The organism is Microbacterium sp. LMI1-1-1.1, assembly GCF_040815675.1.
Taxonomy (GTDB): domain Bacteria; phylum Actinomycetota; class Actinomycetes; order Actinomycetales; family Microbacteriaceae; genus Microbacterium.
In genome coordinates this window covers 617,462-731,983 of the sequence record NZ_JBFPNN010000007.1, presented here as the reverse complement: position 1 = coordinate 731,983, position 114,522 = coordinate 617,462, and the positions used below count along the sequence as shown (strand labels likewise).

At 71.9% G+C, this 114,522-nt stretch carries 103 protein-coding genes and 1 tRNA gene (2 of these 104 only partly in view); 31 read left to right on the top strand and 73 right to left on the bottom strand.

Annotated features, from left to right (window positions below; genetic code table 11):
• Positions 1-1,611: the 5' portion of a heavy metal translocating P-type ATPase gene (locus tag MRBLMI1_RS09255; protein ID WP_367730404.1), read on the bottom strand. The gene continues 819 nt to the left of window position 1, outside the view; only the first 1,611 of its 2,430 coding nucleotides appear in the window; its start codon is at positions 1,609-1,611; the stop codon falls past the left edge of the window.
• A 156-nt stretch (positions 1,612-1,767) separates the two neighbouring features.
• Between MRBLMI1_RS09255 and MRBLMI1_RS09250 the strand changes: the two genes are divergently transcribed.
• Positions 1,768-3,129, top strand: a complete 1,362-nt coding sequence (locus MRBLMI1_RS09250; RefSeq protein WP_367730970.1) for an MFS transporter — start codon at positions 1,768-1,770, stop codon at positions 3,127-3,129.
• 148 nt (positions 3,130-3,277) lie between these two features.
• Here the strand turns inward: MRBLMI1_RS09250 and MRBLMI1_RS09245 are convergent, their stop codons facing one another.
• Genes MRBLMI1_RS09245 through MRBLMI1_RS09225 form a run of 5 tightly spaced genes read right to left on the bottom strand, consistent with a single transcriptional unit; the run spans position 3,278 to position 6,529 of the window.
• Positions 3,278-4,222 (bottom strand): bifunctional riboflavin kinase/FAD synthetase, encoded by a 945-nt coding sequence (locus tag MRBLMI1_RS09245; protein WP_367730402.1) that lies wholly within the window; start codon positions 4,220-4,222, stop codon positions 3,278-3,280.
• On the bottom strand, positions 4,219-4,632 hold the full coding sequence (locus MRBLMI1_RS09240) for a hypothetical protein (RefSeq protein ID WP_367730400.1): 414 nt from the start codon (positions 4,630-4,632) through the stop codon (positions 4,219-4,221). Before MRBLMI1_RS09240 ends, MRBLMI1_RS09245 begins: the two co-directional genes overlap by 4 nt.
• Before the next feature lie 39 nt (positions 4,633-4,671).
• Positions 4,672-5,040 carry a hypothetical protein gene (locus MRBLMI1_RS09235; protein WP_367730396.1) on the bottom strand — a complete coding sequence of 123 codons (369 nt, stop codon included), beginning with the start codon at positions 5,038-5,040 and terminating at the stop codon, positions 4,672-4,674.
• The gene (gene truB / locus MRBLMI1_RS09230) at positions 5,037-5,930 is read right to left on the bottom strand and encodes a tRNA pseudouridine(55) synthase TruB (protein WP_367730394.1); all 894 of its coding nucleotides are present in this window, start codon (positions 5,928-5,930) and stop codon (positions 5,037-5,039) included. Before truB ends, MRBLMI1_RS09235 begins: the two co-directional genes overlap by 4 nt.
• The gene (locus MRBLMI1_RS09225) at positions 5,930-6,529 is read right to left on the bottom strand and encodes a uridine kinase (protein WP_367730392.1); all 600 of its coding nucleotides are present in this window, start codon (positions 6,527-6,529) and stop codon (positions 5,930-5,932) included. The genes truB and MRBLMI1_RS09225 overlap by 1 nt, the downstream gene beginning before the upstream one ends.
• A gap of 116 nt (positions 6,530-6,645) precedes the next feature.
• Here MRBLMI1_RS09225 and MRBLMI1_RS09220 point away from each other — a divergent pair, with 116 nt between their 5' ends.
• Positions 6,646-7,524: an A/G-specific adenine glycosylase gene (locus MRBLMI1_RS09220; protein WP_367730390.1), complete on the top strand. Its 879-nt coding sequence runs from the start codon at positions 6,646-6,648 to the stop codon at positions 7,522-7,524.
• A 126-nt stretch (positions 7,525-7,650) separates the two neighbouring features.
• Here the strand turns inward: MRBLMI1_RS09220 and rbfA are convergent, their stop codons facing one another.
• The 5 genes from rbfA to MRBLMI1_RS09195 form a co-directional block, all read right to left on the bottom strand.
• A complete protein-coding gene (gene rbfA, locus MRBLMI1_RS09215) occupies positions 7,651-8,133 on the bottom strand; it encodes a 30S ribosome-binding factor RbfA (protein ID WP_367730387.1) in 483 nt (160 codons plus the stop codon).
• Between the two features lie 72 nt (positions 8,134-8,205).
• Positions 8,206-11,016 (bottom strand): translation initiation factor IF-2, encoded by a 2,811-nt coding sequence (infB, locus tag MRBLMI1_RS09210; protein ID WP_367730385.1) that lies wholly within the window; start codon positions 11,014-11,016, stop codon positions 8,206-8,208.
• A 93-nt stretch (positions 11,017-11,109) separates the two neighbouring features.
• Complete coding sequence (locus MRBLMI1_RS09205) at positions 11,110-11,361, bottom strand: YlxR family protein (protein WP_367730383.1); 252 nt, start codon at positions 11,359-11,361, stop codon at positions 11,110-11,112.
• A 34-nt stretch (positions 11,362-11,395) separates the two neighbouring features.
• Positions 11,396-12,385, bottom strand: a complete 990-nt coding sequence (gene nusA, locus MRBLMI1_RS09200) for a transcription termination factor NusA (RefSeq protein ID WP_367730381.1) — start codon at positions 12,383-12,385, stop codon at positions 11,396-11,398.
• Between the two features lie 164 nt (positions 12,386-12,549).
• Positions 12,550-15,054, bottom strand: coding sequence for a glycogen/starch/alpha-glucan phosphorylase (locus MRBLMI1_RS09195; protein WP_414685841.1), 2,505 nt, complete (start codon positions 15,052-15,054; stop codon positions 12,550-12,552).
• A gap of 278 nt (positions 15,055-15,332) precedes the next feature.
• On the opposite strand from MRBLMI1_RS09195, the gene MRBLMI1_RS09190 reads away from it, so the two are divergent.
• Positions 15,333-16,742, top strand: a complete 1,410-nt coding sequence (locus MRBLMI1_RS09190; protein WP_367730379.1) for a 3' terminal RNA ribose 2'-O-methyltransferase Hen1 — start codon at positions 15,333-15,335, stop codon at positions 16,740-16,742.
• Entirely contained in the window at positions 16,739-19,273 is a 2,535-nt protein-coding gene (locus MRBLMI1_RS09185) for a polynucleotide kinase-phosphatase (RefSeq protein ID WP_367730377.1), read from the top strand. The genes MRBLMI1_RS09190 and MRBLMI1_RS09185 overlap by 4 nt, the downstream gene beginning before the upstream one ends.
• Before the next feature lie 178 nt (positions 19,274-19,451).
• Here the strand turns inward: MRBLMI1_RS09185 and MRBLMI1_RS09180 are convergent, their stop codons facing one another.
• The 4 genes from MRBLMI1_RS09180 to MRBLMI1_RS09165 form a co-directional block, all read right to left on the bottom strand.
• Entirely contained in the window at positions 19,452-20,510 is a 1,059-nt protein-coding gene (locus MRBLMI1_RS09180; protein WP_367730375.1) for an alpha/beta fold hydrolase, read from the bottom strand.
• 138 nt (positions 20,511-20,648) lie between these two features.
• Entirely contained in the window at positions 20,649-21,674 is a 1,026-nt protein-coding gene (locus MRBLMI1_RS09175) for a helix-turn-helix domain-containing protein (protein ID WP_367730373.1), read from the bottom strand.
• Positions 21,675-21,734: 60 nt separating this feature from the next.
• The gene (locus MRBLMI1_RS09170) at positions 21,735-22,697 is read right to left on the bottom strand and encodes an alpha/beta hydrolase fold domain-containing protein (protein WP_367730371.1); all 963 of its coding nucleotides are present in this window, start codon (positions 22,695-22,697) and stop codon (positions 21,735-21,737) included.
• Positions 22,698-22,804: 107 nt separating this feature from the next.
• The gene (locus MRBLMI1_RS09165) at positions 22,805-24,643 is read right to left on the bottom strand and encodes a lipase family protein (protein WP_367730369.1); all 1,839 of its coding nucleotides are present in this window, start codon (positions 24,641-24,643) and stop codon (positions 22,805-22,807) included.
• 101 nt (positions 24,644-24,744) lie between these two features.
• Between MRBLMI1_RS09165 and MRBLMI1_RS09160 the strand changes: the two genes are divergently transcribed.
• On the top strand, positions 24,745-25,554 hold the full coding sequence (locus tag MRBLMI1_RS09160; protein ID WP_367730367.1) for a DUF1206 domain-containing protein: 810 nt from the start codon (positions 24,745-24,747) through the stop codon (positions 25,552-25,554).
• Between the two features lie 12 nt (positions 25,555-25,566).
• Here MRBLMI1_RS09160 and MRBLMI1_RS09155 read toward each other — a convergent pair whose 3' ends face one another.
• Both MRBLMI1_RS09155 and MRBLMI1_RS09150 read right to left on the bottom strand, forming a co-directional pair.
• Entirely contained in the window at positions 25,567-26,388 is an 822-nt protein-coding gene (locus MRBLMI1_RS09155; protein WP_367730365.1) for an aldo/keto reductase, read from the bottom strand.
• Between the two features lie 113 nt (positions 26,389-26,501).
• Positions 26,502-28,298, bottom strand: coding sequence for a proline--tRNA ligase (locus MRBLMI1_RS09150; protein ID WP_367730361.1), 1,797 nt, complete (start codon positions 28,296-28,298; stop codon positions 26,502-26,504).
• A 109-nt stretch (positions 28,299-28,407) separates the two neighbouring features.
• Here MRBLMI1_RS09150 and MRBLMI1_RS09145 point away from each other — a divergent pair, with 109 nt between their 5' ends.
• Positions 28,408-29,208 carry an NADH:ubiquinone oxidoreductase subunit 4 (chain M) gene (locus MRBLMI1_RS09145; RefSeq protein ID WP_367730359.1) on the top strand — a complete coding sequence of 267 codons (801 nt, stop codon included), beginning with the start codon at positions 28,408-28,410 and terminating at the stop codon, positions 29,206-29,208.
• Positions 29,209-29,231: 23 nt separating this feature from the next.
• Positions 29,232-29,867: a pyroglutamyl-peptidase I gene (gene pcp, locus MRBLMI1_RS09140; protein ID WP_367730357.1), complete on the top strand. Its 636-nt coding sequence runs from the start codon at positions 29,232-29,234 to the stop codon at positions 29,865-29,867.
• 131 nt (positions 29,868-29,998) lie between these two features.
• Here the strand turns inward: pcp and MRBLMI1_RS09135 are convergent, their stop codons facing one another.
• Together MRBLMI1_RS09135 and ispG are read right to left on the bottom strand one after the other, a co-directional pair.
• On the bottom strand, positions 29,999-31,177 hold the full coding sequence (locus tag MRBLMI1_RS09135) for a benzoate/H(+) symporter BenE family transporter (protein ID WP_367730355.1): 1,179 nt from the start codon (positions 31,175-31,177) through the stop codon (positions 29,999-30,001).
• Positions 31,178-31,495: 318 nt separating this feature from the next.
• Entirely contained in the window at positions 31,496-32,647 is a 1,152-nt protein-coding gene (gene ispG / locus MRBLMI1_RS09130; protein ID WP_367730353.1) for a flavodoxin-dependent (E)-4-hydroxy-3-methylbut-2-enyl-diphosphate synthase, read from the bottom strand.
• Between the two features lie 206 nt (positions 32,648-32,853).
• On the opposite strand from ispG, the gene MRBLMI1_RS09125 reads away from it, so the two are divergent.
• A complete protein-coding gene (locus MRBLMI1_RS09125) occupies positions 32,854-34,764 on the top strand; it encodes an anthranilate synthase family protein (protein ID WP_367730351.1) in 1,911 nt (636 codons plus the stop codon).
• Between the two features lie 48 nt (positions 34,765-34,812).
• On the opposite strand, the gene MRBLMI1_RS09120 is transcribed toward MRBLMI1_RS09125, so the two are convergent.
• Positions 34,813-36,129, bottom strand: a complete 1,317-nt coding sequence (locus MRBLMI1_RS09120; RefSeq protein WP_367730347.1) for a M50 family metallopeptidase — start codon at positions 36,127-36,129, stop codon at positions 34,813-34,815.
• A gap of 87 nt (positions 36,130-36,216) precedes the next feature.
• On the opposite strand from MRBLMI1_RS09120, the gene MRBLMI1_RS09115 reads away from it, so the two are divergent.
• Positions 36,217-37,875, top strand: a complete 1,659-nt coding sequence (locus MRBLMI1_RS09115; protein WP_367730345.1) for a Mur ligase family protein — start codon at positions 36,217-36,219, stop codon at positions 37,873-37,875.
• A 374-nt stretch (positions 37,876-38,249) separates the two neighbouring features.
• On the opposite strand, the gene dxr is transcribed toward MRBLMI1_RS09115, so the two are convergent.
• Both dxr and MRBLMI1_RS09105 read right to left on the bottom strand, forming a co-directional pair.
• On the bottom strand, positions 38,250-39,332 hold the full coding sequence (dxr, locus tag MRBLMI1_RS09110) for a 1-deoxy-D-xylulose-5-phosphate reductoisomerase (RefSeq protein ID WP_367730343.1): 1,083 nt from the start codon (positions 39,330-39,332) through the stop codon (positions 38,250-38,252).
• A 29-nt stretch (positions 39,333-39,361) separates the two neighbouring features.
• Positions 39,362-40,315 carry an FKBP-type peptidyl-prolyl cis-trans isomerase gene (locus MRBLMI1_RS09105; protein ID WP_367730341.1) on the bottom strand — a complete coding sequence of 318 codons (954 nt, stop codon included), beginning with the start codon at positions 40,313-40,315 and terminating at the stop codon, positions 39,362-39,364.
• 160 nt (positions 40,316-40,475) lie between these two features.
• Between MRBLMI1_RS09105 and MRBLMI1_RS09100 the strand changes: the two genes are divergently transcribed.
• The 4 genes from MRBLMI1_RS09100 (at position 40,476) to dhaM (ending at position 43,605) form a co-directional block, all read left to right on the top strand.
• Positions 40,476-41,177: a lysophospholipid acyltransferase family protein gene (locus MRBLMI1_RS09100; RefSeq protein WP_367730965.1), complete on the top strand. Its 702-nt coding sequence runs from the start codon at positions 40,476-40,478 to the stop codon at positions 41,175-41,177.
• Positions 41,178-41,261: 84 nt separating this feature from the next.
• Positions 41,262-42,257: a dihydroxyacetone kinase subunit DhaK gene (gene dhaK, locus MRBLMI1_RS09095; RefSeq protein WP_367730336.1), complete on the top strand. Its 996-nt coding sequence runs from the start codon at positions 41,262-41,264 to the stop codon at positions 42,255-42,257.
• On the top strand, positions 42,254-42,880 hold the full coding sequence (dhaL, locus tag MRBLMI1_RS09090; RefSeq protein ID WP_367730334.1) for a dihydroxyacetone kinase subunit DhaL: 627 nt from the start codon (positions 42,254-42,256) through the stop codon (positions 42,878-42,880). Before dhaK ends, dhaL begins: the two co-directional genes overlap by 4 nt.
• Complete coding sequence (gene dhaM / locus MRBLMI1_RS09085; protein ID WP_367730332.1) at positions 42,877-43,605, top strand: dihydroxyacetone kinase phosphoryl donor subunit DhaM; 729 nt, start codon at positions 42,877-42,879, stop codon at positions 43,603-43,605. Before dhaL ends, dhaM begins: the two co-directional genes overlap by 4 nt.
• Positions 43,606-43,638: 33 nt before the next feature.
• Here dhaM and MRBLMI1_RS09080 read toward each other — a convergent pair whose 3' ends face one another.
• Complete coding sequence (locus MRBLMI1_RS09080) at positions 43,639-44,604, bottom strand: sugar-binding transcriptional regulator (RefSeq protein ID WP_367730330.1); 966 nt, start codon at positions 44,602-44,604, stop codon at positions 43,639-43,641.
• Positions 44,605-44,715: 111 nt separating this feature from the next.
• Here MRBLMI1_RS09080 and MRBLMI1_RS09075 point away from each other — a divergent pair, with 111 nt between their 5' ends.
• From MRBLMI1_RS09075 to glpK, 3 genes are all read left to right on the top strand, one after another.
• Complete coding sequence (locus tag MRBLMI1_RS09075) at positions 44,716-46,434, top strand: glycerol-3-phosphate dehydrogenase/oxidase (RefSeq protein ID WP_367730328.1); 1,719 nt, start codon at positions 44,716-44,718, stop codon at positions 46,432-46,434.
• A 119-nt stretch (positions 46,435-46,553) separates the two neighbouring features.
• Positions 46,554-47,309, top strand: coding sequence for an MIP/aquaporin family protein (locus tag MRBLMI1_RS09070; RefSeq protein WP_367730326.1), 756 nt, complete (start codon positions 46,554-46,556; stop codon positions 47,307-47,309).
• A gap of 76 nt (positions 47,310-47,385) precedes the next feature.
• Positions 47,386-48,897 carry a glycerol kinase GlpK gene (glpK, locus tag MRBLMI1_RS09065; RefSeq protein WP_367730324.1) on the top strand — a complete coding sequence of 504 codons (1,512 nt, stop codon included), beginning with the start codon at positions 47,386-47,388 and terminating at the stop codon, positions 48,895-48,897.
• Between the two features lie 64 nt (positions 48,898-48,961).
• Here glpK and MRBLMI1_RS09060 read toward each other — a convergent pair whose 3' ends face one another.
• Entirely contained in the window at positions 48,962-49,432 is a 471-nt protein-coding gene (locus MRBLMI1_RS09060; RefSeq protein ID WP_367730317.1) for an OsmC family protein, read from the bottom strand.
• 159 nt (positions 49,433-49,591) lie between these two features.
• Between MRBLMI1_RS09060 and MRBLMI1_RS09055 the strand changes: the two genes are divergently transcribed.
• A complete protein-coding gene (locus tag MRBLMI1_RS09055) occupies positions 49,592-50,575 on the top strand; it encodes an asparaginase (protein WP_367730315.1) in 984 nt (327 codons plus the stop codon).
• 85 nt (positions 50,576-50,660) lie between these two features.
• Here the strand turns inward: MRBLMI1_RS09055 and MRBLMI1_RS09050 are convergent, their stop codons facing one another.
• The 17 genes from MRBLMI1_RS09050 to prmC form a co-directional block, all read right to left on the bottom strand.
• Entirely contained in the window at positions 50,661-52,193 is a 1,533-nt protein-coding gene (locus tag MRBLMI1_RS09050) for an APC family permease (protein ID WP_367730313.1), read from the bottom strand.
• A gap of 135 nt (positions 52,194-52,328) precedes the next feature.
• Positions 52,329-53,102, bottom strand: coding sequence for a PP2C family protein-serine/threonine phosphatase (locus MRBLMI1_RS09045; protein ID WP_367730311.1), 774 nt, complete (start codon positions 53,100-53,102; stop codon positions 52,329-52,331).
• A gap of 127 nt (positions 53,103-53,229) precedes the next feature.
• Entirely contained in the window at positions 53,230-54,210 is a 981-nt protein-coding gene (locus MRBLMI1_RS09040) for an aldo/keto reductase (RefSeq protein WP_367730297.1), read from the bottom strand.
• A 68-nt stretch (positions 54,211-54,278) separates the two neighbouring features.
• Complete coding sequence (locus tag MRBLMI1_RS09035; protein ID WP_367730295.1) at positions 54,279-54,986, bottom strand: DUF3824 domain-containing protein; 708 nt, start codon at positions 54,984-54,986, stop codon at positions 54,279-54,281.
• A gap of 96 nt (positions 54,987-55,082) precedes the next feature.
• Entirely contained in the window at positions 55,083-55,835 is a 753-nt protein-coding gene (locus MRBLMI1_RS09030; protein ID WP_367730293.1) for a YaaA family protein, read from the bottom strand.
• A gap of 74 nt (positions 55,836-55,909) precedes the next feature.
• A complete protein-coding gene (locus MRBLMI1_RS09025) occupies positions 55,910-56,170 on the bottom strand; it encodes a F0F1 ATP synthase subunit epsilon (protein WP_367730291.1) in 261 nt (86 codons plus the stop codon).
• 1 nt (position 56,171) lies between these two features.
• A complete protein-coding gene (gene atpD / locus MRBLMI1_RS09020; RefSeq protein ID WP_367730289.1) occupies positions 56,172-57,620 on the bottom strand; it encodes a F0F1 ATP synthase subunit beta in 1,449 nt (482 codons plus the stop codon).
• Positions 57,621-57,642: 22 nt separating this feature from the next.
• A complete protein-coding gene (locus MRBLMI1_RS09015; RefSeq protein WP_367730287.1) occupies positions 57,643-58,542 on the bottom strand; it encodes a F0F1 ATP synthase subunit gamma in 900 nt (299 codons plus the stop codon).
• Between the two features lie 23 nt (positions 58,543-58,565).
• Entirely contained in the window at positions 58,566-60,197 is a 1,632-nt protein-coding gene (atpA, locus tag MRBLMI1_RS09010; RefSeq protein WP_367730285.1) for a F0F1 ATP synthase subunit alpha, read from the bottom strand.
• A gap of 61 nt (positions 60,198-60,258) precedes the next feature.
• Positions 60,259-61,050, bottom strand: a complete 792-nt coding sequence (locus MRBLMI1_RS09005) for a F0F1 ATP synthase subunit delta (protein ID WP_367730283.1) — start codon at positions 61,048-61,050, stop codon at positions 60,259-60,261.
• Positions 61,050-61,607 (bottom strand): F0F1 ATP synthase subunit B, encoded by a 558-nt coding sequence (locus MRBLMI1_RS09000; protein ID WP_367730281.1) that lies wholly within the window; start codon positions 61,605-61,607, stop codon positions 61,050-61,052. The genes MRBLMI1_RS09005 and MRBLMI1_RS09000 overlap by 1 nt, the downstream gene beginning before the upstream one ends.
• Positions 61,608-61,636: 29 nt before the next feature.
• Positions 61,637-61,876, bottom strand: a complete 240-nt coding sequence (gene atpE / locus MRBLMI1_RS08995; RefSeq protein WP_367730279.1) for a F0F1 ATP synthase subunit C — start codon at positions 61,874-61,876, stop codon at positions 61,637-61,639.
• Positions 61,877-61,919: 43 nt separating this feature from the next.
• Positions 61,920-62,723 carry a F0F1 ATP synthase subunit A gene (gene atpB, locus MRBLMI1_RS08990; RefSeq protein ID WP_367730273.1) on the bottom strand — a complete coding sequence of 268 codons (804 nt, stop codon included), beginning with the start codon at positions 62,721-62,723 and terminating at the stop codon, positions 61,920-61,922.
• Between the two features lie 153 nt (positions 62,724-62,876).
• Positions 62,877-63,338 (bottom strand): hypothetical protein, encoded by a 462-nt coding sequence (locus MRBLMI1_RS08985; protein WP_367730271.1) that lies wholly within the window; start codon positions 63,336-63,338, stop codon positions 62,877-62,879.
• Positions 63,335-64,489: an MraY family glycosyltransferase gene (locus MRBLMI1_RS08980; protein WP_367730265.1), complete on the bottom strand. Its 1,155-nt coding sequence runs from the start codon at positions 64,487-64,489 to the stop codon at positions 63,335-63,337. Before MRBLMI1_RS08980 ends, MRBLMI1_RS08985 begins: the two co-directional genes overlap by 4 nt.
• The gene (locus MRBLMI1_RS08975; RefSeq protein ID WP_367730263.1) at positions 64,486-65,175 is read right to left on the bottom strand and encodes an L-threonylcarbamoyladenylate synthase; all 690 of its coding nucleotides are present in this window, start codon (positions 65,173-65,175) and stop codon (positions 64,486-64,488) included. The genes MRBLMI1_RS08980 and MRBLMI1_RS08975 overlap by 4 nt, the downstream gene beginning before the upstream one ends.
• A 71-nt stretch (positions 65,176-65,246) precedes the next feature.
• The gene (gene prmC / locus MRBLMI1_RS08970) at positions 65,247-66,137 is read right to left on the bottom strand and encodes a peptide chain release factor N(5)-glutamine methyltransferase (protein WP_367730261.1); all 891 of its coding nucleotides are present in this window, start codon (positions 66,135-66,137) and stop codon (positions 65,247-65,249) included.
• 108 nt (positions 66,138-66,245) lie between these two features.
• On the opposite strand from prmC, the gene cysK reads away from it, so the two are divergent.
• Genes cysK through MRBLMI1_RS08955 form a run of 3 tightly spaced genes read left to right on the top strand, consistent with a single transcriptional unit; the run spans position 66,246 to position 69,218 of the window.
• A complete protein-coding gene (gene cysK, locus MRBLMI1_RS08965; RefSeq protein WP_367730259.1) occupies positions 66,246-67,184 on the top strand; it encodes a cysteine synthase A in 939 nt (312 codons plus the stop codon).
• 1 nt (position 67,185) lies between these two features.
• On the top strand, positions 67,186-67,755 hold the full coding sequence (gene epsC / locus MRBLMI1_RS08960) for a serine O-acetyltransferase EpsC (protein WP_367730257.1): 570 nt from the start codon (positions 67,186-67,188) through the stop codon (positions 67,753-67,755).
• Positions 67,756-67,814: 59 nt separating this feature from the next.
• Entirely contained in the window at positions 67,815-69,218 is a 1,404-nt protein-coding gene (locus MRBLMI1_RS08955; protein WP_367730255.1) for an amidase, read from the top strand.
• A gap of 532 nt (positions 69,219-69,750) precedes the next feature.
• Here MRBLMI1_RS08955 and MRBLMI1_RS08950 read toward each other — a convergent pair.
• The 14 genes from MRBLMI1_RS08950 to MRBLMI1_RS08885 all read right to left on the bottom strand — a co-directional run bounded on the left by MRBLMI1_RS08950 (position 69,751) and on the right by MRBLMI1_RS08885 (position 87,691).
• Complete coding sequence (locus tag MRBLMI1_RS08950) at positions 69,751-70,692, bottom strand: endonuclease domain-containing protein (RefSeq protein ID WP_367730253.1); 942 nt, start codon at positions 70,690-70,692, stop codon at positions 69,751-69,753.
• Positions 70,693-71,117: 425 nt separating this feature from the next.
• A complete protein-coding gene (gene prfA, locus MRBLMI1_RS08945) occupies positions 71,118-72,194 on the bottom strand; it encodes a peptide chain release factor 1 (RefSeq protein ID WP_367730932.1) in 1,077 nt (358 codons plus the stop codon).
• 33 nt (positions 72,195-72,227) lie between these two features.
• Positions 72,228-74,414 (bottom strand): transcription termination factor Rho, encoded by a 2,187-nt coding sequence (rho, locus tag MRBLMI1_RS08940; protein ID WP_367730251.1) that lies wholly within the window; start codon positions 74,412-74,414, stop codon positions 72,228-72,230.
• A 154-nt stretch (positions 74,415-74,568) separates the two neighbouring features.
• Positions 74,569-75,501 (bottom strand): homoserine kinase, encoded by a 933-nt coding sequence (gene thrB / locus MRBLMI1_RS08935; protein ID WP_367730249.1) that lies wholly within the window; start codon positions 75,499-75,501, stop codon positions 74,569-74,571.
• Positions 75,498-76,580, bottom strand: a complete 1,083-nt coding sequence (thrC, locus tag MRBLMI1_RS08930) for a threonine synthase (protein WP_367730247.1) — start codon at positions 76,578-76,580, stop codon at positions 75,498-75,500. Before thrC ends, thrB begins: the two co-directional genes overlap by 4 nt.
• Position 76,581: 1 nt before the next feature.
• On the bottom strand, positions 76,582-77,907 hold the full coding sequence (locus MRBLMI1_RS08925) for a homoserine dehydrogenase (protein ID WP_367730245.1): 1,326 nt from the start codon (positions 77,905-77,907) through the stop codon (positions 76,582-76,584).
• A complete protein-coding gene (gene lysA, locus MRBLMI1_RS08920) occupies positions 77,904-79,370 on the bottom strand; it encodes a diaminopimelate decarboxylase (RefSeq protein WP_367730241.1) in 1,467 nt (488 codons plus the stop codon). The genes MRBLMI1_RS08925 and lysA overlap by 4 nt, the downstream gene beginning before the upstream one ends.
• A 147-nt stretch (positions 79,371-79,517) precedes the next feature.
• The gene (locus MRBLMI1_RS08915) at positions 79,518-81,815 is read right to left on the bottom strand and encodes a M60 family metallopeptidase (protein WP_367730239.1); all 2,298 of its coding nucleotides are present in this window, start codon (positions 81,813-81,815) and stop codon (positions 79,518-79,520) included.
• A 189-nt stretch (positions 81,816-82,004) separates the two neighbouring features.
• The gene (locus tag MRBLMI1_RS08910; protein WP_367730237.1) at positions 82,005-82,772 is read right to left on the bottom strand and encodes a DUF2993 domain-containing protein; all 768 of its coding nucleotides are present in this window, start codon (positions 82,770-82,772) and stop codon (positions 82,005-82,007) included.
• 3 nt (positions 82,773-82,775) lie between these two features.
• The gene (argS, locus tag MRBLMI1_RS08905; RefSeq protein ID WP_367730235.1) at positions 82,776-84,440 is read right to left on the bottom strand and encodes an arginine--tRNA ligase; all 1,665 of its coding nucleotides are present in this window, start codon (positions 84,438-84,440) and stop codon (positions 82,776-82,778) included.
• A 241-nt stretch (positions 84,441-84,681) separates the two neighbouring features.
• Positions 84,682-85,482: a transglutaminase-like domain-containing protein gene (locus MRBLMI1_RS08900; protein ID WP_367730233.1), complete on the bottom strand. Its 801-nt coding sequence runs from the start codon at positions 85,480-85,482 to the stop codon at positions 84,682-84,684.
• 69 nt (positions 85,483-85,551) lie between these two features.
• Positions 85,552-86,187: a hypothetical protein gene (locus tag MRBLMI1_RS08895; protein ID WP_367730231.1), complete on the bottom strand. Its 636-nt coding sequence runs from the start codon at positions 86,185-86,187 to the stop codon at positions 85,552-85,554.
• On the bottom strand, positions 86,184-87,395 hold the full coding sequence (locus tag MRBLMI1_RS08890; protein WP_367730229.1) for a serine/threonine-protein kinase: 1,212 nt from the start codon (positions 87,393-87,395) through the stop codon (positions 86,184-86,186). The genes MRBLMI1_RS08895 and MRBLMI1_RS08890 overlap by 4 nt, the downstream gene beginning before the upstream one ends.
• Before the next feature lie 41 nt (positions 87,396-87,436).
• Complete coding sequence (locus tag MRBLMI1_RS08885; protein ID WP_367730227.1) at positions 87,437-87,691, bottom strand: DUF6458 family protein; 255 nt, start codon at positions 87,689-87,691, stop codon at positions 87,437-87,439.
• Positions 87,692-87,865: 174 nt separating this feature from the next.
• On the opposite strand from MRBLMI1_RS08885, the gene MRBLMI1_RS08880 reads away from it, so the two are divergent.
• From MRBLMI1_RS08880 to MRBLMI1_RS08870, 3 genes are all read left to right on the top strand, one after another.
• A complete protein-coding gene (locus MRBLMI1_RS08880; RefSeq protein WP_367730225.1) occupies positions 87,866-88,009 on the top strand; it encodes a hypothetical protein in 144 nt (47 codons plus the stop codon).
• Between the two features lie 169 nt (positions 88,010-88,178).
• A tRNA-Arg gene (locus MRBLMI1_RS08875) sits at positions 88,179-88,254 on the top strand.
• Positions 88,255-88,453: 199 nt separating this feature from the next.
• The gene (locus MRBLMI1_RS08870; protein WP_367730223.1) at positions 88,454-92,788 is read left to right on the top strand and encodes a family 43 glycosylhydrolase; all 4,335 of its coding nucleotides are present in this window, start codon (positions 88,454-88,456) and stop codon (positions 92,786-92,788) included.
• A 213-nt stretch (positions 92,789-93,001) separates the two neighbouring features.
• On the opposite strand, the gene MRBLMI1_RS08865 is transcribed toward MRBLMI1_RS08870, so the two are convergent.
• The 7 genes from MRBLMI1_RS08865 to MRBLMI1_RS08835 form a co-directional block, all read right to left on the bottom strand.
• A complete protein-coding gene (locus tag MRBLMI1_RS08865; protein ID WP_367730221.1) occupies positions 93,002-93,175 on the bottom strand; it encodes a hypothetical protein in 174 nt (57 codons plus the stop codon).
• A 245-nt stretch (positions 93,176-93,420) separates the two neighbouring features.
• Positions 93,421-93,873, bottom strand: coding sequence for a hypothetical protein (locus MRBLMI1_RS08860; protein ID WP_367730219.1), 453 nt, complete (start codon positions 93,871-93,873; stop codon positions 93,421-93,423).
• A 73-nt stretch (positions 93,874-93,946) separates the two neighbouring features.
• Positions 93,947-94,237 (bottom strand): hypothetical protein, encoded by a 291-nt coding sequence (locus tag MRBLMI1_RS08855; RefSeq protein WP_367730217.1) that lies wholly within the window; start codon positions 94,235-94,237, stop codon positions 93,947-93,949.
• 161 nt (positions 94,238-94,398) lie between these two features.
• Positions 94,399-96,939, bottom strand: coding sequence for a bifunctional lysylphosphatidylglycerol flippase/synthetase MprF (locus MRBLMI1_RS08850; RefSeq protein WP_367730215.1), 2,541 nt, complete (start codon positions 96,937-96,939; stop codon positions 94,399-94,401).
• A gap of 182 nt (positions 96,940-97,121) precedes the next feature.
• Positions 97,122-97,448: a hypothetical protein gene (locus MRBLMI1_RS08845; protein WP_367730213.1), complete on the bottom strand. Its 327-nt coding sequence runs from the start codon at positions 97,446-97,448 to the stop codon at positions 97,122-97,124.
• Between the two features lie 163 nt (positions 97,449-97,611).
• The gene (locus MRBLMI1_RS08840; RefSeq protein WP_367730211.1) at positions 97,612-97,749 is read right to left on the bottom strand and encodes a hypothetical protein; all 138 of its coding nucleotides are present in this window, start codon (positions 97,747-97,749) and stop codon (positions 97,612-97,614) included.
• A 38-nt stretch (positions 97,750-97,787) separates the two neighbouring features.
• Entirely contained in the window at positions 97,788-98,342 is a 555-nt protein-coding gene (locus tag MRBLMI1_RS08835) for a MarR family winged helix-turn-helix transcriptional regulator (protein WP_367730206.1), read from the bottom strand.
• A 119-nt stretch (positions 98,343-98,461) separates the two neighbouring features.
• Between MRBLMI1_RS08835 and MRBLMI1_RS08830 the strand changes: the two genes are divergently transcribed.
• The 3 genes from MRBLMI1_RS08830 to MRBLMI1_RS08820 all read left to right on the top strand — a co-directional run bounded on the left by MRBLMI1_RS08830 (position 98,462) and on the right by MRBLMI1_RS08820 (position 99,567).
• Positions 98,462-98,827 (top strand): hypothetical protein, encoded by a 366-nt coding sequence (locus MRBLMI1_RS08830; protein WP_367730136.1) that lies wholly within the window; start codon positions 98,462-98,464, stop codon positions 98,825-98,827.
• Position 98,828: 1 nt separating this feature from the next.
• Positions 98,829-99,170 carry a hypothetical protein gene (locus MRBLMI1_RS08825; RefSeq protein WP_367730134.1) on the top strand — a complete coding sequence of 114 codons (342 nt, stop codon included), beginning with the start codon at positions 98,829-98,831 and terminating at the stop codon, positions 99,168-99,170.
• Positions 99,171-99,405: 235 nt separating this feature from the next.
• Positions 99,406-99,567, top strand: a complete 162-nt coding sequence (locus tag MRBLMI1_RS08820; protein WP_367730132.1) for a hypothetical protein — start codon at positions 99,406-99,408, stop codon at positions 99,565-99,567.
• 9 nt (positions 99,568-99,576) lie between these two features.
• Here MRBLMI1_RS08820 and MRBLMI1_RS08815 read toward each other — a convergent pair whose 3' ends face one another.
• The 5 genes from MRBLMI1_RS08815 to MRBLMI1_RS08795 all read right to left on the bottom strand — a co-directional run bounded on the left by MRBLMI1_RS08815 (position 99,577) and on the right by MRBLMI1_RS08795 (position 104,851).
• The gene (locus MRBLMI1_RS08815; protein WP_367730130.1) at positions 99,577-100,647 is read right to left on the bottom strand and encodes a spore photoproduct lyase family protein; all 1,071 of its coding nucleotides are present in this window, start codon (positions 100,645-100,647) and stop codon (positions 99,577-99,579) included.
• A gap of 9 nt (positions 100,648-100,656) precedes the next feature.
• Positions 100,657-101,481, bottom strand: a complete 825-nt coding sequence (locus MRBLMI1_RS08810) for a DNA-formamidopyrimidine glycosylase family protein (RefSeq protein ID WP_367730064.1) — start codon at positions 101,479-101,481, stop codon at positions 100,657-100,659.
• Between the two features lie 2 nt (positions 101,482-101,483).
• Positions 101,484-102,995 (bottom strand): phytoene desaturase family protein, encoded by a 1,512-nt coding sequence (locus MRBLMI1_RS08805; RefSeq protein WP_367730062.1) that lies wholly within the window; start codon positions 102,993-102,995, stop codon positions 101,484-101,486.
• Entirely contained in the window at positions 102,992-103,495 is a 504-nt protein-coding gene (locus MRBLMI1_RS08800; protein ID WP_367730060.1) for an SRPBCC family protein, read from the bottom strand. Before MRBLMI1_RS08800 ends, MRBLMI1_RS08805 begins: the two co-directional genes overlap by 4 nt.
• A gap of 171 nt (positions 103,496-103,666) precedes the next feature.
• The gene (locus MRBLMI1_RS08795; RefSeq protein ID WP_367730058.1) at positions 103,667-104,851 is read right to left on the bottom strand and encodes a sensor histidine kinase; all 1,185 of its coding nucleotides are present in this window, start codon (positions 104,849-104,851) and stop codon (positions 103,667-103,669) included.
• Positions 104,852-104,959: 108 nt separating this feature from the next.
• On the opposite strand from MRBLMI1_RS08795, the gene MRBLMI1_RS08790 reads away from it, so the two are divergent.
• On the top strand, positions 104,960-105,229 hold the full coding sequence (locus tag MRBLMI1_RS08790) for a hypothetical protein (RefSeq protein ID WP_367730056.1): 270 nt from the start codon (positions 104,960-104,962) through the stop codon (positions 105,227-105,229).
• Between the two features lie 82 nt (positions 105,230-105,311).
• Here the strand turns inward: MRBLMI1_RS08790 and MRBLMI1_RS08785 are convergent, their stop codons facing one another.
• The 4 genes from MRBLMI1_RS08785 to MRBLMI1_RS08770 form a co-directional block, all read right to left on the bottom strand.
• Positions 105,312-106,616 carry a hypothetical protein gene (locus MRBLMI1_RS08785; protein ID WP_367730054.1) on the bottom strand — a complete coding sequence of 435 codons (1,305 nt, stop codon included), beginning with the start codon at positions 106,614-106,616 and terminating at the stop codon, positions 105,312-105,314.
• 183 nt (positions 106,617-106,799) lie between these two features.
• Positions 106,800-107,681, bottom strand: coding sequence for a CPBP family intramembrane glutamic endopeptidase (locus MRBLMI1_RS08780; RefSeq protein WP_367730051.1), 882 nt, complete (start codon positions 107,679-107,681; stop codon positions 106,800-106,802).
• Positions 107,678-108,397: a tRNA (guanosine(46)-N7)-methyltransferase TrmB gene (trmB, locus tag MRBLMI1_RS08775; RefSeq protein WP_367730046.1), complete on the bottom strand. Its 720-nt coding sequence runs from the start codon at positions 108,395-108,397 to the stop codon at positions 107,678-107,680. Before trmB ends, MRBLMI1_RS08780 begins: the two co-directional genes overlap by 4 nt.
• A 95-nt stretch (positions 108,398-108,492) precedes the next feature.
• On the bottom strand, positions 108,493-109,326 hold the full coding sequence (locus MRBLMI1_RS08770) for a DUF3097 domain-containing protein (RefSeq protein ID WP_367730043.1): 834 nt from the start codon (positions 109,324-109,326) through the stop codon (positions 108,493-108,495).
• Positions 109,327-109,477: 151 nt separating this feature from the next.
• Here MRBLMI1_RS08770 and MRBLMI1_RS08765 point away from each other — a divergent pair, with 151 nt between their 5' ends.
• From MRBLMI1_RS08765 to MRBLMI1_RS08750, 4 genes are all read left to right on the top strand, one after another.
• Complete coding sequence (locus MRBLMI1_RS08765) at positions 109,478-111,508, top strand: TPM domain-containing protein (RefSeq protein WP_367730041.1); 2,031 nt, start codon at positions 109,478-109,480, stop codon at positions 111,506-111,508.
• A 92-nt stretch (positions 111,509-111,600) separates the two neighbouring features.
• Positions 111,601-112,353, top strand: coding sequence for a PspA/IM30 family protein (locus MRBLMI1_RS08760; RefSeq protein WP_367729974.1), 753 nt, complete (start codon positions 111,601-111,603; stop codon positions 112,351-112,353).
• Between the two features lie 73 nt (positions 112,354-112,426).
• The gene (locus MRBLMI1_RS08755; protein ID WP_367729972.1) at positions 112,427-113,239 is read left to right on the top strand and encodes an arginase family protein; all 813 of its coding nucleotides are present in this window, start codon (positions 112,427-112,429) and stop codon (positions 113,237-113,239) included.
• On the top strand, positions 113,236-113,691 hold the full coding sequence (locus MRBLMI1_RS08750) for a Fe-S oxidoreductase (RefSeq protein ID WP_367729970.1): 456 nt from the start codon (positions 113,236-113,238) through the stop codon (positions 113,689-113,691). Before MRBLMI1_RS08755 ends, MRBLMI1_RS08750 begins: the two co-directional genes overlap by 4 nt.
• Before the next feature lie 40 nt (positions 113,692-113,731).
• On the opposite strand, the gene MRBLMI1_RS08745 is transcribed toward MRBLMI1_RS08750, so the two are convergent.
• Entirely contained in the window at positions 113,732-114,196 is a 465-nt protein-coding gene (locus MRBLMI1_RS08745; protein ID WP_367729968.1) for an SIP domain-containing protein, read from the bottom strand.
• A 34-nt stretch (positions 114,197-114,230) separates the two neighbouring features.
• Positions 114,231-114,522, bottom strand: the 3' portion of a protein-coding gene (locus MRBLMI1_RS08740) for a tyrosine-protein phosphatase (RefSeq protein ID WP_367729966.1). Its footprint extends 455 nt past the window's final position; only the last 292 of its 747 coding nucleotides appear in the window; its start codon lies beyond the right edge, outside the window; its stop codon occupies positions 114,231-114,233.

The window sequence follows — 114,522 nt, the reverse complement described above, 5'->3', positions numbered from 1 at the left end:
CGCCGCCACGCGGTGCAGGACGGTGGTGGCATCCATCCCCTCGACGGGGACGACGGCGGTGACGCTCATGCGGCCGGAGGTGAGGGTGCCGGTCTTGTCGAGGACGATCGTGTCGATGCGCTCGGCGGACTCCAGCGCCTCGGGCCCGGTGACGAGCACGCCGAGCTGCGCGCCGCGTCCGGTGCCGACGAGGATCGCGATCGGGGTGGCCAGTCCGAGGGCGCAGGGGCAGGCGATGATCAGCACGGCGACGGCCGCGGTGAAGCCGGCGGCGACGGGCTGCCCGGCCAGCAGCCAGGCGCCGAGGGTGAGCACGGCCAGGAGGATGACGATCGGGACGAAGATCGCCGAGACGCGGTCGGCGAGCCGCTGCACACGGCTCTTGCCGAGCTGCGCGTCCTCGACGAGGCGCGCGATGCGGGCGAGACGCGTGTCCTCGCCGACACCCGTCGCGCGGACCACCAGACGGCCGCCGGCGGCGATGGTGCCGCCGGTGACGGTGGACCCGGCCGTCACCTCGACCGGGAGGGACTCCCCCGTCAGCATGCTCTCGTCGACGCTGGCCGCGCCCTCCACGACGACGCCGTCCGTCGCCACGGTCGCCCCCGGGCGTACGACGAACACATCCCCGACCGCGAGCTCGTCGACGTCGATGCGCCGGCCGTCCGCGAGCTCCACGTCGCGCACCCCGAGGTCGAGCAGGGCCCGCAAGGCGGCGCCGGCGGTGCGGGTGGAGCGCTGCTCGATGACGCGGCCGAGCAGAAGGAAGGTCGTCACCGCCGTGGCGACCTCGAAGTAGACGACCGCGGTCGCGTCGTGCACCGGCCCGAAGAGCATGACCTCGTGCTGCAGGCCGATACGGCCGGCCGTGCCGAAGACGAGCGCCCAGACGCTCCAGAGGTACGCGGCGAAGGTGCCGAGGGTGATGAGGGTGTCCATCGTGGCGGCGCCGTGTCGCGCGTTGCGCAGGGTCGCCCGGTGGAAGGGCCAGCCGCCCCACAGCACCACCGGGGTCGCGAGCGCGAGCGACACCCACTGCCACCCGGGGAACTGCCACGGCGGGACCATGCCCAGCAGCACGACCGGCAGCGACAGCGCGGCCGAGACGAGCAGGCGCGTCCGCAGCGTCGTGGCACCGGGCGCGTCAGCGACGTCGTGGACGTGGCCGGCGGCGGCGTCGTGCAAGGCGGGGCCGTCGTGGCCGGCGGGGGCGTCGTGGCCCGCCTGTACGGCGTGGCCGGCGGACGCGGCGTGAGGCGCCCCGGCGGCGTCGGTGTCGACCGCGGGGGCGTCGTGCCCGGCGGCCGCGCCCAAGACGGATGCCACGGACCCCTCGCCCGCACCCGAGCCGCTCCGGGAGGTCGTGGCGACTCCGCGCGTGCGGACGCGCGCGTCGTACCCGGCCGCGCGGACGGCGTCGACGAGCCGCGCCGTGTCGAGGTCGGAGGGGTATCGCACGCGCGCCGTCTCGGTCGCGAGGTTCACGGCCGCGTCGACGCCGTCCACGCGGCGGAGCTTCTTCTCGACTCGGGCGACGCAGCTCGCGCAGGTCATCCCCTCGATGTCGAGCACCGCCTCGGCGGTCCGTGCGGCGTCGGTGTGGTCGCTCATCGCTCCTCCTCCGGTCACGCGTATGGGAACCACGATACCCCCTGGGGGTATTCCGGAGGCGGCGTCGGCCCGCCGCCCGACGGACCCGAGGGCCAGGCTGTCCACCCCCGTCCGCACCCCGCGGACCGCCCGTACAGTGAACGGGTGGCCGAGACGATGACACGCGAGCAGCGCATCGTCCTCGCGGTCGCGGTGCTGGCCTCGTTCGTGTCGTTCCTCGACGGCACGGTCGTGACCGTCGCCCTCCCCGCCATCGCGGAGGATCTCGGCGGCGGCCTGTCGACGCAGCAGTGGGTCGTCGACGCCTACCTCGTGACCCTCGGCGCCTTCATCCTCGTGGCCGGGTCGCTGAGCGACGTCCTCGGCCGCGTGCTCGTGCTGCGCATCGGACTCCTGGGCTTCGCGGCGACGTCGGTCGCGATCGCCGCGGCACCGGGCCCGGAGTTCCTCATCGTGGCGCGGGCCCTGCAGGGCGTGGCCGGGGCCCTGCTGGTCCCGAGCTCGCTCGCGCTCATCACCTCCACGTTCCGCGGCGCGGCGCAGGCGCGGGCGATCGGCATCTGGACCGGGGCCACGACCGTGGCCATGGTCGCGGGTCCGCTCATCGGCGGCGTGTTCGTGGACCTGCTGTCGTGGCGGCTCGTGTTCCTCGTCAACGTCGTCCCGGTCGCCGTCACGATGTGGCTCCTGACCCGTGTGCCCCCGGCCGACCACCGCCGTCCGGACGCGCGCGTGGACGTCCTCGGCGCGGTGCTCTGCGCGGTGGGCCTCGGCGGGATCGTGTTCGCGCTCATCGAGCAGTCCGTGCTGGGCTGGTCGTCCCCCGCCATCTGGATGCCGCTCGCGATCGGCATCCTGTCGTTCACCGGGTTCCTCGTCCGCCAGCACCGTGGACGCGACCCCCTCATGCCGCTGGATCTCTTCCGCGCGCGCAACTTCTGGGCCGGCAATCTCGCCACCGTGTTCGTCTATGCGGCGCTGTCGCTGAACGGGTTCGTCGTCAGCGTGTACCTGCAGCAAGGCGCGGGCCTGTCCGCCACGCTCGCGGGACTCGCCTCGGTGCCGAGCACGCTCCTCATGATCGCGCTGAGCTCGCGGATGGGCGCGCTGGCCGGACGCTTCGGACCGCGCCTGTTCATGACGGTCGGCCCCCTCGTCATGGCGGTCGGCGCGCTGCTGCTGCTGAGCGTGCGCGAGGACTTCGACTACTGGACGCAGGTGCTCCCCGGCGTCGTCGTCTCCGGCCTCGGCCTCACCATGACCGTCTCCCCCCTCACGGCCGCGGTCCTCGGTGCGATCGAGTCCGAACGGTCGGGCATCGCCTCGGCCGTCAACAACGCCGTCTCGCGGGTGGCGGGGCTGCTGGCGATCGCGGCCGTGTCCACCGTGGTGGGCGGCTCCCTCGATCTCGAGGGTTTCCACCGCGCCGCCGTCGTCACCGCCGTGCTCCTCGCGCTGGGCGGGGTCGCCGCCTTCGTCGGCATCCGGAACCGGCGCGAGGAACGCGCCCTGCGCTGAGCCCGCGCCTGCCCCCGGCGCAGCGGACCCGGGATGCCACCGCCCGCACCCGCAACAGGCAACGCACCCGCGACAGGCACATCGCCGCCGAACCGCCCTGCCCCCGACGCACCGCCCGCCCCCGGCGCACCCCCGCCGGCGACGCGGGTCAGCGCAGGACGGCGCGCACCCGGTCGACGTCGAGCGCCATCTGCGTCAGCAGCGCATCGATGCCGTCGAACGCGGTCATCTCCCGCACACGCTCGACGAACCTCACCTCGACGTGGTGCCCGTAGAGGTTCAGCCCCGTCTCGTCCAGCACGAACGCCTCGACCTGCCGGGCGTGCACGTCGTCGAAGGTCGGATTGGTGCCGACGCTGATCGCGGCGGGGTAGCTGATGCGGCGGCCGCCGTCGGCATCCACCAGCCAGCCCGCGTAGACGCCGTCGGCGGGCACGAAGCCCTCCAGCTCGGACGACAGGTTCGCGGTCGGGTAGCCGAGCTCGCGGCCGCGCTTCAGGCCGTGCACGACCTCGCCCCACACCGACGGAGAGCGACCGAGCAGCTTGGTGGCCGTGGCGATGTCGCCGGCGGCGAGGGCCTCGCGGATCCACGTGGACGACACGCGGCGGTCGGCGTGCACGGCGCGGATGTCGTCGACGACGTCGACGCGGAAGCCGTGCGCGGCGCCGAGGCGCTCCAGCAAATCCGGGTCCCCCGCTCCGCCGGCGCCGAAGCGGAAGTCCCGCCCCACCAGCACCGTCCGCGCCCCGAGGGCGTCGACGAGGACCCGGCGGACGAACACCTCGGCCGGCTCGGCCGCGAGGACCTCGTCGAAGGTGAGGAGGAGGGTGGCATCCACGCCCGCCCGCTCGAGGAGGTCGAGCTTCTGGTGCGGGCCGATGACATCGGGGGGACAGCGGTCGGGGCGCAGCACGCTGAGCGGGTTGCGGTCGAACGTGACGGCGACGACGCGCGCGCCGTCGGAGGCGTCCACGCGCGCCCGGTCGATGACGGCGCGGTGGCCGGTGTGCACGCCGTCGAACTTGCCGATGGCCACGACGGACGGGCCGAAGTCCGCGGGCACCTCGGACGGGTCGAGGAAGACGATCATGACGCGAGGTTCCGGTGGCGCACGAGCCACCACAGGCCGAGGAACGGCAGGACCAGCGGGATGAAGACGTAGCCGATGCCGTAGAGCGACCAGACGGTCGGGTGCTGGAACAGCGACGGCAGCACGATGCTGAGCGTGCCGACGACGAGCACGCCCACCAGCTCGAACCCGATCGCGATCCAGGCGACGCGGTACCACCCCGGGCGTCCCGAGAACACCAGCGCGAGGGTGGCCAGGATGTAGACGACCGCGGCCAGCGCCGACAGGCTGTAGGCCAGGGGCGCGTCCGAGAACTCGCGGACGATCTGCACGAACGACCGGCCGGTGGCGGCGAGCGCCATGATCGCGTAGACGACGACGAGGACGCGGCCGATGCCGGTCATCCTGCGGTTTCGGGAGGTGGATGCCATGACCGTACGAGTCTAGTTCGCGACGGCGGCGCGGCGAGGTCAGGCCACCTGCACGGTCCAGATGACGTGCATGCGCCAGACCATGACGGCCACGGCGAGGGCGGCGACGCCCATGATGACGGTGCTCCATCGGCTGCGCTCGAGCAGCGCCCACGCGGCCGCCGCGGGCGGCAGGAGCGCGGCGGAGACGAGGTAGACCCAGAACTCCAGCAGGCTGCCCGTCGGCGGGTTGCCGGCGAGCGGCGCGATGATCGCCGTGACGATCTGCGCCAGCAGCAGCACCTCGATGAGGGCGAGCGAGCCGACGGTGACGTCGCCCGGACGGCGCCCGGCGAGACCCGCGATCATCGCGACGACTCCGGCGAGGGTGGCGATGCCGACCTGGACCAGGGTGAACCACAGGATCATCGGGCGACCTCCTCGGGCATGTTCATGACGCTCTTCAGCTGCGCGCCGCGCCGTTCGACGACGCCGACCAGGCGCCCCTCCGGGTCGATGGCCGCCCCGAGCGGGCCGCGGAGGCGGTCGCCGCCGTCGATGCGCTTGCCGTGGCGGAGGTCACGGGCCTCGTCGGCGCTCACGGGGAGCGGACCGACGACGTCCCCGGCGGCGGTCGCCGGATCCACCAGCGCCTGCTCGGCGATGGCGTCCGCGCTCACCGCGTCCTCGACGGCGAACCCCCCGATGCGCGTCCGGCGCAGCGCCGTGAGGTGCCCGCCGACGCCCAGTCCGGCACCGAGGTCGCGCGCGAGCGCGCGGATGTACGTGCCGCTGGTGCAGTCCACCACGACGTCCAGCGCGATCGTCCCGGGTGAGCGCCGGATCGCGCGGACGTCGAAGCGCGAGACGGTGATGCGCCGCGCGGCGAGCTCGACCTCCTCGCCCGCGCGGGCGAGCTCGTACGCGCGTCTGCCCTGCACCTTGATCGCCGACACGCGGCTCGGCACCTGGTCGATCTCGCCGGTCAGCTGCGCGATGCCGGCCGCGATCGCCTCGTCGGTCACGGCCGCCACCGTGGCGGCATCCGCCCGGTCCGTCTCCGTGCCGTCGGCGTCGTCGCTGTCGGTCGCGACCCCCAGCAGGATGGTCGCCTCGTACGTCTTGTCGGCGCCGACGATGAAGGTGAGCAGGCGCGTGGCCCCCTCCACGCCGAGGACGAGCAGACCCGTCGCCATCGGGTCGAGCGTGCCCGCGTGGCCGATCTTGCGGGTGCCCAGGGCGCGACGGGCCCGCGAGACGACGTCGTGGCTGGTGACGCCCCCGGGCTTGTCGACCAGGAGGATGCCGGGACGGACCATCAGCAGAAGTCCCCGAAGATCTGCACGGGGTGGGCGGCATCCGAGTTCTCCACGATCGCGGAGGCGGCCTGCCGGGGACGCGCCTCGCGGACGTACCGCTGGAAGCCCTCGCGCGCGGCGCGGTTGCTCTCGGCCGCCGGATCGGGGTCGGTGCCGTCGCGCTCGGCCACCCGTGCCGCCGCGACCGCGGGCGCGACCTCGAGCCAGAGGGACCAGTTCCACAGTCCTCGGACGTCGGCCGCGTGCAGGCGCGTCCCGTCGACGACGAGGACCGCGTCCGGGCCGTCGTGCGGTGACTCCTCGCCGTCCTCCGCGACGGTCACGGGGCGGCCGACGGCCTCGCCGGCACGGAAGGGTGCGACGAGGTCGCGGCGGAGCGTGTCGACGCGGGCGCCCTCGGGACCGTCGGACACGGCCGCGGGGGCGCGGAACGCGGTCGTGCCGGACGCGGCGAAAGCGGCGGCGAGTCCGTCGGCGAGCGCGGCCTGTCCCCCGCCGTCGGGACCGTCGACGGCGAGGACGACCCGTCCGGAGCGGTAGTGCTGGCGGGCCTCGTCGCGGAGGCTGCGCGCGAGGGACGAGACGGTGGTCGAGGGCATGGGACAAGCCTACGGTCGCGGCCCGCCGCTCCTCCCCTCTCGAGCGATCGCTCGGACGCCGGACCGCTCGCCGCCGGGAGCGACGCCCCGCCCCGCAGGGCTCGTAGGGTGGAGGGATGCCGCAGATCGCCGCGCCCCTGCTCGCGTGGTACCGCGACAACGCCCGCGACCTCCCCTGGCGCCGCGCCGGGTTCGACGCCTGGGGCACTCTCGTCAGCGAGTTCATGCTGCAGCAGACCCCCGTGGCCCGCGTCATCCCGCACCTCGAGGCGTGGCTGACCCGCTGGCCCACCCCCGCGGACCTCGCCGCGGATCCGCCGGGCGAGGCCGTGACCCAGTGGGCGAACCTCGGCTACCCGCGGCGGGCGCTGTGGCTGCACCGGGCGGCGGTGGAGATCCGCGACCGGCACGCCAACGTCGTCCCCCGCGACGTGGAGTCCCTCCTGGCGCTGACGGGCATCGGCGACTACACCGCCCGGGCCGTGGCCGTGTTCGCCTACGGCGACCGGCATCCGGTGGTCGACACGAACACGCGCCGCGTCCTCGCACGGGTGGTCGACGGCGTTGCTCAGCCGGGCCCTCCGGGCCGGGTGGACCTCGCCGCGATGGAGGCGCAGCTGCCCGCCGACGTCGCCGCGGCCGCCGTCGTCAACGCCGCGGCCATGGAGCTGGGGGCGATCGTCTGCACCGCCCGTTCGCCGAAGTGCGAGGCCTGTCCGCTCGCGGACCTCTGCGCGTGGCGGGCCGCCGGCTACCCCGCTTCCGAGGACCGCCGACGCCGTCAGGCGACGTACGAGGGCAGCGACCGGCAGGCACGCGGCGCGGTGCTGAAGGCGCTTCGGGATGCCGCCCCCTCCCCCGTCGTCCTCGCCGAGGTCCTGCCGTCCTGGCCCGACCCGGTCCAGCGCGACCGCGCGATCGACTCCCTCATCGCGGACGGCCTCGCCGAGGCGTCGGCCGGTCTCCTGCGTCTGCCCGGCCACGCGGCATCCTGATCCCGTCCGCCGCCCGAGAGCCCTCTCCTCGCCGGCCGTCCTGCCCTCACCCCGGCCGCCGTCCTCGCACATGACGAACGGCCGGACGTCCCGTGAGGGGGCGTCCGGCCGTCCGATCGTGCGGGCTCAGGCCCGGTCGTCGTCCTCGTCGAGGTCGTCGTCCTCGTCGAGGTCGTCGTCCTCGTCGTCCTGCTCGCGCGGCTTCACGTACGGGTCGGCGTCGCCGGCGTAGGCCGCGGCGGCCGCGAGGCCGGCGACCGACTCGTCGCGCTCCCGCGCCTCGCGCAGCAGCGCCGAGATGTGGTCGGCGTTCTCGGGGATGCCGTCGAGGATGAACTCCAACGACGGGGTGAGGCGCGTGTTGAGGTGCTTGCCGACCTCGCTGCGCAGCATGCCGGTCGCCGACTTCAGCGCGGCGGCCGTGTCGGCGCGGTGCGCCTCGTCGCCCATGACGGTGTAGAACACCGAGGCGCGCTGGAGGTCACCCGTGACCCGCACGTCGGTGATGGTCACGAATCCGAGCCGCGGGTCGCGCAGCCCCTTCTCGAGCCGCTCGGCCAGCACCACACGGATGCGGTCGGCCACGCGGGCCTGTCGTTCCCCTGCCACGTCCTTCTCCTTCTTCTCTGCGGAAGCCCGAACGGGGGCCGCGTCCGAAGACGCGACCCCCGCTCGATGCGATCAGCTTCGCGGCTTCTCGACCATCTCCGTGGTCTCGATCTCGTCGCCGATCTGGATGTCGTTGTACTTGCCCAGGCCGATACCCGCCTCGAAGTCCGTGCGGACCTCGGTGACGTCGTCCTTGAAGCGGCGCAGCGACTCGATGGCCAGACCGTCGGCCAGCACGACACCGTCGCGGATGACGCGGGCCTTGGCGTTGCGCGTGATCGTTCCCGACCGCACGATGACACCGGCGATGTTGCCGAACTTCGAGGAGCGGAACACCTCGCGGATCTCGGCGACACCCGACTGCACCTCTTCGAACTCCGGCTTGAGCAGGCCCTTGAGCGACTGCTCGACATCGTCGATCGCGTTGTAGATGACCGAGTAGAACCGGACGTCGACACCCTCGCGGGCGGCGCGCTCGCGGGCCTTCGTGTCGGGACGGACGTTGAAGCCGATCACGATCGCGTTGTCGATCGTGGCCAGGTTGATGTCCGACTCGGTGATCGCACCCACACCGCGGTGGATGATGCGCAGCTGGACGCTGTCGTCGACCTCGATCTTGAGCAGCGACTCCTCGAGCGCCTCGACGGCACCCGACACGTCGCCCTTGATGATGAGGTTGAGCGACTCGACCTTGCCCTCTTCGAGAGCGCGGGTGAAGTCCTCGAGCGAGATGCGCTTGCGAGCCTTGGCCAGCTGGGCGTTGCGCTCGGCGGCTTCGCGCTTCTCGGCGATCTGGCGGGCGGTGCGGTCCTCCTCGGTGACGATGAACACGTCACCGGCGCGGGGGACCGAGTTCAGACCCTGCACCTGGACCGGACGCGACGGGTAGGCCTCTTCGACCGCTTCGCCGTTCTCGTCCATCATCGCGCGGACGCGGCCGTAGGCCGTTCCGGCGACGATCGCGTCGCCGACGCGGAGGGTTCCGGACTGGATGAGCACCGTGGCGACCGAACCGCGACCCTTGTCGAGCTTCGCCTCGATCGCGACACCGCGGGCCGCCTTGTTCGGGTTGGCCGTCAGGTCGAGACCGGCGTCGGCGGTGAGCAGGACCGCATCCAGGAGGGCCTGGATGTTGAGGTTCTGTCGGGCCGAGACGTCGACGAACATGACGTCGCCGCCGTACTCCTCGGCGACCAGACCGTACTCCGTGAGCTGCTGGCGCACCTTGGCCGGGTTGGCGTCGGGCTTGTCGACCTTGTTGACCGCGACCACGATCGGCACGTTCGCCGCCTGGGCGTGGTTCAGCGCCTCGACCGTCTGGGGCATGATGCCGTCGTCGGCCGCGACCACGAGGATCGCGATGTCGGTCACCTGCGCACCACGGGCACGCATGGCGGTGAACGCCTCGTGACCCGGGGTGTCGATGAAGGTGATCGCGCGCTCGATGCCCTCGTGCTCGGTCCAGATCTGGTACGCACCGATGTGCTGCGTGATGCCGCCGGCCTCGCCCGCGACCACGTTGGTCTGGCGGATGGCGTCGAGCAGTCGCGTCTTACCGTGGTCGACGTGGCCCATGACGGTGACCACGGGAGGACGGATCTCGAGATCGTCCTCGCTCTCGGCCTCGAGCTCGGCGTCGAGGTCGAGACCGAAGCCCTCGAGGAGCTCCTTGTCCTCGTCCTCGGGCGAGACCATCTGGATCTTGTAGCCGAGCTCCGCGCCGAGCACCTCGAAGGTGGCCTCGTCGAGCGACTCGGTCGCGGTGGCCATCTCACCCAGGTTGAACAGGATGGTCACGAGCGTGCCGGGCTGCACGGTGTAGCCGCGCAGCGCCTCGAGCTTGTCCGCGAAGTCGGCGATGGAGGCGCCGCGGCGCAGACGGATGATCTCGCCGTTGCCCTTCGAGACGTTGACGCCGCCGACGACCGGCGCCGACCGCATCTCGAACTCCTGCCGCTTCGCCCGACGCGACTTGCGCTGCTTGGACTTGCCGCCGCCCTTGCCGAAGGCACCGGCGGTACCACCGCCGGGACCACGGCCACGACCGCCGCCGCCACCGGGACGACCGGCGAAACCGCCGCCCGCCGGGGCGCCGCCACCGGGGCGCTGGAAGCCGCCGCCGGCACCGCCGGGACGACCGGGACCGCCGGGACGCTGCTGGAACGGAGCGCCGGGACGACCGCCGCCGCCGGGACGACCCGCACCGCCGGGGCGCGGGGCTCCGGGACGGGGGGCGCCGGGACGCGGGGCCTGGGGACGCGGGATGTTGCCGGGGGTGGGACGCTGGCCCATGCCCTGCGCCGAGGCGAAGGGGTTGTTGCCCGGACGCGGTCCGGAGGGGCGCTGGCCCATGCCCTGCGCGGACGCGAAGGGGTTGTTGCCCGGGCGCGCGCCACCGGGACGCGGGGGCTGCGGCGTCGCGCCGGCGGGACCGGGCTTGGGCGCCGCCGAACCCGGGTTCGGACCCTTGGGGGCCGGAGCCGAGGGGGTCGACGGGGCGGCCGGAGCCGAGGGCGCGGCCGCGGCCGGAGCGGCGGGCGCGGCCGGAGCCGGGGTCGAGGGGGCGGATGCCGCGGGGGCCGCAGCCGGAGCGGCCGGAGCGGCCGGCTTCGCGGGACCGGGGGTCGGACGGCTGCCCGGGGTCGCCGCGGGGCGCACCGGACCGGGCCGGACGCCGGGGCGCACCGCCGAGGCGGCGGGCTTGGCGTCCGAGGAGCCGGAGCTCTCGGCCGCGAGCGCGGCGCGGAGCTTACGAGCCACGGGGGGCTCGATGGTGGACGAAGGGCTCTTGACGAACTCGCCGAGCTCCTTCAGCTTCGCAAGCGCGACCTTGCTGTCGACGCCGAGCTCGGAAGCGATCTCGTGCACGCGTGGTTTTGCCACAATTCTCCTGTCTGAGGGCCTACCCCGGACAGGGCAGACCGTTAGTTGCGGACGGGTCTCATTTCGAGCCGTTCACTTCGTGTCCATAGCCGTTCAGCCGTTTCGCTGGAGGGTTGATTCGAAGGTCTGCGTGTCAAGCGGGCCTGACACACGCAATGCTCGTACGAAAGCGCGGCGCGCGAGCGCTTTGCTCACGCACGCATCCGTCTCGTGCACCCACGCTCCCCTGCCCGGGAGGATCGCCCGCTCGTCTCTGACGAGGACCGGTCCTTCCGCGACCACTCGCAGCAGCGAGGATCGGGGGGCGCGTGCGCGGCATCCGACGCACGTTCGTACGGGTTCCATCCTACACCTCGCGATCGTGGGGACGATCGGCTCCTCAGTTGTCTTCGAGGATGCTGTCGGGCTGGATGTCGATCTTGGCGCCGGTGAGCTTGGCGGCCAGACGCGCGTTCTGGCCCTCCTTGCCGATGGCGAGCGACAGCTGGTAGTCGGGCACCAGGGCGCGGACCGCCTTCATCGAGGCGTCCAGGACGAACGAGGACGTGACCTTCGCCGGCGACAGGGCGTTGGCGACGAAGCGGGGCAGCTCGGCGTCGTAGTCGATGATGTCGATCTTCTCGCCGGCGAGCTCCTCGGTGACCGCGCGGACGCGTCGTCCGAGCTCGCCGATGCAGGCGCCCTTGGCGTTCACGGTCGGGTCGTTGGCCTTGACGGCGATCTTCGACCGGTGGCCGGCCTCGCGCGCCAGCGAGACGATCTCGACCAGGCCCGCGGCGATCTCGGGGACCTCGAGCGCGAACAGCTTGCGGACCAGGCCCGGGTGCGTGCGCGAGACCGTGATCTGCGGGCCCTTGTTGCCCTTCGCGACGCTCGTCACGTAGACGCGCAGACGGGAGCCGTGCGGGTAGGTCTCGCCGGGCACCTGCTCCTCCGGGGGGAGGATCGCCTCGACCGTGCCGAGGTCCACGTGCACCATGCGCGGGTTCGGGCCCTGCTGCACGACGCCGGCGACGATGTCGCCCTCCTTGCCGCGGAACTCCCCCAGCACCGCGTCGTCCGCGATGTCGCGCAGACGCTGGCTGATGACCTGCTTGGCGGCGAACGCGGCGATACGGCCGAAGTCGTCCGGAGCCTGCTCCTCCTCGCCGATGACGGCGCCCTCGTCATCGGTCACGGGCGTGAAGATGCCCACGTGACCGGTCTTGCGGTCGAGCGACGCGCGTGCGCCGGCGGGGATCTCGCCGCTCGGGGAGATGTGCTTGGCGTAGGCGGTCAGGATCGCCTGCTCGATGATCCGCGCGAGTTCGTCGAAGGGGATCTCCTTCTCGCGTTCGATCGTCTTCAGAAGTGCGAGATCGATGTCCACAAGGCCCTCCGTTATTCAGCTCTCGTCGACGCGACCGGCGCCGACAACCCCCCTACGATACCCGGGATGCCGCGAGCCTGCGACCCGGGACCGCTTCCACGGCCGGAGCGCGCACCGGAGGGACCCGGATGCCACGGCAGCGAGGCCGTGGCATCCGGAACCGCTCACCGGACCGGTGTCGCGTGCCAGATGCGGTCGAGGTAGTCGCGCATCGCACGGTCGGAGGAGAAGTAGCCGCTGCGGGCGACGTTGAGGATGGCCGAGCGCACCCACGCGTCCTGGTCGGCGTACGCCGCGTCGACCCGCTCCTGCGCGTCGAGGTACGAGGCGAAGTCGGCGAGCGCCATGAACCGGTCCTCGTACAGCAGGTTCGACACGAGCGGCTCGAAGACCGTGCGGTCCCCGTCCGAGAACGCGCCGCCGGCGATGAGGTCGATCGCGCTGCGCAGCCGCTCGTCGCGCTGGTAGAAGTCCGCGGGCCGGTAGCCCTCGGTCCACAGGGCCTCGACCTCGGGCTCGCTCATGCCGAAGAGGAAGAAGTTGTCGTCGCCGACGAGCTGGCGGATCTCGACGTTCGCGCCGTCGTCCGTGCCGATCGTGAGCGCGCCGTTGAGGGCGAGCTTCATGTTGCCCGTGCCGGACGCCTCCTTGCCGGCGAGCGAGATCTGCTCGGACAGGTCCGCCGCCGGGATGATGCTCTCGGCGAGGGTGACGTTGTAGTTGGCCGGGTAGAGGACCTTGAGCTTGCCCTGCACGCGCGGGTCGGCGCTGACGACCTCGCCGACCGCGTTGATGAGGTGGATGATGCGCTTGGCCATGCCGTAGCCGGGCGCCGCCTTCGCGCCGAACAGGAACGTGCGCGCCTGCACGGCGTCCACGTCGAGACGGCCCGAGACGATCCCCTCGTAGGTGCTGACGATGTGCAGGACCTTCAGCGTCTGGCGCTTGTACTCGTGCAGACGCTTGATCATGACGTCGAGCATGTGGCTGTCGTCGAGGGCGTCCTCGCCGCGCGCCTCCAGCACCCGGCTGAGGCGGCGCTTGTTCGACAGCTTCACCGCGGCGAACCGCTCGCGGAAGTCGGCGTCGTCGGCGAGCGCCTCGAGGCCCCGCAGGCGCTCGAGGTCGACCGTCCAGCCGGCGCCGAGCGCCTCGGTGATGAGCGAGGACAGGTCCGGGTTCGCCAGGCGGAGGAAGCGGCGGGGCGTGACGCCGTTGGTGACGTTGGTGAACTTGTCCGGCCACATCTCGGCGAAGTCCTTCAGCACGTTGTCGCGCAGCAGCTGCGAGTGCAGCTCCGCGACGCCGTTGACCTTCGACCCCGCGACGGTGGCGAGGTAGGCCATGCGCACCGAGCGGTACGGGTGCTCGCCGATGATCGACATATTGCGGATGAGCATCTCGTCGTCGCCGAACCGCTCCCGCACCTCGAGGAGGAACTCGTCGTTGATGCGGTAGATGATCTCGAGGTGACGGGGCAGCAGGCGCCCGAGCAGGTCGACCGACCAGACCTCGAGGGCCTCCGGCAGCAGGGTGTGGCACGTGTAGGCGAAGCACTTCTGCGTGATGGCCCAGGCGGCATCCCAGTCCATCTTCTTCTCGTCGACGAGCACCCGCATGAGCTCGGGCACGCCGATGACGGGGTGGGTGTCGTTGAGCTGGAAGATGACCCGCTCGGGCAGCCCCTCGAGGTCGAAGTCGTCGGGGAGGACGTTCTCGATGAAGTCGGCGATGGATGCCGCGACGAAGAAGTACTGCTGCTGCAGACGCAGCTCCTTGCCCTGCGGGGTGGAGTCCTCGGGGTAGAGCACCTTCGAGATGTTCTCGGCGAACGTCTGCGCGCGGACCGACTGGACGTAGTCGCCCGAGTTGAAGGTGTGCAGGTCGAAGGCGTTCGTGGCCACCGCGCGCCACAGGCGCAGGGTGTTGACGCGGCCGTTGTGGTAGCCGGGCACCATCATGTTGTACGGCACGGCGAGCACGTTCCACTCGGGCACCCAGCGGGTCCGCTCGACGCCGTCGTCGTCGTACGTCTCGGTGGTCCCGGCGAACGAGATGGTCTGGGCGTGCTCGGGGTGCGGGAAGTCCCACGGCGATCCCATGCGCAGCCACGCGTCCGGCTGCTCGACCTGCTGGCCGTCGGCGAACGCCTGACGGAAGATGCCGTACTCGTAGCGGATGCCGTACCCGATCGTGGGCACGCTCATCGTCGCGAGGGAGTCGATGAAGCACGCGGCCAGGCGCCCGAGGCCGCCGTTGCCGAGGCCCGGCTCGATCTCGACAGCGCGGAGGTCGTCGATGTCGATGCCGCACTGGGCGAGCGCCTCGGTGGCGATGTCGGTGAGACGGGCGGCGAGGAGGTTGTTGTCGAGCTGACGGCCCAGCAGGTACTCCGCCGAGAGGTAGCAGACCGTCTTGGCCTGCAGCTTCTTCTGCTGCGCGCGGTCGTCGAACCAGCGCGCCATCAGGTAGTCGCGGACCGTGCTGGCCAGCGCCAGGTAGCGGTCGTTGACATGGGATGCCGAGAGCGCGACGCCCTGGTCGAAGTTGAGGTTCTGCAGGAACTGCTTGACGAACCCGTCGACGGAGGCGGCGGGGGCGATCACCGGCGAGACGGCCAGCGAGTGCGTCGGACGCGGGGCGGGGGCGGCAGAGGTGTTCTCGGTCACAGCACGACGGTAGTGAGTGCGCGCCGCGACCGCCAACGTCGACGCGGAGTGAAACACGATGTTCACGGCATCGCCCCAGTATCGGTCCCTCGTCCGGCGCCCCCGGGCCGTGCCGGCCCGACGTTCGCGACGCGCTCCTTGGTCGTTGCACGCCGTGACTTGTCGCAGATGTACGCGCCGCGCGGCGGCGCGCGTACATCTGCGGAAAGTCAGCGCCGCAGGGCAGGGCAGGGGTCGCCCTAGGCTGAGCGATTGTGTGACACCGATCGGAGGCACCCGTGCTCGTCACCCTCACCTCGACCGCTCCCGCGGCGTCCCACCTGAGTCACCTGCTGCGCAAGCATCCCGATCGCGCACAGAGCTTCCCCCTCGGCGTCGGGGTGGCGCATGTGTTCTACCCCGAGGTCGGCGACGAGCGCTGCACCGTCGCGATGCTCCTCGAGATCGACCCCATCGACCTCGCGCGCAACAAGAACTTCCGCGGAGGCGCCACCCAGACGCTCAGCCGGTACGTCAACGACCGCCCCTACGTGTCCTCGTCGATGGTCGCGGTCGCACTGGGGCAGGTCTTCCGCACGGCGATGACAGGACGGAGCGACAGCTTCCCCGAGCTGGCGGCGGCGGCGCTCCCCCTCGAGGTCACCGTGGCCGCGGTTCCCGCGCGCGGGCCCGCCACCGACGGACTGGCCACCCGCCTGTTCGGTCCGCTGGGATGGGACGTGACCGAGACGCCGATCCCCCTCGACCCCGCCCACCCCGAATGGGGCGATTCCGTCTACGTCGATCTCGCCCTGCGTGGCACCGTGCGGCTGAGCGACGCGCTCCGGCACCTCTATGTCATGCTCCCGGTGCTCGACGACTCCAAGCACTACTGGGTGTCCGACGACGAGGTCGGCAAGCTGAAGCGGGCCGGCGAGGGGTGGCTGAACGACCACCCCGAGCGCGAGCTCATCACCCGCCGCTACCTCGCCCACCAGAAGTCGATGGTCGACACCGCTCTGGAGTCGATGTCGGAAGCGCTGGAGGACACCCCCGCGAGCGGTCTCGTGGCGGCCGCGGAGAGTGCGCCGAGGGTGCGATCGCTCGCCGCGACCCGCGCCGACGCCGTGCTCGCGGCGCTGCGAGACGTCGGAGCGCGAGCGGTGGGGGACGTCGGCTGCGGTGAAGGCGCTCTGCTGGAACGCCTGGTCGCCGACCCGGCCCTCACGAGGGTCGTGGGTTCCGACGTGTCGGCGCATGCTCTGGAGCGCGCCGCCCGCCGCCTCAAGCTCTCGGAGGCGAGCGACCGCCAGCGCGAGAGGGTGAGCCTGATCCAGTCGTCGGTCACGTACCAGGACGACCGCCTCTCCGGCCTGGATGCCATCGTGCTGATGGAGGTCATCGAGCACGTCGACATCGAACGGCTGCCTGCTCTCGAGGCCTCGGTGTTCGGCGGGGCCTCTCCGGTATCCGTCGTCGTCACCACTCCGAACAGCGAGTACAACCGCTTCTACGACACGCTCCACCCCGGCGCCTTCCGACACGAGGACCACCGTTTCGAGTGGACGCGTGCGGAGTTCCGCGGATGGGCGGAGGGCGTGGCCTCCCGGTACGGCTATGCCGTGGAGTACCGCTCCGTCGGAGACGTCGACGCCTCCGCGGGCTCCCCCACCCAGCTCGCCCTCTTCCGGAAGGTCTCCGACCGATGACGCGCCTCACCCTCCCCGAGCTCTCGCTCGTCGTGCTCGTCGGAGCGTCCGGCTCGGGCAAGTCGACCTTCGCGGCCACCCATTTCGGCCCGTTCGAAACGCTCTCGAGCGACTTCTTCCGCGGTCTGGTCTCCAATGACGAGAACGACCAGTCCGCCACGGCGGCCGCGTTCGAGGCGCTTCACGTCGTGGCCGGGAAACGACTGGATGCCGGACTGCTGACGGTCGTCGATGCGACCAACGTCCAGCCCGAGTCGCGGCGATCCCTCATCAACCTGGCCCGCGAGCACGACGTCCTCCCCGTCGCCGTGGTGCTGGACGTTCCACAGAGCGTCTGCGTGGAACGCAACGCCGCGCGCTCCGACCGCTCGTTCGGGGCGTCGGTCGTCAAGCGTCAGCACGATCAGCTCCGCCGCTCCCTCCGTCACCTGGGCAAGGAGGGATTCCGGCGGGTTCACGTGCTGTCCGGAGTGGACGAGATCGCGACCGCGGAGTTCGTGCGGGAGCCGCTCCTGAACGATCTGCGGAGCGAAAGCGGCCCCTTCGACGCCATCGGCGACGTGCACGGCTGCCGCTCGGAGCTCGAGGCCCTCCTGACGAAGCTCGGGTACGGCCTCGTCCGCGATGAGAGCGGTCGCCCCGTCGACGCGGTCCACCCGGAGGGACGTCGGGCGGTCTTCCTGGGCGACCTCGTCGACCGCGGACCGGACGCCCCCGGGGTGCTGCGGCTGGCGATGGGGATGGTCGCGGGCGGGCACGCCCTGGCCGTTCCGGGCAATCACGAGGCCAAGCTGGTCCGGGCACTCGAGGGCAAGAAGGTGCAGCCGAGCCACGGCCTGGCCGAGACCCTGTCCCAGCTCGCCGGCGAGACCGAGGAGTTCCGCCGGCAGGTGCTCGAGTTCTGCCGCGGGCTCGTGTCGCACCTCGTCCTCGACGGCGGGCGGCTGGTGGTCGCGCACGCCGGACTGATCGAGAAGTACCACGGTCGCGCGTCCGGGCGTGTTCGCGCGTTCGCGCTCTACGGCGACACCACCGGCGAGACCGACGAGTACGGGCTCCCGGTGCGGCTGCCGTGGGCGGAGGACTACCGCGGAAGCGCCACCGTGCTCTACGGTCACGTGCCGACGCTCGAGGCGGAGTGGGTCAACAACACGATGTGCCTGGACACCGGGTGCGTCTTCGGCGGCAAGCTCAGCGCCCTGCGATACCCCGAGCGACAGGTCGTCGACGTGCCGGCCGAGCGCGTCTGGTACGAGCCGGCGGCACCGCTGGACCGGGGCGCGGGCGCGACCGTGCGGCATCCCGGTGTCCTCCGGATCGACGACGTCCTGGGCAAGCAGGTCGTCGAGACGCGGGTGTTCGGGAAGGTCGGCGTCCGCGAGGACAACGCCGCCGGTGCCCTGGAGGTCATGAGCCGCTTCGCGATCGATCCGCGGCGCCTCGTCTACCTGCCGCCGACGATGAGCCCGCCGCACGCGTCCCGACGCGACGGCGTCCTCGAGCACCCGGCGGAGGCGTTCGACGCCTTCCGCAAGGAGGGACTCGACCGCGTGATCTGCGAGGAGAAGCACATGGGCTCCCGCGCCGTCGTCCTTCTCACGCGCGACGCCGAACGCTTCGGCGCGCCGCGGGGGTGGCGAGGGGTCGTGCACACGCGGACAGGCCGCCCCTTCTTCGACGATGCCACGAACGACGCCTTTCTCGCGCGACTCGACCACGCGGTCGAGGAGAGCGGCCTGTGGGCCGAGCTCGACGCGAGCTGGCTCCTGCTGGACGCGGAGCTGCTGCCGTGGTCGCTGAAGGCCGGCCCGCTCATCCGCGACCTGTACGCCAGTGTCGCTGCCGCCGCCACCGCCGCCCTCCCGGCGGCCACCCGCGTTCTGCGCACGGCCGCCGCGCGCGGGGTGGACGTCGCCGCGCTGAGCGATCGCGCCGAACGACGCGCGGCGAACGCCGAAGGCTACCGCGACGCGTATCGGCGGTACACCCAGCCGGCATCGGGGCTCGAGGGGGTGCAGCTCGCTCCCTTCCAACTACTGGCATCGGAGGGGGCGAGTCATCTCGGACGAGACCACGAGTGGCACCTGTCCGTGGCGGATCGACTCGCGGATGCCGACGGCGAGCTGATCCGCCGCACCCGGCACGTCGCGGTCGATCTCTCGTCGGAGGAGTCGGAGGCTGCGGCGACCCGGTGGTGGGAGGAGCTCACCGCCGCGGGCGGCGAGGGCATGGTCGTCAAGCCGACGGCGGGCCTCGTCCGCGGTACCCGAGCGCTGGCTCAGCCGGGCATCAAGGTGCGCGGCGCCGAGTACTTGCGCATCATCTACGGCCCGGACTACCTCGAGCCGGCCCATCTCGAGCGACTCCGCGACCGCGACGTCGGCCACAAGCGCTCGATGGCCCTCCGCGAGTACGCGCTCGGCGTCGAGGCTGTGGAGCGGTTCGTGGCCGAGGAGCCGCTGTGGCGGGTCCATCAGGCCGTGTTCGGCGTCCTCGCGATGGAGTCCGAGCCCGTCGACCCGCGCCTGTAGCCCCGCCGCTGGAACGTCGGCCGAAGCGCTGACTTGCCGCAGATGTACGCCCCGCGCTGCGGCGCGCGTACATCTGCGGCAAGTCAGCGCCCCAGCAGGACCGAACGCACCACGAGGTACCTCCCCGCCGGTGGCGAGCACACGGGGCCGGTGCCCCGGGACCGGCGGGGCGGAGCGCTCAGGTGCGGGGGACGGCCAGAAGGTCGCTCAGATGACGATCGACTTGCGGGATGAAGCCGGCATTGACGGCGAACAGCCCCAGGTGGCCGCTCACGTCGTCGATGACACGGAGCTCACTGCCCGGTACGAGCGCCTGCTCGGCCGCGCAGTCGCGCACGGGGAAGAACATGTCCTCGCTGATCGGCATGACATACGTGGTCGCCGTGATGCGGCCGAGAGCCGCCGCCAGATCTCCGTCCGTGTGCCTCGACACGTCACCGCGCTGCCACTTCCACGCCATCGTGAGCAGGTCGTTCGGGTCCATCGCGGTGAAGTACGGCTCGAGGAAGTCGACCAGGAACGCCTCCTGCGTCGAGAACCCCAGGTCCGACCATCTCTGCTGCTTCCAGAACTCCGTCGAGAAGCCCATGGTGCCCCACAGGTGGGCATGCCGGGTCAGACCGTCGAGGACATCGGTGTTCGAGGCGTACTCGCCGCCGTTCCATCCCGGGTCCGACCAGATCTGCTCGTTCAGCGTCTCGGTGAAGAGGAAGTCGTGAGGAGTGTTCTTCGCGGTGCCGGCGATCGGAGCGGCGCGAAGCACCTTCTTGGGAAAACGCACCGCCCACTCGTATGTCTGCTGGGCCCCCATCGAACCACCCACGACGAGCGCCAGGCGCTCGACGCCGAAGTGTTCGCGCATCAGCCGCTCCTGCGCGACGACGTCGTCGCCGATGCGAACCCGGGGGAAACGGGACATCGAGATGCTCGAGTCCTCGGTGTTGTGCGGAGACGTCGAGAGCCCGTTCCCGATCTGGTTGACGCAGACGATGAAGTAACGCTCCGGGTCGAGCGCGTGCCCCGGACCCACGTACGCGTCGGCCCAGATCTGGTGGGTCCCGGAGTACCAGGTGGGGATGAGGACGACGTTGTCCTTCGCATCGTTCATTCGGCCCCAGGTCCGCACCGCCAACCGGCAGTCGGGCAGGACCCCGCCTTCCTCGAGATCGAGGCGGCCGATCGAGACGAGCACGAAGTCCTCGTGCATCTCGTGCGAGTAGTACGCATTGGCGATCATGATGTCCACTCCTTCGTGTCGGGTACGGCGGAGAGCCGTGACCTCACTGTGCTCGCCGACACCTCGCCCCCGGAACCGACGATCGAGCGTGATCGCCCTGCCAGGGCCCGACGGTTGTCGGGTGCCACCGGCGCTCCCTCAGCGCACCGGGAGGTCCAGGACACGGGACGCCCGCAGCCGCCAGAGCAGGAAGGCGATGCCCAGTCGCGTTCGCCCGAGACCGGTCACCGGGTCGAATCCCAGGACGGCGATCACGGTCTGCAAGCGCGCGGACAGCGTGCTCGGATGGATGCCGAGGACGCGCGCGGCCTCCCGAAGCGAGGTCGTCCGCACCAATGCGTCGAGGGTCTTCTCTCCCCAGGCATGTGCGACGATGCGCGCGACGGCGTCGTGATCGGGGCCGGGTGTGCCGCGTTCGAACTGTTCGGCCAGCACGACGGCGAGGCCCCCGAGATCCTCCGCGCGGACCGGGACCCGCGAGACCCCGTCGTGCAGGCGCACGGCGATCAGAGCGGTTCGCAACGACGACGACAGCTCTGTCACCGCGACCGGGAGGCCGACACCGACGGGCGCGCCGACCGGGTCGGGTACGCCTTCGGCGAGGACCGCGACGTGGACGGGGCCTCCCGCGGTGGTCAGGACGTCCTCGGGGCCCTGCGGATGCCTCTCCCACAAGGCGAACAGCGGCGCGGCGACGACCCGGTAGCAGCCGTCCGGTGCGAGAAGCAGGCGTGCCGCCGCCGCGGCGCGGTCGGCCTCGACCGAGAAGCCGTCCAGGAGCAGCGGCAGGTCGCGACGGCGCACGGCCCGGTGGGGCGGCTCGACCCGCACTCGGAGGGCGAGGGCCAGACGTTCGAGCACGAGCGCGTCGTCCGCCGCGGCAGGGTCTTCCCCTTCGATCCACACGCGCAGACCCTCGCGTTCGTACTGGCATCGCCGGTGGATCCCCGGGTGAGTCGTCACCTCGTCGCCCCGGCGATCGACGCGTTCGACCCGACCGCCGAAGGCTGCGCCCACGACGGCGCCGGAGAGCGCGGCGGCCGTTGCCAGCAACGCCCGGGGCGGGACGTTCCCGATCACCAGTTCGTCGAAGCACGCGATCACACGGAGACTGTTGCGCGCCCCCGGGTCGAGTGCGGCCAGACGCCCCAGCAGTTCCTGCATCCGGTCCTCCTTCGCACCGCCACGATTATGACCCGCTCCCCCTTCCACCGCACAGCGATCTCACCCGAACAGCACCCTCCGCACCCACTCGCGACGCGCGCGGATCATCGCGCGGGCGATCGAGGTGTGCGGAGCGAAGACGTCGCACGCGTGGAAGGCACCGGGCCACACGTGCAACTCGGCGGGCACGCCAGCTCGCCGCAGTCGCGCCGCGAACGCGACCGTCTCGTCGTGGAACACGTCGACGGTGCCGACGTCGAGATAGGCCGGCGGCAGCTCGGAGAGGTCGGGCGCCCGACCGGGCGCCGCCGCCCATGGCACGTCCTCGCCACCGGAGCGCTCACCGAGATAGGCCTCCCAGCCGGTCTGGTTGCTCACTCGGTCCCACACGACGATCCCTTCGAGCTCCGTCATCGAGGCCGTGGCGCAGCGGTCGTCGAGCATCGGGTAGTCCAGCAGCATCCCGGTGGCGCGAGGGCCGCCGCGCTCTCGCGCGAGGAGGGCGACGGCAGCGGCGAGCCCCCCGCCCGCGCTCGCGCCGCCGAGGATCACGCGCCGCCGATCGATGCCCAGGTGGTCCGCACCGTCGATCACGGACTCCCACGCCGCGTAGCAGTCCTCGAGAGGCACCGGGTATGGGTGCTCCGGCGCGAGGCGGTAGTCCACGGTGACCAGACGCGCACCCAGGCGCTCCACCATGTCCAGCATCGGATCCATGCCGCTGAAACGGTCCCCGAACATCAGCCCGCCGGAGTGGAAGGAGACGATCGCCGGTCGTGGGTCCGCCGCCGACTCGAGACCGAGAGGGGAGATCACGGAGGCCGGGATCTCGACACCGTCGAAGGTACGGAACGCCGTGTCGACCACCTCGACCGCGAACGTCTCGAGCAGCCGCTCGCGGGGGCTCGATGCGTAGGAGCGGCGCATGAAGGGGACGAGCGCGGGGGTGATGGTCGGCGGGAACACTCCCCCGATGATCGCCAGCGCGGCGCGCAACTCGGGATCGATGCGCGCGCTGATCATGGCCCCATTGTGCGGCGGCGCGCGTACATCTGCGGCACGTCAGCGCCCAGGGCGCGGCACCCCAGGGCAGGGCGCGGCGGGTCAGGGCAGAGCAGAGCGCGGCGCGGTCAGCGCAGGCCGCACCCGTCGACGACCTGGTCGGTGCGGGCGAACAGCCCCTTCGTCCAGTCGTAGAGCACCGGAAGGAACCGCGACTTCGGCAGCAGCGGCCGCAGGTGGTCGTAGCCGGCGTAGGTGGCCCAGCGCACGGGCTGCCCCTCCGCGCACAGCGTCGCGATGTACTCCTCCTGCAGACGCGGCGGGATGACCTCGTCCTCGGAGCCCCAGGCGATGAGCATCGGCGTCCCGAGGGCGGCGGTCATCGCGTTCTCCTCCAGACGGCGGCCGAGCGCGCCCTCGGTCAGGTCGGCGGTGTAGAGCGGGCGGTCCTCCCCCACTCCCAGCGCCGTCAGCACCGACACGACGACGCCCGGCTCGGTCGGGCACCGCTGCGTCATCTCCAGCACGATCGAACGCGAGCCCTCGGCGATGTAGTCGTCGAGGTGGACGTCGGCGTACGTCTCCGAGTACGGCACGAGCACCCACGACGTCAGCACGGACAGGAGGGCGTTGGGCGGTCCCGACAGCAGCTCCGTCGCGAGCGCCTTCGGATCCGCGACGGGCGCGATCGCCGCGGTGCCGAGCACGTCGATCCCCGGGGCGTACTCTTCCGAGATGGCCGTCGTCCACAGCGCGGCGTGACCGCCCTGCGAGTGGCCCCACACGACGGTGTCCGGCGAGAGCACCAGGTCGGTGCTCAGTTCGGCCGTCGCCAGCACGGCATCCAGGGATGACCTGGCCTCGCCCTTGCCGATGAGGTACGGATACGTCCCCGGGGCCCCCTGCCCCGAGAAGTCGGACGCCACGACGACCCACCCGGCCTTCAGCGCCTGCTCGAGGGCGGGGATCGCCCACCGCGTCGCCGTGGCATCCCGCAGGCTCGGCGCGCAGCCCTGCGCGACGCCCGTCGTCCCGTGGTTCCAGATCACGACGGGACGGGGGCCCGGCGGAGGGTCCTTCGGGACGATGACGAGCGCACTCGCGACGGCCGGCCGGCTCACCGCGTCGCGGGTCGTGTACAGGATGCGGGTGACGTCGCCGTTCTGCGGGGCGCGGCCGTTGTAGGAGTCCGACCGGATGAGACGTCCGTGCCCGCCGGGCACGTCGGCCGGCGGGTCGTAGAACGCGTCGACCACCGGAGCGCCGTCCTGCAGCCAGTCGTTCAGCCACCACCCGCCGGCGGCCGTGAGCACGAGCAGCACCGACAGCGCGTACCTCCCGCCGGCGGTCCAGCGTCGGCGCACACGTCGACGGCGCACCGCCGCGGCCGAGTCGAAGGGCGTCCGGCGGACCCGGGGACGACGGATGCCGCGGACCCCTTGAGCCACCATCCCGACGCCGAAGACGATGGTGCGCACACCGAAGACGAGGGCGAGCACGAGCACCGTCACGTCCGGCCAGGTGAAGGACAGGACGCCGAACGCGACCTGCGTCGCCCCCCAGGAGGCCGCGAGGATCCTCGAGCTCGGCACGCCGCGGCTGAGCGCCTCACCGATCGTGGCGAGACCGCCGATGATCAGCAGCACCGCCAGGACGGGCGGCAGGAGCTCCAGGCTCCGCCCCAGCCAGACCAGCACGGCGACCCCGGCGAGGACCCACGCGACGGCCACTCCGCGCGCCCACCACCCGGTCGGCCGTCCGATCAGTTCGACGACGCCCATCACGACCGCGCTCGCCCCGACGTACACACCGAGGAGGACGAGCGAGGTGAGGGGGCGGCTGACGATGAGCCCGCCGAGCACGACGACCACGACCCCGAGGATCAGCAGCACCCGGGGCGGCGCGTTCCGGACCAGAGCGGGCAGGGCGCTCCACCGTCGCGAGAGGCGGCGGCGAGCGGCGGACATCCGGCCATCCTAGACAGGGGACCGGGATGCCACGGAGCCTTGCGTCCGACGCGCCGGAGCGCGTGATCGACAGCGGGCGCGCACCGGACTACGGTTCCTGAGTGCCTTCCTCCGCGCGCTCGGCGGCCCGCACGGCCGAGTCCAGCACCGCCTTCCGCGCGGCCGCGCGCGCGGGATATGCCGCCAACGGCATCCTGCACCTGCTCGTGGGCGTGCTCGTCCTGGCCGTGACCTTCGGAGGCCGGGAGGAGAGCGACCAGACCGGCGCCTTCCGCGCTCTCGCGGCCGCACCGCTGGGCGCTGTGGCGCTCTGGGCGCTCGCGTTCGGGCTCGTCGCCCTCGGCGGCTGGCACGTGCTGCAGGCCGTCGCCCCGCGCGGGCTGTCCGGCTGGAAGCGGCTCGGGCGAGTGCTGTCCGAGGCGCCCCAAGGCATCGTTTTCCTCGTCATCGGGTGCCTGTCGGCATCCGTCGCCCTCGGCGCGCGTCCGCACGCGGAGGAGACGACGCAGGACATCAGCCGGTCGGTGCTGACCTTCCCCCTCGGCGGGCTCGTGCTCGGCGCCGCGGGGATCACCGTCGCCGCTGTCGGGGTGGGCTTCTTCGTCATGGGGGTGCGGCGCTCGTTCCACGACAAGGTGCGGGAGCCGGACGGGCCGTGGGGAACCGTGCTCACCGCGCTGGGCGTGTTCGGCTTCCTCGCCAAGGGCGTCGCCCTCGGCGTGGTCGGCGTGCTGCTGGTGATCGCCGCCGTGACGGTCGAGGCGGAGACCGCCGGTGGACTGGACGGTGCGGTGAGCGCGTTGCTGGCGCTCCCGGCGGGTCCGGTCCTCGGCATCCTCGTGGGCGTGGGGTTTCTCGCCTACGGGGTCTTCACCGTGTTCCGCGCCCGGTACGCCCGACTGGACGTGTGAGCGCGGACGACCTCAGTCGAGGTCCGGGTTGCGACCGGTGCGTTCGCCCGTGTCGAGGGTCGCGATGGCCTCGTGGTCGGCGGCATCCAGGGTGAAGTCGAAGACGTCGCCGTTCTCGACGAGCCGGGACAGCGAGACCGACTTGGGGAACAGGACGAGACCGCGGTCGAGGTGCCAGCGGATCACGATCTGGGCGGGGGTCTTGCCGTAGCGGGCCGCGAGATCCGCCAGCACCGGCTCGTCGAGGAGACCGCCGCGGGCCAGGGGCGCCCACGACTCCGTGACGATCCCCCGCGCGGTGTTCGCCGTGACGAGCTCGTCCTGCGGGAACCGCGGATGCAACTCGACCTGGTCGATCACGGGCAGCACGCCGGTCTCGTCGCGCAGACGGTCGATGTGCACCGTCGAGAAGTTGCTCACGCCGATCGACGTGACCCGTCCCTCCTCGCGCAGCCGGATGAGCGCCTTCCACGTGTCGACGTAGCGGTCGGCGCTGGGGATGGGCCAGTGGATGAGGTACAGGTCGACGCGGTCGAGGCCGAGGCGGGAGGAGCTGGCGTCGAACGCGCGGAGCGTCTCGTCGAAGCCCTGGTCGTCGTTCCACACCTTGGTCGTGACGAAGACGTCCTCGCGGTCCAGACCGGACGCGCGCAGCCCCTCGCCGACCTCCGTCTCGTTGCCGTAGAGGGCCGCGGTGTCGACGTGCCGGTACCCGGCCGCGAGCGCGCCGGCGACGAGGTCGGCGGTGACGTCCGCCGGCACCTTGTAGGTGCCGATCCCGAGCTGGGGGATGGTGTTGCCGTCGGACAGCGTGAGACGGGGAGCCGCGATCATGCCCCTCACGCTACCGGGCCCCGGCGGGGCCGGACGGCGGGGACGGATGCCGCGAGGGCGGGGCCCCGCCCCCGACCCGCCCGCATCGGGGCCGGGCGGGGACGGTCGACCCGTCAGGCGGTCAGACGGGCCAGAGCCTCGTCGGTGGTGAGCGCTTCGCGCTCACCGGTGCGACGGTCCCACAGCTCGACCTGGCCGTCGGCGGCGCCGCGGCCGACGATGAGGATCCGCGGGATGCCGACGAGCTCGGCATCCCCGAACTTCACGCCGGGCGAGACCTTGGGACGGTCGTCGTAGAGGACGTCGAGACCGGATGCCTCGAGCTTCTCGGCCACCGACGCGGCGAGGTCGAAGGCGACCGCGTCCTTGCCCGTGGCGACGACGTGCACGTCGAACGGCGCGACCGTCGTCGGCCAGACGAGGCCCTTGTCGTCGTTGTTGAGCTCGGCGATGATCGCGAGGATGCGCGTGACGCCGATGCCGTAGGAGCCCATGGTGACGGTGGCGAGCTTGCCGTTCTCGTCGAGCACCTTCAGCCCGAGCGCCTCCGCGTACTTGCGACCGAGCTGGAAGACGTGGCCGATCTCCATGCCGCGGGCCAGCTCCACCGGACCGGAGCCGTCGGGCGCCGGGTCGCCCGGCAGAACGGTGGCGACCTCGACGAAGCCGTCGCCGACGAAGTCGCGGCCGGCGACGAGCGAGTGGACGTGCTTCTGGTCGATGTTCGCGCCGGTGATCCAGGCGGTGCCGTCGACGACGCGCGGGTCCAGCAGGTAGCGGATCTTCGTCGCCGACTCCGCGCCGAGCACGGGACCGGTCGGCGACCACGGGCCGATGTAGCCCTTGACCAGCAGCGGGTTGTTCTCGAAGTCGTCGGCGGTGGCGGCCTCCACCTCCGCGGGGCCGAAGGCGACCTCCACGCGCTTGTCGTCCACGTCGCGGTCGCCCGGCAGACCGACGACGACCAGCTCGCGCTCGCCGTCGAGGTGGGTGAGGGCGAGCACGACGTTCTTCAGCGTGTGGGCCGCGGTCCATTCCGCCGCGTCGGCGGTGGCCGGACCGGCGATCCCGGCCGCCGGGGCGTCGAGGTGCGCGTTCGCGTGGTCGACGAGCGTCGCGATGGTCGGCGTGTTCGGCGAGTCGAAGATGACGGGCTCGGGCTGACCGTCGATCGGCAGGGCCTCGGGCGCGACCGTCGTGAACGCCTCGACGTTCGCGGCGTAGCCGCCGGCCGAACGGACGAAGGTGTCCTCGCCGATCGGGGTCGGGTGCAGGAACTCCTCCGACTTGGAGCCGCCCATCGCGCCGGCGTCGGCCGCGACGATGACGTACTCGAGGCCGAGGCGCTGGAAGATGCGCTCGTAGGCGTCGCGCTGCGCCTGGTAGGAGGCGTCCAGCCCCGCGTCCGACGCGTCGAACGAGTAGGCGTCCTTCATCGTGAACTCGCGCCCGCGCAGGAGGCCGGCGCGGGGGCGCGCCTCGTCGCGGTACTTGTCCTGGATCTGGAACAGCGTGAGGGGAAGGTCCTTGTAGGACGAGTACAGGTCCTTCACCAGGAGGGTGAACATCTCCTCGTGCGTGGGCGCGAGGAGGTAGTCGGCGCCCTTGCGGTCCTGCAGACGGAACAGCGCGTCGCCGTACTCCTCCCAGCGGCCGGTCTGCTCGTACGGCTCGCGCGGCAGCAGCGCCGGGAAGTGCACCTCGAACGCACCGGCGTTCGCCATCTCCTCGCGGACGATCGTCTCGATCTTGGCCTTGACCCTCAGACCGAGCGGCAGCCACGCGAAGATGCCGGGGGCGTTGCGACGGATGTACCCGGCGCGCACGAGCAGGCGGTGGCTCGTGACCTCGGCATCCGAGGGGTCTTCGCGGAGCGTGCGGAGGAAGAAGTTCGACAGACGGGTGACCACGATCATCGAGTCTAGGGCGGTGGATGCCGCCCCCTGACCCGGTCGCGTCGGTCGACTCGGTCGATGCCGTCCGTTCCGTCGCCGGCGGAGCGGGCCGTAGGGTGAACGCGTGCGCGTCCGCTGGATCGTCCTCCTCACCGCGTCGATCGCGGTGCTCGCGGGGACGATGGTGTGGGCGTTCGCCGGGTCCGCCGTCACCTCCGTCCTCGGGTTCGGCGGGGCTCCGCGCGACGAGGACGAGGACTTCGGCGCCGTCGTGGTCCACGACGTCGACGCCGACGGCATCCTGTCCCCCGAGCCGGACCGGCGCGCCCGCGAGGTGTGGGACGAGTTCACCCGCGTGGTGACCCCCGACTTCGCCGCCGCGACCATCCGGCAGTACCGCGTCGGCGACAACCCGGACAGCGACACCCTCGCCTACGTCTACCGCGACGCGGACCCACGACTGTGGGTGTTCGCCGCGAACCTCGCGTACGCCGACGACCCGGACCTGCTGCTGTCGACGCTCGTCCACGAGTACGCGCACATCCTCAGCCTCGGCGCCGACGACACCGATCACGGGACCGACTCCTGCGAGACGGTGCAGACGAACGAGGGATGCCTCCGTCCCGATGCCGCGCTCACGTCCTTCCAGCAGCGGTTCTGGAGCGGATACGAGGACGCCCCCGACCCGGACAACGACGACCCCGACCGGGCGTGGGAGTTCTACCAGGATCACGAGGACGACTTCGTCAGCGACTATGCCGCGACCAACGTGGCGGAGGACTTCGCCGAGAGCTTCATGACCTACGTCCTGGAGGAGAGATCCGACGCCGACACCGTGATCGGCGAGAAGCTGCGGTTCTTCGACGGTCAGCCGGAGTACGCCGAGGCCCGGGATCGCATCCGCACGGAGTTCGCCTTCGGCTGACCGGCCCGACGTAGCCTGGGGCGATGACCACCGTGCTGCTGACCGGGTTCGTCCCCTTCGCCGGAGACGCGTCCAACCCGTCCGGGGACGCCGTCCGTCTCGTCGCGGAGCGGTGGACCGGCCCGGAGGAGCTCGTCGCCGAGGTGCTCCCCGTGACGTTCGACGGAGCACCCGCCCGCCTGCGAGACCTCATCGCCGCCCACCGTCCGTCGGTCGTCCTGGCCGTCGGACTGGCCGGCGGTCGCACCGCCGTCACCCCGGAGCGCGTGGCCGTCAACCTCGCCGACGCCCGCATCCCGGACAACGACGGCGCCCAGCCGGTCGACGCGCCGGTCGTGCCGGACGGACCCGCGGCCTACTTCGCCACGCTCCCGGTCAAGGCGATCACCGCGGCCGTGGACGCCGGTGGCATCCCGGCCGCCCTCTCGCACACCGCGGGGACCTTCGTCTGCAACCAGGTGATGTACGCAGCGCTGCACGCCACGGCGGGATCGGACGTCCGCGCGGGCTTCGTGCACGTCCCCTACGCGACCGAGACCGCCCCCGCCGGTGCTCCGTCGCTCCCGCTCGCGGACATCGCCCGCGCGCTCGAGATCGCGGTGCGGACCGCCGTCGACACCCCCGCCGACGCGGCCCTCGTGGGCGGCGCGCTGCACTGACGCGCGTCGGGCGGCGCACTGCACTGACGCGTGCGGCCTCCGCTCGCAGAATCGCGTCGATCTCGCAGCATTCCGCCCGGATTCTGCGAGCTTCGCGGCATTCTGCGAGTTCCGCGACGCCCCGCGGCGCCTCAGGCCCGGCGTCGCCCGACGTGCAGCACGGTGCGCACGAGCAGGCCGGCCGCCAGCGCCCAGAACGCGGCGCTCACGCCGGCGATGGCGATCCCGGATGCCGCGACGAGGAAGGTCACGACGGCGGGCACCCGCTCCCCCGGGTCGTCGATCGCCTGCTGCACCGCCGAGCCGAAGGCGCCGAACAGCGCCACGCCCGCCACCGCCGGGATGACCCCGGGCGGGGCGAGCAGCACGATCGCGGCGAAGGCGGCCGACAATGCGCCGAGCACGAGGTACATGCCGCCGGCGGAGACCCCGGCGACCCACCGCTTCTTCGGGTCCGGGTGGGAGTCCGGCCCGGCCGCGATGGCGGCGCTGATCGCCCCGAGGTTGGCCGCGTGCCCGCCCGCGGTCGCGGCCAGCGCCGAGCCGAGCCCGGTGACGAGCATCGCCGGCCGCCACGGGATCGTGTAGCCGAGGCTCTTCATGACGGCGACGCCGGGGACGTTCTGCGACGCCATCGTCACGACGAACAGCGGCAGGGCGATGCCCACCACCGACCCGACCGTGAGCGTCGGGACGGTGAGCTCCAGGCGGGGCAGGAGGGAGGCGGCATCCATGTCCGCGCCCGACCGGGCCAGCTCGACCGACACGACGGCGATCGCGGCGACGAACGCGAGCGGGACCGCCCACCGGGGCAGGAGTCGGGATGCCACCAGCCACACGACCAGCACCGGGGCCACTCCCCATGGGTCGTCCACCAGGCCGACGAACGGCGCGACGCACAGCGGGAGCAGGACGCCCGCGAGCATGGCCTGCGCGATGGACGGCGGGATCCGCGCGATGAGCGCCCCCAGTGGGGGGAAGAGCGCGGTGCAGAGGATGAGGGCCGCCGAGACGAGGAAGCCGCCGACGACGGCGGGCCAGCCGCCGTCGACCGCGCCGGTGGCGGCGAGGAGGGCGACGCCCGGGGTGGACCAGGCGATCGTGATCGGGATCCGGTAGCGCGTGGCGAGCACGATGCAGCCGACGCCGACGACGAGGGTGATCGCCAGCAGGCCGCTGGCGGCCTGCCCCGGCGTCGCACCGACCGCCTGGAGACCGGTGAGGACGACGGCGAAGGTGCTCGTGAAGCCGACGAGGGCCGTGACGACGCCCGCAATGAGCGGACGGGCGAGCGAGGAGGAGTCGGTCATGAGACTTTCGACGCTATCGGACCGAAAGCCGGATGCCGCCAGGCCGATCCTCGACCCGTGGCCCCCCGCGCGTCTCTCTGCGCCACCTCATGGCCCGGAGCCCAGCGCTGACTTGCTGCAAATGCACGCGCTCGAACCCCGCGCGCGTACATTTGCGCCACCTCACGACCCGGAGCCCACCGCTGACGTGCCGCAAATGCACGCGCCAGAACCCCGCGCGCGTACATTTGCGCCACCTCACGGCCCGGCATGCACGGCACGCACGGCACGGAGCAGCACGGCGCGGCACACGACGGCCACGGCCGCCGGGGAGTCGCGTCAGACGGTGACGACCTGCGCGGTGCCGGGCGCGGCGTCGGGGCCCATCTCGTCCGCGATGCGGTTGGCCTCCTCGATGAGCGTCCGCACGATGTCCGCCTCGGGGACGGTCTTGATGACCTGGCCCTTGACGAAGATCTGGCCCTTGCCGTTGCCGGAGGCGACGCCCAGGTCGGCCTCGCGCGCCTCGCCCGGACCGTTGACGACGCAGCCCATGACGGCCACGCGCAGCGGCACGGTCATGTCCTTGAGGCCTTCGGTCACGTCGTCGGCGAGCGTGTAGACGTCGACCTGCGCGCGACCGCACGAGGGGCACGAGACGATCTCGAGCTTGCGCTCGCGCAGGTTCAGCGACTGCAGGATCTGGTGGCCGACCTTGACCTCCTCGGCCGGGGGCGCCGACAGCGACACGCGGATGGTGTCGCCGATGCCCTCGGACAGCAGGATGCCGAACGCCGTGGCGCTCTTGATCGTGCCCTGGAACGCGGGTCCGGCCTCGGTCACACCGAGGTGCAGCGGCCAGTCGCCCCGCTCGGCGAGGAGACGGTACGCCTTGACCATGACGATCGGGTCGTTGTGCTTGACCGAGATCTTGAAGTCGTGGAAGTCGTGCTCCTCGAACAGCGACGCCTCCCACACGGCGCTCTCGACGAGCGCCTCCGGGGTGGCCTTGCCGTACTTCTCGAGCAAGCGGCGGTCCAGCGACCCGGCATTGACCCCGATGCGCAGCGAGACGCCGGCGTCCTTGGCGGCCTTGGCGATCGCGCCGACCTGGTCGTCGAACTTGCGGATGTTGCCCGGGTTCACGCGCACGGCGCCGCAGCCGGCGTCGATCGCCTGGAACACGTACTTCGGCTGGAAGTGGATGTCGGCGATGACGGGGATCTGGCTCTTCTTCGCGATGATGTGCAGCACGTCCGCGTCGTCCTGCGACGGCACGGCGACGCGCACGATCTCGCAGCCGGATGCCGTGAGCTCGGCGATCTGCTGGAGGGTGGCGTTGATGTTGGTCGTGGGCGTCGTCGTCATCGACTGGACGCTCACGGGGGCGTCACCGCCGACGAGCACCTTGCCGACCTTGATCTGACGGGTCTTGCGACGCGGAGAGAGGACCTCCGGCACGCGGGGCATACCGATGTTCACTGCGGGCACGGGCCCAGCCTACGCCGCTGCGGCTGGACGAAGGCGGAGGAGGGCCCTGTGATAGGTTCGGCGCCATGCGCGCGTATCCGACCTGGTGGCCCACCGTCTAGGCGGTGTGCACGCGCACGAACAGACCGCCCCTCCCTGAGAACCGGGCGGTCTTCGTGTTTTCCGGCGGCCGCTGCGGACCCTCGTTCACAGATGGAAGTACTCCGATGACCGCGCCCGATCCCTCCTCCGCCCTCCTCGACCTCGCCGCGGGCGATGCGCCCTTCGCCCTCATCGCGCGTGACGGCGAGACGATCGAGGTGCTGACCGGCGACGTCGTCGACGTCGAGCTGCTCGCGGACATCCCCTTGATGGATGCCGCCGGCGTCGCGCGCGAGGTCCTCGCCCTCGTCCCGTTCCGACAGGTGCGGGAGCGCGGGTTCGTCTGCCACGACGACGGCGCCCCGCTGCGCTGCCTCGTCATCGCGGACCGCCGTGTCGTGCCGCGCGCGGAGGCCCTGGCATCCCTCCCCTCCTCCCCCGTCAAGCTCGCGGACGCCGGCTTCGACATCGCCGACGAGGAGTACGCCGACATCGTCCGCCGCGTGATCGCGGACGAGATCGGCCGCGGCGAGGGGGCGAACTTCGTCATCCGCCGCGACTTCGTCGCCGGTGTCGACGCCGACCCGCGCATCGCCGCGCTCACGTGGTTCCGCGCGCTGCTCGAGCACGAGAAGGGCGCCTACTGGACCTTCGCCGTCGTGACCGACGGGCACGTCGCGGTCGGTGCCAGCCCGGAGGCGCACGTCAGCGCCAAGGACGGCATCGTCACGATGAACCCGATCTCGGGCACGTTCCGGCACCCCGCCGGCGGGGCCACGGCCGAGACGCTCGCGGAGTTCCTGCGCTCGACCAAGGAGACCGAGGAGCTCTTCATGGTCGTCGACGAGGAGCTCAAGATGATGAGCGCCGTGTGCAGCGACGGCGGCCGCATCACCGGCCCGCACCTGAAGGAGATGTCCCGGCTGACGCACACCGAGTACATGCTGCGCGGACGCAGCGACCTCGACCCCCGCGACATCCTCCGCGAGACCATGTTCGCCCCGACCGTGACGGGCTCGCCGATGCAGAACGCCTGCACCGTCATCGCGCGGCACGAGACGACCCCCCGCGGCTACTACTCCGGCGTCGCGGCGCTGTTCACCCCGAACGGGGCGACCGCGGGTCCCACGCACGACCTCGACGCGCCGATCCTCATCCGCACGGCGTACCTCGTCGACGGACGCCTGCGCGTCCCGGTCGGGGCGACGCTCGTGCGCCACTCCGACCCGTACGGCGAGGTCGGCGAGACGCACGGCAAGGCGGCGGGCGTGCTCGGAGCCATCGGCGCGATCCCCCGCGACACCGCCCCGGCGGCCGTCCCCGCCGCCCCGGCCGACGCCGACCCGGACGCCCCGACGGCTCCTCACCGGCCGCTGGCGGAGGACGCGGCGATCGCCGAGCTGCTCGCCTCGCGCAACGACCGCCTCGCCCCGTTCTGGATGAACCCGCAGGACCCCGACGGGTCCGGGCCGTTCGCGGGGCGCACCGCGCTCGTCGTCGACGCCGAAGACCGGTTCACCACGATGCTCGCGCACCAGCTGCGCCACCTCGGCCTCGACACCCGCATCGTGCACTGGTCGGAGGCGGACGACGCGACGCTCGACGCGGCCGACCTCGTCGTCTCGGGCCCCGGTCCCGGAGACCCCCGCGACGACAGCGCGCGGATGGCCGCGATGCGCCGCGTGGTCGCGCGGCGGCGCTCCGCGGAGACGCCGTTGCTGGCCGTCTGCCTCAGCCACCAGATCCTCGCCGACGGCCTCGGCTTCGACCTCGCCCCGCTGCCGCGCCCCCACCAGGGTCTGCAGAAGAGCGTCGACGTCTTCGGCGAGCCGGCCTCGATCGGGTTCTACAACACCTTCACGGCGCGGATGCCGGATGCCGCCCCCTCCGGCGTCGACGTCGCGGCCGAGCCGTCGTCGGGCGACGTCTACGCGTTGCGGGGTCCCGGCTTCGCCTCGGTGCAGGGCCACCTCGAGTCGATCCTGTCCCGGGACGGGATGCGGACGCTGGAGCGGCTCATCGCGCACGTGCTCTGACCCGCGGGTCACGGCCCGGGTGCCGCGGCCGGCCGGCGGCGGCCCGGGTCAGAACAGGCGGACGGGGTTGAAGACGTCGGCGGCGATGAGGATGCCGCCCATGGCCACGAGCAGCACGACCACGACGAAGGTCGCGGGCACGAGCCGGGTGGCATCCACCGGGGCCGCCACGCGTCCGCGGATCCGAGCGATCGTCCGCTTCAGGCCGTCCCAGAGGGCCACGACCACGTGCCCGCCGTCCAGCGGCAGCAGCGGGATGAGGTTGAAGACGAAGAGCGCGATGTTGAGCGAGCCGAGCAGACCGAGGATCGTGCCGGCGCGGGCGGCGATCGGCGCGTCGACGGCAGCCACCTCGCCGGCGAGCCGCCCGGCGCCGACGACGCTCAGCGGGCCGTTCGGGTCGCGCTCCTGGCCGGTGAACAGGTCGACCGCGGTGTCGTAGACCCGCACGGGCAGCTGCGTCATGATCTGCGCGACGGAGCCGATCTGCTGGACGGTGGCCTGCGGACCCGCCCACAGCGGCTGGGGCTCGAGGCTCTCCTGGGCGAGCAACCCGGCGAAGCCGACCGTCTCGTACTCGGGGTTCCCGTTGGTGTCGGTCACCGCGCGGCCCCGGTCGTCGGTCACCGCACGGTCGGTGCTCTGCGGGGTGATCGAGACCATCTGCTCGACGCCGTCGCGGGAGATCACCACGGGCAGGGCCTGGCCGGCGGAGCGCTGGATGATGTCGGCCGCCTCCGCGAAGGTCGAGACGGGGGTGCCGTCGACGGAGACGATGACGTCGCCGGGCTGGACGCCGGCCGCGGCGGCGGGCGCGAGCGGGTCGGACGGGCCGCAGTCGGTCCGCTCGGCGCTGGCCGGGATGACGCACTGCGAGACCGCGGCGACCGTGGTCGTGGCCGTCTGCACGCCGATGGCGCTCAGCGCGATCGAGATGAAGACGAAGGCCAGCACGAGGTTCATGAACGGCCCGCCGAGCATGATGACGATGCGCTTCCAGACCGGCAGCTTGTAGAACACGCGGTCGTCGCCCGCGATCATCGTCTCGGCGTTGGCGTCGCGCGCGTCCTGCACCATGGTCGCGAACAGTCGGGAGCGCCGGGGGGACGCCTCCTGCTTCTCGGGTGCGGGCGGGTACATGCCCGCCATCGAGATGTAGCCGCCGATCGGGAGGGCCTTGATGCCGTACTCCGTCTCACCGCGGCGGCGAGACCACAGGGTCGGGCCCATGCCGATCATGTACTGGCCGACGCGGACGCCGAAGAGCTTGGCGGGCACGAGATGCCCGACCTCGTGCAGGGCGATCGAGAGCGCGAGGCCGATCACGAGCACGAGGACGCCGATGAGGAAGGCGATGGCGGTCACCCGCTGACGATACCGCCGCCCGGCTTTGAAGCGCCCGTGCGGCCGCGATGCGAGGGCTGTGCGACGGCGGATGAGAGAATGTCGGGGATGCCGAAAGACGCCGCCCCCCACCTCCCGCCCGTCCTCCGGCCGGAACGTCCGCCGCACCGCGACCTCGCGGAGCTGGCCCGCCTCTTCGGCGGCCGGACGATCGGCGACGTCGACGGCACGACCCTCACGGGGATCACCCTGGCCACCGCGGACCTGCGGGCCGGTGAGGCGTTCGTCGCCATCCGGGGCGTCAACCGTCACGGCGCGGAGTTCGCCCCCATCGCCGCCGAGCGTGGCGCGGTCGCCGTCGTCACGGACGCCGCGGGCGCCGACATCGCCGCTCCCACCGGCCTGCCCATCGTGGTCGTCGACGACCCGCGGGCGCTGCTCGGGGACCTGTCCGCGTGGGTCTACGGCACCGGCCCCGACGACGACCTGCCGACCCTCCTGGCCACCACGGGGACCAACGGCAAGACCAGCGTCTCCCACCTGCTCGAGGGCATCCTCGGCCAGCTCGGCGTGGTCACCGGCCTGTCCTCGACGGCTGAGCGTCACATCGCGGGCGAGGTCATCGTCTCGCGGCTGACGACGCCCGAGGCATCCGAGTTTCACGCCCTCCTCGCCCTGATGCGCGAGCGGGGCGTGCAGGCCGTCGCGGTCGAGGTCAGCGCCCAGGCCCTCACCCGCCACCGCGTCGACGGGCTCGTCTTCGACGTCGCGGGCTTCACCAACCTCAGCCACGACCACCTCGACGACTACGCCGACATGCGCGAGTACTTCGAGGCGAAGCTGCCGCTGTTCCGTCCCGACCGCGCGCGACGCGGGGTCGTCTGCCTCGACACGACATCGGGCGCGGAGATCGCCCGACGCGCGGAGATCCCCGTCGTGACGATCGTGACGCCCGCCATCGCGGAGGACGCCGCGCCCGACGCCGATTGGACCGTCGACGTCGTCGACGAGCGTCCGGACGGCACCGAGTTCGTGCTCCGCGCCCGCGACGGCCGGACCCTCACCACGGTGGTCCCGGTGATCGGACGCCACATGGCGGCCAACGCGGGCCTGGCGATCGTGATGCTCCTCGAGGCCGGGTACGCGTGGGACGCGCTCGTGGCCGCTCTCGACGCCGGGCGGATCGACGCCTCCCTCCCGGGTCGCACGCAGCTCGTGTCGGGGCCGCAGGGGCCGGCGGTGTACGTCGACTTCGGCCACTCCCCCGACGCGTTCGAGAAGACCCTCGCCGCCGTGCGTCGCGTGACGCCCGGCAAGGTGCTCATGCTCTTCGGCGCCGACGGCGACCGCGACGCGACCAAGCGCCACGACATGGGCCGGACCGCCGTGGAGGGCAGCGACATCCTCGTCGTGACCGACCACCATCCGCGTCATGAGGATCCGGATGCCATCCGCACGGTGCTCATCGAGGGGGCGCGCCGTGCCCGGCCCGACGCCGAGATCCACGAGTTCTCCCCGCCCGAGCGCGCCATCGCCGAGGCCGTGAAGCTCGTCGGCGAGGGCGACGCGATCCTCTGGGCGGGACCCGGCCACCAGGACTACCGCGACATCCGCGGCGTGCGGACGCCGTACTCGGCCCGCGAGCTGTCGCGCCGGGCCCTGGCTGCGGCGGGCTGGCCGGTGCCCGATCCGCAGTGGCCGGTGCCCTACCCCGCCGACGAGACGCCGTCGTCGGACCCCGACCGCCCGTTCGCCTTCCCCGCCTGACGCTCCCCCGCCGCCCCGGGCCCCTCCGGCCGTGACTTGTCACACATGCACGCCGCACCGCCCGCAGCGCGTACATCTGCGCCAAGTGAACGCCCTGGCATCCCGAGCCCCTGAGCCGTGACTTGTCGCACATGCACGCCGCACACCCCGCGGCGCGTACATCTGCGCCAAGTCAGCGCCTGGCATCCCGAGCCCCCGGGGGCCGTGACTTGTCACACATGCACGCGGGACACCCCGCAGCGCGTACATCTGCGCCAAGTCAGCGCCGTGGCATCCCGAGCCCCCGGAGGCCGTGACTTGTCGCACATGCACGCGGGACACCCCCCAGCGCGTACAACTGCGCCCAGTCAGCGCCCCCGACGAACGGGGGGGGGTCAGCGGGCGGCGATGACCTCGTCGGCGGTCCGGCGGGCCCAGGCCTCCGTTTCGGCGAGGGATTCGCGCGTCAGGGTCGACGGCGCATCGTGGCGTTCGACGACGGCCTCGATGACCTCGAGGATGCCGAGGAACGTCAGACGTCCCTCGTGGAACGCGTCGACGGCCTGTTCATTGGCGGCGTTGAACACGGCCGGGTAGGTCGCGCCCGCCGCACCGACGCGCTTTGCGAGGGCCACGGAGCCGAAGGCCTCCTCGTCCAGCGGCTCGAACGTCCACTGCGAGGCGCGGGTCCAGTCCAGCGGCGCGCCCACGCCGGCGACCCGTCGGGGCCAGTCCAGCCCCAGCGAGATCGGCAGCCGCATGTCCGGCGGCGACGCCTGGGCGATGGTCGACCCGTCGACGAACTCGACCATCGAGTGCACGATCGACTGCGGATGCACGACGACGTCGATGCGCTCGTAGGGGACGTCGAAGAGGAGGTGCGCCTCGATGACCTCGAGGCCCTTGTTGACCAGGGTGGCCGAATTCGTCGTCACGACGCGGCCCATGTCCCATGTGGGGTGCGCCAGCGCCTGCGCCGGGGTGACCTCGCCCAGCTCGTCGCGGGATCGACCGCGGAACGGCCCGCCCGAGGCGGTGAGCACGAGCCGACCGACCTCCTCCGCGTCCCCGGAGCGCAACGCCTGCGCGATGGCCGAATGCTCGGAGTCGACGGGGACGATCTGCCCGGGCGCGGCGAGCGCGGTCACCAGCTCACCGCCGACGATGAGCGACTCCTTGTTGGCCAGAGCGAGGGTCCGGCCCGACTCGAGGGCGGCGATCGTCGGGCCGAGGCCCACCGACCCGGTGATGCCGTTCAGCACGACGTCGGCGTCGACGTCGCGGACGAGCTGCTCCGCCTCGACGGCGCCGAGCGCGACGTGCGGGACGCCGAACTCCGCGGCCTGCGCCTCGACGCCCGCGCGGTCCGACCCCGCGGCGAGACCGACGACCTCGAAACGCCCGGCGTTGGCACGGATGACGTCGAGCGCCTGCGTGCCGATGGAGCCGGTGGAGCCGAGGATGAGGACGCGACGCATGGGCTCAGCCTAACGACGCGTCCTCCCGGTCAGGACTGCGGCGCGTGCTGCACGCCGAGGATGTCGATGACGAACACGAGGGTCGCGTTCGCCGGGATCTCGCCCTGGCCCGCCTCGCCGTAGCCGTCGGCCGGCGGGATGACGGCGACGACCTGCGAGCCCACGGTCTGCCCCTCGAGGGCCTGACGGAAGCCGGGGACGACGCCCGTGGTCGGGAACTCGGCGGGCATGCCCCGCTCCCAGCTGGAGTCGAAGACGGTGCCGCCGTCGTACAGGACGCCGGTGTACTGGACGATCACCTGGTCGCCCGAGCGGATCTCCTCGCCGTCGCCCTGACGCAGGTTCTCGATCCGCGTCTCGGTCGGCGCCGGGGCGTCGGGCACGGTGATCGTCGGGGCGCCGTCGTCGGCGAACTCGACCGTGGGCATGCCCTCGACGGGGGCGACCTCGGTGCCGGTGGCGCGGGTCGGGAGCTCCTCGATCGCGTCGGCGACGAGGACGTAGGCGGGAGCGCCCTCGCCGAGCACGCCGGCGGGGAAGGTCGAGACGGTGCGCGAGCCGACGGGGACGCACGAGACGGCCGCCCCGAAGATCTGCTGGGCGTTGACGACCATGTCCATGCCGGCCGGGTCGGTGTCGAGCGAGTTGAGGAGCACCTCGCCGGTGGACGCGTCGACGACCGTGTAGTTCGCCTTCACGACGTCGCCGGCCTGGATCTCGTCGCCCGATCCCTCGATGAGCACGCTGCGCTGGATGTCGGCGGGCGCGAAGTCGTCGGGACGCTCGATCGTCACCGGGCCCTCGAAGTCGCCCGACACGTCGAGCCCTTCGGGCACCTCGCCCGTGAACGGGGTGGTGCAGTCCCCCGACGCGGAGGCGGTGGCATCCGGCGTCGAATCGGCGTCCGGGGAGCCGGAGCATCCCGCGAGCAGCAGCACCGCGGCGGCGGCGACGGACAGGGTGGCGATCGGACGGATGCGCACGGCGGACCTCTCGATGGGTACGGGGGACGCCCCCATCCTCCCCCATGCCGGCTTAGCCGCGCCTGTGTACCCCATGCACGGGCGGGCATGCGCCGCGGGATACCCTCGACGAGTGACTTCCGACGTGCCCGGCGACCCCACCGCCGTCCCGCCGAAGCAGATGGGCGCCGCGTACGGCCTGGGCCGTTCGGTCATCACCCCCCTGGCCCGGGCCGTCTACCGCCCGCGGGTCGAGGGGCGGGAGAACGTCCCGCGCACCGGCCCGGTGATCTTCGCCAGCAATCACCTGTCGTTCATCGACTCCATCGCCATCCCGGTGGCCGCGCCGCGTCCGGTGCACTTCCTGGCCAAGTCGGCGTACTTCCAGAAGTGGGCGTCCCGGCAGTTCTTCACCGCCATCGGCGCCATCCCCGTCGAGCGCGGTGCCGGACAGAAGGCCCTCGATGCCCTCGACCAGCAGCGCGCCCTCCTCGAGGACGGTCGCGCGGTGGCGCTGTACCCGGAGGGCACGCGCTCGCTCGACGGACGCCTGTACAAGGGCCGCACCGGCGTCGCGTTCCTCGCGCTGCAGACGGGGGCGCCGGTCGTCCCCGTCGGATTGATCGGCACCGACAAGGTCATGCCGGTGGGGGCCCGCATGCCCACGCTCAGCGAGCGCATCACGGTGCGCTTCGGCACGCCGCTCGACCTCTCCCCCCACGGCCCGGCGTCCTCGGGCCGCGCGCGCCGCGGCGCGACCGACGAGATCATGGCCGCGATCCACGCCCTCAGCGAGCAGGAGCTCGCCAACGCGTACAACGAGGCCCCCGCGCAGAACCCCATCGACCGGATCAAGCAGGTTCTCCCGCACGAGCGTCTCTGACGATTCGTCCTTGACGTGGCTGCCTTCGGCGAGCATCGTCGGGGTGACGGGCCCGTACCCGTCACGCCACGACGAGGAGGCACCGTGAAGAAGTTCGTCAACGACCCGGCCGACGTGCTGGCCGAAGCCCTGATCGGCATCCAGGCCATCCACCCCGAGCTTCGGATCGACACCGAGAACCGCGTGATCCTGCGGGCCGAGCCGACGCGTCCGGGCAAGGTGGCCCTGGTCTCCGGCGGCGGTTCCGGGCACGAACCGATGCACGGCGGCTTCGTCGGGCGGGGCATGCTGGACGCCGCAGCGGCCGGCGAGGTGTTCACCTCCCCCACCCCGGACCAGGTGCTGGCCGCGACGCAGGCGGCCGACTCCGGCGCAGGCGTGCTGCACATCGTGAAGAACTACACCGGCGACGTCCTGAACTTCGAGATGGCCGCCGAGCTCGCCGAGGCGGAGGGCGTCCGCGTGGCCTCGGTGGTGGTCGCCGACGACGTCGCCGTGCAGGACTCCACCTACACCGCGGGCCGTCGCGGCGTGGGCACGACGGTCGTGCTCGAGAAGATCGTCGGCGCCCTCGCCGAGGAGGGGGCGGACCTGGATGCCGTCGCCGCCCTCGCCCGCCGGGTGGCCGACTCCGGCCGGTCGATGGGTGTCGCGCTGACCAGCTGCACCGTGCCGGCCGCCGGCCGGCCGACGTTCGAGCTGCCCGAGGACGAGATGGAGGTCGGTGTCGGCATCCACGGCGAGCCCGGCCGGTCCCGCGTGCCGCTGGCGTCCGCGCGGGAGATCGCCCGCATGCTCGTCGACCCGATCGTCCACGACTTCGGCGACCCCGTCGGTCCGGCGATCGTCCTGCTGTCCGGCCTGGGCGCCACGCCGCTCATCGAGCAGTACCTCCTGTACGGCGAGATCGCTCCGCTGCTGGCCGACGCGGGCGTCGACGTGCAGCGCGTCCTCGTCGGCGACTACATCACGAGCCTGGACATGGCGGGGGCGTCGTTGACGGTGGTGAAGGCGGACGACGAGATGCTGCGCCTCTGGGACGCCCCCGTCGTCACCCCGGGTCTCCGGTGGGGCGCATGACCGGGGCCGTCTCGACCGGCGACCTCGTCACCTGGATCCGGGCCTTCCGCGATGCGGTGCAGCAGCACAAGGAGGAGCTCACCGCTCTGGACTCCGCCATCGGCGACGCCGACCACGGATCGAACCTCGCCCGCGGCATGGATGCCGTCGTCGCGAAGCTCGACACCGTCCCGGCGAGCCCGGCGGAACTGTTCAAGACCGTCGGCATGACCCTGGTCTCCTCGGTCGGCGGCGCGAGCGGTCCGCTCTACGGCACGCTCTTCCTGCGGATGGGACCTGCCCTCGCGACGGGAGGGACGGTGGATGCCGCCGCCCTCGGCGCCGCGCTCCGCGCCGGTGTCGAGGGGGTCGTCGCCCGCGGCAAGGCCAAGCCCGGCGACAAGACGATGATCGACGCCCTGCTCCCGGCCCTGGACGCCTGGGACGCCGCCGGCGACGACCTCGCCGCCGCGGCCCGGGCGGCCGCCGACGCCGCCGCGGCGGGCCGCGACGCGACGGAGCCGCTCGTCGCCCGCAAGGGCCGCGCGAGCTATCTCGGCGACCGCAGCGCCGGACACGTCGATCCCGGTGCGGCCTCCTCGACCCTCCTGCTCGAGGCGTTGGCCGCGACGGTGGCCGCGTGATCGGGCTGGTGGTCGTGTCCCACAGCCGCGCGCTGGCCGAGGCCGCCGTGGAGCTCGCCCTGCAGATGGGCGGCGACCACCCGCCCGTGATCCGGGTGGCGGCGGGCGGTCCGGACGGCGACCTGGGGACGGATGCCACGGCCATCGCGGCCGCGATCGACGAGGCCGACACCGGCGAGGGCGTGCTGGTGCTGATGGACCTGGGCTCGGCGCTGCTGAGCGCCGAGATGGCGCGGGAGTTCGTGGCGGTCCCCGAGCGCGTGCGCTTGAGCGCGGCGCCGTTCGTCGAGGGGCTCGTCAGCGCCGTGGTGACGGCGGCCGGCGGTGCCGACCTCGACGCGGTCGCCGCCGAGGCGGAGACCGCCGGGGAGGCCAAACGGCGTCAGCTCGGCGCGGACGCCCCGTCGTCCGGCCGCGAGCCTGCGGCATCCGCTCCCCCGGTCGAGGACGCGCTGTCGTTCGAGGCGACCGTGGTGAACCCCTCGGGTCTCCACGCCCGACCCGCGGCGACGTTCGTCAAGACCGCGTCGCGCTACGACGCCGACGTCCGCATCGCCGACCTCGACGCCGGCGGTGAGGAGGTCTCGGCGCGCAGTCTGCTGGCGCTCATGTCGCTGGGCGTGCACCGGGGCGCGCGGGTGCGCGTGCGGGCGACCGGTCCGCAGGCCCGCGCGGCGCTGGACGACCTGCGCGGACTCATCGAGGACGGCTTCGGCGAGCGCTGAGCCGCGCGCCCGCCGGACGTGCCGGGGACGCCGTCAGCGCGGAAGGCTCAGCAGGCGCCGCGCGAGGGACTCCTCGACGACGAGCTCGGTGATCAGTCCGGCGGCGAGCGCTCCGCGCAGCCCGTCCAGCTTGGACAGACTCGACACGACGCAGAAGCGGCGCGGGATGCGGCGGACGGTGTCCAGGTCGGGGCCGCTGGAGCGGTTGTTCAGCTCGGGGATGTCGGATGAGCCGTCGACGCGGTAGAAGACCGTCGCGCAGTCGCCGACGACGCCCTCCCGCTCGATGATCGACCGGTCGCGTTCGTCGAAGTAGTCGCCGCTGTAGACGTGGGACGGCACGTCGGCGTGCGGCGAGCCCAGGCCGAACACGAAGAGCCCCACCCGCTGCTGGATCTCCAGCACCGATCGCACCGAGCGCTCCCGCCACATCGCCTGCTTCGTGCGGGGGTCGTCGAAGAGCGCGGGCACGGGGAACTGGTGCACCGACGAGGACCACGCGGCGCCGAAGCGCGACAGGATCTCCCCCGCGTACGGGATGCCGGAGGTCCGGGGGTTGGCCGCGCCGTTCATCTGGACGATGTGGGTGTCGTGCACGTCCTTCGCCGCCATGTGGCGGGCGACGGCGGACAGCGTCGAGCCCCAGGCGATGCCGACGGTCATCGACGACTCGACGCGTTCGGCGAGGATGCGCGCCGCGGTGAGCGCGGTGCGCTCGAGGCGGTCGGCCTCGGTGGTGCGGGTGGGCGTGGGCACCACGTGCGCCATGATCCCGTAACGGTCGGCCACCCGCTGGGCCATCTGACCGCGCGCATCGTCGGGCGGGCTGATGGAGATGGTCACGAGCCCGACGTCCCGGGCGTGCTGGAGCAGACGCGACACGGACGACCGCGAGACGCGCATCTCGTGCGCGATGGCATCCATCGTCAGGTCCTGCATGTAGTAGAGCTGTGCCGCGCGCAGGGCGTCGCGAGAGCGCTCCTCGGCCTGTGTCGTCATGGTCCCCCACCCTTCCGATACGCCATTCTGCACGTTTGTTCAGGGGGCTTGCAACAACGTGCACGTAGGCGCATCCTGCTGGGGTACCGATAACGAAAGGTCGCAGTCGACATGTCGTCCCCCACCTCCCAGCTTCGCGCCGATGTGCAGGCGCTCCGCGACGCCGAAGACCTCGACGTCCTCATCATCGGCGGGGGCATCAACGGCCTCGCCACCCTTCGGGACCTGGCGCTGCAGGGCGTCAAGGTGGCCCTCGTCGAACGCGGCGACTTCGTCTCCGGCGCCTCGTCGGCATCGAGCCACATGGTGCACGGCGGCATCCGCTACCTCGAGAACGGTGAGTTCCGTCTCGTGAAGGAGGCGGTCACCGAGCGCAACGACCTGCTCAAGACCGCCCCGCACTATGTCAAGCCGCTCGAGACGACGATCCCGATCTACAAGACGTTCTCCGGCATCCTCTCCGCCCCGTTCCGCCTCCTGGTGACGCACGGCCGCGGCAAGCCGAACGAGCGCGGCGCCCTGCTGATCAAGGTCGGGCTCATCATGTACGACACCTTCTCCCGCGACGGCGGCACCGTGCCCCGCCACAAGTTCCTCGGCAAGAAGAAGTCGCTCGCCGAGCTGCCGAAGCTCAACTCGGACCTCGCCTACACGGCGACGTACTTCGACGCGTCGATGCACGACCCCGAGCGCATCGCCCTGGACGTGCTGCGCGACGGCATCGAGGCCGGCGGCGGACGCACGCAGGCCGTCAACTACGTCTCCGCCGTCGGCGCCGACGAGAACGGCGTGCGCGTGCGCGACGAGGTCTCCGGCGAGGAGTTCAGCGTCCGGGCCAAGGTCGTGCTGAACACGGCCGGGCCGTGGACCGACCTCGCCAACAGCGCGATGGGGCAGCCGACGCAGTTCATGGGCGGCACCAAGGGATCGCACATCGTCCTCGACAACCCCGAGCTGCTGGCCGCGACCGGCGGTCGCGAGATCTTCTTCGAGCACTCCGACGGTCGCATCGTGCTGATCTACCCGCTGAAGGACCGCGTCCTCGTCGGGACCACCGACATCGACGCCGACCCGTCGCAGCCGGTCGTGTGCACCGACGACGAGATCGCGTACTTCTTCGACCTCATCGGGCACGTGTTCCCCACCGTCGGCGTCGACCGCTCGCAGATCGTCTACACGTTCTCCGGCATCCGCCCGCTCCCCCGCCACGACGACACCGCGCCCGGCTTCGTCTCGCGCGACTACCGCATCGTCGACGGCGAGGTCGCCGGCATCCCGTCGATGAGCCTCGTGGGCGGCAAGTGGACGACGTTCCGCGCCCTCGCCGAGCACCTCAGCATGAAGACGCTGCAGAAGCTGCGCCGCCCGCACCGCGTCAGCACGCAGGGCCTCGCGATCGGCGGCGGCAAGGGCTACCCGACCAGCCCCGAGGAGCGTCGCCGGTGGATCGCCGCACGCACGAACTCCCACGGCGCCGCTCTCGTCGAGACGATGCTCGAGCGCTACGGCACGCGGGCGGACGTCGTCCTCGACGCCCTCCCGGCCGAGCCCACCCCGCTCGCCGACGCCCACGGCTACTACCGCGAGGAGCTGGCCTGGATCGCCGCGCACGAGCAGGTGGTGCACCTCATCGACGTGCTCCTGCGTCGCACGCACCTGGCGTTCGTCGGCGGCATGACCGCGCGCACGCTGCGCGAGGTCGCCGAGGCCGTGGCCGGCCCGCTGGGCTGGGACGCCGACCGCATCGACGCCGAGATCGCGGAGACGACGGAGACGCTCCGCCGCGCTCACCGCGTCGATCTCACCGAGGCCGGTGTCGCTCGAATCTGAGAGAACGTGCGGGCGCGCCGCCTGTTGCGCGCCCGCACGGCGGTCATAAGTTCAGGGGAAGAGCCGCATAACTACCGAGACGTCGACGTCCGGGTGCGCAAAGAAAGGTCAATGACGACATGCAAGAAGTCAATCTGGGGCTGTACTTCCTCTCGGAGGTCGTCGGAACCGCGATGCTGATCCTCCTCGGCTGCGGTGTGGTCGCGAACGTCGCGCTCGCCAAGACCAAGGGCAACGCAGGCGGCACCCTGATGGTGAACTGGGGCTGGGGTCTCGCCGTCTTCGCCGGTGTCATCGTCTCGGCGTACTCCGGGGCGCAGCTGAACCCGGCCGTCTCCATCGGCCTGCTCGTCAGCGGCGGCATCACGATCGGACAGTTCTTCGTCGCCGTCGCCGCGCAGCTGGTCGGCGCGATCATCGGTGCCGTGCTCGCCTGGGCGTCCTACAAGCAGCACTTCGACGACGAGCCCGACCCCGCCGCGAAGCTCGGCGTGTTCTCCACGGGCCCGGCGATCCGCTCGTACGGCTTCAACTTCCTCACCGAGGTCATCGCCACCTTCGTCCTCGTCTTCGTCATCTTCGGCTTCGCCGACTACGGCATCGCCGACGTGGGCGTGCCCGCGGGCATCGGCGGCCTCTCGGCCGTCCCCGTCGCCCTCCTCGTGGTCGGCATCGGCGCGTCCCTCGGCGGTCCCACCGGTTACGCCATCAACCCGGCCCGCGACCTCGGCCCCCGCATCGCCCACGCGATCCTCCCCATCAAGGGCAAGGGCAGCAGCGACTGGGGCTACGCCTGGGTGCCCGTCGCCGGGCCCCTCGTGGGCGGCGCGCTCGCCGGCCTGCTCGCGCCGGTGCTGCTCAGCCTCGGCTCCTGACCCCCGCGGGGGCGGATCCCGCCCCCGCATCCCTTTCCGCAACCCGACACACCACACCTGACAAAGGAGTCCACACATGGCCGACTACGTCCTCGCGATCGACCAGGGCACGACCTCGACCCGCGCGATGATCTTCGACAAGTCCGGGAGCGTCGTCTCCGTCGGACAGAAGGAGCACGAGCAGATCTTCCCGAAGGCGGGATGGGTCGAGCACGACCCGCTCGAGATCTGGCGCAACACCCAGGAGGTCATCGGACTGGCCCTCAGCCGCGCCGACGTCACCCGCCACGACATCGCCGCCGTGGGCATCACCAACCAGCGCGAGACCGCGGTGGTCTGGGACAAGAACACCGGCAAGCCCGTCTACAACGCGATCGTCTGGCAGGACACCCGTACCCAGTCGATCGTCGACCGTCTCGCCGAGGGCGATCCCGAGCGCTACAAGAGCATCGTCGGCCTGCCGCTGGCGACCTACTTCTCGGGCACGAAGATCGTCTGGATCCTCGAGAACGTCGACGGCGCCCGCGAGAAGGCGGAGGCCGGCGACCTGCTCTTCGGCACCACCGACACCTGGGTGCTGTGGAACCTCACCGGCGGCATCGACGGCGGCGTGCACGCGACCGACGTCACCAACGCCAGCCGCACGCTGTTCATGGACCTCGAGACGCTCTCCTGGCGCGAGGACATCCTCGCCGACTTCGGCGTGCCCGCCTCGATGCTCCCCGAGATCCGCTCCTCCTCCGAGGTCTACGGCTCGGTCGAGTCGTCGTCGCTGCTGCGCGAGACCCCGATCGCCGGCATCCTCGGCGACCAGCAGGCGGCGACGTTCGGTCAGGCGGCGTTCGACCCGGGCGAGAGCAAGAACACCTACGGCACGGGCAACTTCCTCATCTTCCAGACGGGCGAGGAGATCGTCCACTCGAAGAACGGCCTGCTCACGACGCTCGGCTACAAGCTCGGCGACCAGCCCGCGCGCTACGCGCTCGAGGGCTCGATCGCGGTGACCGGCTCGCTCATCCAGTGGCTGCGCGACCAGCTCGGCATCATCTCCTCCGCCCCCGAGGTGGAGGCGCTGGCCTCGGGCGTCGACGACAACGGCGGCGTCTACTTCGTCCCGGCCTTCTCCGGGCTCTTCGCCCCGTACTGGCGTCCCGACGCCCGCGGCGCGATCGTTGGCATGACCCGCTACGTCAACCGCGGACACATCGCCCGCGCCGCCCTCGAGGCGACCGCGTTCCAGTCGCGCGAGGTGCTCGACGCGGTCAACGCCGACTCGGGGGTCGACCTGGCCGAGCTCAAGGTCGACGGCGGCATGACGGCGAACGACGCGCTCATGCAGTTCCAGGCCGACATCCTCGGCGTGCCCGTGGTCCGCCCGGTCGTCGCCGAGACCACCGCCCTGGGCGCCGCCTACGCGGCCGGCCTGGCCGTGGGCTTCTGGGACAACCTCGACGACCTCCGGTCGAACTGGCAGGAGGACAAGCGCTGGGAGCCGAACATGGACTCCGACGAGCGCGAGCGCGAGCTGCGCCTGTGGAAGAAGGCCGTCACGAAGTCCATGGACTGGATCGACGACGACGTGCGCTGAGCGCACCGTCCGCAACGAGACCCCCGTCGACTTCGGTCGGCGGGGGTCTCGTCGTCCTCCGGCGTCAGGCCGCGACGACCTCCGGCTCGTGGAGTACCGGGAAGTTGACCGAGTTCGCGATGAAGCACCACTCCCGCGCCTGGCGGTGCGCGGCACGGGCGGCCTCGACCATCGACTCGTCCGCGACGACGACCCGCGGGCGCAGCGTCACCTCGGTGAACGCGCCCCCGCCCTTGCCGTCCTCGACGAGGGTGCCGCTCGCCTCGTCCTCGTAGCCCACGACGACGACGCCCACCTTCACGCACGCGTACAGGTAGGACAGCAGGTGGCACTCGCTGAGGGCGCCCAGCAGCAGCTCCTCCGGGTTCCACTTCGCGGGGTCGCCGCGGAACGGGGTGTCCGCGGACGCCTCGAGAAGCGGCTTGCCGTCGACCTCCAGCGACACCGACCTGTCGTAGTCGCGGTACCCGGTCGTCCCGGCTCCGCGATCGCCGGTCCACGTCGCCCGCAGGCGGTACTGGTGCTCACCGTTCATGCAGCCAGTCTCGCACCGCCCGCCGTCGCCACGGCGCCTCCCGGCCGCGGCATCGCCGCCCGCGGGCCCCAGCCCGTGGCATCCCCCGCCCTTATCGGCACGACGCGCGAGACCCGCGCGCGGACCGGTCGGAGACCCCGCGCCCGATACGATGGAGGGATGCCTGTCGCCCCTCTGGATGCCGCCGAACTCGCCGTCGTGGAGCGGAACGGCTTCGTCGAGTCACGCCATCTCGGCGTCGCGGTCGTGCTCCGTCCCGACGGGTCCGAGCTGCTGACCCTCGGCGACGCCGGAGCCCCGTTCCTCCCCCGCTCGAGCATGAAGCCGTTGCAGGCACTGGCCTGCCTGTCCGCGGGCGCCGACCTGTCGGGCGAGCGACTCGCCCTGGCCATGGCCAGCCACGCCGGCACCGATCGGCATGCCGAGGTGGCCCGCGGCATCCTGGAGTCCGCCGGCCTGACCGAGGACGCCCTCGGCTGCCCCGCCGCGTGGCCGAGCGACACCCGGACGCGCGACGAGCTCGTGCGCGACCACGGCGTGCCCTCGCCGCTGCGGATGAACTGCTCCGGCAAGCACGCCGCGATGCTGCTCACCTGCGTCGCGAACGGCTGGTCCACGGCCGACTACCTCGACCCGCAGCACCCGCTGCAGGCGCACATCCGCGAGGTGATCGAACGCCTCGTGGGCGAGCGGCTCACGACCACCGCGATCGACGGCTGCGGCGCCCCCGTGTACACGATGAGCCTCACGGGTCTCGCCCGGGCCATCCAGCGCATCGCGACCTCGTCGGAGCGCTCCCCCTTCGCCCTGCACCGCAGCGCCGGGGCGCTCGTGCGCGCGGTGCGCGAGAACCCGTGGACCATCGACGGCCCCGGTCGCGGCGACACGATCGTCATCGAGCGGCTCAACGTCTTCTCGAAGATGGGGGCCGAGGGGGTCCAGGTCATGACCGCCCCGGACGGCACGACCGTCGCCCTCAAGATGCTCGACGGCAGCAACCGGGCCGCGCACGCCGTGGCCCTGCGCCTGCTCGAGAAGGCGGGCGCGCTCACCCCGGGCGCGGTCGCCGACACCCTCTCCGCGCTCCCCCTCACCATCTCGGGCGGCGGGCGCGAAGTGGGCGTGATCCGCGCGACGGTCTGACCCGGCACAGGCCCGCGGTGTCATTCCGGGAGCGTGGATGCCACCGCGTGGCATCCGTCCCCCTCCTCCGGGGGTGGCGACGCTCTCAGATGCCGCCGTCGACCGACCGCGGGTAGGTGATCGGCTCGTCCGGGACGAGCACCTCGGTGTCGCGGTTCAGGCTCTCGCCGCGGAAGAACGGACGCGACGCCGGCATGACGAACCACAGCAGCATGAGCAGCACCCCGACCGCGAGCGCGCCGATGCCCACGACGAAGGTGCCGCCGACGCCCAGCAGCACCGTGTAGCCGTAGTCGACGTCGAACATGTCGATGGCCGACTGCACGAAGGCGAACGTCAGCATGAGCGCGCCGAGGAGGGGCAGGATGCCGCGGGTGACGAGGTTCCGGCCCGAGGAGAACAGGTCGCGACGGAAGTACCAGACGCAGGCGTAGCCGGTGATGGCGTAGTAGAACGCGATCGCGAGGCCCAGCGACAGGATGGAGTCCTGAAGGATGTTGTCGCTGATCAGGGTCATCACGATGTAGTAGAGGCTCGCCACGACGCCCATGACCAGCGTCGAGAACGACGGCGTGCGGTACCGGGGGTGGACGGCCTGGAACCGGGCGGGCAGCGCCTTGTACGCCGCCATCGCGAGGGTGCCACGCGCCGTGGGGAGGATGGTCGTCTGCGTCGAAGAGACGGCCGAGATGAGCACGGCCACGACCAGCAGCCACCCGAAGGGGCCGAAGACCCCGTCCTTCAGGGCGAGGAAGACGTCGTCGGCGTTGTCGAGGTTGGCCAGTCCGACGCCGTCCTCGCCGACGCCGGCGTACATCATCGCGGCGACCGTGACGGAGACGTAGGTGCCCAGGAGGATCACCGTCGTCAGCAGCGCCGCCCGCCCGGGGGTGCGCCGAGGGTCCCTGGTCTCCTCGTTGAGAGCCAGGCAGGTGTCCCAGCCCCAGTAGATGAAGAGGGCGAGCAGCACGGCCTCGGTGAAGCCGCTCCAGTCCGTGAATCCGAGCGGGTTGAACCAGGCGAGGTCGAACGGCGTCGGGTTCGGTGCGGTGCCGTCGAAGAACTGCCACAGCGTCGCCACGACGAATGCGGCGAGCACGAGGTACTGCACCGCGAGGAGGACGTTCTGCAGTCGCTCGCCGATCTCGACCCCGCGCCAGCTGACGTAGGTCATCGCGGCGATGAAGACGACGCCGGTCGCGGTGACGACGACCGGGTTCTCCGCGAGCGATCCGTCGCCGATGAGGGTCCAGAAGTAGATGCCGGCGATCTGCGCGAGGTTGGCCAGCACGACCATGCCCGCGACCGCCACTCCCCATCCGCCCATCCAGCCGACCCACGGGCCGAACGCCTTCGTCCCCCACGTGAACGTCGTGCCGCAGTCCGGGACCGCATTGTTCAGTTCCCGGTACGCGAACGCGATGAACAGCATCGGGATGAAGGCCAGGATGAACGCGATCGGCGCCTGGGCTCCGACGGCCACGACGACGAAGCCGAGGGTGGCCACGAGCGAGTACACGGGCGCCGTCGACGCGAGCCCGATCACCGTGGATCCCCAGAGTCCGAGCGTCCCCGTCGCCAGGCCCTTGGTCGTCGCCGTCGTGGGCTGCGTCGTCATATGCCGAACGTAGAATTCACCCGTCGTCCGCGTCAAGGACGGATTCCCCTCGCGTCCTCGCCGCGGTCCGGCCTGACGGGCGGGAGGGCTCAGGCGGGGGGGGGCTCAGACGGTGGCTCCGGCGGACGGAAGGGCTCAGGCCGTCGGGCGGGCCACGTCGAGCACGACGATGGTGATGTTGTCGCGCCCACCGTTCTCGAGGGCCGCGGCCATCATCGCCTTCACGGCGTCGGCCGGGTCGCGGTTGGCCTCGAGGAAGTGCCGGATGCCGAAGTCGGTGAGCTCCTTCGTCAGTCCGTCGGAGCAGATGACGAAGCGGTCGCCGTCGACCACCTCGAGACGCAGGTAGTCGGGCTTGACGCTGTCGCTCGGGCCCACGGCGCGGGTGATGACGTTGCCGTAGGGGTGGTTCTCCGCCTCCTCCGGGCTGAGACGCCCGGCGGCGATGAGCTCCTGCACGACGGAGTGGTCCGTCGTGACCTGCACGATGTCGTCGTCGCGCAGGAGGTAGACGCGCGAGTCGCCGATGTTCAGCGTGACCCAGTGCGGCTCCTCCCCCGACGTCTCGAGGTACAGGCCGGTCAGCGTGGTGCCGGTGCCCTCGTCCGTGGTCTCGGGGTGCGCGACGATGTCCTTGACCGCACGCGAGAGAGCCTTCTCGATGCTCTTGGGCGTCACGGAGCCCGCGGCGACCGTGGCCCGCAGCCGGTCGACGGTGCTGGTGCTGGCGATCTCGCCGCCCAGGTGCCCGCCCATCCCGTCGGCGACGACGAACAGCGGGTATTCGGCGAGGACCGCGTCCTGGTTGACTTCGCGACGACGCCCCGTGTCGGTGCTCTCCGCCCACGACAGCTCGATGTCTCCGCCATGGAGCGGGACGCGGCGGGTATGGGTGGTCACCTCGGGCACGAAAGATCCTCCGGTTGGCCGACAGCTTCGCCGGCGAGGGACGCGCGGCCCTCACATACTAGTCGACACGCCGCGTCTCGCCGGGGCAGCGCCGCGCGGAACGGCCCGGCCCCGTCGCGCGCGGGACTCATCCCGCGGCGGGGTCGGCGGGGAGGCTCAGGATGCCGTCGAGCTCGGCGATGTCCTCCGGCGTCGGCGTCCAGGCGACGGCCGCCTCCGCGTTGGCCCGCACCTGCTCGGCGCTGGTGGCGCCCGCGATCACGCTCGACACGAGCGGGTTGGCCAGGAACCAGCCGAAGGTCCCCTGGAGCATCGTGATGCCGCGCGCGTCGCAGAAGGCCTGGTACTGCTCGAGGGCGTCCCACGGCGCGTCCCGCCACAGGTGCGGCCGCTGCCGCATGATGCGGCTGCCCTCCGGGCCCCCGTCGCGCGTGAACTTGCCGGTCAGCAGACCGTTGTGCAGCGGGAAGAACGGCAGGAACCCGAGTCCGTAGCGCTCCACCGCGGGCAGGACCTCGCGCTCGGCGGCGCGAGCGAGCAGGCTGTACTGGTTCTGCGCGGAGACGAACCGGACAGCCCCGGCGGCGTGGTCGGCCTCGGCGATCTGCCACCCCGCGAAGTTCGAGTGCCCGACGTAGAGCACCTTCCCCTCGCGCACGAGGTCGCTCACGGCATCCAGGGTCTCCTCGATCGGGGTCGAGGGGTCGGGGGTGTGCAGCTGGTAGAGGTCGATGCGGTCGGTGCGCAGGCGGCGCAGCGAGTCCTCGACGGCCCGGCGGATGTGGATGCGCGAGCCCTTCGCGCCGCCTGGGACGTCCGGGGCGAAGTCGGCGTGGCCGAACTTCGTCGCCAGCACGACCTCGTCGCGGCGGCCCGTGAGAGCCTCCCCCATGAGCGTCTCGCTGAGACCGAACTCGCGCCCGTAGATGTCGGCGGTGTCGAGGAAGGTCACGCCGGCGTCGATCGCTGCGTCCAGCACCGCCCGTGTGCCGTCGATGGTCTCGGTCGCCGTCCCGGCGCGGCCGAAGTTGTTGCAGCCGAGTCCAACCGCGGAGACGCGGAGTCCGGAGTCGCCGACGGGACGGAGGGGCAGCGTCGAGGGGGTCATCCCTCCACGGTAGCCGCCGCCGGGACGGCGACGGGCCCGCACCGGAGTGGTGCGGGCCCGTCGGTCGATCAGTACTGCGGCGGCGGCGGGGGCGTGGTGCCCGGCGACGGCGGCGGCGGGGTGGCTCCCCCGGCGGGCGGGGGCGGGTAGCCACCGGCGGGCGGCGTGCTCCCCGTAGCGGGCGGGGGCGGGTAGCCGCCGGGGTTCTGCGGGGCGCCGTATCCGGCGTTCGGGACGCCGCCGGCGGCGGAGACCGGCTGGCTCGGCTGGACCGGGATGCCGTTCCACACGGTCTTGTCGGCGAGGAACGACGACGACCAGGGAGCGGGCGCGATGCCCGGCGTGAAACGCGCACTGCCGAACCCGAGGATGGCCAGCCAGATCCAGATGCCGAGCGGACCCAGGAGGAACAGCAGGAGCAGCGGCCACTCCTTTCCGAACTTGCTGTTCACGCGCCACGCGATGGCGACGAACGCGACCAGACCGGCCAGTCCGGCGAGGACGTTGAGCAGCGGGATGACGCCCGCCACGACGATGCCCAGGACGACCCACGGCGAGACGTCGCCGAGCTTGGCCAGGACGAGGGTGTTGTAGACGGGCACCCAGGCGCGCCACTTGCCCTGGACCCCGGCCTTCTCGAAGACCTTCATCAGCAGGAACGAGCTGATGACGTAGCCGATGACGGAGAAGAGGAAGGCGAAGAGGTTCAGGATCGCCAGGATCGCCGCCGACGCCGCGTCGGAAGAGTCCCCGTACATTGCAGGGAGAATGGTCATAGTGTCTCCTTCCGGGCCCGAGCCCACGGGAGCGGAGGTGCCCGCCGCAGTCATGGTAGCGAACTGAGTGTTCGCTGTGAGCGAGGCGCTGCGCTGTTATGAGCTGACGAGCGAGAATTCACCTGAATCGCCGCGCCGGAGGTCGACGCCGCGGTCGGCGGCCCAGGACAGGAGGTCCTCGCCGGATGCGATGGTCGCTCCCGACGAAGCGAGGTCGCGGACGAGCTCGCCCTTCGCCTTCTTGTTGAAGTGGTTGAGGGCACGAACGGCCCCGTCCTCGGTCTCCGCGACGACCCGCACGTAGGCGGACGCCACCTCCTCCGGCACGGGCCCGAGGGCCACGTAGGCCTCGGAGCGCAGGTCCAGGACGAAGGCGGGGAGGGATGCCGCCAGCGCCGCGCTCACGGGGGCCGCCCACTGCCGCCGCAGGGCCGGCAGTCCCGGCACCGACGTCCCGGCGGCGAGGCGATAGGCGGGGATGGCATCCATCCCTCCCACCGGCCCGAAGGGCGCCGAATGGATGAGGACGTGCTCCCCGATCCAGACGCGGGCGGCGTCGTCGAGAGACGACGCGTCGAGCGCGTCGAAGAGCGCGCCGGTGTAGCGGTCGATCGCCGGCATCGTCGGGGCGGTCCGGAGCGCCGCGTTGTCCGCGATCTCGTGCCGGCGAGCGGCGCTGAGCTTGAGGACGCGCGCAGCCGCGTCCTCGTCGGCGGAGAGCGCGATGAGGGCGTCGATCACCTCGTGACGCTGTGGCGCGAGCGCGGGCAGCGCCAGGTCGGCGAGGTCGAGCGGGACGCCGTCGCCGCCCGGGCGCTTGGTCTCGGACGGGGGCAGGAGGACGAGCATGGGATCTCCGGGAAACGATCGACGCGCGCCGCCCGGTGAACCGGGCGACGCGCGTCGGGGATGATGCGGTCGCGTCAGGAGACGAGTGCGGCGTTGCCGGCGACGATGGTGAGCTCGTCGTCGGCCATCGACAGGAAGCCGTCCTTCGCGTTGGCGAGGATCTTCGTGCCGTCGGTGCGAGTGATGCGCACCTCGCCCTGCGCCAGGATGGCGAGGACGGGCTCGTGGCCCTGCATGAAACCGATCTCGCCCTCGACGGTCTTGGCGACGACGAGCGTCGCCTCACCCGTCCAGACCTCGGCGTCCGCCGAGACGAGGCTCACGCGCAACGACATGTCAGCCGTTCTCCTTCTGAATCTGCGCCCACTTGGCCTCGACGTCGGAGATGCCGCCGACGTTGAAGAAGGCCTGCTCGGCCACGTGGTCGAACTCGCCCTTGACGATCGCGTCGAACGACTCGATGGTCTCCTTGATCGGGACCGTGGAGCCCTCGACGCCGGTGAACTTCTTCGCCATGTAGGTGTTCTGCGAGAGGAACTGCTGGATGCGGCGTGCACGCGACACGACGATCTTGTCCTCTTCGGAGAGCTCGTCGACACCGAGGATCGCGATGATCTCCTGCAGCTCCTTGTTCTTCTGCAGGATCTGCTTCACGGCGGTGGCCACGCGGTAGTGGTCCGCACCGATGTAGCGCGGGTCAAGGATGCGGCTCGTCGAGGTCAGCGGGTCGATCGCGGGGTACAGACCCTTCGAGGCGATCTCGCGCGACAGCTCGGTCGTCGCGTCGAGGTGCGCGAACGTCGTGGCCGGGGCCGGGTCGGTGTAGTCGTCGGCGGGGACGTAGATCGCCTGCAGCGAGGTGATCGAGTGACCGCGCGTCGAGGTGATGCGCTCCTGGAGCACACCCATCTCGTCGGCGAGGTTCGGCTGGTAGCCCACCGCGGAGGGCATACGACCGAGCAGCGTCGAGACCTCGGAGCCGGCCTGCGTGAAGCGGAAGATGTTGTCGATGAAGAGCAGCACGTCCTGCTTCTGCACGTCGCGGAAGTACTCCGCCATCGTGAGCGCGGACAGGGCGACGCGCAGACGCGTCCCCGGCGGCTCGTCCATCTGGCCGAAGACCAGGGCGGTCTTGTCGAAGACGCCCGCCTCCTCCATCTCGCCGATGAGGTCGTTGCCCTCACGGGTGCGCTCGCCGACACCGGCGAACACCGACACACCACCGTGGTCCTGCGCGACGCGCTGGATCATCTCCTGGATGAGGACGGTCTTGCCGACGCCCGCACCACCGAACAGACCGATCTTGCCGCCCTGCACGTAGGGGGTCAGAAGGTCGATCGACTTGATGCCGGTCTCGAACATCTCAGTCTTGGACTCGAGCTGGTCGAAGCTCGGGGCCTTGCGGTGGATGCCCCAGCGCTCGGTGACCTCGATCTGCTCGCCGGGAGCCGCGTTCAGCACCTCACCGGTGACGTCGAACACCTTGCCCTTGGTGACGTCGCCGACGGGCACCGTGATGGGGCCGCCGGTGTTGCGCACCTCCTGGCCGCGGACGATGCCGTCCGTGGGCTTGAGGGCGATGGCGCGGACGAGGTCGTCACCCAGGTGCTGCGCGACCTCGAGGGTGATCTCGGTCGACTGGTCGCCGATGGTGATCGTGGTCTTGAGGGCGTTGTAGATCTCGGGGATCGAGTCGTGCGGGAACTCGATGTCGACGACCGGGCCGGTGACGCGCGCGACGCGTCCGACGACGGCCGCGTCGGTCTTCTCGGCGGTGAGGCTCATGGCTTCTTCTCTCCTTGGGAACTTACTTGCCGGATGACAGGGCATCGGCGCCGCCGACGATCTCGGCGATCTGCTGCGTGATCTCCGCCTGACGCGCGTTGTTGCGCAGACGGGTGTAGTCGGTGATGAGCTTGTCGGCGTTGTCGCTGGCCGACTTCATGGCCTTCTGCGTCGCGGCGTGCTTCGCGGCGGACGACTGGAGCAGGGCGTTGAAGATCCGGCTCTGGACGTACACCGGCAGGAGCGCGTCGAGGACGGTCTCCGCGTCGGGCTCGAACTCGTAGAGCGGGTAGAGCTGCGCCTGTGCGGGAGCGGCATCCGCCTCGACGACCTCGAGCGGCAGCAGACGGACGGTCTCGGGAGACTGGGTCATCATGCTGACGAAGCGGTTGTAGACGAGGTGGATCTCGTCGACGCCGTCGTTCTCACCGGTACGGCGGTAGGCCTCGAGCACCGCGGCCGAGATCTCCTCCGCCGTCGAGAACTGCGGGGTGTCCGTGTCACCGGTCCACTGCGCCTTGCTGGCCATGCGGCGGAACTGGAAGTAGCCGACGGCCTTGCGACCGACGAGGTAGAACTCCACCTCCTTGCCCTGACTGCGCAGCAGCTCGGTCAGCTCGAGGCCCTCACGGAGGATCTGCGAGTTGAACGCGCCCGCCAGGCCACGGTCGGAGGTGAAGATCACCACGGCCGACCGGCGGATGTTCTCGCGCTCGGTCGTCAGCGGGTGGTCGACGCTGGAGTGCGTCGCCACCGCCGACACCGCGTTGGTCACGGCGCGCGCGAAGGGCGACGCCGCGCGCACACGCGCCATCGCCTTCTGGATGCGCGACGCAGCGATGAGCTCCATCGCCTTCGTGATCTTCTTGGTCGTCTGAGCAGAGCTGATCTTCTGCTTGTAGACCCGTAGTTGTGCGCCCATGATTCCGTTCTCGTGTCGTCGCTTTAGCGACGGCCCTTGACGATCCGCTCCTGGTTGACGTCTTCGGCCTCGGCCGCGTCGACCTTCTCGGCACCGACGAGACCCTGGTCGTCGCCCGACTGGAACTCGAGGATGAAGGCGTCCACCTTCTGCTCGAGCTCCGAGACGACGTCGTCGCCCAGAACGTTGGTCTCGCGCAGGGTGTCGAGGACCGTGGAGTTGCGACGGAGGTAGTCCAGGAGCTCGCGCTCGAAGCGGAGCACGTCGGAGACCTCGATGGTGTCGAGCTTGCCGTTGGTGCCGGCCCAGATCGAGACGACCTGCTCCTCGACGGGGTACGGCGAGTACTGCGGCTGCTTGAGCAGCTCCGTCAGGCGCGCACCACGGGCGAGCTGGCGACGCGACGCGGCGTCGAGGTCGCTCGCGAACATCGCGAACGCCTCGAGCGAGCGGTACTGCGCGAGCTCGAGCTTCAGCGTTCCGGAGACCTTCTTGATCGACTTGACCTGGGCGTCGCCGCCGACGCGCGACACCGAGATGCCCACGTCGACCGCGGGACGCTGGTTGGCGTTGAACAGGTCGGACTGCAGGAAGATCTGGCCGTCGGTGATCGAGATCACGTTGGTCGGGATGTACGCCGAGACGTCGTTCGCCTTGGTCTCGATGATCGGCAGACCGGTCATCGAGCCGGCGCCGAGCTCGTCGGACAGCTTCGCGCAACGCTCGAGCAGACGCGAGTGCAGGTAGAAGACGTCACCGGGGTACGCCTCGCGGCCCGGCGGGCGGCGGAGGAGCAGCGACACGGCACGGTAGGCCTCGGCCTGCTTCGACAGGTCGTCGAAGATGATCAGGACGTGCTTGCCGCCGTACATCCAGTGCTGGCCGATGGCCGAGCCGGTGTAGGGAGCGAGGTACTTGAAGCCGGCCGGGTCGGAGGCCGGGGCCGCGACGATGGTGGTGTACTCCATCGCACCGGCGTCCTCGAGCGCGCCCTTCACCGAGGCGATGGTCGAGCCCTTCTGACCGATCGCGACGTAGATGCAGCGCACCTGCTTGTTGACGTCGCCGGAGTCCCAGTTGGCCTTCTGGTTGATGATCGTGTCGATCGCGATGGCCGTCTTGCCGGTCTGGCGGTCGCCGATGATCAGCTGGCGCTGACCGCGGCCGACGGGGATCATGGCGTCGATCGCCTTGATGCCGGTCTGCAGCGGCTCGTGCACGCTCTTGCGCTGCATGACGCCCGGGGCCTGGAGCTCGAGCGCACGGCGCCCCTCGCTGGCGATCTCGCCGAGACCGTCGATCGGGTTGCCGAGCGGGTCGACGACGCGGCCGAGGTAGCCGTCGCCCACGCCGACCGAGAGCACCTCACCGGTGCGGGTGACGGGCTGGCCCTCCTCGATGCCGGAGAACTCGCCGAGGACGACGACGCCGATCTCGTGCTCGTCGAGGTTCTGGGCCAGGCCGAGCGTGCCGTCCTCGAAACGGACGAGCTCGTTCGCCATGACGCCGGGGAGGCCCTCGACGTGCGCGATGCCGTCGGCGGCGTCGACGACCGAGCCGACCTCGGTCGCCGCAGCGCCGGTCGCCTCGTAGGCGTTGACGAAGTCCTTCAGCGCGTCACGGATGACGTCGGGGCTGATAGAGAGGTCTGCCATTGTCTTCCTTCGTTCGTGGGACTCGAGGTCCCCAGATCTCCGCCCGCTCGGGCGGGAAGTCTTAGCCTGCGATCCGCTGCCGCAGGTCGGCGAGACGCGTCGAGACGCTCGCGTCGATCACGTCGTCGGCGATCTGCACGCGCAGTCCGCCCACCACCGTGGGGTCGATGACCGTGTTGAGGGTCACCGTCGTGTTGTAGCGGGCGCCCAGAGCCGACCGGAGGCGCTCCTCCTGCTGCTCGCTCAGCGGCGCCACCGCGTACACGGTCGCCACGACGCGGCCGCGCTGCTCGGCGACGAGACGCTCCGCCCAGCGCAGCAGCGACCGCACGCGGCGGTTGCGCGGCTGCTGGACCAGCGACGACGCTATGAGGATCGTCGCCGCGCTGACGCGGCCCTCGAGCAGCGAGGTGACGAGCGCGCCCTTCGCCGCGGGGTCGCCCACGCGGCTGCCGAGCGCGAGCTCGAGCTCGCCGTTGGCCGAGACCGTGCGCGAGAACTGGAACAGCTCGCCCTCGACGTCGCTCTGACCGTCGGCGACGCCGGCGGCGCGGATCGCGAGCTCTTCGAGCCCCTCGACCAGCTCGTCGGTGCTGGACCAGCGCTGCGCGACGACCGTGCGCAGCAGGTCCACCGTGGTCGGGGCGAAGGACGGACCGAAGACGGCCGCCACCACGCCGGCGCGCGCCGCGGCGGGCGCCGAGTGGTCGGCCAGCGCGCCGCTCAGGTGCGCCGAGGCGCCCACGGTGCGCGCCGCGGCGAACAGCTCGCGGGCGACGTCGAGATCGACGCCGGCGGCGGCGCCGAGCGCCTCCGCCGCAGCCGCTCGCGCCTGAGTGGTCGCGCTGCCCATTACTTGGCCGCCTTCTCGGAGGCCTCGAGGTCGGCGAGGAAGCGGTCGACCACGGCCTGCGCCTTGGCGTCGTCGGAGAGGGTCTCGCCGATGACGTTGCCGGCCAGGTCGACGGCCAGGGTGCCGACCTCGGAGCGGAGCGAGACGAGAGCGGTCTGACGCTCGGCCTCGATCTGCGTGTGGGCGGTCGCCGTCAGGCGAGCCGCCTCCGCGGATGCGGTCTCCTTGGCCTCGAGCACGATCTTGCGACCGTCCTCGCGAGCGGCCTCGCGGATCTCCCCGGCCTCCTTGCGAGCGGCGACGAGCTGCGCGGTGTACTCCTCGAGCGCGGCCTCGGCCTTGCGCTGAGCCTCATCGGCCTTGGCGATGTTGCCCTCGATCGCGGCGCTGCGCTTGTCGAGCACGGCACCGATGCGCGGCAGGGCGTAGAACACGACGACTGCTGCGATGATCGCGAAGCAGACACCAGACCAGATGATGTCGTAGATGGCCGGCAGCAGCGGGTTGCCGCCGCTGTGGCCTTCCTCGGCCGCGATCGTGACAAGAGCGGGAAGCATCCTGTCTCCTTACTCGTGGGTCGGGTGGATCAGGCCGCGCCGAAGATGAAGGGCGTGGCGATGCCGATCAGCGCGAGGATCTCGATGAAGGCGACACCGATGAACATGGTGGTCTGCAGGCGACCGGCGAGCTCGGGCTGACGGGCGGTCGACTCGATGGTCTTGCCGATCATGATGCCGAGACCGATGGCCGGGCCGATGGCAGCGAGACCGTAGCCCACGGTCGCGATGTTGCCCGTGACCTGAGCGAGAATCGTCGTTGCGTCCACTGAGGGTTTCCTTTCGTTGGGCGAACAGCCGGATGGCTGGTCGTCAGTGCTCTTCCGCGACCGCGAGCTGGATGTAGACCGCGGTGAGGATGGTGAAGACGTAGGCCTGGAGCAGGGCGACGAACACCTCGAAGAGAGTGAACGCCAGACCCAGGGACAGCGTCCCGGCCGCGAGCGGAGTCAGCCAGTTGAAGCTGAGGAAGAAGAAGTGCGTCGCCGAGAAGAACAGCACGAGCATGAGGTGCCCGACGATCATGTTCAGCAGCAGTCGCAGGAACAGCGACACCGGGCGGGCGATGAAGACCGAGATGAGCTCGACGATCGCGATGATCGGCACGAGGTACACCGGGACGCCGCCGGGGACGAGGGAGTACTTGAGGAAGCGGCCCACGCCGTGGCGGCGGATGCCCGCGTAGATGAAGGCGACGTACGCGACGAGCGCGAAGACGAGCGGCGCGCCGGCGACCGAGGTGCCCGGGATGTTGAGTCCGGGGATGACGCCCGTGAGGTTCAGCGCGAGGATCGTGAAGAACAGCGCGGTCAGCAGCGGCAGGAAGCGCTTGCCGTCCTTCTCGCCGAGCACCTGGTAGGCGATCTGCTCGCGGATGAACCCGAAGCCGAGCTCGACGACGCTCTGGAAGCGCCCGGGCACGACCGTCATGCGACGGGTGCCGAGGACGATCACGAGCACCATCACGGCCGTCGCGATGAGCTGCACCATGGTGATGCGCGTCATCGCGAAGGGCGTGCCGGCGAACAGCAGCTCGGGCGGGAAGAAGTCCGAGATGGAGGGCGGGGAGAAGTAGGGCGCGTCAGCAGCGTGCGCGATCGTATTCGCCTGAGTCAACGGGGTGGCTCCAGCTTCTCGAACCGATAGGGAGTGGTTCGGGGAGGGTGGGAAACGGCTCTCCCCGGGGCCTCGGCGTCACCGCCGCACACCGGCCGAGGTGCGTTCGACCAGCGTAGCAAAGATCCCCGGAATCGCGGCATCCGGATGTGGTCAGACCTCGTCGGGTGCGCTCTGCTGGGGCAGGACGGTGTCCGAGACGGCGGGCAGACGCATGCGCGAGATGACGACGAGGTCCACGACGAGCGAGCTGACCGCCGTGGCCAGGAGGGCGAAGAAGAACACCGGGGCGACGACCCAGTCCATGCGCAGCAGCACGAGGAACGCCACGATGACGAGCACGAACTTCAGCAGCCAGCCGCCGAGGACGACCCCGAAGAAGATCTGCAGCCAGGCCGGATTGCCGTAGAAGCGGTTCGCCACCAGGATGCTGACGGCGGTGAGCGCGGGGAAGATCGCACCGACGGCGGCCCCCACTCCCCCGCTCCAGGCGCCGTTGGCGCCGGCGACGAACAGGCCGACGACCACCGCCACGACGAGGACGACGACGGCGACGACCGCCGACCAGATCAGGGCGGCGCGCAGCACCGGGGTGCTCGAGACGGGGGTGGTCATGACGACTCCTCACGGACGGGACGACGGGAGAACCGTCGCGATGGAAGCAGGGTGAGCACCGCGCAGGCGGCGACGCCGACGACGCCGAAGGCGATGCCGATGGCGTAGTCGCCGGGCCACTCCTGCTGGGTGCCGATGTACATCAGCAGGAACGCCAGGCTCACGACGGCGGTCCAGCTGTAGAAGATGAGGACCGCGTCGCGGTCCGTGTGCCCCATGTCGAGCATGCGATGGTGCAGGTGCTTGCGGTCGGGCGAGAAGGGCGACCGGCCGGCCCATTGGCGGCGGATGACGGCGAGGCCGAAGTCCAGCAGGGGCAGCAGCACGATGACCACCGGCAGCAGGATCGGGATGAACGCACCGAGGAGCTGCGACCGGCCGAGCTGCTCGGGATCGAGCACTGCCGGATCGAGCTGGCCGGTGATCGCGATGGCCGAGCTCGCCATGAGCAGCCCCAGCATGAGCGCCCCCGCGTCCCCCATGAACAGCTTCGCAGGGGTCCAGTTCATCGGCAGGAAGCCGAGGCAGGCGCCGACGAGGACCGCGGCGATGAAGGAGGCGAGGTTGAAGTACGTGCTCGCTCCGGTGTCGCGCACGAGGAGGTACGAGTAGGCGAAGAACACGCCGTTGGCGATGAGGCAGACGCCGGCGACGAGCCCGTTGAGGCCGTCGATGAAGTTGACCGCGTTCATGACGACGACGATCGCGAACACCGTCAGGAGGAAGCTCACCCAGCTCGACCCCACCGTCAGAGCCCCGATGGGGAGCGAGAGGATCTGCAGCTGCCCGTACCAGGCGATGATCCCGGCGGCGACGAACTGGGCGCCAAGCTTGATCATCCAGTCCAGGTCCCACAGGTCGTCCGCCACGCCGACGAGGACGATGAGCAGCACGGCGCCGAGCAGCGACAGCACTGGGACCGGGTCGACCCAGAAGATGGCGAAGTACGGGTTGCGGCTGGAGAGCAGGAACGCCGCCAGCACGCCGAGGAACATCGCGACTCCCCCCAGGCGCGGGGTGGGGGTCTTGTGCACGTCGCGTTCGCGGATGCCGGGGTACAGCTTGAACCGCAGCGCGAGCTTCCACACCACCCACGACAGCGCGAGAGTGACCGCGGCCGTGAACAGGATGGTGAGGAGGTACTGGGTCACGGCCCGCCGGCCTCGACGTCCGGGTCGGGCTCGAGCAGGTCGCCGAGCACCTCGCGGAGTCGGGCACGGGTGATGGCGCCCTCGCGGAGCACGCGCACCCGGGGGTCGGTCCCGCCGACGAGGCTCGTCGCGTCCACGATGGTGGAGGCGATGCCCTTCTCGCTCGGACCGGCGTCGAGGTAGACCGCGACGCTGTCGCCCAGCATGTCCCGCGCCTGGTCGATGCCGACCGCGGCGGGCATCCCGGTGCGGTTGGCGCTCGAGACGGCGAGCGGACCGGTCTCCTCGAGCAGTTCGAGCGTCAGGTTCTGCGCCGGCATGCGCACGGCGACCGTGCCGTGCGTGTCGCCCAAGTCCCAGGACAGGGACGGCTGCGACGGCAGGACGATGGTCAGTCCCCCGGGCCAGAACTCGCCCACGAGGTCGTCGACCGCGGCGGGCACGTCGGCGACGAGCGCGCGCAGAGTCCCGACGCCGGGCACGAGCACGGGCGGCGGCTGCTGGCGCCCGCGGCCCTTGGCCTCGAGCAGGCCCGCGACGGCGCGCGCGTTGAACGCGTCGGCGGCGATTCCGTAGACGGTGTCGGTGGGGAGCACGACGAGTTCGCCTCGACCGATGGCCTGACGCGCGTGGCGCATCCCGGACAGCAGCTGCGACTCGTCACGGCAGTCGTAGACGGGAGACATGTCGGCAGCAGTCTACTGGCGCGGCCGTGCCGACGCGTCCAGGACGGGATGCCGCCGGTACGGCCGTCCCGTCAGGGACGGATCGCCGTCGTCGCGCGGTCGCGCATCGTGAGGTCCGGATGCGTGGCGGCGGCCCGCCAGCCGTCCGCCCCGAGGATGTCGCGGATGGCCGCGCCCTGCCATTCCCCGTGCTCGATGACGATCGTGCCGCCGGAGTGCGCGAGCCGCAGGCCGACCCGGCTCAGCACGCGCACCGCGTCCAGCCCGTCGGCGCCGCCGTAGAGCGCGGCGGGCGGGTCGAACAGCCGGACCTCCGGGTCGCGCGGGATCGCGTCGTCGGGGACGTAGGGCGGATTGGATGCCACGACCGACACACGGCCGTCGAGCTCGGGGAACGCGTGCGCGAAGTCGGTGAAGGCCAGGCGCAGGTTGGACGCGCCGATCCGCTCCGCGTTCTGACGCGCCCACACGAACGCGTCGACGGAGTTCTCCGCGGCGTGCACGCGCGCGTACGGCACCTCGGTGGCCATCGCGAGGGCGATCGCCCCGCTGCCCGTGCCGAGGTCCACGGCGATCGGCTCGGGCGAGGCCGCCGCGGCGAGCGCGTCGATCGCCAGCTGCGCGACCATCTCGGTCTCCGGACGGGGCACGAACACCCCCGGGCCCACCGCGAGCTCCAGCGACCGGAAGGGCGCGAGCCCGGTCAGGTGCTGCAGCGGCTCCCGGGCGCTGCGGCGGTCGATCAGGTGCGCCAGCTCGGAGGCGGCGGCATCCGGGAACATGTCTCCGCGGATGGCCGCGGCCTGCACGCCCCCTCGGCTGAGGCCGAGCACGTGGGCGACGAGGAGCTCCGCGTCCACCTGCGGGTCGGGCACTCCCGCGGCGGCCAGGCGCGCGACCGCGTCGCGCAGGACGGTGGACGTCGGTGCGGGGAGGGAGGGGGGCGAGACGGAGGCAGACATGACGGGGAGAGCCTAGACCGCCCCTGCCGCACGGGACGTCACACAGGATCCCGGACCGGACGGCTCGCCTAGGCTGGACGCGACTTCATCGACGGCGAAAGGCGACTCATGCCCGGCATCCACTCCGACATCACCTCCGCGTTCGGCGACACCCCGCTCGTGCGCCTGAACCGCGTCGCGGAGGGCGCCGGGGCGACCATCCTCGCCAAGCTGGAGTTCTACAACCCCGCGTCGAGCGTCAAGGACCGCCTCGGCATCGCGATCGTCGACGCCGCCGAGGCCTCCGGCGAGCTGAAGCCGGGCGGCACCCTCGTGGAGTCGACCAGCGGCAACACCGGCATCGCCCTCGCCATGGTCGGCGCCGCGCGCGGCTACAAGGTGATCCTGACGATGCCGGCGTCCATGTCGAAGGAGCGCCGCATCCTGCTCAAGGCCTTCGGCGCGGAACTGGTGCTGACCGACCCGACCAAGGGCATGTCGCACGCCGTCGAGGAGGCCAAGCGCATCGTCGCCGAGACCCCCGGCGCCGTGTGGGCGCGCCAGTTCGAGAACGAGGCCAACCCGGCCGTCCACCGCCGCACCACGGCCGAGGAGATCCTGCGCGACACCGACGGCAAGGTCGACTACTTCGTCGCCGGCATCGGCACGGGCGGCACCATCACCGGCGTGGGGCAGGTGCTGAAGGAGCGCGTGCCCGGCGTCAAGATCGTCGCCGTCGAGCCCGCCGACTCCCCCGTCCTCACGAAGGGGCACCCGGGGCCGCACAAGATCCAGGGCATCGGCCCGAACTTCGTGCCCGCGATCCTGGACCGCGACATCCTCGACGAGGTCATCGACGTCGAGTTCGACGACGCCATCCGCCTCGCCCGCGAGACCGCGTCCAAGGACGGCATCCTCGTCGGCATGTCCTCGGGCGCGGCCATCTGGGCCGCCCTCGAGGTCGCCCGCCGCCCCGAGGCCGCCGGCAAGACGATCGTCGTCATCATCCCCTCCTACGGCGAGCGGTACCTCTCCACCGCCCTGTACGAGCACCTGCGCGAAGACTGACGTGGGGGTGCTCAGCCGCCTCCGCGAGGACGTCGCGGCGGCCAAGCTCCGCGACCCGGCCGCACGCAGCGGCCTGGAGATCGCCTTGCTGTACCCGGGGCTGCACGCCGTGTGGTGCCATCGCGTCGCCCACCGGCTGTGGGGACGGGGCCTGCGCTTCCCGGCGCGGGCGCTGTCGCAGGCGGCCCGCTGGCTCACCGGGATCGAGATCCACCCCGGGGCCGTCATCGGGCGGCGGTTCTTCATCGACCACGGCATGGGCGTCGTCATCGGCGAGACCGCCGAGGTGGGGGACGACGTCCTGCTGTACCACGGGGTCACCCTCGGCGGCCGTCAGCGCGAGGGCGGCAAGCGCCACCCGACGCTGCACGACGGCGTGGCCGTCGGGGCGGGCGCGAAGATCCTCGGCCCGGTGACGATCGGGGCGCACACCGCTGTCGGGGCGAACGCCGTCGTCACCGTCGACGCCCCGGCCGACAGCGTCCTGGTCGGCGTCCCGGCCAAGCCCCGCGCCCGCCGCACCGGCGAGGACACCCGTTCGCTGCTGATGGCGCCGGAGTACTCGATCTGACCGCGGGTGCCCGCCCCGTGGCATCCATCGGTCCCTCCCCCCGGCTCTAGGCTCGGGGGATGGACCGCCTCCACGACCTGTCGCTGACCGCCCAGGTCGACACCCTCGCCGCGGGCGAGCTGGACCCGCGGGAGCTCGCCGAGCACTACCTCGGGCGGATCGCGCGCCTCGCGGACCTGGGGGCGTTCGCCGAGGTGAACCCGGATGCCGCCCGCGCACGGGCCGACGCGCTCACGCGCACGGCTCCCGCCGGGACGCTGTGGGGCGTGCCGCACGCCGACAAGGACCTCGTCGCCCGCGCCGGTGTCCCCACCCGTTACGGCTCACGAGCCCGCGCGCACCTCGTGCCCACGGCATCCGATCCTCTCGCTCTCGCCCTGGACGACGCCGGGGTGGTGACGCTCGGCAAGACGAGCACCTCGGAGTTCGGGCTCACCGGGTTCACCGAGCCGCTCATCCACGCGCCGGCGCGGGATCCGTGGCGCCTCACGGCCGGGGCGGGCGGATCCAGCGGCGGGGCCGCCGTCGCCGTCGCGGCCGGGCTCCTGCCCGCGGCCGTAGGCTCGGACGGCGGCGGGTCGATCCGCATCCCGTCCGCCACCGTGGGCGTCGTGGGGCTGAAGCCGTCGCGCGGTCGACTGCCGATCGGCTCGGGGTTCGACTCCCCCGACGGCCTGTCGGTGACCGGGCCGATCGCCCGCTCGGCCGAGGACGCCGGGCTGCTGCTGGACGCGCTCGTCGACCTGGCGCCGTTCCGCTACGCCACGGCCGCCCCGGGATCGGGGCCGTTCGCCGACGCCGCCCGGCGGCCACCGGGAGCGTTGCGCGTGGGGATCACGACCGTGTCGCCGTGGGACGACGACGAGGACATCGTGCTCGAGGCCGACGCCCGTATCGCCTTCGGCACGGCCGCCGCCTGGCTCAGCGACGCCGGACATGCCGTGACGGATGCCGACTGGCATCCCTCCGGCTACGCGTCGCTGTTCCACGTGCTGTGGCGCGCGAGCGCGGCGCGGATCCCGTTGAGCGACGACGACATGACGCTCGTCGAGCCGTTGACGGCGTGGCTCGTCCGCGAGGGGCGCCGGCTGCCGGCGCTCGACCTGCTCAGCGGGCTGTCGTCGGCGCGCGCGTTCGAACGCCGCACGATCGCCGACTTCGCCGCTTTCGACGCGGTGCTCACCCCCGCGCTGGCGCAGCGGCCGCAGCCCGTGGGGGCCTACGCCGGCCACAGCCCCGAGCGGACGTTCGCGATGCAGGTGGAGTACGCGCCCTACTCGAGCTTCGTCAACGTCGCGGGGCTGCCGGCGCTGACGCTGCCCGTGACGAGGGATGCCACCGGGCACCCGGTGTCGGTCCAGCTCGTCGGCCGCCCCGGCGGCGAGGCGACGCTCCTGTCCCTCGCCGCGCAGCTCGAGGACCGCCGCGGCCCGCTCCCCCACCCGCCCGTCTGGGACGCGTGAGCGCAGGCCGCGGGGGCTGACGTGCGGCGCGGCGGCGGCGGGCCGTCCCGCGGCGCTGACTTGACGCAGATGTACGCGGAACACGCCCCTGCGCGAGCAAATGCGACAAGTCAAAGACCCAGACCCGGCGACTGGGCGCACAGGCACACGCAGCCCACCCCTGCGCGAGCAAATGCGACAAGTCAAAGACCCAGACCCGGTGACTGGGCGCGAATGCACGCGCAGCCCACCCCCGCGCGAGCAAATGCGACGAGTCACGGAAGCAGCAGACCCACCCCCGCGCTGACTGGGCGCGAATGCACGCGGAGCGCATCCCCGCGCGAGCAAATGCGACAAGTCAAAGACCCAGACCCGGTGACTGGGCGCACATGCACACGCAGCCCACCCCCGCGCGAGCAATTGCGACAAGTCACGGAAGCAGCAGACCCACCCCCGCGCTGGCTGGGCGCGAATGCACGCCCAACACGCGCCTGCGCACGCGCGTGCGGCCAGTCACGCCTGCAGCAGATACACCGCGGGGCGCGGGCCGTCGTCAATGCTCGAGCGCGCGGAGCACGAGGCGGACAAGGGTCTCCGGCTTGGAGAACAGCATGTCGTTCGTCACTCGCACGATGCGCCAGCCCGCCGCCGCGAGACGCTCGTACCTCTCGATGTCGCGGAACCACTGTCGGCTGTCACTGCGGTGCTGATCGCCTTCGTACTCCACCCCGACCAGTGCCTGGGGGTAGGCGAGGTCGACGCAGGCGACGAACCCGTCGCGGTCGTAGACATCGTGGTTCAGCTCGGGCTCGGGCACGCCGCCGTCCAGGAGAATCAGTCGGGTCCACGTCTCGCGCCGCGAAGCCGGTCCCGGCCGGACCATCGGAAGCGCCTCACGCAGCGCGACGATGCCCCGTCGCTTGGGAGCGCGCAGCACAGCCGCCTCGAGCTCCTCGATACTTGCGAGCGGCTCACGCAACACCCGTCCGCGGGGGCCCGGCACACGCGGGGTGGTGACCAGGTAATCCGCGGCAGCGACAAGATCGAAAGGATGCCGCACCGTGCCGCCGAGCAGCGCCCACGTCGTCGCGGCACTGGTCAGCGGCATCCCGACGTCGTTTCTGGAGAGGCGCACTCCCGCCGGCCGTAACTGGTGGCCACGCACGCCGCGCCCCCTCGGTGCGCGCACGGGCGGCAGGACGGAGACGTGGATGTCCTCATCCGGCAACGGCGGAAGAGGGATGCCGTACAGGAGTGCGGCGGTCGTATGGGAGAAGAACTGTCCCGGCGCGAGGAGGACCGCGTACTCCTCTGCCCGACGCAGGACGTCGAGCTCTCGTCGTCGAGCGGGATGCATGTCGTCCGGGTGCTCTCTGGCGAGGGACCGGACTCCATGGAAAGGTCTGATGAACGCCGGCGTGTCGACCTGTCGGCGGGTGAGGCCGCGTAGACGTGCCTGGGCCGTGGTGAACACACCCACCCCATCGAGATCCATGTCGCGAAGTCTGCCCACCGGCATCCGTTCATCCGGGGTTGTCCACAGCCCTGCAGAGCTTTCCCCAGGTGTCCGTGTACGAATGCGGCAACTCAGGGCAGAGAAGACCCACCACAGGCGCAGCCGGGGCAGTGAACCCCCTAGCGCTGACTTGGCGCAGATGTACACGCAGACGTCCCCCACACGTACATCTGCGACAAGTCACGGCGGAGAACACCCACCCCTACCGCTGACTGGGCGCAGATGTACACGCAGACGTCCCCCACACGTACATCTGCGACAATTCACGGCGGAGAACACCCACCCCTAGCGCTGACTTGGCGCAGATGTACACGCAGACGTCCCCCACACGTACATTTGCGGCAAGTCACGGCGGAGAAGCCCCACGCGTGAGCGCGGCCGCGGGCGGGCAGGGAGCCTGAGGGTCAGGCGTCGGAGAGGGCCGCCAGGCGGGCCTCCTCGTCGGCGGTGATCGCCGACTCGATGATCGGCGCGAGTGCGCCGTCCATCACCTGGTCGAGGTTGTACGCCTTGTAGCCGGTGCGGTGATCGGCGATGCGGTTCTCAGGGAAGTTGTACGTGCGGATCCGCTCCGACCGGTCCATGCCGCGGATCTGCGACCGGCGCGCGTCGGCGGCGACCGCGTCCCGCTCCTCCTGCTGCTTGGCGAGCAGACGGGCGCGCAGCACGCGCATGCCCGCCTCGCGGTTCTGCAGCTGCGACTTCTCGTTCTGCATCGACACGACGATGCCCGTGGGCACGTGGGTGATGCGGACGGCGGAGTCCGTCGTGTTGACCGACTGCCCGCCCGGCCCGGACGACCGGAAGACATCGATCTTCAGGTCGTTCGGGTCGATGGCGATCTCCTCGGGCTCGTCCACCTCGGGGAACACGAGAACACCGGTGGTCGAGGTGTGGATGCGGCCCTGCGACTCGGTCGCCGGGACCCGCTGCACGCGGTGCACCCCGCCCTCGTACTTCAAGTGCGCCCAGACGCCCTGCGCGGAGTCGCTGGACGAGCCCTTGATCGCGACCTGGACGTCCTTGTAGCCGCCGAGGTCGGACTCGTTGCGCTCGAGGAGCTCGGCCTTCCACCCCATGGATGCCGCGTACTGCAGGTACATGCGGAGGAGATCGGCCGCGAACAGCGCGCTCTCCGCTCCGCCCTCGCCCGCCTTGATCTCCATGATCACGTCGCGGGCGTCGTCGGGGTCGCGCGGGATCAGCAGCCGCCGCAGACGCTCCTGCGTCTCGGCGACCCGCTCCTCCAGGGCCGGCACCTCGTCGGCGAACGCCGCGTCCTCACGCGCGAGCTCGCGAGCGGCATCCAGGTCGTCGGATGCCGCCCGCCACGCGTCGTGCGCGTGCACGATGCGGTTCAGCTCGGCGTAACGGCGGTTGACGCGCTTCGCGCGCGCCGCGTCGGCATGGACCGCCGGGTCGTTGAGCTCGAGCTCGACCTGCCGGTGCTCCTCGAGCAGTCCGCGGACGGACTCGAGGATGCCGGACTGCTCGGCGGGCTCAGGCGACACGGGTCAGCGGATGCCGTTGTCGTCGCCGCCGCGCGCGGGCGCCGGGATCGACTTCTGCATCTGCACGAGGAACTCCACGTTCGACTGAGTCTCCTTGAGCTTGCCGAGCACGACCTCGAGGGCCTGCTGGGGCTCGAGACCGGCCAGCGCGCGGCGGAGCTTCCAGGTGATCTTGACCTCGTCGTTGGACAGCAGCATCTCCTCGCGGCGGGTGCTGGACGCGTTGACGTCGACGGCCGGGAAGATGCGCTTGTCCGCGAGCTGGCGGTTCAGACGCAGCTCGCTGTTGCCGGTGCCCTTGAACTCCTCGAAGATGACGTCGTCCATCTTGGAGCCGGTCTCCACCAGCGCGGTCGCGAGGATCGTCAGCGAGCCGCCGTTCTCGATGTTGCGCGCGGCGCCGAAGAAGCGCTTCGGCGGGTAGAGCGCCGAGGCGTCCACGCCACCGGTCAGCACGCGGCCCGAGGTCGGCGCCGACAGGTTGTACGCACGGCCGAGACGGGTGATCGAGTCCAGGAGCACGACGACGTCGCGGCCCAGCTCGACGAGGCGCTTCGCGCGCTCGATCGCCAGCTCGGCGACCGTGGTGTGGTCCTCGGCCGGGCGGTCGAACGTCGAGGCGATGACCTCGCCGCGCACCGTGCGCTGCATGTCGGTGACCTCTTCGGGGCGCTCGTCGACGAGCACGACCATGAGGTGGACCTCGGGGTTGTTGTGCGCGATGGCGTTCGCGATCTGCTGCAGCACGATCGTCTTGCCCGCCTTCGGCGGCGCGACGATGAGTCCGCGCTGGCCCTTGCCGACCGGGGCGACCAGGTCGATGATCCGCTGCGTCAGCTTCTCGGGCGCGGTCTCCAGGCGCAGGCGCTCCTGCGGGTACAGCGGCGTCAGCTTGCCGAACTCGACGCGCGCGGCGGCGTCGTCGACCGAGAGGCCGTTGATCGAGTCGACCTTGACCAGCGCGTTGTACTTCTGGCGGGTGGACTGCTCGTTCTCGCGCGGCTGCTTGATCGAGCCGACGACCGCGTCGCCCTTGCGCAGGTTGTACTTCTTCACCTGGCCGAGCGAGACGTAGACGTCGCTGGGACCGGGCAGGTAGCCGGTGGTGCGCACGAACGCGTAGTTGTCGAGCACGTCGAGGATGCCGGCGATCGGCACGAGCACGTCGTCCTCGCCGATCTCGGTCTCGAACTCGTCGCCCGTGGTGTTCTGCCCGCGGCGCTTGTTGCGCTGGCGGTTGCGGCCGTTGGCCTGCTGCTGCTGCGCCTGCTGCGCGCCCTGCTGCGGCGCCTCGGGCTCGTCGGCCTTCTCGGCCGGCGCGGGCTTCTCGGCCGGCTCCGGCTTATCGGCGGCGTCGGCCTTGTTCCGGTTGCGGTTGCGCGACCGGCTGCGGCTGCGGCTGCGGGACGGGGTCTCGTCGGCGCTCTCGCCATTCTCGGGCGCCGCGGCCGGGGCGTCCTTGCTCGCGGCGGGGGTCGCGTCGCCCTCGGCGGTCGTGGCGGTCTCGGCCTCGGCGGGAACGGTGGATGCCGCTGCGTCGGGCGTCACGTCGGCGGCGGTGTCCGCGGCGGCCGGCGTCTCGACCTCGGCGGCGGGCGCCTCGACGGCGGCCGGCGCCTCGTCGGCGGCGGGGGTCGCAGCCTCGGGGGCGGCACCCTCGGCGGGGATCTCGGTGGCCGCGGCGGTCTCGACCGGCGCCTCGGCGGTGGGAGCCTCCGCAGCGGGCGCCTCGTCGGCGGGCGCGCTCTTGGCCCGGCGGGGCGCACGCTTGCGCGGTGCACGGGCCGGCTTCTTCTCCTCCGCGGCGGCGGGCTCCTCCGCAGCGGGCGCAGCCGCGGCGGGCTCCTCCACAGCGGGCGCCTCGGGGGCGGCCTCCGTCACGGGCTCGACGGGCTCGGCGACGGGCGCCTCGGGGGCGGCCTCCACGGCCGTCTCCTCCGCGGCCGGCGCGTCCGCCGCAGCGGGCTCCTCGGCAGCGGGCTCCGCCGCGGCGGGCTCCGCGTCCTCGGTCCCGGAGGCCGCGGCATCCGGGTCCTCGTCGGCGGGCACCGCGTCGAACAGCGTCGGCTCGGCGGGAGTCTCGTCGGCAGACGTCTCGGTCTGCTCGGCGGCCGCGGCGGGCTGCTCCTCGGGGGTGGTGTCGGCGCCCTCGGGCGCGTCGACGGGCTGGGTCTCGGAGATGGACTCCACGACTGCTCCTCAGAAATGAAACGTGATCAGATCGCGGGTCGTCGGTGCAGACGGCAGACGAAGACACTCACCAGCGGCTCGGAAGACTGCAGCCGACGCCGGGTTCGCGATTTGTTGCGGATTTCGCGGGGTGCAGAGGCTCAGATTCGCGTCTTTACGCGGAACCCTCTGCGGTCCTCACTGTACCACCCTTGACGTCGACGGCCAGCATGAGCGCCTCCCACGGGGTGTCGACGAGGGATGCCGTAAGATCCGCCGCGGCCAGGCGCTGGCCCGGTCCGTCGGCGAGCACCAGCACGCTCGGCCCCGCACCGGAGACGACCGCCGCGTAGCCCTCGGCCCGCAGCGCCCGGACCAGCCGGTCCGTCTCGGGCATCGCCTGCGCGCGGTAGTTCTGATGCAGCTTGTCCTCGGTCGCCGCCATGAGCAGCTCGGGGCTCTGCGTCATCGCCGCGATCAGCAGCGCCGAGCGCGAGACGTTGAACACCGCATCCTCGCGCGGCACCTGCAGCGGCTGCAGGCTCCGGGCGACGGCCGTGGACATCGTGAAGCTCGGCACGAGCACGAGCGGGGAGACGCCGCGGTGCACGATCAGCTGCTTGTGCTGGGGGCCGGCGGCATCCATCCACGCGATGGTCAGGCCGCCGAAGAGGCCCGGCGCCACGTTGTCGGGGTGCCCCTCCATCTCGGTCGCCAGGCGCAGCAGGTCGGTGTCGGTCAGCTCCACCTCGTCCGCGAGCAGGCCTTTCGTGGCGAGGATGCCGGCGACCACGGCGGCGCCGGACGACCCCATCCCCCGGCCGTGCGGGATGACGTTGGTCGCCGAGAGCCGTAGGCCCGGCATCTCACGGCCCACCGCCGCGTACGTGTGGGCGATGGCCCGCACGACGAGGTGGGAGGCGTCGCGCGGGACGTCCGCCGTGCCCTCGCCGGCGACCTCGATCTCGAGGCGACCCGCCTCGAGTGCCTCGACCTCGAGCTCGTCGTACACGCTGAGCGCGAGACCGAGGGTGTCGAAGCCGGGCCCGAGGTTCGCGCTCGTGGCCGGGACGCGGACGGCGACCCGGCGCCCGAGGGCTGCGGTCACGCGGTCACCGGCTGCAGGTCGAGCACGGAGGCGACCTCCGACGTCGTGGCGTCCACGACCGTGGGCTGCACGTCGGTGCCGTCGCTCTGGCGCAGGGCCCACTGGGGGTCCTTCAGGCCGTGACCGGTGACGGTGAGGACGACCTTGGCGCCGGCGGGGATGACCCCGGCCTCGGCACGGTCCAGCAGACCGGCGACGCTGATCGCGGAGGCGGGCTCGACGAAGACGCCGACCTCGCCCGCGAGGATCTTCTGCGCCGCGAGGATGCGCTCGTCGTCGATCGCCCCGAACCAGCCGTCGGTGGCATCCCGGGCCTCCAGCGCCAGGTCCCACGAGGCCGGGTTGCCGATGCGGATGGCGCTGGCGATGGTCTCGGGGTTCTTCACGACCTCGCCGCGCACGAGCGGGGCCGAGCCGGCGGCCTGGAACCCGAACATGCGGGGAACCGTGCGGGCGGCGCCGCGGGCGGCCTCCTCGCGGTAGCCGCGGGAGTAGGCGGTGTAGTTGCCGGCGTTGCCGACCGGGATGAAGTGGAAGTCGGGGGCATCGCCCAGGACCTCGACGATCTCGTAGGCGGCGGTCTTCTGACCCTCGATGCGGTCGGGGTTGACCGAGTTGACGAGGTGCACCGGGTAGTGGTCGGCGAGCTCGCGCGCGATCTCGAGGCAGTCGTCGAAGTTGCCGCGGATCTGGATGAGACGGCCGTTGTGGGCGACGGCCTGGCTCAGCTTGCCCATCGCGATCTTGCCCTCGGGCACGAGCACGGCGGCGGTGATGCCGGCGTGCGCGGCGTAGGCCGCGGCCGACGCGGAGGTGTTGCCGGTCGAGGCGCAGATGACGGCCTTCGCGCCGTGCTCGACCGCGCGGGACAGCGCGACGGTCATGCCGCGGTCCTTGAAGGAGCCGGTCGGGTTCATCCCCTCGAACTTCACCCAGACGTCCGCGCCGGTGCGGCGCGACAGCGACGGCGCCGGAATGAGCGGCGTGCCGCCCTCGCCCAGCGTGACGACGGTGGAGGCGTCGGTGACGCCCAGACGGTCGGCGTATTCGCGGAGGACTCCGCGCCAGACGTGTGCCATGTCAGTTCCCTTCCACGCGCAGTACGGAGACCACGCGCTCGACGACGCCGCTTGCGGCGAGACGCTCGACGGTCTCGCTCAGGTCCTGCTCGCGGGCTGTGTGCGTTCCGATGACGAGGCGCGCCGATGCGCCCGTCGCGTCCGCGGTCGGCTCGATGACGGTCTGCTCGACCGTCGCGATCGAGACGCGGCCGTCGCTGAGGATGCCGGCGACCGTGGCGAGCACGCCCGGCTTGTCGTCGACCTCGAGCGTGATCTGGTAACGCGTGATGACGCGGCCGATCGGCACGGTGGGCAGGTTGGCGCGGGTGGACTCCCCCACGCCGACACCGCCGGCGATGTGGCGACGGGCGGCCGAGACGACGTCGCCGAGGACCGCCGAGGCGGTCTGGACGCCACCGGCGCCGGCGCCGTAGAACATGAGGTCGCCCGCAGCCTCGGCCTGGACGAAGACGGCGTTGTTCGCGCCGTGGACGCTGGCGAGCGGGTGGGCGCGGTCGACGAGCGCGGGGTAGACGCGCACCGAGATGGACTCGCCCTCCTCGCCGTCGGCGGCGGAGAGGCGCTCGCACACGGCGAGCAGCTTGATGACGTAGCCGGCGTGCCGCGCGGACTCGATCATCGCAGCATCCACCGAGGTGATCCCCTCGCGGTGGACCGCCTCGAGCGGCACGGTCGTGTGGAACGCCAGACTCGCGAGGATGGCGGCCTTCTGGGCGGCGTCGTAGCCCTCGACGTCGGCGGTGGGGTCGGCCTCGGCATACCCCAGGTGCTGCGCCTGCGCGAGCACGTCGGCGAAGTCCGCGCCCTCGGTGTCCATGCGGTCGAGGATGTAGTTCGTCGTGCCGTTGACGATGCCCATGATGCGCACGACCCGGTCGCCGGCGAGCGAGTCGCGCAGCGGACGGATGATGGGGATGGCGCCGGCCGCCGCGGCCTCGTAGTACACCTGCGCGCCGACCTGGTCGGCGGCGTCAAAGATCTCGGTGCCGTGCGTGGCCAGCAGCGCCTTGTTGGCGGTGACGACGTCGGCGCCGGAGTTGATCGCCTGCAGCACCTGCGTGCGGGCCGGCTCGATGCCGCCCATCAGCTCGATGACGATGTCCGAGCCGACGATGAGCGTCTCGGCGTCGGTGGTGAACAGCTCGCGCGGCAGGTCGACGTCGCGCTTGCCGTCGAGGTTGCGGACGGCGATCCCGGACAGCTCGAGCGTGGCTCCGGCGCGGTCGGCGAGCTCGTCGCCGTGCTTGAGGAGCAGGTCGGCGACCTGCGAGCCCACGGCGCCGGCGCCCAGCAGGGCGACCCGGAGCGTGCGGTAGTCGGTCATTCGGTGTCTCCGTACGTCGAAGCGGCGAGGCCGCGGAAGGCAGGCGACGCGGTGGCGTCGCGGGAGTCGGATGCCGCGACCCCGACATCCCGCGCGAGCAGGTCGTCGACGGTCTCACCGCGGACGATCACGCGGGCGCGGCCGTCGCGCACGGCGACCACCGGCGGGCGGGGGGTGTAGTTGTAGTTGCTCGCGAGCGAGAAGCAGTAGGCGCCGGTGGCCGGGACGCCGAGCAGGTCGCCGGGCGTGACGTCGCCGGGCAGGTACTCGGCGTCGACGACGATGTCGCCGGACTCGCAGTGATGGCCGACGACGCGGGACAGCGCGGGCGTCGCGTCGCTCGTGCGCGAGACGATGCGGGCCGAGTAGTGCGCGCCGTAGAGCGCCGTGCGGGCGTTGTCGCTCATTCCCCCGTCGACGCTCACGTAGGCGCGGTCGAGGTCGTCGCCGACCGGCACCGTCTTGACCGTGCCGACCTCATAGAGGGTCACCCCGGCCTGGCCGACGATCACGCGCCCGGGCTCGCAGGCGATGTCGGGCATCGGGATGCCGCGGACGGCGCACTCGTCGGCGACCGCGTCGACGATACCGTCGGCGATCTCCTCGATCGGCCGCGGCGCGTCGACGGAGGTGTACGAGATGCCGAAGCCGCCGCCCACGTTCAGCAGCGGGATATCTCCCCCGGCGAGCAGCTCCGCGTGCAGGTCGACCAGGCGGGCGGCGGACTCGCGGAAGCCGGCGACGTCGAAGATCTGCGAGCCGATGTGGGCATGCAGTCCGACGAAGCGCAGGCTCGGCAGCTCCCGGATGCGCGCGACGGCCGCGGCCGCACCGGCGAGCGGGAAGCCGAACTTCTGGTCCTCGTGGGCGGTGGCGAGGAACTCGTGCGTCTCGGCGTGCACGCCGGTGCGGACGCGGACGAGCACCGACTGGACGGCGCCGCGACGGTCGGAGATGGCGGCGAGACGCTCGATCTCGATGGCGCTGTCGACGATGATCGTGCCGATGCCGACCTCGACGGCCCGCTCGAGCTCGTCGACCCGCTTGTTGTTGCCGTGGAACCCGAGGCGGGCCGGGTCGGCCCCGGCGGCGAGCGCCACCTCGAGCTCTCCCCGGGTGCACACGTCGACGGCCAGGCCCTCGTCGGCGACCCAGCGGACGACCTCGGTCGAGAGGAAGGCCTTGCCGGCGTAGTACACGCGCGCCGACACGCCGTGGCGGGCGGCCGCGGACGAGAAGGCCTCCCGGGCGCGTCGCGCGTGCGCGCGCACCTCGTCCTCGTCGAGCACGTAGAGCGGGGTGCCGAAGCGGTCGCGCAGGTCGAGGACGGAGACCCCGCCGATCTCGACGGAGCCGTCGTCGACGCGATGCGCGGACGCGGGCCACACGGGGGCGACGAGCTCGTTGGCCTCGGCCGGGGCGAGGAGCCACGCGGGCACGGGCGCGGAGTGCGAGGCGGACACGGAGGGACCAATCGGTTTTGCGGCGACGCGACGGCCGCGGATCACGGCACCCACCCCCGCGGGGCGTCACGCGGCGGGCAGTCCTTGCAGTCTAGGGCACGACGTATGCCGTCCCCGTCCCGCGTCTGCCCGCCGCGGACCGGCGCGTCAGACCTCGAAGCGCCCGTTGCGGACCACCAGGGTCTGCGGGGTGGAGGAGAGCGTGCCGGAGCGCTCGCTGTTCTGCCACACCCGGACCCGGCTCGGCTCCTGCGCCTCCACGACGAGCCGGTACCCGTCGCCGACCGCCGTCCCGTCGAGGGCGGTGACGACCTTGTCGTGCGTGTCGTCGCCGTTCACGGTCACCGTTCGCAGCTCGGTGCCGTCGGCATCCTGGACCGTGATCTTGTAGTATGGCTTGCCCGTGAAGTACTCGTGCAGCACCTCGCCGGTGGAGGTGGCGACGAGGCGCGAGCCGTCGCGGCTGATGCCGAGCCACCCGCCGACGACGTCGCTCAGGCCGTGGAACTGCAGCGCGGACGTGGCGGTCACCGGGACCCGGTCGTGCCAGAGCACCTCCTGCGTGCCGTCGGGCGCCTCGAGCACGGCCAGGAGTCGTCCCGCCGTCGGGCTCACCTCGGGGGCCGACGACTGCTGGGCCACCACCGTGCTCGACGACCCGCCCAGCGTCGACGCGCCGCTCACCACGCCCGAGGCCCCGTCGCGTTCGCCGAGGTTCAGCGAGCCCGTCTTGCTCGACAGCGATCCGACGGGGAGGTCGTAGCCCACCTCTCGCTCCCGGTGCGCGTCGCGCGAGTCGATGGCGGTCCAGATCTTGTTCTGCAGCGCCGGGTAGGAGGCGAGGGACTTCTTGACGGATGCCGAGAGGGGCACACCCCATTCGGCGAAGAACGGGCTGAGGTCGCGGTCGGCGACCTGCGAGGCGACCTGAGCGAAGAGGTCGCGCTTCTCCTGGTCCGATGACGGCCTGGCCTGGCCGCGGATCCTCCGCACGCGATACGCCTGGCTCACCGCCGGGTAGAACCCCTCCCCGAAGGACTGTCGCAGCTGATCGAACAGGAACAGGCCGTAGAACGCGCTCTCCTCGGTGAGCTTGGCGTGGTCGCGGTCGCCGACGGGCTGCTCGAAGTAGCGACGGATCCGGTCCTTCGAGTCCTGATCCTCGTCGAGGCGGTGCTTCCCGGTCAGACGCTGCTGCAGGGCGAGCGACGAGATGTTGACCGTGACCTCCGTCAGCCCGCTCCATGTGTAGTCCGGGGTCTGGAAGGTGTGCCCGACCTCGTGCCACGTGCCCCACCCGTCGGGAGTGACGAGCAGGTCCTTCGTCGCCCCGGTGTCGACATGGAAGCTCAGCCACTGCTCGGTGGCGAACGCCCAGCCGACGCCCGTGTCGGGACCGGAGAAGTCCACCCGTCCGGGACGCTTGCGGGCGATGCCCACGGCGGCGCGGGACAGTCCGTAGACGTCGCTCGTGTAGGCCACGATCCGGTCGAGCCGCATCACGACGTCCGCGGGGTCCCACGCGGTGGACGTGGCCGCCATGTCGTCGATGACCCGCCGTTGCACGTCGACGAGGGCGCGGTCGCCGACCAGCTCCACCACCGGCGCCGTCGACCATCTCGTGAGCTGACCGGCGAACTCCTCCGTCTTCGTCCGGTCCTTCACCCAGACCGGGTGCGGTCTTCCCCCGGAGATCGTCATGCCGCCGGCCGTCTCGGTCGACGAGTTCGTCACGAAGACGATCCCGTCCTGCGGGGCGGTGATGCTCTGCCGGCCCTTCTTCAGCGGGACGATCGAGAGGTCCTGTTCCGTGGAGCCGTTGAAGTCGCGCCAGGGCCCGCGCGTTCCGATGGCGAGCGACAGCGTGTCGGGGGCGTCGGAGTCGACGACGACCTCCAGGGTCTCGCCGGAGCGGACGTGACGCCCGGTGGGCTGGGGGTCGCTGTGCGAGAAGGCCCGGTTCTCGAGGCCGCTCGTCTCGCTCTGGCTGCCGTGGGGCAGCGCGATCACCCGGGTCGAGGCACCCGTGTCGTCGTGCACCACGACGGCGGGCTCGCGGATCTCGAAGGCCGTGACCGCGCCGCCGGACGCCGAGCTGACGTTCAGGGTGCCGGAGGCGGCGGCCGCGCCGCTCCGGACGCGCATCGTGGTGCGGTACCGTCCCTCGCTGTCGGTCACCCCCGACGGCTGGCCGATCTCCCCCTGGTTGCGGTCCCCCAGCGACAGGGTCAGCGGTTCGCCGCGGCGAGGGCGGCCGGCGCCATCCGAGCTCGTGACCCACACGGTCGCGACCTCGTCCGGGTAGAGCCAGGACCGCGACATCGTCACGGTCCACCCCCGGGCGAGGGTGGCGGCCGCGGCCGGGGCGCTCGCCACGGTGGTCACCGCGGGGACGGCCCAGGCGGCGGCCCTGAGAACGGTTCGACGGGTCGGGAGAAGGGTCATGTTTCGGCCTCCGTTTCGCATGTGCGCTCGACGGGGTCGCCGAGCACGAAGTGGTGACCATAGGTCGGTCGTCTCGCGCATCCGGCACCCACGGGACTCCGGGCGGCGGGGTGAAGACCGCGGGAGGCTTCCCGACGGTGAGCGGCCGTCAGCCGACCATGACCGCGGACGGGCCGCGGCGGCGGGGTGTCAGCCGCAGGTGCCGTTCTGCTGCAGCGCCGGGTCGACGATGATGCCGCCGTCGATCGCGAGCCCGGCGACGACGTCGCTGCCCTGGACGGTCACGGAAGTGAGCGTGAGTCCGGCGGGGAGCTGATCGGCGATGCAGAGGCTGCGGGTGGCGACGAGTCCGTCGGCCAGGCCGCCGAGCTGGCCGCGCAGAGTGTCCGCGTCGATGTCGTTGCCGGCGAGCTGGAACGAGATCGGGGTCAACGTGAGGTCCCCCTCCGCCGCCCCGGGGGTGAGCTCGACTCCGATGGGGATCGCAAGCCCGAGCACCGTCACCTCGGTGGCGAACTGCAGGTTCGGCGCGGCGATGCTCACGGCGTCGGCCGGCAGCCCGTCGATCCCCGCGAGGAGCGCGCGCAGCTGCGCCTCGTCGAGACGGACGGACGCCTCTCCACCCGCGGCCGCGGCGTCGCCGCTGATCGGCACACCCTCGAGCCGGACCCGCACGTCGCCCGTCAGCGGGCCGAGGGCCACGTCGTCCGAGGAGACGGCGACGTCGTCCAGCCGACCGGCGATGACCTGCGGCAGCACGATCCCCGGCACGTCGACGTCGACCTGCTGGTCGTCGGGCAGGCCGATCTGCTGCACCACGAGCGTCCGCACCGTCCCGGTCACGATCGAGCGGGCGATGAACTCGGCGGCCACCGCCAGACCGGCCAGCAGCACGACGACGACCACCACGACGGCGATCCACCGTCCCGTGCGGCGGGGGCGGGCGGCATCCGTCATTTCTTACATCCGTTCCGGAGCGCTGACGCCCAGCAGCGTCAGACCGTTGCGCAGCACCTGTCCGGTCGCGTCGTTCAGCCACAGGCGGGTGCGGTGCACGGACTCGACGGGGGCGTCGCCGAGCGGGATGACGCGGCAGTTGTCGTACCAGCGGTGGTACAGGCCGGCCAGCTCCTCGAGGTAGCGCGCGACGCGGTGCGGCTCGCGCACCTCCGCCGCGTACGACACGATGCGGGGGAACTCCTGCAGGGCGCCGAGCAGCGCCGACTCGGTCTCGTGGGCGAGGAGCTCGGGCGCGAACTCCGACCGGTCGACTCCGGATGCCGCGGCGTTCCGCGCGACGTTGTGGGTGCGGGCGTGGGCGTACTGCACATAGAAGACGGGGTTGTCGTTCGTCCGCTTCTGGAGCACGTCCAGGTCGATGTCGAGGTTGGAGTCCGCCGAGCTGCGCGTGAGCGCGTAGCGCGCGGCATCCACGCCGACGATCTCGACGAGGTCCTCCAGGGTCACGACGGTCCCGGCGCGCTTGGACATGCGCATCGGCTGGCCGTCTCGGACGAGGTTGACCATCTGCCCGATGAGCACCTGCAGGTTGACGTACGGCTCGTCGCCGAAGGCGGCGCACATCGCCATGAGGCGCTGGACGTAGCCGTGGTGGTCGGCGCCGAGCATGATGATGCAGCGGTTGAAGCCGCGCTCGCGCTTGTCGAGGTAGTAGGCCAGGTCGCCCGAGATGTAGGCCGGCTGCCCGTCGGACTTGATGACGACGCGGTCCTTGTCGTCGCCGAAGTCGGTGGAGCGGAGCCAGGTCGCGCCGTCGGCCTCGAAGATGTGGCCGAGCTCGCGCAGCCGCGCGACCGCGCGGTCGACCGCGCCGGAGTCGTGCAGGTCGTTCTCGTGGAAGTACACGTCGAAGTCGACGCCGAACTCGTGCAGCGACTGCTTGATCTCGCCGAACATGACGTTCACGCCCAGCTCGCGGAAGGCCTCCTGCTTCGCGGCCGGATCGAGGGCGTCGATGTCGCCGCCGTAGGCCTCGGCGACGCGACGCGCGATGTCGCCGATGTAGGCGCCGCCGTAGCCGTCCTCCGGCGTCGGGTCGCCCTGGTGCGCGGCGACGAGGCTGCGCGCGAAGCGGTCGATCTGCGCGCCGTGGTCGTTGAAGTAGTACTCCCGCGTGACCTGCGCACCCTGCGAGGAGAGGATGCGGGCCAGCGCGTCGCCCGCGGCCGCCCAGCGGGTGCCGCCGAGGTGGATGGGGCCGGTGGGGTTGGCGCTGACGAACTCGAGGTTGATGATCTCGTCCGCGCGGGAGTCGTTCGTCCCGAAGGCCGCGCCCTGGTCGACGATCGTCTTGGCGAGGGCGCCGGCGGCGGCCGCGTCGAGACGGATGTTGATGAAGCCCGGGCCGGCCACCTCGACGGAGGCGATGCCGTCCACCTCCTGCAGCCGTTCGGCGACCTCGGCGGCGAACTCGCGCGGGTTCGCCCCGACGACCTTCGACAGCTTGAGCGCCGCATTGGAGGCCCAGTCGCCGTGGTCGCGGTTCTTCGGCCGCTCGAGCGGCAGGTCCGCCGCGGTCAGCCCCTCGGACGAGCCCTCTCGTCGGGCCTCGGCGAGCGGGGCGATGACGGCGAGCAGGGCGGCGGAGAGGGCTGCGGGATCCATAACCCTCCGATTCTAGGGCGCGCGCTCCGTCGGGCGGAGCCGCTGGGGCTCCGGTGGCGCGCGCGTCTGCAGGACCGGTGGGGCGCACGTGCACGCGTGCGACGGATGAGGCGGCCGCGGGGCCGGCCGTCCTGCAGACGCGCGGTCTGACCCTGCAGACGCGCGGCCCCGGCCGCTCGGCCGTCCTGCAGACGCGCGGTCCGGCCCTGCAGGCGTGCGGCCCGGCCGGCCTCGCACCGGCTCAGGCGATGCGTACCAGCGACACGTGGTCGTCCGGCTCCCCCGCCGGGCCGTCGGACACGGCATCCACGGTCATCCGCTCCAGGCCGACGTAGCCGCCGTGATAGCTGAGGAAGGCGCAGTCCGCGGCGTCACGGCCCGTCGCGATGCGGACCAGCTGCCGACGGTCGGACAGGCGGGTGGCATCCACCACGTACCAGTCCCCCTCGACGTACGCCTCCGCGACGGCGTGGAAGTCCATCGGCACCAGCCCCGGCGCGAAGCACGCGGCGTAGCGGGCGGGCACGTCCATCGCGCGCAACAGTGCGATGACGAGGTGCGCGTAGTCGCGGCACACGCCCTGGCCGCTCGACAGCGTCTCCACGGCGGAGTCGGTCCCCAGGCTCATCCCGGGCGAGTAGGTGACGGTGGATGCCACGAACTCCGAGATCGCGGCGAGGAGCTCGACGCCCGCGAGTCCGCCGAACTGCCGCCGCGCCTGTCCGAAGACGGCGTCTGACTGGGCGTACCGGCTCGGGCGCAGGTAGGAGATGAGGTCCAGGTCGGTCGACGCGGGAGGCGTGGCGTTCCCGTCGGCGACGGCCTCGTACCGGATCGTGAGCGGCCCGGCGGTGCCGGTGAGGCGGTGGAGGCGACTGCCGGCGGCATCCACGATCTCGTGCGGGATTACCTCGCGATCGCCCTGGACGATCCGCAGCTCCTCGTGGGCAAGGGGCACGCCGCGGGCGGCGGTGATCTGCAGGATGAGGTCGACGGACGCCCCCAGATCGAGGTCGAGTTCGGCGGTCACTCGGCGCGGCACCGGGCAATCCTCGCACGCTCGCGGCCCCCCGCGGCGCGCAGGCCGCAAGGCCGTCGGGAACCGGCCGTGTCAGCCGCGTCCCGGCCCGCCGGGAGTGGCGCCGCCGGGGGTCGTCGACGCGGTGCCTTCGATACCGCCGGGGGTCGTCGCGCCCTTCTTCTGCCCGCCGGGACTGCTGGAACTGCCGTTGCCGTTGCCGTTGTTGTTGCCGTTGTTGTTGCCGGGTCCCGTGTTCCCGTCCTCGGACGTGTCGTCCTTCGACTTGTCCTCCTTCGGCTCCTTCTCCTCCTCCTCGGGGGTGGAGTCGTCGCCGCCGTCATCCGTCTCGGTGGCCGGCGTCTGCGGGGCCGGCTCCTGGGTCTGAACCGGCTCCTGCGTCTGCTCCTCGGTCGGCGTCGACTCCGGCGTCGGGGACGGGGCGGGCACGAGGGAGGTGAGGTCGGCTCGCACGGCCGCGATGGCCGCGAGGATCCGCTCGGCCTCGTCCGCGGGGATCTCCCCCGCGTCACGACGGGCGACCACCTCGGCCTCCAGAGCGTCCAGCGAGGCGAGCGCCCCGGCGTAGTCGCCCGCCGCGGCCTGGTCGGCGACGGTCTCGACGCTGCCCTGCCACGCGGTGGGCTCCGCTGCGGGGGGTGTGCAGCCCGCGAAACCGAGTGTCGCCGCCACGACGACGGACGCGAGCATCAACCGACGGCGCATCACTCCCCCACCTCTCGCCACAGATCGTCCACGTGCTGGTCCAGCGGTTGCGGCAGGCCCGGCAGATCGGGCTCCGGCGCGGCCGGGTCTCCGCCCATCGAGGCCGCAACGGCGACCCCTCCCCCCGCGAGGAGGAGGGCGACGAGGGATGCCACGAGGATCGGCGTGCGACGGGAACGACGGCCGGCAGTCGGTGCGGGCGGCCGCGGCGGGGCGTCGAACACCCGCGTGGGGGCCGTCGTGGTCGGGAGCCGCGTGGTCGCGGCGGCGGTCGCCCCCGCGGCGGCGGGCACCGAGACGTTGCCGAGCGTGCGGAGCGCGACGATGACGCTCGCGGCATCCGGCCTCTCCGCCGGGTCGACCGCGGTCATGGCCTCGAGGATCTCCCGCCACGGCGCAGGCACCCCCTCGGGGATCGGCGGCGGCGTCACCAGACGCGCGGCGAGCGACTCGTTCGCCGTGCTGCCCGCGAAGGGGCGCCGACCGGTGAGCGCCTCGATGAGCACGAGGCCGAGGGCGTAGATGTCGGTGGCCGGTGCCGGCGGCATCCCGCGGACCTGCTCCGGGCTGAGGTACGCGGCGGTGCCGATGACGGTGTTCGTACCCGTCATGCGGGTGGCGCCCACGAGGGAGGCGATGCCGAAGTCGGCGAGGGTCGCCCGCGGGGTGGTCCCCGTGTGCGCGGCGGGACGCAGCAGGATGTTCGACGGCTTCACGTCGCGGTGGACGATGCCCCGCGAGTGGATGACCGCGAACGCCTCCGCGATCTCGCGTCCGACGCGCGCCGTCTCGGGTCCGGTGCGCGGGCCCTTCGCGATGAGGTCGGTCAGGGTGGGACCGGCGATGAGCTCCATCGCCAGGTACGCCGGCTCGGCGTCGAGACGCGCGTCGTACAGCGTGACCAGCGACGGATGCGAGAGCGAGGCGAGCAGCCGGATCTCCGAGCGGACGCGCGCGACGTCGGACGGGTCGGCGCTCTCCCCCGAGATGACCTTGAGGGCCAGCGTCCGACCGAGCGACGTGTCGACCGCCTCGTACACGCTCGCGTAGCCGCCGCGACCGAGGAGCCGGCCCAGGCGGTACCGCCCGTCGAACAGGTCGTCGACGCCCGGCCGGAAGGCCTGGGTCGCCTGCGAGTCGTCCTGACGGTCGGTCTGCGGGGTCAGGTTCGGCGCAGTGCGCTCGCCCGACGAGGTCGCCGGTTCGGTCATAGCGTGCTCCTCAGGGGCCGAGCCCCGGCGGATCCTCGGGGTCAGATGACGTCGTCGTTGGACGATCGGGTGCTCGAGCGGGTCACCTGTGCGCCGCCGACGCCCTCGGTGCGGGTCACGGTGTCGGTCTGACGACGACGGACCAGCAGGACGAGGCCGATCACGAACACGATCGCTCCCGCACCCATCATGATGTAGCCGATGGTGCTGAGGTCGACGTACTCATTGGGCAGGTTGACCGCGAAGGCGAGGACAGCGCCGATGACGAACAGCGCGATGCCGGCTCCGATGCTCATGACAAAACCCCTTTCGAAGGTCTCACAAGCATCCCAGTCGGGACGGGTGACGCTGTCAGCCTTGACAAGACCGTGTCAACCGCGGTGCGTCGTCCGGCCCCGGACGGTTGCATGGATGCCATGAGCAAGAACGACGTGACCACCCGTTCGAACCGCGGCCAGTGAGAGAACTCCGTGGAGGGGCGCCCCGAGTACTCGGCCAGCTTCTCGAGCAAGGACGAGGCCGTGGACCAGGGCCGCGCGATCGCCGACGAGCTCGGCGGGCAGCATTTCGTCGAGGATGCCGAGCCGACCGGCGCGATCACCGACGAGGACTGACCCCATCCCGCGCCGCGCCGAGCCGCGCGGGCCGTGACTTGTCGCATATGCCCGCGCAGCGGCATCCCTCGCGTACATCTGCGACAAGTCAGCGCGGAAGGGGCGGGGACGTCGGCGTCGGCGTCGGCGTCGGGGCGGTGGGGTGCGCGGTGCTAACCTTGACCGGTCCGCCTCCGTAGCTCAGGGGATAGAGCGTTGGTTTCCGGTACCAAAGGTCGCAGGTTCGATTCCTGTCGGGGGCACCACGTCGAACGGCCGCGAACTCAGTGAACAGCTGAGAGCGCGGCCGTTCCGCCGTTGACGCGGGCGATCCGGCGATCGCGGAGCGTGGGAGCGCTCCCTCCCCGCGGCTGACCGCGGGCTCTTGTGACCACGCTTTGTGAGCGATAACATCACCGGGTCACAGGATTCGGCGGCCGACGAGGGCCGCGCGAAAGGACCGCAATGAAGCAGACCCTTCCCCGTCGGACGCTTGCGAGCGTCACGACATTGGCTCTCGCGCTGACCGGCGCGCTCGTCGCCACGCAGCCCGCCGCGGCCGCGGACGACCGACTGGTCGCGCACTACCCCCTGACCGAGACGAGCGGCACGACCGCCGTCGACGCGTCGGGCAAGGGCCGCAACGCCACCTACGTCGGGGGCGCCTCGCTCACCGGCGCGGAGGGCGTGCGGCTCGACGGGACGGACGACTACGTCGACCTCCCCGACAACCTCCTCTCCGGGCTGAACTCGGTGACGGTCAGCACCGACGTCCTCGTCCGGGCCGGCCAAGGCACCCCGTACTTCATCTACGGCCTCGGCAACACCTCCGGCGGCGCCGGCAACGGCTACCTGTTCTCCACGGGCAACCCGTTCAAGACCGCCATCGCCACCGGCAACTGGACCACCGAGCAGACGGTCAACAGCAACGCCGACCTGCAGCGCGACGTGTGGAAGACCATCACCTACACGCTCGACGACGCGACCGACACGGCGCGCGTCTACCTCGACGGCGTCCAGGTGGGCCAGGCCACGAACGTCACGATCACGCCCGGCGCGATCGGTGGCGGCACGACGACGGCGAACTACCTCGGTCGTTCCGTGTACGACGCCGACCGCCGTCTGTCCGGCAGCCTCCGCGACTTCCGCATCTACAACACGGCGCTCTCCGCCGCCGACGTCGCCGCGCTCGTACCCACCGACGCGACCCGCCTGCAGCGCGACGCGGCGGCGCTGTCGCTGGGCGACCTCAGCGCCGTGACGGCGGACCTCACCCTCCCCGCGACGGGCGTCAACGGATCGGCCGTCACCTGGGCCACCAGCAACGCCGGCGCCGTCAGCGCGACCGGCAAGGTCACCCGCCCCGCCGCCGGACAGCAGCCCGCCACCGCGACGCTCACGGCGACGCTCACGCGGGGCTCGGCGACGCAGACGCGCACCTTCGCGGTCACCGTCGCCCCGATGCCCGGCCGGGACGACCTCGCCCGCGCCGATCTCGACAAGATCTCGATCGCCAACGCCGGAGACATCCGCGGCAACATCACCCTGCCCGCGAAGGGCGCCGTGAACGGTACCGCGCTCACCTGGACCGCCTCCCCCGCCGGCGTCATCACGACGACCGCCCAGGGCGGAAAGGCGGCCGGCGTCGTCACCCGGCAGGCCGCCGACACCACGGTGACGCTCACCGCAGCGGCATCCGGAACCTCCCTCACCCGGCAGATCCAGGTCACCGTCAAGGCCGCCCCGGCGGGCCTCGACAAGGACTACTCGGCCGGATACCTGTGGACCCACTTCGCCACCGAGGGCGGCTACGAGAAGATCTTCCTCGGCCACAGCACCGACGGACTGCACTGGGAGAAGCTGAACGACAACAAGCCCATCCTCGCCAACCTCGGCGGCGACCTCGGCGTGCGCGACCCGCACCTCGTCCGCTCCCCCGAGGGCGACAAGTACTGGATCATCGGCACCGACCTGCACGCCGAAGGCGGCGGCCCCGGCGGCTCCGGCTGGAACCAGCTGAACGCCAGCCAGAACATCGTCGTCTGGGAGTCCACCGACCTGGTGAACTGGAGCGACCAGCGCATCGTCTTCGCCGGGTTCGACAAGGCCGGCTGCGTGTGGGCGCCCGAGGCGATCTACAACGAGGCCACCGGCGAGTACTACGTCTACTGGGCGGCCCGCGACCAGCGCGACAACGGGACCGAGGACTGGGCCCTACGGATGTACCTGACCAAGACCCGGGACTTCGTCTCCTTCACCGAGCCGGAGATCTGGACGACCCTCAACCCGAAGGGCGACGGTCAGGGCGGACGCAGCATCATCGACTCGACGATCGCCAAGGAGGGCGACACCTACTACCGCTTCTCCACCTCCGACTGGGACACCGTCGTCGACACGGCACCGTCGCTGGACGGCCCGTGGACGCAGAAGATCGGCCCCGGCCAGGCGGCCGCCGCCGGGATGCGGGCGCGCATGGAGGGCCTGACCGTCTATCAGCTGCCCGACGGTCGCTGGTCGGTCATGGGCGACGAGTTCAACTACTACGGACACATCGCCGACACGCTCTCGAGCCTGAAGTTCCGTCAGCTGAGCAGCGGCAGCGGCGCCGACCAGTTCTCGTTCGACCAGTCGTTCCGGCACGGGTCCGTCCTGCGCCTGTCGAAGGCCGAGGAGCAGCGCCTGCTGGCCGCATACGGTGACGCGCCGGTCGAGCCGACCGAGCCGGAGGAGCCCGCGCAGGGCCCGATCGCGGAGTACACCTTCGAGAACGGCTCCCTCGCGGACACCGTCGGGGACGCCGACCTCACCGCGTCCGGCACGGCGGCGGTCGCGACCGACGCCGACCAGGGGTCGGCCCTGCGCCTGACGGGTGCGGCGAACGGGTTCGCCTCGTTCCCGGCCGGGTTCTTCGACGGCCGCGACACCATGACGGTGTCGATGGACGTCAAGTCCGAGCTGAACGACGGCAACTTCTTCACCTTCGCGTTCGGTCAGAACCAGGACCGCTACTCGTTCCTCCGGGTGCGCGGCGGCGACGCCCGGACGGCCATCACGAAGTCGACCTGGCAGGGCGAGTCGGACGTCACCGGCTCCATCTCGGCCGGGCAGTGGCACCGCTACGACCTCGTCTACGACGGCAAGACGCTGCGGATGTACATCGACGGCGTCAAGGTGGACGAGAACACCGCGCTCAACGCCTCGGTCAGCGAGCTCGGCTCGAACCTCGCCGGCTACCTCGGCCGGTCCTTCTACGGCGCCGACCGCGCCTTCCAGGGATGGTTCGATAACGTGCGCGTCTACAACCGCGCGCTGTCCTCGACCGAGATCCTCGAGAACGCGGGCGTCGAGGACCAGCTGCTCGACGTGTCGCTCACGCATCCCGAGAAGCTCAAGCTCGCGCCGATCGTGAACGGCGACGCGCGCACCGTCATCCTCCCCGTCGTGAAGGGCACGGACGTGTCCCGGCTCGCCCCGACCTTCACCACCGTGTCGGGGGCGACCGTGTCGCCCGCGTCGGGGACGACGGTCGACCTGCGCACCCCCGTCACCTACACGATCACCACGCCCTCGGGCGAGAAGGCGACGTGGAAGATCGAGGCCCGCGTCGTCAACAGCCCGGTGCTGCCGGGGCTGTACGCCGACCCGAACATCGCGGTGTTCGGCGACACGTACTACATCTACGCGACGACCGACGGCTTCCCCGGCTGGGGCGGCAAGGAGTTCTACGTCTGGAAGTCGAAGAACCTCACCGACTGGACGCGCTCGGCCGCACCGTTCCTCACGCTCGACGGCGCCAACGGCAACGTCCCGTGGGCGACCGGCAACGCGTGGGCGCCGACGATCATCGAGCGGGGCGGGAAGTACTACTTCTACTTCAGCGGGCACAACCCGACGTACGACCGCAAGACGATCGGCGTCGCGGTGGCTGACTCCCCCGAGGGTCCGTTCGTGGCCCAGCCCACCGCGATGATCCTCAACAACGAGGCCGTCACGTCGGGCCAGGCCATCGACCCCGCCGCGTTCCACGACCCGGTGACGGACAAGTGGTACCTCGGCTGGGGCAACGGCTCACCGGTCCTGGCGGAGCTGTCGGACGACATGCTCTCGATCAAGCCGGGGACGTACCAGCGGATCAACGGACTGACGGACTTCCGTGAGGGCGTGTTCTTCAACTACCGGAAGGGGCTCTACCACCTGACGTACGCGATCGACGACACGGGGTCCGAGAACTATCGGGTCGGCTACGCCACCGCGACCAGCATGAACGGTCCGTGGACCTACCGTGGCGTGATCCTCGAGAAGGACCTCGCCCTCGGTATCAAGGGACCGGCGCACAGCTCGATCATCAACGTGCCCGGCACGGACGACTGGTACATCGCCTACCACCGGTTCGCGATGCCGAACGGCAACGGCACCAACCGTGAGACCACCATCGACCGGGTCACCTTCGGCGCGGACGGCCTCATGCAGAAGATCGTGCCGACGCTGGAGAGCGTGGCTCCGCAGACGGTGCCGGCGGCCGGCCCGGAGATCACGTCGACGGCGAGCACCCGCTGCGTGGCGGGCAAGGTGACCCTCGTGGTCAGCGCCGTCAACCGCGACGACGTCCCGGTGTCGGTGACGATCGCCACCGCCTTCGGGTCCAAGACCGTCGCGTCCCTCGCGCCCGGGAAGACGACGACGCAGAGCTTCACCGTGCGTCAGTCCTCGGTCGCGGCGGGCACGGCGACCGTCACGGCGACGGCGAACGGCGGGAGCACGGAGCTCAAGCCGGCGTACACGGCGCGCAGCTGCGGCTGACACCGGGCGGGCCCCCTCGGCCCGCACACGAAGGGGCCCCTCCGTTCGGAGGGGCCCCTCTCGTCTGTCCGGCGTCCGTCGCCGGTGCCGTCGAGCAGGGTCCGGGCCGGCGTCCGCCGCGCGGTGCCGTCCTGCGGAGTCCGGGTCCGCCACGCCGGTGGGCTGCGCCGCGACGCGGCGTGTCGCCTCACGACTCCGCAGGACGGCGGCCGGTCACTCGTCGCCGATGACCCCGATGCCGCTGGCCTGGTGGTCGGCGTTCGGGTCGTCCTTCGCCGGGGCCTTGGCCCCCTCGTCGGGGTCGGTTTCCTGGCTCGGGGCGACCGTCGGGTCGTCGGCGAGGGTGTCGGCGTCCTCGGCGGGCGCGCTGTCCTGGGGGTCGCTCATGGGGTGTCCCTTCGTCGAAGCGGAGCACCATCCTGTCGCGCCGCCCCGCCCCTCCCCAACCGCTTGACCCCCGCCCGTCACCGCGCAAGGGATGCCACGGCGGTGACATGGCGCACATGCACGCCGCACGCCGCCCACGGCGGGCATTCGCGACAGGTCAGCGCCATGGGGGAACCGGGATGCCACGGCGGTGACATGGCGCACATGCACGCCGCATACCGCCCACGGCGGGCATTCGCGACAGGTCAGCGCCCGAGCACGCCGCGCAGCCGGTCCGTCCAGGACTGCGTCAGCAGGACCTCGCGCCCGTCCACCACGACCGCGAGCGTGGAGCCGCCGAGGAGTCCGGACCGGCGGGGACGCTCGTCGCTGCGCACGTAGGCGGCGGCGATCTCGACGTAAACCGCGAGCAGGCGGGCGCTCTCGTCCTTCGACGAGGCCTCGTCGACCAGCTGCACGCGATGCCGCGTGTCGACGTCGACGCTGAACCATCGCGATCCCGGCGTCGACACCCTCGCCCACCGTTCGCCGCGCGCGAGCCGCGCCCAGGCACTCCCGGCCGAGACGCCGGTCTCGACCTCGAGGTCCGCGTGCGCGACGACGAGCACGTCCAGCATCGCCAGCGCTTCGGGAGCGCTCACGTAGTCGGCACGGCCGGGTCCGATGCCGCCCCACTCGAAGCGCGATCCGGAGCTCATGATCGCCGGGATGCCAGGGGGGCCATGTCGAGAGCGTACTCTCCGACGGTCGTGTCGCGGCGCGTGCCGCCGGTCAGCTCGGCCGCAGGCGTGCGTCCGGATGCAACGAGCGCAGACGCACCGACCCGTCGACGATCGCCCGGAGCGCGCGCGGGCTCAGCTCCAGCTCGGCCGACACGCGCTCCACTCCCGCTCCGGACGACACCGCGCCCCGCAGCGCCGCCTCGGCCGCCCGTGCCGCGGCCTCGACGCCGTCCGCCGTGCTGCCCACGAAGGCGGCCAGCCGCTCGGCGGCGAGACGGATGGATGCCGAGCGCTCCCGCTCGAGAGGGGAGGTGGCATCCCTCGGTCCGAGTCGGCTCATGCCCGCACCTCCGCGACGGAGGCGGTGGGGGTATCGGCGAGGTTCATCGGGCCTCCGCGGGTCGGCGTGGACGGGCGATGACTCCATGCTCGCCCGCGCGCCGCGGTGGCACATCCTCCGTGCGGACCATTTCCTCCCCCGGTCGGGGGAGACGGGGACGCTCAGGCCCGCGTCGCCCGGGAGGACGCCCGCAGTCCGATGCCGAGGCGGGCGGCCCGCCCCAGCGTGAGTCCCGGGACGTAGCACCGCACGAGCGCGATGCCGATGGCCGGCAGCTGCGCGGCGTCGGGGTACAGCATCCAGACCGCGGCGTGCTCCGGCTGGAACTTCTTCTTGAAGTTCGCCAGGGAACGGAACCCGTACGCCGGCTCGAGGAGCGTGCTCAGCGTCTCGAGCAGACGCTCGACGGCATCCCGGTCCGCGTCGTGTTCGCTGCGATGGAACGCGAGGGGCGAGCCGGACAGGCTCAGCGTCACGCACCCCTCCTCCTTCGCCTGCTCCACGACCGCGCCGATGACGAACTCCATGACGCCGTTCATCGCGTCGTCGCGCCGGCGCATCACGTCGAGCGTGTAGCCGGTGACGCCGTCCGCGGAGAAGACGGGCAGCCAGCTCGTGACCGCGATGATGCGTCCGTCCGCGTCGCGCGCGAGCATGAGACGGACGGCGGGGTCGAGGAGCTCGTCGACTCCGCCGAGCGTGAACTCCATCTCGGGAATGGTCTTGTCGGCGACCCACGCCTCGGAGATCTCGCGCACGTGCGCGCGGTCCACGAACGACAGGGCGCTCCAGCTCGTCCACTGCGCTACCACGCCCTCCCGCTGCGCACGGTTCGTCGCGGTGCGGACGTCCTGCCGCTTCTTGCCCGCGGGCGTCCACGTGCGCGGGTCCAGCAGCGCCTCCTCGGCGACCTGCGTCTCACGCCAGCCGAGGTCCGACAGCGCCGCACGCTCGACGTCGTCGACGCTGTAGAAGACCGGGGTCCAGCCGTGCTCGCCGCAGTAGTCGACGAAGCCGCGTCCGACGCCCGGGTGGGAGCGGTCCGCGCCGAAGGCCCCGCCGAGGGAGACGGCGATCCGGCCGTGGACGCGGTAGGCGATGGCGGCGTCGAGACCGGGCGCGAACCAGTACGCGTTGCCGGACCACGTCGTCATGAACGCGAGCGATCCGCCGCCGCCCCGCTCCAGGACCTCGCGCGCGCGGGCGCGGTCCCCCGAGTGCGCGACGGTGCCGCCGCTGGTCACCAGGCGGATGGATGCCACGATGCACAGGATCCAGAACAGGACCGACGGCAGATACCACGTCGCCTGCGCCCACCCGCTCACGGGGACGAACGTCGCCGAGTCATAGGGCAGGAGCGACGGGGGCAGGAGGCGCAGCGGCAAGGACGCGACGATGTCGCGCACGCTCGCCCACGGACGGAACTGATCGCTGACGACGAGCATCGACAGCAGCGTCACGACGAGGATGAGGAGGCCCCCGCCGACGACCGTCCCGACGAAGACCGAGCGGGCCCCCGGCGCGGACGCCACGCGCACCGCGCGCCGCGACAGGAAGAGCACGAGCGCCACCGCGAGCGGTGTCAGGGCGGCCACGCCGAGTCCGATCAGGTACTGCACGGCCGATGTGCCGATCGTGGGGCTGCGGATCTGGGAGACGGCGTCCCACGTGCCGGGGCTGAAGACGAGGAACTGCAGGGACAGCCCGACGAAGGCGCACAGCTCGACGACGATCGCGATGCTGAGCGCCCCGCGCCGGCCGCGGAGAATGCCCCAGGCGCAGACAACCAGCAGCAGCATCGGCAGGGCCGCGATCCACCCCGCGTCGGGCTGCATCTCCGCGTAGACCTCGCCGTCGGGGCACGGCACGACCGACGAGGTCACCGAGCAGGGCTGTCCGTCGACGAAGGTCAGGGGATCGTAGGAGAGGTAGCCGTAGACCGTCATGAGCCCGTAGCCGACGCCCCACACGGTCGCGATGACCGGCCCGATCGCGCTGATCGCGGTGACGGCCGCGAGCAGGATCCGCGTCTCGTGGTGCGAGCTCCGCAGGACGCGCAGCCCCGCCCCCCGCCCGCCGCTCAGACGCCCGATGAGCAGGCCGACCGGCAGCGAGACGAGGGTGTACAGGTCGTCGGCCGTGCCCGAATACAGGAAGAGGGTCACCGCGAGCAGGGTGAAGGCGAGCCGCACGCGACGGCGCCAGAGCGGACGGGCGAAGCAGCTGGCCGCCATGGCCACGCCGATCGCCGCGGCGATGGGCGGGGCGCCCGACAGCGGCTCGTCGTTGAGCGGAAGCACCGCGAGGACGCTCCGCTCGACCGTGGAGAGCGCCAAGCCCGCGAGCGAGGTCAACAGCCCTCCGCCGAGGTAGGCCAGGACCACCCGGCGAGCGCCCATCGCCCGCTCCGCCGCCGCGGTGACGAGGAGGACGACGGAAGCGACGACCAGCAGCCGCCGCCACGAATCGACGGTGAACAGCGCGAGACCGACGGCCCGGAGGTCGTAGGCGTTCCGCCACGGCAGGGTGTCGCGCATGAGCATCACGGTGCTGACGACGACGACCGTCAGCGTGAGGACGACCGCCACCCACGGCACTCGTCGCCACCACGCGGCCGCCGGCGACGCGGTGACGACGGGATCCGTACCGTCCGCGGCGGGGGGCGTCGCGGGTACGGTCGGCACGACGGCTGTGGGGGTCATGGGATCTCCACTCGGGTGCGGGATCGTCCCCCCGGGTTCGGAGACGACTCCCCATCCTCATGACCGCTGTACGCCCGTGGCATCCGTCCGCGGGGTTATTCACCCCCGCCACCCGGCGTATTCACCCCTCGCCACCCGGCGTGGCCGGATGCCGCCCGTCGGGCGGGGTCCCCCGCCCGCCGTCAGGCCTGCGTGGGCGTGTCGAAGTCCCAGTCGATCGACTCGTCGGCACCGTCGCGCTCGTCCGGCTCGACGGCACGGAGCTGGGTGCGGGGGAAGAGCCGATGCTGCGTGAGCTCGGCGGCGGCCCGGGAGAAGTCGGGCTCCTCGCCCGTCCAGTCCACCGGCGCGGACAGGACGTCGTTGCCGACGCCGATCACGAGCTCCGCCTGCGCGACCGTGCCGTCCTCGGTCACGATCGGGATGCTCACGGCCTCCGCCTGGCCTTCCTTCGCCACGGCGGCGGTCAACTCCACGAGCGACGCGGCGACGTCGTCAGTGGTCTTCACGGTCTCTCCGGCGTAGGTCACACATCGCATGGTCACAGCCTGGGGCTCGGGCCACGGCCGGGAGGGCGGGTTGCACCCTCCGGGTCCGGTGGGGTACGCGCGCCCACCTCCACGGTGCGACGGATGCCAGGCGCGTGCGAGGGCGCGTCGAGCGCCGCGGCGGTCACTCCCGGCGCTGGACTCCGCGCAGCATGGCCGCATCCAGTTCGTGCCACACGGCCCGGACGGTCTCGAACTCGGCGAACCGCTCCGGTGGCGGCTCCTCCAGGGAGAGGCGGTATCCGCGGGGCAGGTCGTCCACGTGCTGTCCGTCGCGGGGTCCGCCGACGAGCACGTAGATCACGATGACGGGTGCGCGTCGGACTCGACCGCGACGCCGTCGACGGCCTCGCTCATGCGCTGCAGGAAGGCCACGACGGCACCCGACTCCTCGGGGCTCATGTCGATCACGGCCGCCAGCATGCGATCGTGCATGTTCCCCAGGGTTTGACGGACTTCGACGTGGGCGCGATCGGTCGCGCGGACGAAGATGCTGCGCCGGTCGGCGGGGTTGGCCACGCGGGTGAGGTGACCGGAGCGCTCGAGACGGTCGAGGATGGCGGTCGTGGAGGCGGTGGACAGGCCGAGATAGCGCGTCAGCTCGCCCGGGCGCACGCCGCGGCTCGGGTCGCGGAGCAGGTAGCGCAGCACGAGGAGCTCGTTCTCGCCCATCGACATGGACTCGCGGGTGCGACGGCGCATGGCCATCTCGGCTGCGCGGTATACGCGGAGCGCCTCGAGGACGGCCTTGCTGCGGGTGCGCCGGTCGGCGCTCTCCTGGCCGTACCAGTAGGTCGACGACGGGGTGGTCTCCGCGGAGGCGGGGACGCGAGGAGCCGTCTCGATGTCGGTCATGGTGACTCCCCTTTCCGTTCGTTCGTACGTGGAGCATACCGCGAAACAAATAGTTAGACAAACTAGTTACTAACCGAGTATGTTCGGATCACAGCAACCGCTTCACGAAGGGAGATCCCATGGGCCACCTGTTCTACGGCGCCACCACCGAGCCGATCGCCGTTCCCGACCGTCTGCTCGCCCACCTCAAGGTCGTCACCGCGACCAAGCTCCGCCGCGGCGAGAGCTTCACGATGTCGTGGCGTCACCTCGACGGCGAGGCCGGTCGCACCACGCTGTGGCTGCAGCCTTCGATCCCCCTCCGTTTCGTCTTCGAGTCGGCCGAGGCCGAGAAGTTGCACGCCCCCACGCTGAAGAACATGGCCGACCTGGCGAACTCCTCCGCCGGCCTCGTCGTCGACCTCGACGCGCAGATCCCCGAGGTCGAGGACATGGGCCGCCCGTCGGCCGCTCCGCTGCGTCGCTCGCTCACCACGGCAGCTTGACGTGACCTCCCCGACATCGGCCACGATCACCCCGATCTCGACCGCTCGCGTGCTGTGGGCGAAGGTCGACACGGGTTTCTGGGTCGCCGACCGCGGCGGCGAGTACTTCGGATGCGTCGACTCCGTGGCGGGCGGGTTCGTCGCCCGCGACAGCCACGGCATCCCGGTCGGACGCTACGAGACCCTGGATGCCGCCAAGGCGTCCCTCCGCACGACGATGCACCCGGCGAACTCCGCACGCCGTCGTCGTCTGGAGCGGACCCCACTCGTCGTCGCGACCGCCGCGGGCTCCACGGCCGTGGCCTTCGCCCTGACCGCCGGCGCTCTCGCGCCGTACCTGTGAGGCGCGGATGAACGGCGAGGACCTCCGGGACGAGGCCGACGACTTCGAGGACGCGGCAGCCGCCGCGTTCCGCGTCCGCTACGGCGTCGCACCTCTCTGAGCCGCGGCACCGGGGTGCGCCAGGGGGTGTACACCCGGCGCCACGTGTGGAACCGTGCAGGTCTCGGACGATCCGGCCCGCATCCCGTGCCTCGGGACCGCGCCCGGGTGAGGCCGGAGGAAGAAGGGCAGAGCCATGACGACGAACGACACGACGGGTCGACCGGACGACGAGGACGTGCCGGGCGCGGACGCGCACGGTGCCGGATCGGAGTCCCCCGAGGAGGGCGCGGCGGCTCAGGATGCCGCGGACGACGCCTCCACCCAGGCGGACTCCCCCACCGGTCAGATCGACTGACCGCGCGCCTCAGAAGGCGTAGCGCACCCGGCAATACGGCAGCGTGGTCGCGATGAGATCGGTGAGGGCCGCCACGCTCTGCGCTTTGAGGGGGTGACGGTACCGCACGTTCGTCGCGCCGTTCTGCGAGCGCTTCTCCTCCTGCGCGGCGGGCGTCCACAGGAGCTGCTCGGCGGTCGGATGCCACCCGAGGTTGACCTCATGCAGGCCTTCGTTGTGCGTGAGGAAGATCACCTCGCACGCGAGCTGGGCCTTCGCCCGGGGGTGCAGGGCGGCATCCAGCTGTTCGAAGAGTTCGCGCCAGTCCGCGAGCCAGGTCGGCGTCAGGATGACCGGCGAGAAGTTGACGTGCACCTCGTAGCCCGCGTCCACGAAGTCGTTGATGGCGGCGATCCGCTCGGCCATGGGCGACGTGCGCAGGTCGGTGACCCGCGCCGTGGCGGCCGGCATGAGGGAGAAGCGGATGCGCGTGCGGCCCGCGGGGTCCCAGTCGAGCAGGTCGCGATTGACGAACTTGGTGGCGAAGGACGCCTTGGCCGTCGGCGTCATCCGGAACAGCTCGCAGACGTCGCGAACGTTCTCGCTGATGAGGGCGTCTACAGAGCAGTCGCCGTTCTCGCCGATGTCGTACACCCAGGCCTCGTCGTCGCACTGGTTCGGCTCGGTCTTAGGGCCCCGCGCGGCGATGTGACGGGCGAGGTGCCGACTGATCTGGTCGACGTTCGCGAAGACCGTGATGGGGTTGCTGTAGCCCTTGCGGCGCGGCACGTAGCAGTACGCGCACGCCATGGCGCACCCGTTGGACAGCGACGGCGCGATGAAGTCGGCCGAGCGACCGTTCACGCGGGTGACGACGCTCTTCTTGACCCCGACCACCAGGGCCTCCGTCTTGATGCGGACCCACCGTGCGACGTTGGCCTCGTCGCCGTGCACCTCGGGGATCTGCCAGTGGGATGCCACGGGGACGATCTCGGCCTCCGGCCAGCGGGCCACGATCTCCCGTCCGCGCTCCAGCTCGAGCGCCGCGTCCTCGGCGTAGATGCGGGTGACGCGGAGCAGCTTCTCGCGGGTGACGGACATACGTCCGTTCTACTCGGGGGTTCCGACATCGCCCCCGTCGGGCAGGGGCTGGCACCGCGGGCACCACCACGTCCGCCGCTGCTCGGGGTCGTTCGCGACCTCGTCGCGCACCCGCACCCGGGTGCCGCACCGCAGGCACGGCCGCCCCGCCCTGCCGGCGACCCAGTGCGAGGCCCCCTTCCGGCGGTCCCCCGTCGTGACCTGGTACATCCCGGGCACCGTGGCCGAGAGGCGCAGGCACCGAGCGGCGAGGGCCACGAGAGCGTCCAGGTCCGTCCGCCCGATCGGGGCGAAGGGATGGATGCCGCGGAGGAACGCGAGCTCGTTGACCCACAGGTTGCCGAGCCCGGCGATCCGCGTCTGGTCGAGCAATGCCGCCACGACGGGGCGGGCGGGGTCGCGACGGAGGCGGCGCACGGCCTCGGCGGCATCCCAGTCGTCCCGCAGGGGATCCGGACCGAGCCGGCCCACGACGTCGTCCTCCCGCGCCGTGGGGACGAGCTCCACGACCGGCAGGTCCAGTCCCCAGACCTCCTGCCCGTCGTCCAGGCGCAGCCGCACGCGCGCCGTCTCGCGCGCCGACGCCGGCAGACGCCGTCCCGGACGGGTGACGGTCCAGCTGCCCTGCATGCGCAGGTGCGTGTGCAGCGTGGATCCCCCCGAGAACCGGGTGAGCAGGTGCTTGCCGTGCGTGTCGTAGCCGACGATGCGCTCCCCCGCCAGCGACCGGCCGGCCGCGTTGCCGGAGCGCAGCTCACCGTCGACGACCACGCGGTCCCGCGTGGCGGCGTCGAGCCGCATCCGCAGGCGGTAGACGCTGTCGCCCTCGGGCACGGCTAGGGGGTCGCGTCGCGCCGCGACGCCGCACCGGGATCGATGTCGCGCAGCGACTCCTCGCGCGGGGCGAGGTCCGGCCGCAGGCGTGTGCCGAACTCGTGGCGCAGTGCGCTCAGCGCCGCCTGCCACCCCGCGAGGCCGTGCACGCCGGGGCCGGGGCTCGTCGAGGACGAGCACAAGTACACGCCGTCCATGGGCGTACGCCAGGGGTCCGGGCTGTAGACGGGACGGCCCAGCAGCTGCGGAAGAGAGGGGGCGCCGGCGGAGATGTCGCCACCGGGGAAGTTGGGGTTCCAGGCGGCGATGTCCACGGCGGTGCGAGAGGTCGACGCGAGGATCGTGTCGCGGAAGCCGGGCGCGAAGCGCTCGACCTGACGGACGACGGCCTCCTCGCGATCCGCGGGGCTGCCGGGCGGGACGTGGGTGTACGCCCAGAGCACGTGCTTCCCCGCCGGGGCGCGGGTCGGGTCGAACAGCGTCGGCTGCGCCGCGAGCACGTACGGCGCGTCGGGCAGTTCTCCCCGCGCGACGGCGTTCTCAGCCGCGGCCACCTCGGCCCGTGTCCCGCCGATGTGCACCGTCCCGGCGCGCGCGACGTCGGCGTTCGTCCACGGCACCGGCTCGGACAGGGCGAAGTCCACCTTCGCCACGCCCCCGCCGTAGCGGAAGCGCTCGAGCTTCCGGCGGTAGCCGGACGGCATCCGGGATCCCGCCAGTCGCACGAGAGCGCGGGGGGTGACGTCGAGCAGCACCGCGCGGGCGGGGGGCAGCTCGTCGAGGGAGGTCACCTCCGTGCCCGTGAGGAAGACACCGCCGTGGGCGCGGACGTCGGCGATCATCGCGTCGGCGATGGCCTGACTGCCGCCCACGGGGATGGGCCAGCCGCGGCCGTGCCCGTACGTCGCGAGCACCAGGCCGGCGCCGCCGGCGGCGATGCTCGGCTGGTGCAGGATCGTGTGCGCCGAGACGCCGGTGATCAGCGCGGGCACCACCTCGTCGCGGAAGCGCTGATTCCACCACGGCCCGCCCTGCTCCAGGGAGCGGATGCCGAAGAAGAACGCGGCCAGCGGGTCTCCGGGGACCCGCAGCAGGGCGTTGCCGGTGAAGTCGGCGACGCCGCGCAGATGGTCCACGAGGGGGCGCATGAGCCGCTCGTACGCGGGGCCGTCGACACCGAGCCCCTCTGCGGCGCGCGCGAGGTCGCGGAAGGCGAGGCCGGCACGGCCGCCGTCCAGGGGATGCGCGTACGACACCTCGGGCCGGACGAACGGCACCCGGCGCTCGAGCGCGAACTCGCGGAAGAACCAGGACTCGAACGCGAGCGGGTGCACCGCGGAGCCCACGTCGTGGCGGAAGCCGGGCAGGGTCAGCTCCGCGGTGGACGCGGCACCGCCCAACGTGTCGGCCCGTTCGTAGACGGCGACCGACAGACCCGACCGCGCCAGCGTGACCGCGGCGGCCAGGCCGTTCGGGCCCGACCCGACGATGATCGCGTCGTATCCCTCGCTCATCGGTCGACCGGCTCTTCCTCGGCGGTGGAGACGTGGCCGAGCGCCGACGCCCCGCCGGACGTGCCGGGGGCACCGCCCTCGGCGAGGTACGCCAGTCGGTGGAGCGTCTCGGCGTTCCGCCAGCGGGTGACGGCGTCGAAGACGACGTCGGGCAGCAGCCTCGTCGGTCCGGTCACCGGCTCCTCCTGGATCCGCACGACGCAGGTGTCGCCGCGCGGCTTGACGTCGATCGCGACGCGCGCGACGCCGATCGGTCCGCCGTGGGGCTCGAGCACCACGCGGCGCGGCGGATCCCACACGCGCACCACGGTCCGGTCGTTGGTGACGATCGGCCAGGAGCCGAACGAATGATGCAGGGTCGCGCCCTCGGCGGGCCAGTCCTCCGACACGTCGCGCATGCGGGAGGTGCCGACGACCCACAGCGGATAGAGCCAGCCGTTCTCGAGCACGCGGAAGACGTCCTCGGGGGTGCAGCGCATCACCCGGACATTGCGTGCCATGGGACGATCCTGCCCTTCGTCGTCGTCGTCACGGCGGTGGACCCGCCGCTCAGGCGTCGGACCGCGGACAACGTCGGTCGGGGCGCCTGGATGCCACGCTACGCACCGCTGCGCCGACCGCCTCGACCGTTGCGCCCCACCCGCCGCAGCGGGTAACGCGAGCTGCGCGGCTCAGCGCTCCCGCGGCGAGCGCGGCAGCACGACCCACACGCGCGTGCCGCCGGTCGGCGCCTCATCCAGGCCGATGTGCCCGCCGTGCGCCTCGACGATGCGCCGGCACGTGGCCAGGCCGATGCCGATGCCCGCCACGTCCGCGTCGTGGCCGCGCTGCATCGGCTCGAACATGCGCTCGCGCAGCTCCGGCTCGATGGCGTCGCCGTTGTCGTCCACGGTGAGCCGCCAGCCGTCGGGCAGGGCCTCGAGGCGCACCTCGACCCGCGGGACCCGCCCCGCCGCCACGGTGAACTTCACGGCGTTCGCGATGAGGTTCTGCAGCAGCACGCGGAAGAGCGTCACGTCCGCCCGCACGAACTCGGAGGCATCCACGCTCACCTGCGCACCCGTCTCGACGAGGGCGCCGTCCAGGTCCTCGAGCACCGCGTCCACCGAGTCGGCGACGTCGACGTCGCTGAACTGCGGGCGCGCGCCGCCCATGCGGGCGAAGTCGAGGAGGTCGGTGACCATGGCGGTCATGCGTCCGGCGGCGGCCTCGGCGCGGGCCAGGGACTGCGCGGCGCGGGGGGCCTCCGCCATCTCGGGGCTGTCCGCGGCGAGCTCCAGGAAGCCGGAGAGCGCGGTGAGCGGGTTGCGCAGGTCATGGCTGACCTGCGCGGCGAACTGCTCGAGCTGGGCGTTGGACTCCGCGAGGTCGCGCGTGATGCGGCGCAGCTCGAGCACGTCGATGACCTGGTGTGCGAGCAGGTCGAGGGCGTGGCTGTGGGCCGCCGAGAGCTCCCCCACCTCGTCGTCGAAGACGCACAGCGTGCCGATCGCGACCCCGGACGGCGTGATGAGGGGGCTCGAGGCGTAGAAGCGGACGTTCGCGATGACGCCGGTGACGAAGGGGTTGGCGGCGAAGCGCTCGTCGAGGCGGGCATCGGAGACGACGACGCGACCCGGGCGGGAGATGACCGCGGCGCACATCGAGTCCTCGCGGGAGCAGCTCGCCGCCTGGATGCCGACGGCGGCGACCTGATGCTGCATCCGGTCGTCGATGATGTTGATGACGGCCGTCGTGACGCCGCAGATCGTCGCGGCGAGCTCCACGAGGCCCTGCAGGTCCGGTTCGGGCGCCTCCCCGACCAGTCGGTACTGCGCGATCGCCTCGCGTCGCGTCACATCGTGCGCTGTGGACACAGCCGTTCCCCTCGAGCTCCCCAGTGAGGTCAGCCTAGGGGACTACACCCTTCCCTTCGTAAGTCCAAGACCCTCGCGTGCGGGCGCCCGGGCGACGAGAGTGTGGGGATGAGCGATTCCACCCCCGTCCCCACCGACCCGACCGCGCCCGGCGTCCCCGGGGCCCCGGCGGAGCCCGTCGCCCCGAACCCGGTCGAGCCGACGGCGCCGAACCCCGTCGAGCCGACCGTCCCCCTGCCACCCGAGCCCTCCCCCGAGCCCGTGGGCGCCTTCGCCGACGACGACGGGGATGCCGTCTCGTCCGACGAGCTGCACGCGGACAACGCCGTCGAGGAGGACATGATCGACGCCGTCGACCCGGGCGGTCGTCCCGACTGAGCCTTCCTGCCCGCACCGCGGGCCCGGATACGACGATGCCGCCGCGGTCCTCCGCGGCGGCATCGTCATGCGGACGTGCGGGTCAGGGATTGCCCCGCGTCCAGAGCAGGAGGATGGCGACGACCTGGAGCACGAGGCATCCCGCGAGGATCGCCGTCCGCCGCCGGGGCGTCGAGGACCAGCGCTCGTCGCCGAAGAGCGGTGCCATCGGCATGATGAGGCGGAACGTGCTCTGCTGCGGCAGGAACACCGCGAACAGGTAGAGGCCGTAGCTGAAGCTGTAGGCGACGACCATCAGGCCGAGGCGGCGGACCGGGCGCGACCACATCAGCATGGCGAAGCCGACCACGATCGCGACGACGATCAGGATGCCGACGGGGCCGAGCCACGTGCCCGCCTGGCGGAACCACGGGGTGAAGGGCATGAACTCGTCGTTGCCGACGAAGTCGATCCACCACCCGATCTCGGTGCGGATGTAGGCGTTGTGGGTGCCGGTGGCCGCCTGGGCGATGTGGTTCCAGGACAGACCGGCCGCCGCGAGGCCCATGCCGGTGACGAACAGCCCGGCCCACTCGCGGAACGGGAACGGGTCGACGCGGCGGCGGAAGAAGCGGACCGCGAAGACGATGCCCAGGCCGAGCGCGAGCGCCAGCACCCCGGGACGCGTGTAGGCGGCGACGAGCCCGATGGGCAGGATCCAGATGTACTGCCGTTTGATGGCCAGCAGCATCGACGCGAACATCAGCATCATGAACAGGCCCTCGCTGTAGCCGAGGACCATGATGAACGACAGGGGGGCGAACGAGAAGATGACCGTGCCCCACCAGGCGGAGCGGGGCGCGGTGACGGTGCGCAGCAGCACGAACAGCAGCCAGGTGGCGCCCAGGCCCGCCGCGACGCTCAGCAGCACGGCGACGACCTGCCACCCCAGCCCCGTGGCTCCCGACAGGGTGCGGATGAGGAACGGGAACACGGGCAGGAACGCCCAGTTGTTCGGCAGGATGTCGCCGGAGACGTTCATCGGCAGCGAGGTCGGGTAGCCCTGCGCGGCGATCTGCCCGTAGCGGTCGGCGTCCCAGCCGGTGAGGTAGTCGAAGAAGGTGCCCAGGCGCTCGTCGTCCGGGCCGAAGCCCCAGCGCGCCGCCTTCGCGATGGAGTAGAAGCCCCACAGCATCCCGACGTTCACGAGGCGGGCGACGGCCCACAGCAGCAGGACCTTGGTGAAGGCGCCGCGCTCGAGGGGGACGACACCCTGCGGCTTCTGCAGGACGTCCGCGGCGTACTCGCGCAGGGCACGGCCGGCGCGGGAGTCGAGGAGGCGGCGTCCGCGGTCGCCGAGGCGGGTCGGGACCGTCCGCGGGGACAGCTGGCTCGGCGGTGCGCTCACTCGGAACCTTTCAAGATGAGGGCGAGGTGACGACGTTGTCGGGCCCGGGAAGTGCATCTGGGCCAGATGGTAGCGGATGCACCCGGACATTCCCCCTGCTTGACTTCTCGGAAGAAGCCCCGGTCAGGCGTTTTCACCCCCGCACTCATCCCCCTGCCGGAAGCGGAGGGGCGGCATCCCGGATCAGATGAGGAAGATGCTCACCGCGCCGGGGTTGTGCGCGTGCACGAGGACGCCGAAGACGACCGCGTCGAACAGGAGGTGGACCGTCACGACGTACCAGAGGGACCGGGTCTTCAAGAAGAGGAAGCCCTGGACGATCGCGAACGGCACCGTCAGCAGCGGCCCCCACGCCTGGTAGCCCAGCTCCCACAGGAACGACACGAAGACGATCGCCTGCAGCAGGTTCGCCGTCAGGTCGGGGAAGTGGCGGCGCAGTAGGACGAACACCGTGCAGATGAAGAAGAGCTCGTCCCAGATGCCGACGGCGCCGACCCCGACGAACAGGCGCGCGATGAGGTCCGGGGTGTCCACCACCGGCCAGTTCGTGTAGACGCCCGAGGTGATGAAGTAGAACGGCAGGATCAGGTAGCCGAGCACGATCACACCCGCCAGCCACGCCCACTGCCACCACGTCCAGCGTCCGCCGCCGCGCCAGGGGAAGCGGATCGCGTCGTCCCGGTAGACGAACCGCGACACGACGTACGGGACGACGACGGCCCCGCCGAGCGCGAGCGTGAAGCGGACGAAGGCCGCGTCGTCGAGCTCGGCGTGCAACGGGATGAGGCTGACGATGAACTGACCGACCGCGACCAGCGACACGTCGCGGGCGATGCTCGGCTCGGCGGTCCCCCGGCGCGCCCCGGCGGGCGGCAGGACCGGCACGTCCCGCAGGCGGTCGACGAGGACCCCGGATGCCACGGCCAGCACGAGCAGCACCCACCCGAGCCACACGACCTGGACGACGAAGAGCGCGGGGGCGGCGAGGCACACCAGCAGCGCCGGGACGAGCTTCGGCGTCCACGTGGAACGCTCGTGCACGGGCACCGCGGTGTGCGCGGTCACGGGGAGACCCGGGTGTAGGTCAGGTCGCGGATGTCGCGTCCGACGCGCAGGCCCTTGCGCTCGAACGCGGTCAGCACGCGCCCGTCGAAGCGCTCGGCCCACTCCCCCGCGAAGGCGCGGTCGAAGTCGGGGGCCCCGTCGAGCACGTCGCGCATCTGGTCGGCGTAGTCCTGCCAGTCCGTCGCCAGGCGCAGGACGCCGCCCGGGCGCAGCGCTCGTGCGGCGACGCGGGTGAAGTCGGGGGCGATGAGCCGTCGCTTCGTGTGCTTGTTCTTGTGCCAGGGGTCCGGGAAGAACACCCACAGCTCGTCGACGGAGCCCTCCGGGAGCAGGTGCTCGAGCACCTCGGGTGCGTTGGCCTCCGCGAGGCGCAGATTGCGCACCCCCTCCCGGTCGGCGTCGAGCATCGTGCGGGCGAGCCCGGCGCGGAAGACCTCGACGGCGAGGAAGTCGCGGTCGGGATGGGCGGCGGCGGCCGCGACGATCTGGTGCCCCTGACCCGACCCGATCTCGACCGTCAGCGGCGCGCGGCGGCCCCACACCTCCGCGGGGTCGACGGCGGTGCCCGCGCGGACGCTGGTCGCGGCGGTGCCGCGCTCCACCGGCAGCAGGTAGAAGGGCGAGTGGTCGGCCCAGGCGCGGTCCTGCGCCTCGGACATGCGCCCGCTGCGGCGCACGAACGACACCGGCTTGTCGCGGAAGACGGGGGTGTCCATGGCATCCAGGGTAGGCGTCCCCTCCGACGCGGACGGCGCGAGAGGGGCCCCGGATGCCGCGGAGGCGTCGGACGCGACGGCGCGTTTGCGGCCGCTCACGGGACGGTCACGAAGTCGATGAGCTCCTCGACCCGACCGAGCAGTGCCGGCTCGAGGTCGCGGAAGGTGGTGACGCGGGACAGGATGTGCTGCCACGCGCGGGCGAGGTCGGCCTGCTCCTCGGCAGGCCAGCCGAGGGCCCGGCAGACGCCGACCTTCCACTCCACGCTGCGCGGCACCTCGGGCCAGGCGCGGATGCCGAGGGCTCGCGGCGTCACGCACTGCCAGACGTCCACGAAGGGGTGCCCGACGATGCGGAGGTGGGCCCCATGACGGCCCGCCATGATCCGCTCCGCGATGCGGGACTCCTTCGATCCGGGGACGAGGTGGTCGACCAGCACGCCGTATCGCCGTTCGGCTGTCGGGGGCTCGGCATCCAGGGTCTGCTCCAGCAGGTCGACGCCCTCGAGGAACTCCACGACGACGCCCTCGGCGCGCAGGTCCGCGCCCCACACCTTCTCCACGAGCTCCGCGTCGTGCTTGCCCTCCACGAAGATGCGGCTGGCCCGCGCCGTGCGCGCGCGGGGGTCGTCGACGGCGAACGAGCCCGAGGCGGTGCGCGTGCGTCCCTTCGGGGCCGCGGCGGGAGGCGTCAGGACGACGGGCGCGCCGTCGACCAGGAAGCCGCCGCCCAGGGGGAAGAGACGTCGCTTGCCGAATCGGTCCTCCAGCTCGACGTTCATCCCCTCCAAGCGGGTGACCGCGCCGCAGAACCCGTCCCCGGCGACCTCGACGACGAGGTCGACGGCGGCTTCCACGCGGCCGACCTTCGTCCGCCCCGCCTCGCGCCACCCCCGGGCCAGCACGTCGGTCCCGTAGCGATCGTCCATCCCGCACCTCCGAGCGTCCGAGCCTAGGCGGCCCGCGCAGGCGGGCGGAGGGGGCGCGCCGACGGGGTGCGCTGTGAGCGGACGCATCGGCCTTCCCCCCTGTCGGCGGGGGTTTATAGAGTTGAACGGATCGGCGGAGGAAGGCGGACGCATGGGGGCGGCGAAGACGACGCGCATCGTGGCGGCACTCTCGGGTGCGCTGCTGCTGGGCGCCCCGACGGCCGCCGTCGCCGAGACGCCGCCGTCGCTCGGGTCGTCGTGGGTCGTGGACCGCGCCGACGTGATGACCACCGCACAGGAGGCCCAGGTCGAGGAGCGCCTCGAGCGCCTGTCGCAGGACACGGGACTGGACCTCTGGGTCGTCTACGTCGACGCCTTCGCCTCGCCGACCGACCCCGCCGACTGGGCCAATGAGACGGCCAACCGCAACGGACTCGGACCCCGTCAGTACGTGCTGGGCGTCGCCGTCGACGAGGTCGGGAGCAGCTTCTACCTGTCCGGCGACGTCGACGACGGCGAGCTGTCGGCCGACCAGCTCACCGCGATCGAGAACGACCGCATCGCCCCCCGCCTCGCGGAGTCCGACTGGGTCGGCGCGGCGACGGCCACGGCCGACGGCCTGCAGACCGAGCAGGCGGCCGCGCGCAGCACGGCCGGCGGGACCGGCGGCGGTCTCGGCCCCGTCCTGCTCATCGTGGCCCTCGTGGTGCTGATCGGCGGGGGGCTGCTGTGGTTCGGGCTGCGCCGACGTCGCGCCGCCGCGACGGCGCAGGCTCCGCAGGAGAGCGTCGAGGAGCTCGCGCGCCGCGCCGGGTCCGCGCTCGTGGCCACCGACGACGCCCTGAAGGACAGCGAGCAGGAGCTCGGTTTCGCCCGCGCGCAGTTCGGCGAGGATGTCGCGGCGCCGTTCGCGGAGGTGCTGGCACGCGCCCAGGCGGATCTGGACCGCGCGTTCGCGCTCCAGCAGTCGCTCGACGACGACACCCCGGAGACCCCCGAGCAGCAGCGTGCCGCCTACCTCGAGATCCTCCGGCTGTGCGGGTCGGCGGATGAGGCCCTGGATGCCAAGGCGGCGGACTTCGACGACCTGCGAGCCCTCGAGGCGGACGCCCCGGCCGCTCTCGCCCGGGCCGAGGAACGGCGCGCCGCGGCCGCCGCCGCCCTCGACACCGCCGAGGCCGAGCTGGCCCGGCTCCGCGGACGGTACGCCCCCGACGCGCTGACGGCCGTCGCCGACAACCCCGCCCAGGCCCGGACGCGCCTGGAGTTCGCCGCGGTGCAGGCCGACACCGCCCGCACCGCCGTCGCCGCCGGGCGGAGCGGCGAGGCCGCCGTCGCCATCCGCGCCGCGCAGACGGCCGTCGGCGAGGCCGAGACGCTCGAGCGCGCCGTGACCACGCTGTCGACCGACCTCGCCGCGGCGGAGCGCCGTGCGCCCGACCTGATCGCCGAGATCGAGGCCGGCATCGCGAGCGCCGTGGCCGTCCCCGACGCCGACGGGCGTGTGGCCGGTGCGGTCGCCGGGGCGCGGGCGCAGCTCGCGTCCGCCCGCGAGGCGCTGACGCCCGACCGGCTCGACCCGATGCGCGCCCTCACCGGGCTGCAGGCCGCCGACGCCGCCCTCGACGAGGTCGTCGCCCGCGCCCGGGATGCCGACGAGCGGCAGCGACGGGCAGCGGCACAGGTCGACGCCGCCCTCGCGCAGGCGCGGGCGCAGGTCTCCGCCGCCGAGGACTTCATCTCCGCCCGCCGGGGCGCGGTAGGTGTGACGGCGCGCACGCGTCTGGCCGAGGCGGCGTCCGCCCTCGTCCAGGCGGAGCAGCTGCGCGCCGCCGATCCGGCGTCGTCCCTCGCGGCGGCCCAGCGCTCCGCGCAGCTGGCCGCGCAGGCCGGCTCCCTCGCGCAGAACGACGTGGGCGCCGTCGGCGGCGGCGGCGGGTCCGACCTGCTGACCGGCATGATCGGCGGCATGGCCGTCAACGCGCTGCTCGGCGGCGGTCGCCGCGGCGGCTTCGGCGGCGGCGGGCTCGGCGGTCTCGGCGGTCTCGTGGGCGGCGGGTCGTCGCGCGGCGGCGGTTTCGGCGGCGGCTTCGGCGGCGGGGGCGGGCGCTCCCGGTCCGGCGGCGGCTTCGGCGGCGGTGGGCGCGCCCGAGCCGGCGGCGGACGGGTGGGCCGCCGCTGATCCCCGGCCGTGGCCGCACCGGCCGGACACAGAAAACTCGTAGCATCCGCCACCAGACTCGACACCGTCTCCCTCAGGAAGGAACACCCCGCATGGCCAAGCAGTCCATCTTCGGTCGCATCTCGACCCTCGTCCGCGCGAACGTCAACGCGCTCCTCGATCAGGCCGAGGACCCGCAGAAGATGCTCGACCAGCTCGTCCGCGACTACTCGAACTCGATCGCCGACGCCGAGTCCGCCATCGCCGAGACCATCGGCAACCTGCGCCTGCTCGAGCGCGACCACCAGGAGGACGTCCAGGCCGCCGCCGAGTGGGGCAGCAAGGCCCTCGCTGCCAGCCGCAAGGGCGACGAGCTCCGCGCGTCCGGCAACGCCGGCGAGGCCGACAAGTTCGACAACCTCGCCAAGATCGCGCTGCAGCGTCAGATCACCGCCGAGTCGGAGGCGAAGTCGGCCGAGCCCACCATCGCCGCGCAGACCGAGGTCGTCGACAAGCTCAAGGACGGCCTCAACGGCATGAAGGCCAAGCTCGACCAGCTGCGGTCGAAGCGCAGCGAGCTCCTCGCCCGGGCCAAGGTCGCCGAGGCCCAGAACAAGGTCCACGACGCCGTGAAGTCGATCGACGTCCTGGACCCGACCAGCGAGCTCGGCCGCTTCGAGGACAAGATCCGCCGCGAGGAGGCCCTCGCCGCCGGCAAGCAGGAGCTGGCCGCGTCCAGCATCGACGCGCAGTTCAACGCCCTCGAGGACGTCGGCGAGTTGACCGAGGTCGAGGCGCGGCTGGCCGCGCTGAAGACCGGCGGCCCCCAGCGCGCGGCGATCGACGCCCCCAGCCCCGACCTCTGATCGACCCCGCGGGAGCGCATCGTCGGCGTCGGCCGGGCGGTGCGCTCCCGTCCTTCTCCCCGGGAGTGACCGGATGACGCGTTTCGTCGTGGCCCCGCAGTGGCAGGGATCCTCCTCGTCGCGGGCGATGCAGCTCATCGACGGTGCCGAGGCGATCGCGGGCGACCTGCCCCGCGCCTCGACCACCGTCCTCGATCCCCTGCCCGAGGCCGGCGACGCCCAGGGCACCGGTGTGCACCGCCTCAGCGCGCTCGTGCGCATGCGCGCCCTCATCGAGGACGCTCTCGGCTCCGGCGACGGCCCGACGGTCCTGGTGGGCGGCGACTCCGGCGTCACCCTCGCTGCCGTGTCCGCCGTGGCCGGCGACGACCTCGCCGTGGTGTGGCTCGACGCCCACGCGGATCTGCACACCGCCGAGACCAGTCCGAGCGGCGCCTTCCACGGCATGGTCCTCCGGGCCGTCGCGGGAGAAGGCGAGGAGCTGTTGCGCCTGTCCCCCGGCATCCCTCCCTCCCGGCTCGTCCTCGCCGGGACGCGGACGATGGCCGCCGAGGAGGTCCGCTACGCCGCCGAGAACGGCCTTCGCCGTCTGTCGGCGAGCGATCTCGCCGACCCCGCCGCCCTCGCCGAGGCCGTCTTCGCGACCGGCGCCGCCCGCGTCTTCGTGCACGTGGACCTCGACGTCCTCGACCCGGCCGAGATCTCCGGCGTCGCCCTGCCCGAGCCGTTCGGCGTGCCGGCGGCCGACCTCGTGGCATCCCTCCGCCGTCTGCGCGAGACCCTCCCCCTGGCCGGAGCGAGCCTGACGGAGTTCTCCCCGTCATCGCCCACCGCGGCCGTCGACGACCTCGGCACCATCCTGCGGATCATCGGGGCGCTCGCATGAGCCCGATCCCGACACCCCCGGCCGACTGGCGCGAGCGCGCGGACGCCGCCGTCCGCCGAGGCCGCCGGTGGGACCGGCTGATCCCGTCCGTGCTGCTGGACTCGCCGATCAGCCGGGTCGGCTACTGGTACGGCTGCGCGCTCGGCCGCGTCTGGGGCGGATTGTGGAGCACCGGACGTGTCGAGCACCGCAACGGCCTCCGGGTGTTCCGGGGGATGCCGACGTGGGCCTTCCCCCGCGGCGGCGTCTGCGTGGGCGACTGCTTCCTCACCGGTGACGCCCGTCCGACCGACGCCGTGCTCCGGCACGAGGCCGTGCACGAACGTCAATGGCGCCGCTACGGCTTCCTCATGCCCGTTCTGTACTGGCTGGCGGGCCGCGATCCGCTCCGCAACCGCTTCGAGATCGAGGCGGGACTCATCGACGGCAACTACGTCCCGCGGGGGTCCTGAGGACGACGGGATGCCACCCCTCGCGGGAGCGGGCCGGCGGTCAGCGGGAGGTGGCCAGACCGAACCGCGCCGGCGTGTGGATCGCCGTGGCGTCCACGCCGTGGCGGTGGGTCAGGTCGTCGACGATCTCGGCCGTGCCGAGGTAGGCGCCGAGGAGGAAGACGCGCGTCGCATCGTCGTCGCAGCACAGCATCTCGCCGGCCCACCCGGAGACGGCCCGCACGACGGCCTGGCCGGGGGCGCAGGTCGCTCCGGTCCCGGGCGCTCCGCCGCGGCGCGAACGGTCGAGCCAGCTGACCGTCATGCGCGGAGGCGCGGTGACGACACCGATCCAGGTGGCATCCGGAACCTCGATGAACACCCGGCCGGTCGAGCAGATCGGCAGCGTAGCGAGCAGCGCGTCGAGCTCGGCGAGAGAAGTCTCGTCGGCGGTCACGAGGTGCTGGACACGGGTGTGCCGCGACGCACGGCAGGCGGCGTCGTTGTGCTCGGTGGGGGGAACCATGATGCGACCATCATACCCCCGATGAAGGGTTGCCTTACCTGTGTTCCGGCTCGGAAACCGGCGGTCCTCCGTCGACCAGGACCGCACGGAGGGCGGCGAGCTCGGCGTCCGTCATCCCGTGGGCGCGGAGATACCCGGCCGGCGAGCCGTAGGCGCGGTCGAGGCGGTCGAGGAGGGCCCGCATGACCGGGGCGGGCGAGCGGTTGGCGAGGTCCTCGGCGTGCACGTTGTCGGGGTACACCGCCCGGATGCTCTTCAGCACGTGCGCGTTGCGCTCCGGCGACAGCATCGACTCCGTGCGGGCGTAGTCCGCGATGACCGCCTCG

Bases quoted from the DNA above. Each gene is read 5' to 3' on its own strand.
- MRBLMI1_RS09250 (WP_367730970.1), top strand. From the start codon at position 1,768: ATGACACGCGAGCAGCGCATCGTCCTCGCGGTCGCGGTGCTGGCCTCG.
- MRBLMI1_RS09245 (WP_367730402.1), bottom strand. From the start codon at position 4,222: ATGATCGTCTTCCTCGACCCGTCCGAGGTGCCCGCGGACTTCGGCCCG.
- MRBLMI1_RS09240 (WP_367730400.1), bottom strand. From the start codon at position 4,632: ATGGCATCCACCTCCCGAAACCGCAGGATGACCGGCATCGGCCGCGTC.
- MRBLMI1_RS09235 (WP_367730396.1), bottom strand. From the start codon at position 5,040: ATGATCCTGTGGTTCACCCTGGTCCAGGTCGGCATCGCCACCCTCGCC.
- truB (WP_367730394.1), bottom strand. From the start codon at position 5,930: ATGGTCCGTCCCGGCATCCTCCTGGTCGACAAGCCCGGGGGCGTCACC.
- MRBLMI1_RS09225 (WP_367730392.1), bottom strand. From the start codon at position 6,529: ATGCCCTCGACCACCGTCTCGTCCCTCGCGCGCAGCCTCCGCGACGAG.
- MRBLMI1_RS09220 (WP_367730390.1), top strand. From the start codon at position 6,646: ATGCCGCAGATCGCCGCGCCCCTGCTCGCGTGGTACCGCGACAACGCC.
- MRBLMI1_RS09205 (WP_367730383.1), bottom strand. From the start codon at position 11,361: ATGGAACCCGTACGAACGTGCGTCGGATGCCGCGCACGCGCCCCCCGA.
- MRBLMI1_RS09185 (WP_367730377.1), top strand. From the start codon at position 16,739: ATGACGCGCCTCACCCTCCCCGAGCTCTCGCTCGTCGTGCTCGTCGGA.
- MRBLMI1_RS09180 (WP_367730375.1), bottom strand. From the start codon at position 20,510: ATGATCGCCAATGCGTACTACTCGCACGAGATGCACGAGGACTTCGTG.
- MRBLMI1_RS09175 (WP_367730373.1), bottom strand. From the start codon at position 21,674: ATGCAGGAACTGCTGGGGCGTCTGGCCGCACTCGACCCGGGGGCGCGC.
- MRBLMI1_RS09170 (WP_367730371.1), bottom strand. From the start codon at position 22,697: ATGATCAGCGCGCGCATCGATCCCGAGTTGCGCGCCGCGCTGGCGATC.
- MRBLMI1_RS09165 (WP_367730369.1), bottom strand. From the start codon at position 24,643: ATGTCCGCCGCTCGCCGCCGCCTCTCGCGACGGTGGAGCGCCCTGCCC.
- MRBLMI1_RS09155 (WP_367730365.1), bottom strand. From the start codon at position 26,388: ATGATCGCGGCTCCCCGTCTCACGCTGTCCGACGGCAACACCATCCCC.
- pcp (WP_367730357.1), top strand. From the start codon at position 29,232: ATGACCACCGTGCTGCTGACCGGGTTCGTCCCCTTCGCCGGAGACGCG.
- MRBLMI1_RS09135 (WP_367730355.1), bottom strand. From the start codon at position 31,177: ATGACCGACTCCTCCTCGCTCGCCCGTCCGCTCATTGCGGGCGTCGTC.
- MRBLMI1_RS09125 (WP_367730351.1), top strand. From the start codon at position 32,854: ATGACCGCGCCCGATCCCTCCTCCGCCCTCCTCGACCTCGCCGCGGGC.
- MRBLMI1_RS09115 (WP_367730345.1), top strand. From the start codon at position 36,217: ATGCCGAAAGACGCCGCCCCCCACCTCCCGCCCGTCCTCCGGCCGGAA.
- dxr (WP_367730343.1), bottom strand. From the start codon at position 39,332: ATGCGTCGCGTCCTCATCCTCGGCTCCACCGGCTCCATCGGCACGCAG.
- MRBLMI1_RS09100 (WP_367730965.1), top strand. From the start codon at position 40,476: ATGGGCGCCGCGTACGGCCTGGGCCGTTCGGTCATCACCCCCCTGGCC.
- dhaL (WP_367730334.1), top strand. From the start codon at position 42,254: ATGACCGGGGCCGTCTCGACCGGCGACCTCGTCACCTGGATCCGGGCC.
- MRBLMI1_RS09080 (WP_367730330.1), bottom strand. From the start codon at position 44,604: ATGACGACACAGGCCGAGGAGCGCTCTCGCGACGCCCTGCGCGCGGCA.
- MRBLMI1_RS09075 (WP_367730328.1), top strand. From the start codon at position 44,716: ATGTCGTCCCCCACCTCCCAGCTTCGCGCCGATGTGCAGGCGCTCCGC.
- MRBLMI1_RS09070 (WP_367730326.1), top strand. From the start codon at position 46,554: ATGCAAGAAGTCAATCTGGGGCTGTACTTCCTCTCGGAGGTCGTCGGA.
- glpK (WP_367730324.1), top strand. From the start codon at position 47,386: ATGGCCGACTACGTCCTCGCGATCGACCAGGGCACGACCTCGACCCGC.
- MRBLMI1_RS09060 (WP_367730317.1), bottom strand. From the start codon at position 49,432: ATGAACGGTGAGCACCAGTACCGCCTGCGGGCGACGTGGACCGGCGAT.
- MRBLMI1_RS09055 (WP_367730315.1), top strand. From the start codon at position 49,592: ATGCCTGTCGCCCCTCTGGATGCCGCCGAACTCGCCGTCGTGGAGCGG.
- MRBLMI1_RS09050 (WP_367730313.1), bottom strand. From the start codon at position 52,193: ATGACGACGCAGCCCACGACGGCGACGACCAAGGGCCTGGCGACGGGG.
- MRBLMI1_RS09040 (WP_367730297.1), bottom strand. From the start codon at position 54,210: ATGACCCCCTCGACGCTGCCCCTCCGTCCCGTCGGCGACTCCGGACTC.
- MRBLMI1_RS09035 (WP_367730295.1), bottom strand. From the start codon at position 54,986: ATGACCATTCTCCCTGCAATGTACGGGGACTCTTCCGACGCGGCGTCG.
- MRBLMI1_RS09030 (WP_367730293.1), bottom strand. From the start codon at position 55,835: ATGCTCGTCCTCCTGCCCCCGTCCGAGACCAAGCGCCCGGGCGGCGAC.
- MRBLMI1_RS09025 (WP_367730291.1), bottom strand. From the start codon at position 56,170: ATGTCGTTGCGCGTGAGCCTCGTCTCGGCGGACGCCGAGGTCTGGACG.
- atpD (WP_367730289.1), bottom strand. From the start codon at position 57,620: ATGAGCCTCACCGCCGAGAAGACCGACGCGGCCGTCGTCGGACGCGTC.
- MRBLMI1_RS09015 (WP_367730287.1), bottom strand. From the start codon at position 58,542: ATGGGCGCACAACTACGGGTCTACAAGCAGAAGATCAGCTCTGCTCAG.
- atpA (WP_367730285.1), bottom strand. From the start codon at position 60,197: ATGGCAGACCTCTCTATCAGCCCCGACGTCATCCGTGACGCGCTGAAG.
- MRBLMI1_RS09005 (WP_367730283.1), bottom strand. From the start codon at position 61,050: ATGGGCAGCGCGACCACTCAGGCGCGAGCGGCTGCGGCGGAGGCGCTC.
- MRBLMI1_RS09000 (WP_367730281.1), bottom strand. From the start codon at position 61,607: ATGCTTCCCGCTCTTGTCACGATCGCGGCCGAGGAAGGCCACAGCGGC.
- MRBLMI1_RS08985 (WP_367730271.1), bottom strand. From the start codon at position 63,338: ATGACCACCCCCGTCTCGAGCACCCCGGTGCTGCGCGCCGCCCTGATC.
- MRBLMI1_RS08975 (WP_367730263.1), bottom strand. From the start codon at position 65,175: ATGTCTCCCGTCTACGACTGCCGTGACGAGTCGCAGCTGCTGTCCGGG.
- prmC (WP_367730261.1), bottom strand. From the start codon at position 66,137: ATGTCTGCCTCCGTCTCGCCCCCCTCCCTCCCCGCACCGACGTCCACC.
- cysK (WP_367730259.1), top strand. From the start codon at position 66,246: ATGCCCGGCATCCACTCCGACATCACCTCCGCGTTCGGCGACACCCCG.
- MRBLMI1_RS08955 (WP_367730255.1), top strand. From the start codon at position 67,815: ATGGACCGCCTCCACGACCTGTCGCTGACCGCCCAGGTCGACACCCTC.
- MRBLMI1_RS08950 (WP_367730253.1), bottom strand. From the start codon at position 70,692: ATGGATCTCGATGGGGTGGGTGTGTTCACCACGGCCCAGGCACGTCTA.
- thrC (WP_367730247.1), bottom strand. From the start codon at position 76,580: ATGGCACACGTCTGGCGCGGAGTCCTCCGCGAATACGCCGACCGTCTG.
- MRBLMI1_RS08925 (WP_367730245.1), bottom strand. From the start codon at position 77,907: ATGACCGACTACCGCACGCTCCGGGTCGCCCTGCTGGGCGCCGGCGCC.
- MRBLMI1_RS08915 (WP_367730239.1), bottom strand. From the start codon at position 81,815: ATGACCCTTCTCCCGACCCGTCGAACCGTTCTCAGGGCCGCCGCCTGG.
- MRBLMI1_RS08910 (WP_367730237.1), bottom strand. From the start codon at position 82,772: ATGACGGATGCCGCCCGCCCCCGCCGCACGGGACGGTGGATCGCCGTC.
- argS (WP_367730235.1), bottom strand. From the start codon at position 84,440: ATGGATCCCGCAGCCCTCTCCGCCGCCCTGCTCGCCGTCATCGCCCCG.
- MRBLMI1_RS08890 (WP_367730229.1), bottom strand. From the start codon at position 87,395: ATGACCGAACCGGCGACCTCGTCGGGCGAGCGCACTGCGCCGAACCTG.
- MRBLMI1_RS08885 (WP_367730227.1), bottom strand. From the start codon at position 87,691: ATGAGCATCGGAGCCGGCATCGCGCTGTTCGTCATCGGCGCTGTCCTC.
- MRBLMI1_RS08870 (WP_367730223.1), top strand. From the start codon at position 88,454: ATGAAGCAGACCCTTCCCCGTCGGACGCTTGCGAGCGTCACGACATTG.
- MRBLMI1_RS08865 (WP_367730221.1), bottom strand. From the start codon at position 93,175: ATGAGCGACCCCCAGGACAGCGCGCCCGCCGAGGACGCCGACACCCTC.
- MRBLMI1_RS08860 (WP_367730219.1), bottom strand. From the start codon at position 93,873: ATGAGCTCCGGATCGCGCTTCGAGTGGGGCGGCATCGGACCCGGCCGT.
- MRBLMI1_RS08855 (WP_367730217.1), bottom strand. From the start codon at position 94,237: ATGAGCCGACTCGGACCGAGGGATGCCACCTCCCCTCTCGAGCGGGAG.
- MRBLMI1_RS08850 (WP_367730215.1), bottom strand. From the start codon at position 96,939: ATGACCCCCACAGCCGTCGTGCCGACCGTACCCGCGACGCCCCCCGCC.
- MRBLMI1_RS08835 (WP_367730206.1), bottom strand. From the start codon at position 98,342: ATGACCGACATCGAGACGGCTCCTCGCGTCCCCGCCTCCGCGGAGACC.
- MRBLMI1_RS08830 (WP_367730136.1), top strand. From the start codon at position 98,462: ATGGGCCACCTGTTCTACGGCGCCACCACCGAGCCGATCGCCGTTCCC.
- MRBLMI1_RS08820 (WP_367730132.1), top strand. From the start codon at position 99,406: ATGACGACGAACGACACGACGGGTCGACCGGACGACGAGGACGTGCCG.
- MRBLMI1_RS08815 (WP_367730130.1), bottom strand. From the start codon at position 100,647: ATGTCCGTCACCCGCGAGAAGCTGCTCCGCGTCACCCGCATCTACGCC.
- MRBLMI1_RS08805 (WP_367730062.1), bottom strand. From the start codon at position 102,995: ATGAGCGAGGGATACGACGCGATCATCGTCGGGTCGGGCCCGAACGGC.
- MRBLMI1_RS08800 (WP_367730060.1), bottom strand. From the start codon at position 103,495: ATGGCACGCAATGTCCGGGTGATGCGCTGCACCCCCGAGGACGTCTTC.
- MRBLMI1_RS08790 (WP_367730056.1), top strand. From the start codon at position 104,960: ATGAGCGATTCCACCCCCGTCCCCACCGACCCGACCGCGCCCGGCGTC.
- trmB (WP_367730046.1), bottom strand. From the start codon at position 108,397: ATGGACACCCCCGTCTTCCGCGACAAGCCGGTGTCGTTCGTGCGCCGC.
- MRBLMI1_RS08770 (WP_367730043.1), bottom strand. From the start codon at position 109,326: ATGGACGATCGCTACGGGACCGACGTGCTGGCCCGGGGGTGGCGCGAG.
- MRBLMI1_RS08765 (WP_367730041.1), top strand. From the start codon at position 109,478: ATGGGGGCGGCGAAGACGACGCGCATCGTGGCGGCACTCTCGGGTGCG.
- MRBLMI1_RS08760 (WP_367729974.1), top strand. From the start codon at position 111,601: ATGGCCAAGCAGTCCATCTTCGGTCGCATCTCGACCCTCGTCCGCGCG.
- MRBLMI1_RS08755 (WP_367729972.1), top strand. From the start codon at position 112,427: ATGACGCGTTTCGTCGTGGCCCCGCAGTGGCAGGGATCCTCCTCGTCG.
- MRBLMI1_RS08750 (WP_367729970.1), top strand. From the start codon at position 113,236: ATGAGCCCGATCCCGACACCCCCGGCCGACTGGCGCGAGCGCGCGGAC.
- MRBLMI1_RS08745 (WP_367729968.1), bottom strand. From the start codon at position 114,196: ATGGTTCCCCCCACCGAGCACAACGACGCCGCCTGCCGTGCGTCGCGG.